This is a genomic window from Roseomonas aerilata DSM 19363 (genome assembly GCF_000711725.1).
GTDB classification, from domain to species: Bacteria; Pseudomonadota; Alphaproteobacteria; order Acetobacterales; family Acetobacteraceae; genus Roseomonas; species Roseomonas aerilata.
On the sequence record NZ_JONP01000020.1, the window covers coordinates 1 to 90,981 of the forward strand.

General features: G+C 71.5%; 75 protein-coding genes. 32 read left to right on the forward strand and 43 right to left on the reverse strand.

The window, feature by feature from the left end; all coding sequences use genetic code 11:
- The 10 genes from BO39_RS19840 to BO39_RS19885 all read right to left on the reverse strand — a co-directional run.
- Nucleotides 1-302: hypothetical protein (locus BO39_RS19840; protein WP_043836711.1), on the reverse strand; the 302-nt coding region annotated here is incomplete at its 3' end.
- 169 nt (nucleotides 303-471) lie between these two features.
- Nucleotides 472-1,956: an exosortase A gene (gene xrtA, locus BO39_RS30220; RefSeq protein ID WP_052402338.1), complete on the reverse strand. Its 1,485-nt coding sequence runs from the start codon at nucleotides 1,954-1,956 to the stop codon at nucleotides 472-474.
- Entirely contained in the window at nucleotides 1,953-3,176 is a 1,224-nt protein-coding gene (locus BO39_RS19850) for a TIGR03087 family PEP-CTERM/XrtA system glycosyltransferase (RefSeq protein WP_043836713.1), read from the reverse strand. Before BO39_RS19850 ends, xrtA begins: the two co-directional genes overlap by 4 nt.
- A gap of 4 nt (nucleotides 3,177-3,180) precedes the next feature.
- Entirely contained in the window at nucleotides 3,181-4,230 is a 1,050-nt protein-coding gene (locus tag BO39_RS19855) for a FemAB family XrtA/PEP-CTERM system-associated protein (protein ID WP_211257492.1), read from the reverse strand.
- A gap of 4 nt (nucleotides 4,231-4,234) precedes the next feature.
- The gene (locus tag BO39_RS19860) at nucleotides 4,235-5,110 is read right to left on the reverse strand and encodes an XrtA system polysaccharide deacetylase (protein WP_342666332.1); all 876 of its coding nucleotides are present in this window, start codon (nucleotides 5,108-5,110) and stop codon (nucleotides 4,235-4,237) included.
- A complete protein-coding gene (locus tag BO39_RS19865; protein ID WP_043836715.1) occupies nucleotides 5,107-6,069 on the reverse strand; it encodes an AAA family ATPase in 963 nt (320 codons plus the stop codon). The genes BO39_RS19860 and BO39_RS19865 overlap by 4 nt, the downstream gene beginning before the upstream one ends.
- Before the next feature lie 10 nt (nucleotides 6,070-6,079).
- Nucleotides 6,080-7,948: a TIGR03016 family PEP-CTERM system-associated outer membrane protein gene (locus BO39_RS19870; RefSeq protein ID WP_156963784.1), complete on the reverse strand. Its 1,869-nt coding sequence runs from the start codon at nucleotides 7,946-7,948 to the stop codon at nucleotides 6,080-6,082.
- The gene (locus BO39_RS35005) at nucleotides 7,945-8,991 is read right to left on the reverse strand and encodes a P-loop NTPase (protein WP_043836719.1); all 1,047 of its coding nucleotides are present in this window, start codon (nucleotides 8,989-8,991) and stop codon (nucleotides 7,945-7,947) included. Before BO39_RS35005 ends, BO39_RS19870 begins: the two co-directional genes overlap by 4 nt.
- On the reverse strand, nucleotides 8,988-10,502 hold the full coding sequence (locus BO39_RS19880) for an XrtA system polysaccharide chain length determinant (protein WP_084698287.1): 1,515 nt from the start codon (nucleotides 10,500-10,502) through the stop codon (nucleotides 8,988-8,990). Before BO39_RS19880 ends, BO39_RS35005 begins: the two co-directional genes overlap by 4 nt.
- Before the next feature lie 13 nt (nucleotides 10,503-10,515).
- Nucleotides 10,516-11,214, reverse strand: a complete 699-nt coding sequence (locus BO39_RS19885) for an XrtA/PEP-CTERM system exopolysaccharide export protein (RefSeq protein ID WP_245615285.1) — start codon at nucleotides 11,212-11,214, stop codon at nucleotides 10,516-10,518.
- 497 nt (nucleotides 11,215-11,711) lie between these two features.
- Here BO39_RS19885 and BO39_RS19890 point away from each other — a divergent pair, with 497 nt between their 5' ends.
- The 8 genes from BO39_RS19890 (at nucleotide 11,712) to BO39_RS19925 (ending at nucleotide 25,606) form a co-directional block, all read left to right on the forward strand.
- Nucleotides 11,712-13,091, forward strand: a complete 1,380-nt coding sequence (locus tag BO39_RS19890) for an exopolysaccharide biosynthesis polyprenyl glycosylphosphotransferase (RefSeq protein ID WP_084698288.1) — start codon at nucleotides 11,712-11,714, stop codon at nucleotides 13,089-13,091.
- Between the two features lie 43 nt (nucleotides 13,092-13,134).
- Complete coding sequence (prsK, locus tag BO39_RS19895) at nucleotides 13,135-15,225, forward strand: XrtA/PEP-CTERM system histidine kinase PrsK (protein ID WP_052402340.1); 2,091 nt, start codon at nucleotides 13,135-13,137, stop codon at nucleotides 15,223-15,225.
- Nucleotides 15,222-16,652 (forward strand): PEP-CTERM-box response regulator transcription factor, encoded by a 1,431-nt coding sequence (gene prsR, locus BO39_RS19900; protein ID WP_084698289.1) that lies wholly within the window; start codon nucleotides 15,222-15,224, stop codon nucleotides 16,650-16,652. The genes prsK and prsR overlap by 4 nt, the downstream gene beginning before the upstream one ends.
- Nucleotides 16,649-19,465, forward strand: a complete 2,817-nt coding sequence (gene prsT, locus BO39_RS19905; protein ID WP_043836721.1) for an XrtA/PEP-CTERM system TPR-repeat protein PrsT — start codon at nucleotides 16,649-16,651, stop codon at nucleotides 19,463-19,465. The genes prsR and prsT overlap by 4 nt, the downstream gene beginning before the upstream one ends.
- A gap of 36 nt (nucleotides 19,466-19,501) precedes the next feature.
- Nucleotides 19,502-20,875, forward strand: coding sequence for a putative O-glycosylation ligase, exosortase A system-associated (locus BO39_RS19910; protein WP_052402341.1), 1,374 nt, complete (start codon nucleotides 19,502-19,504; stop codon nucleotides 20,873-20,875).
- Nucleotides 20,876-20,905: 30 nt separating this feature from the next.
- Entirely contained in the window at nucleotides 20,906-21,256 is a 351-nt protein-coding gene (locus BO39_RS19915) for a hypothetical protein (RefSeq protein ID WP_156963785.1), read from the forward strand.
- 219 nt (nucleotides 21,257-21,475) lie between these two features.
- Nucleotides 21,476-23,563, forward strand: coding sequence for a hypothetical protein (locus BO39_RS19920; RefSeq protein WP_043836726.1), 2,088 nt, complete (start codon nucleotides 21,476-21,478; stop codon nucleotides 23,561-23,563).
- Nucleotides 23,564-23,635: 72 nt separating this feature from the next.
- On the forward strand, nucleotides 23,636-25,606 hold the full coding sequence (locus tag BO39_RS19925; RefSeq protein ID WP_043836728.1) for an AsmA family protein: 1,971 nt from the start codon (nucleotides 23,636-23,638) through the stop codon (nucleotides 25,604-25,606).
- A 36-nt stretch (nucleotides 25,607-25,642) separates the two neighbouring features.
- On the opposite strand, the gene BO39_RS30225 is transcribed toward BO39_RS19925, so the two are convergent.
- The 9 genes from BO39_RS30225 to lepA all read right to left on the reverse strand — a co-directional run bounded on the left by BO39_RS30225 (nucleotide 25,643) and on the right by lepA (nucleotide 38,957).
- The gene (locus BO39_RS30225; RefSeq protein ID WP_052402342.1) at nucleotides 25,643-26,911 is read right to left on the reverse strand and encodes a TAXI family TRAP transporter solute-binding subunit; all 1,269 of its coding nucleotides are present in this window, start codon (nucleotides 26,909-26,911) and stop codon (nucleotides 25,643-25,645) included.
- A gap of 75 nt (nucleotides 26,912-26,986) precedes the next feature.
- Nucleotides 26,987-28,975, reverse strand: coding sequence for an acetyl/propionyl/methylcrotonyl-CoA carboxylase subunit alpha (locus BO39_RS19935; protein ID WP_043836730.1), 1,989 nt, complete (start codon nucleotides 28,973-28,975; stop codon nucleotides 26,987-26,989).
- A 5-nt stretch (nucleotides 28,976-28,980) separates the two neighbouring features.
- A complete protein-coding gene (locus BO39_RS19940) occupies nucleotides 28,981-30,603 on the reverse strand; it encodes a carboxyl transferase domain-containing protein (protein ID WP_043836733.1) in 1,623 nt (540 codons plus the stop codon).
- Complete coding sequence (locus BO39_RS19945; RefSeq protein WP_043836736.1) at nucleotides 30,603-31,781, reverse strand: isovaleryl-CoA dehydrogenase; 1,179 nt, start codon at nucleotides 31,779-31,781, stop codon at nucleotides 30,603-30,605. The genes BO39_RS19940 and BO39_RS19945 overlap by 1 nt, the downstream gene beginning before the upstream one ends.
- A 49-nt stretch (nucleotides 31,782-31,830) precedes the next feature.
- A complete protein-coding gene (gene xdhB, locus BO39_RS19950; RefSeq protein ID WP_043836738.1) occupies nucleotides 31,831-34,143 on the reverse strand; it encodes a xanthine dehydrogenase molybdopterin binding subunit in 2,313 nt (770 codons plus the stop codon).
- Nucleotides 34,143-35,513 carry a xanthine dehydrogenase small subunit gene (locus tag BO39_RS19955; RefSeq protein WP_052402343.1) on the reverse strand — a complete coding sequence of 457 codons (1,371 nt, stop codon included), beginning with the start codon at nucleotides 35,511-35,513 and terminating at the stop codon, nucleotides 34,143-34,145. The genes xdhB and BO39_RS19955 overlap by 1 nt, the downstream gene beginning before the upstream one ends.
- 57 nt (nucleotides 35,514-35,570) lie before the next feature.
- Nucleotides 35,571-35,933 (reverse strand): response regulator, encoded by a 363-nt coding sequence (locus BO39_RS19960; RefSeq protein ID WP_043836740.1) that lies wholly within the window; start codon nucleotides 35,931-35,933, stop codon nucleotides 35,571-35,573.
- Between the two features lie 120 nt (nucleotides 35,934-36,053).
- Entirely contained in the window at nucleotides 36,054-37,049 is a 996-nt protein-coding gene (locus BO39_RS19965) for a tripartite tricarboxylate transporter substrate binding protein BugD (RefSeq protein WP_043836743.1), read from the reverse strand.
- 102 nt (nucleotides 37,050-37,151) lie between these two features.
- The gene (lepA, locus tag BO39_RS19970) at nucleotides 37,152-38,957 is read right to left on the reverse strand and encodes a translation elongation factor 4 (protein ID WP_043836745.1); all 1,806 of its coding nucleotides are present in this window, start codon (nucleotides 38,955-38,957) and stop codon (nucleotides 37,152-37,154) included.
- A gap of 161 nt (nucleotides 38,958-39,118) precedes the next feature.
- On the opposite strand from lepA, the gene BO39_RS19975 reads away from it, so the two are divergent.
- Complete coding sequence (locus BO39_RS19975) at nucleotides 39,119-39,691, forward strand: PadR family transcriptional regulator (RefSeq protein WP_043836747.1); 573 nt, start codon at nucleotides 39,119-39,121, stop codon at nucleotides 39,689-39,691.
- Complete coding sequence (locus tag BO39_RS19980; protein WP_043836750.1) at nucleotides 39,688-40,512, forward strand: siderophore-interacting protein; 825 nt, start codon at nucleotides 39,688-39,690, stop codon at nucleotides 40,510-40,512. The genes BO39_RS19975 and BO39_RS19980 overlap by 4 nt, the downstream gene beginning before the upstream one ends.
- A 7-nt stretch (nucleotides 40,513-40,519) precedes the next feature.
- On the opposite strand, the gene BO39_RS19985 is transcribed toward BO39_RS19980, so the two are convergent.
- From BO39_RS19985 to rpmI, 5 genes are all read right to left on the reverse strand, one after another.
- A complete protein-coding gene (locus tag BO39_RS19985) occupies nucleotides 40,520-41,098 on the reverse strand; it encodes a peroxidase-related enzyme (RefSeq protein WP_043836849.1) in 579 nt (192 codons plus the stop codon).
- A gap of 55 nt (nucleotides 41,099-41,153) precedes the next feature.
- Nucleotides 41,154-43,649: a phenylalanine--tRNA ligase subunit beta gene (pheT, locus tag BO39_RS19990; RefSeq protein WP_043836752.1), complete on the reverse strand. Its 2,496-nt coding sequence runs from the start codon at nucleotides 43,647-43,649 to the stop codon at nucleotides 41,154-41,156.
- Between the two features lie 3 nt (nucleotides 43,650-43,652).
- Nucleotides 43,653-44,735 (reverse strand): phenylalanine--tRNA ligase subunit alpha, encoded by a 1,083-nt coding sequence (gene pheS / locus BO39_RS19995; protein ID WP_043836754.1) that lies wholly within the window; start codon nucleotides 44,733-44,735, stop codon nucleotides 43,653-43,655.
- Nucleotides 44,736-44,879: 144 nt separating this feature from the next.
- A complete protein-coding gene (gene rplT, locus BO39_RS20000) occupies nucleotides 44,880-45,263 on the reverse strand; it encodes a 50S ribosomal protein L20 (protein WP_043836756.1) in 384 nt (127 codons plus the stop codon).
- An 18-nt stretch (nucleotides 45,264-45,281) separates the two neighbouring features.
- Complete coding sequence (gene rpmI / locus BO39_RS20005) at nucleotides 45,282-45,488, reverse strand: 50S ribosomal protein L35 (protein WP_043836759.1); 207 nt, start codon at nucleotides 45,486-45,488, stop codon at nucleotides 45,282-45,284.
- 227 nt (nucleotides 45,489-45,715) lie between these two features.
- Between rpmI and BO39_RS20010 the strand changes: the two genes are divergently transcribed.
- The 6 genes from BO39_RS20010 (at nucleotide 45,716) to BO39_RS20035 (ending at nucleotide 51,437) form a co-directional block, all read left to right on the forward strand.
- Entirely contained in the window at nucleotides 45,716-46,453 is a 738-nt protein-coding gene (locus tag BO39_RS20010; protein ID WP_043836762.1) for a metallophosphoesterase family protein, read from the forward strand.
- Between the two features lie 5 nt (nucleotides 46,454-46,458).
- Nucleotides 46,459-47,859 carry a serine/threonine protein kinase gene (locus BO39_RS20015; protein WP_043836765.1) on the forward strand — a complete coding sequence of 467 codons (1,401 nt, stop codon included), beginning with the start codon at nucleotides 46,459-46,461 and terminating at the stop codon, nucleotides 47,857-47,859.
- Nucleotides 47,856-48,395, forward strand: coding sequence for a deaminase (locus BO39_RS20020; protein ID WP_052402344.1), 540 nt, complete (start codon nucleotides 47,856-47,858; stop codon nucleotides 48,393-48,395). The genes BO39_RS20015 and BO39_RS20020 overlap by 4 nt, the downstream gene beginning before the upstream one ends.
- A 45-nt stretch (nucleotides 48,396-48,440) precedes the next feature.
- A complete protein-coding gene (dapF, locus tag BO39_RS20025; RefSeq protein WP_043836767.1) occupies nucleotides 48,441-49,271 on the forward strand; it encodes a diaminopimelate epimerase in 831 nt (276 codons plus the stop codon).
- A gap of 340 nt (nucleotides 49,272-49,611) precedes the next feature.
- Complete coding sequence (gene ftsY / locus BO39_RS20030; RefSeq protein ID WP_245615290.1) at nucleotides 49,612-50,634, forward strand: signal recognition particle-docking protein FtsY; 1,023 nt, start codon at nucleotides 49,612-49,614, stop codon at nucleotides 50,632-50,634.
- The gene (locus tag BO39_RS20035) at nucleotides 50,634-51,437 is read left to right on the forward strand and encodes a creatininase family protein (RefSeq protein ID WP_043836769.1); all 804 of its coding nucleotides are present in this window, start codon (nucleotides 50,634-50,636) and stop codon (nucleotides 51,435-51,437) included. The genes ftsY and BO39_RS20035 overlap by 1 nt, the downstream gene beginning before the upstream one ends.
- Here BO39_RS20035 and BO39_RS20040 read toward each other — a convergent pair.
- The 7 genes from BO39_RS20040 to ugpA form a co-directional block, all read right to left on the reverse strand.
- The gene (locus BO39_RS20040; protein ID WP_043836771.1) at nucleotides 51,434-51,892 is read right to left on the reverse strand and encodes a hypothetical protein; all 459 of its coding nucleotides are present in this window, start codon (nucleotides 51,890-51,892) and stop codon (nucleotides 51,434-51,436) included. The two genes, BO39_RS20035 and BO39_RS20040, sit on opposite strands and share 4 nt — an antisense overlap.
- Entirely contained in the window at nucleotides 51,889-52,449 is a 561-nt protein-coding gene (locus BO39_RS20045; protein WP_043836773.1) for an NUDIX hydrolase, read from the reverse strand. The genes BO39_RS20040 and BO39_RS20045 overlap by 4 nt, the downstream gene beginning before the upstream one ends.
- A 52-nt stretch (nucleotides 52,450-52,501) precedes the next feature.
- A complete protein-coding gene (locus BO39_RS20050) occupies nucleotides 52,502-52,786 on the reverse strand; it encodes a hypothetical protein (protein WP_043836775.1) in 285 nt (94 codons plus the stop codon).
- A 63-nt stretch (nucleotides 52,787-52,849) separates the two neighbouring features.
- Nucleotides 52,850-55,243 (reverse strand): glycosyltransferase family 4 protein, encoded by a 2,394-nt coding sequence (locus BO39_RS20055; protein ID WP_043836777.1) that lies wholly within the window; start codon nucleotides 55,241-55,243, stop codon nucleotides 52,850-52,852.
- A gap of 63 nt (nucleotides 55,244-55,306) precedes the next feature.
- Nucleotides 55,307-56,377 carry a sn-glycerol-3-phosphate import ATP-binding protein UgpC gene (locus BO39_RS20060; protein ID WP_043836779.1) on the reverse strand — a complete coding sequence of 357 codons (1,071 nt, stop codon included), beginning with the start codon at nucleotides 56,375-56,377 and terminating at the stop codon, nucleotides 55,307-55,309.
- Nucleotides 56,378-56,380: 3 nt separating this feature from the next.
- Nucleotides 56,381-57,298: a sn-glycerol-3-phosphate ABC transporter permease UgpE gene (gene ugpE, locus BO39_RS20065; RefSeq protein WP_084698292.1), complete on the reverse strand. Its 918-nt coding sequence runs from the start codon at nucleotides 57,296-57,298 to the stop codon at nucleotides 56,381-56,383.
- Nucleotides 57,298-58,179, reverse strand: coding sequence for a sn-glycerol-3-phosphate ABC transporter permease UgpA (gene ugpA / locus BO39_RS20070; protein WP_043836781.1), 882 nt, complete (start codon nucleotides 58,177-58,179; stop codon nucleotides 57,298-57,300). The genes ugpE and ugpA overlap by 1 nt, the downstream gene beginning before the upstream one ends.
- Nucleotides 58,180-58,442: 263 nt before the next feature.
- Between ugpA and BO39_RS20075 the strand changes: the two genes are divergently transcribed.
- From BO39_RS20075 to pcaF, 3 genes are all read left to right on the forward strand, one after another.
- Nucleotides 58,443-59,030: a GvpL/GvpF family gas vesicle protein gene (locus BO39_RS20075; protein ID WP_043836783.1), complete on the forward strand. Its 588-nt coding sequence runs from the start codon at nucleotides 58,443-58,445 to the stop codon at nucleotides 59,028-59,030.
- Nucleotides 59,031-59,136: 106 nt separating this feature from the next.
- Nucleotides 59,137-60,264, forward strand: a complete 1,128-nt coding sequence (locus tag BO39_RS20080; RefSeq protein ID WP_211257493.1) for an MFS transporter — start codon at nucleotides 59,137-59,139, stop codon at nucleotides 60,262-60,264.
- Nucleotides 60,265-60,331: 67 nt separating this feature from the next.
- On the forward strand, nucleotides 60,332-61,540 hold the full coding sequence (pcaF, locus tag BO39_RS20085) for a 3-oxoadipyl-CoA thiolase (RefSeq protein ID WP_043836786.1): 1,209 nt from the start codon (nucleotides 60,332-60,334) through the stop codon (nucleotides 61,538-61,540).
- 65 nt (nucleotides 61,541-61,605) lie between these two features.
- On the opposite strand, the gene BO39_RS20090 is transcribed toward pcaF, so the two are convergent.
- Nucleotides 61,606-63,135, reverse strand: a complete 1,530-nt coding sequence (locus BO39_RS20090) for a DUF6212 domain-containing protein (RefSeq protein WP_043836788.1) — start codon at nucleotides 63,133-63,135, stop codon at nucleotides 61,606-61,608.
- A complete protein-coding gene (locus BO39_RS20095) occupies nucleotides 63,132-64,523 on the reverse strand; it encodes a glycosyltransferase (RefSeq protein WP_043836790.1) in 1,392 nt (463 codons plus the stop codon). The genes BO39_RS20090 and BO39_RS20095 overlap by 4 nt, the downstream gene beginning before the upstream one ends.
- A 117-nt stretch (nucleotides 64,524-64,640) precedes the next feature.
- On the opposite strand from BO39_RS20095, the gene galE reads away from it, so the two are divergent.
- The 4 genes from galE to BO39_RS20115 all read left to right on the forward strand — a co-directional run bounded on the left by galE (nucleotide 64,641) and on the right by BO39_RS20115 (nucleotide 68,659).
- Nucleotides 64,641-65,645 carry a UDP-glucose 4-epimerase GalE gene (gene galE / locus BO39_RS20100; RefSeq protein ID WP_043836792.1) on the forward strand — a complete coding sequence of 335 codons (1,005 nt, stop codon included), beginning with the start codon at nucleotides 64,641-64,643 and terminating at the stop codon, nucleotides 65,643-65,645.
- Nucleotides 65,646-65,778: 133 nt separating this feature from the next.
- Complete coding sequence (locus BO39_RS20105) at nucleotides 65,779-66,570, forward strand: GDSL-type esterase/lipase family protein (RefSeq protein WP_052402345.1); 792 nt, start codon at nucleotides 65,779-65,781, stop codon at nucleotides 66,568-66,570.
- Nucleotides 66,571-66,926: 356 nt separating this feature from the next.
- Nucleotides 66,927-67,943: an alginate O-acetyltransferase AlgX-related protein gene (locus BO39_RS20110; protein WP_043836794.1), complete on the forward strand. Its 1,017-nt coding sequence runs from the start codon at nucleotides 66,927-66,929 to the stop codon at nucleotides 67,941-67,943.
- A complete protein-coding gene (locus tag BO39_RS20115) occupies nucleotides 67,940-68,659 on the forward strand; it encodes a hypothetical protein (protein ID WP_052402346.1) in 720 nt (239 codons plus the stop codon). The genes BO39_RS20110 and BO39_RS20115 overlap by 4 nt, the downstream gene beginning before the upstream one ends.
- A 75-nt stretch (nucleotides 68,660-68,734) precedes the next feature.
- On the opposite strand, the gene BO39_RS20120 is transcribed toward BO39_RS20115, so the two are convergent.
- The 5 genes from BO39_RS20120 to BO39_RS20140 all read right to left on the reverse strand — a co-directional run bounded on the left by BO39_RS20120 (nucleotide 68,735) and on the right by BO39_RS20140 (nucleotide 77,659).
- Nucleotides 68,735-71,350 (reverse strand): tetratricopeptide repeat protein, encoded by a 2,616-nt coding sequence (locus tag BO39_RS20120; RefSeq protein WP_156963788.1) that lies wholly within the window; start codon nucleotides 71,348-71,350, stop codon nucleotides 68,735-68,737.
- Nucleotides 71,351-71,525: 175 nt separating this feature from the next.
- Nucleotides 71,526-72,650, reverse strand: a complete 1,125-nt coding sequence (locus tag BO39_RS20125) for an alginate O-acetyltransferase AlgX-related protein (RefSeq protein ID WP_043836798.1) — start codon at nucleotides 72,648-72,650, stop codon at nucleotides 71,526-71,528.
- A gap of 7 nt (nucleotides 72,651-72,657) precedes the next feature.
- Nucleotides 72,658-74,079 (reverse strand): MBOAT family O-acyltransferase, encoded by a 1,422-nt coding sequence (locus BO39_RS20130; protein ID WP_043836800.1) that lies wholly within the window; start codon nucleotides 74,077-74,079, stop codon nucleotides 72,658-72,660.
- Between the two features lie 203 nt (nucleotides 74,080-74,282).
- Nucleotides 74,283-76,058, reverse strand: a complete 1,776-nt coding sequence (locus BO39_RS20135; protein WP_043836802.1) for an adenine deaminase — start codon at nucleotides 76,056-76,058, stop codon at nucleotides 74,283-74,285.
- Nucleotides 76,055-77,659: an ABC transporter substrate-binding protein gene (locus BO39_RS20140; RefSeq protein ID WP_245615287.1), complete on the reverse strand. Its 1,605-nt coding sequence runs from the start codon at nucleotides 77,657-77,659 to the stop codon at nucleotides 76,055-76,057. Before BO39_RS20140 ends, BO39_RS20135 begins: the two co-directional genes overlap by 4 nt.
- Nucleotides 77,660-77,690: 31 nt before the next feature.
- Here BO39_RS20140 and BO39_RS20145 point away from each other — a divergent pair, with 31 nt between their 5' ends.
- The 3 genes from BO39_RS20145 to BO39_RS20155 all read left to right on the forward strand — a co-directional run bounded on the left by BO39_RS20145 (nucleotide 77,691) and on the right by BO39_RS20155 (nucleotide 80,607).
- Complete coding sequence (locus BO39_RS20145) at nucleotides 77,691-78,869, forward strand: amidohydrolase (RefSeq protein WP_043836804.1); 1,179 nt, start codon at nucleotides 77,691-77,693, stop codon at nucleotides 78,867-78,869.
- Nucleotides 78,866-79,813, forward strand: a complete 948-nt coding sequence (locus BO39_RS20150) for a nucleoside hydrolase (RefSeq protein WP_043836806.1) — start codon at nucleotides 78,866-78,868, stop codon at nucleotides 79,811-79,813. Before BO39_RS20145 ends, BO39_RS20150 begins: the two co-directional genes overlap by 4 nt.
- Before the next feature lie 62 nt (nucleotides 79,814-79,875).
- A complete protein-coding gene (locus BO39_RS20155) occupies nucleotides 79,876-80,607 on the forward strand; it encodes a glycerophosphodiester phosphodiesterase (RefSeq protein WP_043836808.1) in 732 nt (243 codons plus the stop codon).
- A gap of 39 nt (nucleotides 80,608-80,646) precedes the next feature.
- Here the strand turns inward: BO39_RS20155 and BO39_RS20160 are convergent, their stop codons facing one another.
- On the reverse strand, nucleotides 80,647-82,239 hold the full coding sequence (locus tag BO39_RS20160) for an MFS transporter (RefSeq protein ID WP_043836810.1): 1,593 nt from the start codon (nucleotides 82,237-82,239) through the stop codon (nucleotides 80,647-80,649).
- Between the two features lie 117 nt (nucleotides 82,240-82,356).
- Here BO39_RS20160 and BO39_RS20165 point away from each other — a divergent pair, with 117 nt between their 5' ends.
- Together BO39_RS20165 and BO39_RS20170 are read left to right on the forward strand one after the other, a co-directional pair.
- On the forward strand, nucleotides 82,357-84,072 hold the full coding sequence (locus BO39_RS20165; protein ID WP_043836811.1) for an ABC transporter ATP-binding protein: 1,716 nt from the start codon (nucleotides 82,357-82,359) through the stop codon (nucleotides 84,070-84,072).
- An 81-nt stretch (nucleotides 84,073-84,153) separates the two neighbouring features.
- Entirely contained in the window at nucleotides 84,154-84,483 is a 330-nt protein-coding gene (locus tag BO39_RS20170; RefSeq protein ID WP_043836813.1) for an Mpo1-like protein, read from the forward strand.
- A 4-nt stretch (nucleotides 84,484-84,487) separates the two neighbouring features.
- Here BO39_RS20170 and BO39_RS20175 read toward each other — a convergent pair whose 3' ends face one another.
- From BO39_RS20175 to rutC, 3 genes are read right to left on the reverse strand one after another with little or no spacing between them, the layout of a single operon-like run.
- The gene (locus BO39_RS20175; protein ID WP_043836815.1) at nucleotides 84,488-85,156 is read right to left on the reverse strand and encodes an SDR family NAD(P)-dependent oxidoreductase; all 669 of its coding nucleotides are present in this window, start codon (nucleotides 85,154-85,156) and stop codon (nucleotides 84,488-84,490) included.
- On the reverse strand, nucleotides 85,153-85,926 hold the full coding sequence (gene rutD / locus BO39_RS20180; protein ID WP_043836817.1) for a pyrimidine utilization protein D: 774 nt from the start codon (nucleotides 85,924-85,926) through the stop codon (nucleotides 85,153-85,155). Before rutD ends, BO39_RS20175 begins: the two co-directional genes overlap by 4 nt.
- Nucleotides 85,923-86,309: a pyrimidine utilization protein C gene (rutC, locus tag BO39_RS20185; RefSeq protein WP_043836820.1), complete on the reverse strand. Its 387-nt coding sequence runs from the start codon at nucleotides 86,307-86,309 to the stop codon at nucleotides 85,923-85,925. The genes rutD and rutC overlap by 4 nt, the downstream gene beginning before the upstream one ends.
- A 125-nt stretch (nucleotides 86,310-86,434) precedes the next feature.
- Between rutC and BO39_RS20190 the strand changes: the two genes are divergently transcribed.
- Complete coding sequence (locus BO39_RS20190; protein ID WP_043836822.1) at nucleotides 86,435-87,385, forward strand: 2-dehydro-3-deoxygalactonokinase; 951 nt, start codon at nucleotides 86,435-86,437, stop codon at nucleotides 87,383-87,385.
- Nucleotides 87,382-88,014 (forward strand): 2-dehydro-3-deoxy-6-phosphogalactonate aldolase, encoded by a 633-nt coding sequence (locus tag BO39_RS20195; RefSeq protein ID WP_420493646.1) that lies wholly within the window; start codon nucleotides 87,382-87,384, stop codon nucleotides 88,012-88,014. The genes BO39_RS20190 and BO39_RS20195 overlap by 4 nt, the downstream gene beginning before the upstream one ends.
- A gap of 10 nt (nucleotides 88,015-88,024) precedes the next feature.
- On the opposite strand, the gene BO39_RS20200 is transcribed toward BO39_RS20195, so the two are convergent.
- On the reverse strand, nucleotides 88,025-89,311 hold the full coding sequence (locus BO39_RS20200; protein WP_281175583.1) for an NCS2 family permease: 1,287 nt from the start codon (nucleotides 89,309-89,311) through the stop codon (nucleotides 88,025-88,027).
- Between the two features lie 254 nt (nucleotides 89,312-89,565).
- Between BO39_RS20200 and BO39_RS20205 the strand changes: the two genes are divergently transcribed.
- Together BO39_RS20205 and BO39_RS20210 are read left to right on the forward strand one after the other, a co-directional pair.
- Complete coding sequence (locus BO39_RS20205; RefSeq protein WP_043836824.1) at nucleotides 89,566-90,546, forward strand: S1C family serine protease; 981 nt, start codon at nucleotides 89,566-89,568, stop codon at nucleotides 90,544-90,546.
- Between the two features lie 105 nt (nucleotides 90,547-90,651).
- Nucleotides 90,652-90,981, forward strand: a 330-nt coding sequence (locus BO39_RS20210) for a dihydroxy-acid dehydratase domain-containing protein (RefSeq protein WP_043836827.1), incomplete at its 3' end; no start/stop codon positions are given.

The window sequence follows — 90,981 nt, forward strand, 5'->3', positions numbered from 1 at the left end:
TGGGTGACCTCGAAGGTGACGGTGTGGGCGGTGGCGAAGTTGCCCATGCTGCTGACCGAGGTGGTCTGCACGTCGAGCGCCGGCTGGGCGACCTGGGGGAAGCCGATGGAGAGCGCGGTGACGATGGAGAAGTTGGCGGAGCTGCCGGTGACGAGGAGGGCGCCGCTCGACGAGGTGGAGGCGGTGCCGGGGACGAAGACGCCGTCCTGGAAGATGCGCGCCGAGAGCTCGGGCGCGGCCTGGGCCTGGGAGGCCATGCCGAGGGAGAGAAGGGCGGCGGCAGCGAGGAGAAGCTTGCGCATGGAGGAGGGGTTCCTTGGCGGTGGTCGGGTGTCCGGAAGACCGTTGCGGCCTACCCGATACACACAATGGCAACGACCATGCCAAGGCGATTTCATCAGAAATAACAATAGGATATTGGTTTTGTAATCCGTATAGAACCGGGTTTGTAAAGGTATCCGACAAGAGGTGTCAGTTCCCCGCGCGGCGAGACAGCGCGTCTGCCCTGGCCGCCAGCTCGCTCTGCGCTTCCGCAAGGCTGGTGAGAAGTGTCCGGCGCTCCGCAGCGCCCGGGGCGCTCTCGCCCTCTGCGCGTAGGGTGATCGCGAGCACAACCGGCATCCCGCCATTGCCGCGCAGGCTGTTCAGCGCCTGCATAGCGCGCGACCGCAGCCCATCCCCGGCGAGGTGCCCGTCGAGCCAGGCTGCCGCGGCATTGGTGTCGAGAGACTCCGGCGCCTGGCGCGCATCCCAGGTCACGTCGCCCGCGGGAATGCGAAAGATATAGGCCTCGTCCTCCTCACCCAGCAGGCGGCGGCGCGTGGCGGCGACACCGGCCCAGGTGGTGCGCGCGGGAAAGACCAGCAGGCGGGCTGTCGCGGTCAGCCCGCCGCAGTCCAGCGCGCCATCCTCGCGCGCGGTGCAGCCCGGCACGGCCGCGAGGCGCGGGGTCGCGGTCATCGGTTCCCCACCCGCCTCGTCCAGCACAGCCGCTACGCCGGGTGCCGCAGAGGACAGGAGCGCGACGAGCACCCCCGCCAGGACGAAGCGCGCTCCGCCGGGCGCCGCGCGCGGCGTGGCCGGGGCGGAGATCCCAGCCGGGGCCGAATCCTCGCGGAAGGGCAGGCCGGCCAGGATGAGAAGGACGAGCACGAGCGAGAAGAAGCCCCAGCCGTAGACCACGTGGTCCGCCGCCGCGGCCTCGGCGGAGCCGAGATGCTGGGCCAGCACGACGATGCCGAGGGCGCGCGCGCCATTGGCAAGGATCGGCACGATCACGGCGGCCGCCAGCACCGCCGCCCGTCGGCCGGGGCTGCGGAACAGCGTGACGGCGTAGAGCGCGCCGAAGGCGAGCGCCGCCACGAGGAAACGCAGCCCGGCGCAGGCCTCCGCCACCAGGAAGGTCCCGGCCGGGGTCTCGATGATGAAGCTGTCCACGTAGTGCGGGATGCCGAGGACGCGCAGGCCGAACTCGACAAGATACGCCGTCACGGTCTGCAGCAGCGGCACGGCAAAGGCCCCGAAGGGCACGAGGAAGATAAGGTAGAGCAGCGGTGCCGCCATGGCCCGGCAGACCTGCCAGCCGAGGATCGCCAGCGCCATGGCCCAGAGGATGCCGATGGCCGCGAGCTGGCGCCCTTCCATGATCCCCATCCGCTCCGACAGCAGCCAGAGGACGGCCGGCGGCAGGATGAGGAGGGCGAGGGCGGGGGAGGGGACGGGGCCGAGCACCGCCAGCCGATCCCGCCGCACCCAGGCGAGCCAGGCCGCGACCGGCAGCACCAGCCAGCAGTGGTTGTAGGCCGTAGAGGTTTCCCAGGTATGGACGGCCGCGACGATCTCCTCGCGGAAGAGGAAGCCAAAAAGCGCAAGGGCAAGGCCGAGCACGACGAGCGCCCCGGTCCAGCCCGAACGCGGACGTACCACCGCGGTGACGCCCCCCGCCGTGGCGCTCATTCGGCCGCGGCCTGGAGGCCGCCCCCCATCATCGCGTCCAGCCGGCGCAACGTCACCGACCAGGGATAGGTGCCGAGCACCGCCGCCCGCGCCGCCGCGCCGAGGCCGGGATGGGCACCGTCCAGCACCTCCGCCACACGGCGCGCGGTTTCCTCGGCGCCGTCTGCCACCAACAGGTCCTTGCCTGCCCGCGCCCTCACGCCCTCATGCGCCTGGGGGGAGGCAACGACCGGACGCGCCATGGACATGGCCTCCAACACCTTGTTCTGGATGCCGCGCGCGATCCGCAGCGGTGCGACCGCGACGTCCGCGTGGGCGAGGTAGGGCCGCACGTCCGGCACGCGCCCGGTGACGTGCACGCCGGGCAGGGAGGCAAGAGCCGTCACGCTCGGTGCTGGATTGGCGCCGACGATGTGGAACTCCGGCGCCGGGTTACGGCGACGGAGGATCGGCATGACCTCCTGCGCGAACCAGGTCACGGCCTCCACGTTCGGGCGGTAGTCCATCGTGCCGGTGAAGACGAGCGCGGGCGCCGGTCCAAAGGGGCGCTCGCGTGGGACAGAAGGATCGAAGCGGTCGAGATCGACGCCGTTCTCCAGCCAGTCCGCACGACCCGCCGCCTCGGGCGCGAGTTCCACGAAGCGGTCGCGCTCGGCCGGGGAGACGAAGAGGGTGAGGTCGAAGGCCGCCGCGGCACGACGCTCGAAGGCGAGCAGAGTGCGCGCCTCGCGTGCCCAGACCGGGCCCATCGGGAGCCCGGCGCCGGCGGCATAGGCGCGCCACTTCTCAGAATCGACGTCCACCATGTCGAGCACCCGGCGCGGCGCCGGACCGCGCGGCGCCGGTCCCATGGCATAGGGCGCCATGGCCGAAGAATAGACGAAGACCGCGCCATAGCGCCCCTCCGCGATGCCGCCGCGCGCCCAGGCGCTCAGCCCCGGCTCGTGGAACCAGCCGAGCGTCAGCGGCAGCCCCGGGCGGACGGAGGTGACCGCCCGCAACCCCTGCTTGCGCCGGCTGACCGCCCGCCACTCCACCGCCGAGCAGCGCGCCTTGAGGGCGCCGAGGTGGTCGAGGTCTGCCGGGTCGTCCACCAGGCAGCCCAGCTCCACGTCCCAGCTCTCGGCCAGGCGGTCGAGGATGTGCCAGGCGCGGATCTTCTCGCCCTTCTCCGGCGGATAGGGGATCCGGTGGCAGAGGAAGAGCAGGCGGCGCGACATGCGTTCAGCCCAGCCCGCGCGTGAGCGGCGGGCCGAGGATATTGGCCACCGGCAGCGGCAGGCGCTTCCACACCTTGATCATCGCCGCGTATTTCGGGTTCTTCGGGTTGTTCTCCGGCAACGCCGCGCCCGGGCGCAGGCGATAGGCGTAGTGCAGGGGCGTCGGCTCGAAGCCCCAGTTCTTCTTGAAGGAGAAGGCGCCCGTGTCGGACTTGCTGCGGCCGAAGTCGAACATCCGCGCGCCGCGCTCGGCCCCGGCGCGCCGCATCACCTCCCAGTACATGAAGTCGTTGGCGGCGACGTTGCGCGCCTCCGCGGTGCCGCCGCCGTAATAGGGCAGCACCTCGTCGCGGAAGTGGAAGTTCAGCACGGAGGCGACCGGACGCCCCTCGTGCAGCACGGTGGTCACGTCGTGCTCGCCCGGGAAGGCCTCGGCCAGCGCCTGGAAATAGGCACGCGGGAAAACCGGGCTGCCGAGGTTCCGCACGCTCTCCGCATAGACGCGGTGCAGCGTCGGGATGTCGCTGTTCGACACGGAGGTGAGGCCATTCTGGATGCCTTTCCTCACCATCGCACGCTGCTTGCGCGGGATCGCCTTCATGTCGGCATCGGCATCGCCCGTGATCGGGCGGCGGAAGGTCCAGTAGAGGGGCGGGCGCATGCCCCAGCCATGCTCGGTCGGGTCCGGCATCGGCAGCCGGAGGTGACGGAACTCGAGGCAGGCCGCGCCGGTCGTGCGGTGCAACTCGATCGCGTGCGCCTCCAGCGCTGCCGCTGCCTCGGGCGTCGCCGCGACCGGGCCGCCATAGACGCAGAAGGGGGTGGAGGCGAGGAGGTCGCCGAAGAGGGGCGTCTTCATCCGCGCGAGCGGCAGCACGCCGACGATGGCGCCGTCCTGCTCGGCCATGGCGAAATGCGTGCGGTGGCGGAACGCGCGCTCGATCACGCGCGCCCAGGCGGAGAGATGGAAGAAGCCCGCATTGGGCTGCGCGCGGACAAAGCTGTCCCAGGCGCCCTCGCTGGCCGCATCGAGAGGCCGAACCTTCACTGCCACGGTCTCAGGTCCTCGCCGGCTCGGGCACGAGGCCGAAGACCTCGTCCATCCGACCCCAGGAGAAATCGCGCAGCAGCCGCTCCAGTCTCGCCTCCATGGCGCCAAGCCCCACGCGGTGCCTGAAGCGCGAGAGGCGGCGCGCGCCCGGCACCTCCGGCTGGCCCGGATCGACCTCCCAGGGGTGGAAGTAGAAGACGCCCGGCTGTCCGTCCGCCGCGTTCACCCGCCGCAGACCAGCTCGGAAAAGCGGATAGGGCATCAGCCGGAACCAGCCGCCGCCGGCGCAGGGCAGGTTGCGGCCGCCCGCGCGCACCGTGGTCATCGGCACCTCGGTTACCCCGGCCGCGTCGGGCCGGTGCGGCACGCGCGGCGAATCCGGGGAACCGTAGAGGTCGTGCCGGATCGGAAAGACGGAGGACGAGTAGGTATAACCCTCCTCTGCCAGAACGCGATGCGCCCAGGGCGTCAGGTTCGGCCCGATTGAGAATGTGGGCGCGCGGTAGCCGCGCACCGGCACGGCCGCCACGTCCTCCAGCACGCGCTTCGCCCGGCGGATGTCCTCGCGGAAGCGGCTCTCGCCGATCTCGCTGACCAGCTCATGGCCGAAGCCGTGGCTCGCCAGCTCGTGTCCGGCATCGGCGATGCGGCGCACCAGCGCGGGCTGGCGCTCCGCCACCCAGCCAAGGGTGAAGAAGGTGGCGCGCACGCCCGCGCGGTCGAACGCCGCGAGGATGCGATCGGTGTTTGCCTCCACCCGCAGCTCAAGCCCGTCCCAGGCGTCGCGCGGGATGGTGCCGGCGAAGGCCTGCACCTGGAACCAGTCCTCCACGTCCACGCTCATCGCGTTGCGCAGGCGCGTTCCGGGCGAGATGGCGTTCACGCCTTCCCCCGGGGCATGTTGAACAGGTCGGCCAAGCGCCCGAGCACGCGGTCGTGCCGGGCGATCATGCCTTCCACCGAGCCGAGCCGACGCGCCAATTCGTTCGTGTCGCCGTCCGTGAAGTTCCCACCGTTGGAGCTCCCGCGTGGCCCGGCGCCAAGGTCGTCCTCAAGCTCGAGCGCCGTGGCCTCCACCAGGCCGCGCGTGAAGGTCCAGGTTTCCTCCAGCGCGCCGGCGAGCAGCACGCGCGAGCAGAGCCGGTTGATGCGGCGTGGGATGCCGGCGCTGTGCCGGTGCACGCTGTCCAGCGCCTCCGGCTCCCAGTTCGGGCGGCCGTCCCAGCCCACCGCGCGCAGGCGGTGCTCCACGTAGGCGTGGGTCTCCTCCGCCGTCAGCCCCGTCAGGTGATAGGAGGCGAGGATGCGCTGGCGGAGCTGGTCGAGATCCGGACTGGAGAGCGTGCGCCGAAGCTGCGGCTGCCCGAGCAGGATGATCTGCAGCAGCGGCTGCCCTTCCTCCCCCGTGAGGTTGGAGAGCATCCGCAGCTCCTCCAGCGCCGCGAAGGGGAGAGCCTGTGCCTCGTCCACGATCAGCACGTGGCGCTGCGGCCCGTGCTGAAGCGCGCTGCCGACCGCGCGCAGCACGGTCGCCTTGCTGCCCTCCATCGGTGCGCCGAAGGCGTCGGCGGCGAGGGCCAGCAGGTCGTCCGCCTCCACCTGGGTGGTGGCGATGCGCGCGACCGCGAAGCCGCTCGGGTCCAGCCGCGCGCAGAGCCGCTCGACGAGCGTCGTCTTGCCCGCGCCGACCTCGCCGGTGACGACGACGAAGCCCTCGCCTTGCGAAAGGCCGAACAGCAGATGCCGCTCCGCGCGGCTATGCCCGGAACTCGGGAAGAAAAGCCGGGCGTTCGGCGTCATCTGGAATGGCGCTTCGCGGAACCCGTAATATTCGTTGTACATCGTGGCGTCCCTAGAAGTCCTGCCGCAGCGAGACGAGGACGAGATTCTGGATACTGGTGCCCTGGTTAATACCGGCGAAACGGTCCGTGCCGTTGTCGCGGCGGCTGATGGCGTAGAGCAGGTTGCCGGAGAGCCGAGGCGTGAAGCGCCGCACGAGGGAGGCGCTGGCGGTCGCCGTGTTCCCCGACCCAAAGGTGGGGGAGGTGTAGGTGCCGTACTGGAAGTACCCGATGGCCGTCATCTCCGGCGTGAGCTCATGGGCCCAGGAGATGCTTCCCGAGGTGCCACGCTGGGAGAAAGCCACCGTCTCGCTCGTCGTCGCGATCGGCGTCTGCTCCTCGCGGAAGAGGGCGAGGCTCACCGTGTCCCGCGTGAAGCTGCGGCTTATCGAAAGGGCGGCCCGCTTCACCCGCAGCAGCCCGCCTTGCGTCGCCAGGAAGGGATTGCTGCCGAAGCTTCCGGTATCGGTTGCCGGGCTGAAGTTGTTGCCGAGGCTGCCGGGATAGCCAGACTCGTCCAGCGTACCGGTGGAGAGCAGGTCCGTGCCGCGCTGCGTACTCGTGGTCAGCCGGTCGTTGTAGCTGGCCAGAAGCTGGGTGCGCGGCCCGAGCGCGACGTTCGCCTCGAGAGAGGCGGAGTTGTAGCCATCCCGGCGCCCGTAGCGGGCGGTGATGACGCTGTACTCGTTCGGGCGCAGCCGGGTGCCGACCGACCAGATCGGCCCTTGGATGCTCACCCGCGGCGTGCCCGCGTAGCTCTGGTCCTCGTAGCCGCCCTCGACGAAGGCCGCGATGTTGCGCGTGATGCCGTAGAGCGCCTGCACCGACGCCTGGTCGCGATGCGCGCCGTTGAGCACGCCACTACCGCTGAAGGTCGTGCCGCTGATCCGTCCCTCCAGCGCCACCCGGCCAAGATTCTCGCCGCTCCGCAGCACGCCGAAGATCTGGCTCGAGGTGTAGTCCTGCGAGGTGAAGTAACGCTGCCCGGACCCGGGCAGGAAGGCGTCGCTACCCGAGGTGGAGCCGTAGCTGTAGCTGTACCCTGCGATGGCCGTCGCCCAGCCGCCGAAGCGATGCACGTAGTAGGGCGTGGCCGAGAGGTTCACCGTCTGCACGCGGTTGTTCCGCCCGACGACGGTCGTGCCCTCCGGCGTATAGCCGCCGGTGGCCGTGCGCGTATCGCCGGAGCCGCTCAGCGCGAGGAACAGGGATTCCGGCACGATCGTCGCGAGCGCATCGCCCACGAATCGATGGTCGAGGCGGTCCTGGCCTGGAGTGTTCGCGTAGTACTCGTAGGTCGGCGCATAGGTGAGGCCGCCGCGAAGCCGTGCCGTATCCGCCGCGACGTAGAAGTTCGGCGTGATCGTCGTAATGAAATCGGAGCGCTTGTTGCGAGGGTCCTGGTACAGGTTGTCTGTCCAGAGCTCCTGCACCACGACGCTCGGCCGCACCGTGTAGGCACGCCCGTCCGGCAGACCGTAGCCTGCAGGGGGGCCGAGCGGTGCGCCGAGGCCGCCGGGCTGCGCTGGGGAGCCGGAGAAGAGCCCGGCCCGCCCGGGCGGAAGCCCGGCGCCGAGGCGACCGACCGGCGAGCCGCCGAACAAGGTGTCGGCCGCATCACGCGGGGCAAACGGCTCGAAGGTCGTGGCCGCGTCGTCACGCGTGGAGTCGGCCGGGCGCTGCCCGGTGGTGTCGTCGGTCCGGGTGCCGGTGTCGGACGCCGCCGGGGAGGAGGCGCCCGCGCTGCCCTGGCCGCCGCCCTGGTCGGACCCGAGCGCCTCCTGGGCGGCCGCGCCACCGGTCGAGGCCACGGCGCAGGCCAGCGCGAGAGCGACCGCCCGGAGGGGCGGCGCCGATGACGGACGTGCGCGCCGCTTCACTTCGAGTCACCACCGTAGGCGTTGGAATAGGTGCCGAAGGTGTCGCTCTCCGAGAAGCGGGCCTTGTTGAGGACGAGCTGAAGCACGGGGCATGCCTCCACGAGGTCGAGGGCGGCCTCAACTTCGCTGCGCTGCGTGCGCTCCGCCTCCACCACCACCAGCACCTGGCCGGAGACACTGGCCAGCGTTCCCGCATCGCTGGTCGACAGCGCGGGTGGGCTATCGATGACGATGATATGGCCGGGGAGAGCCGCCGAGGTCTGCCGGACGGCGGCCGCCAGAGCCGCGCCCGGCGGCACCGCAGGCCCCTTCGCCTGGGCCACGCCATAGGGCATGACGGAGAGCCGCGGCATGGCCGTCGGAACGACCATGGCACGGGCGTTCCGGCCACCCTCCGCCGCAAGCAGGCGCAGGCCGGGGCGCTCGGTCAGGCCGAGCAGCTGACTGAGGGAATCCACTTTTCCATCCGCATCCACGAGGACGACGGGATGAGACCCGCCGGCCGCGAGGCTAGCGGCGATGTTCAGCGCCAGGAAGGTCTTCCCCTCGCCCGGACGGGCGCTGGTGACGAGGACGACGCGCGAGCGCGCATCGGCAGACGGCGCGGCGAGCATGGTGCGGAGCACCTGGTGCTGCACGACGCTCACCTCCTCAGACGAACGGCTGCGCCCCTTGCCAGGCGTGGCGACGAGCCCGGCCGAGAGAAGAGCCGCGAGCGGCACGGACGGCGGCTGGATCGTGTCAGGGGTGCGGCCCACCGGTGGATCGAGGACCGGGGTGCCCTGGCCGGCGGGCGCGGGCAGGGGGCCCGCCGGCAGCGGCCGGCTGGCCGAGACGCCGGTGGCTGGCGCCGGCGTCTCGCCGGCGCCCGGCCCGGGCGTCGGCGGAACCGGCGCAGGAGCCGGCTGGGTGGCTGGAGGTTCGCCGATCGGCCCGCGCGCGGCCGGAAGCCGCGGCGAGGAGAGGGCATCGAGCCCACCCATGGCATCGATCGCGCGATCGATCAGGTGGGAGCGGGGCGGCTGGGGGCGGGGCTCGCTCACGCGAAAGCCCGCGTCAGGAACTGCGGCGCGTGCGCGATGATCGACGGTCCTGCCACGGCCGCGGCGAAGGCGACGAAGAGAACCGCGCAGGCCGCGCCGAAGGCCGCCGTGGACAGCGCCCGCGGCGCAAGCCGTGGATTCTGCGCCGAGATACGCCCGAGCACCGGCAGGTCGAGCCGCCGAAGGTCGTGCACGGTGTAGAAGCCACTGTCGAGCTGCGACAGGAGGAGGGCCAGCACCACGCCCGCGCCGATCCCCGCCACCAGCACGCCCGCGAGGAGGAGCGGACGGTTGGGCGAGACCGGGATGAGGGACGCGGTTGGCGGGTCCACCACCTCAAGCTTCACGCGGTCCGAGCCGGTGCGCGCGGCATCCGCGAGGGAGATCGACTCGCGGCGGGCGAGCAGTTCCTCGTAGTTGCGGCGAAGCACGTTGTAGTCACGGTCCAGATTGGTGAACTGCGCCTCGACCTCGGGTTGCTCGCGGGCCTTGGCATCCAGCCGCTCGAGGTCGGCCGTGGCGTCGCGCATCTGCCGCTCGAGCGAGGCGACCTGCGAATCGGCATCGACCATGCGGATCTGCAGCTGCTCGTAAACCGGGTTGGAGCGCATCGTGGCACGGCCACCGCCGCCACCAGTGTTGCCGCTGGCGCGCGCCGCGGCCAGCGCGGCCTGGGCGGCCTTCACGTCTGGATGGGCATCGGTCAGCCGCAGCCGCATCTCGCGCAGCTCGCGCTCGAGATCGGTGACGCGCGAATTGCCGCCGCCGAGCGTCTCGGCCGAAACCATCGGCGGCTGGTTCGCCAGCTGCTGTCGCGTCAGCTCGCGCCGCGTGCGCGCATCCTGCAGGTCACCCTGGATCTGCCGCACCCGGCCGCGCGCCGATTCGAGGCGCGAAAGGCCGCCGTTCGGATCGGGCAGAATGTCGATGTTGCGCGACTGGAACTCGGCACGGCGGCGCTCTGCCTCGCGCAGCCGCACCTCGTAGGCAGCGATCTGAGAAAGGAGGAAGCCCTGCGCGTTCTCGATTCCCTGTCGGTCCGTGCCTGCCGCGAGCTCGATGAAGAGGTTCAGCGTGGCCTGCACCACGTCCTTCGCCATCTTCGGATCCGGATCGGCATAGGAGAGGGTGAAGAGGTTCCGCGTCTGCGGGTTCAGCTTGATCTCCTGCGAGAGCTTGAGCAGCAGCGCCTCGCGGGCGGCGACGCTCGTCACCCGCTTGTCGAGATCGGTGCGCGCAATGATCTGCTCGAGGTTCGGGCGGCTGAGCAGCGTGCGCTGCAGCAGCTCCACCTCGCGGCCCGCAGTGCTGTCGATCGCGATGCCGCGCAGCAGGGTGCTCAGCACCGCGTCGGCGTCCGCATAGACGCGCGCCGTGGAGCTGTAGCGGTCGGGGATGGCGGAGACGCCGATCCAGCCGATTCCGAAGATGAGCCAGGAGAGCGCCAGCGCCTTCCAGCGGTGCCGCCAGGCCGCAGCAACGTGCCGCCTGATCTGTGAGGTAATATTCATTGCCTCGGCCTGCTCAGAACCAGCCGGTCGGTATGACCAGCGTGTCACCCGGGCGCAGCGGAACGTTCTGCGCCACGTCCCCGTCGTTGAGGAGGTCGCGCAGGCGCACCGGAATCGTCTGCCGCGGCGCGCCCGGCTGTCCGCCGGATTCGCGGATGATGCGCGCGCTGTTGCCCGCCGCGAATCGCGTCAGGCCGCGCGAGGCGATCATCGCGTCGAGCACCGTCATCCCCTCGCGGAAGGGAAGCGCCATCGGCTGCGCGGCCTCACCGATCACGCGGATCTGCTTGTCCGCCGGCCCGACGAATCCGCGCACCATGACGGAGACGACGGGCTCACGGATGTACTGCTTCATCCGCCCCTCGATGTCGCGGCTCAGCTGGGTGGGCGTGCGCCCCGCCGCCTGGATGTCCGGCACGAGGGGAAGCGAGAATCGGCCGTCAGGCCGAACCGGCAGGTCGGAGGTGCTCAGCTCCGGCGCGCGGTAGACAAAGACGCTCAGCACATCGCCCGGCCCGATCACGTAGTCGGGCGCAGCGCGCGCGACCTCCTGAACGGGCGCAGTAGCAGGGCCCGAGCAGGCCGGCAGGGCGCCGGCGAGCGAAAGGGCGGCAAGAGAGGCGAGCAGCCCGCGGCGGCCAAGGCCAGCCCGATTCCGGCGGAGACACCCAGGCATCATGTTCAGCGCTCCATCCTTCGGCGTTTCGTTCAAGCTCAACTCCCAGCGGCTCACTGGAACGATCCAGCATGGCATCGGACCGGGAACGTAACCCGGTGGCCTTCAATGGCGTCCCTAGACGAAAACAGTCCTTATCCGAACATCACATGTTAAGGATGATGTCACGGCGAGACCTTTGAAGCACACTGCTCGGTTCGAAATAGTATCTTTGCACACCAGAATCGATCACAAAAGCCGGAGCGGTGAATCGAGCTGCGTTGTGCTCCTCGTGGACGTTACGCATCCGTTGATCACGGCGGTGGCACATCCGATGAAACACAGATTGTTGAGGCGTTTAAGGCTTGCTCTTCGGCGCCAGATGCAATTCCTTCCGTTTCCATTGGACCCAATCCTCGCTGCCGCGATCCACGGCGCTGCGCTTGTGACGACCACCCGCACGTTGAGGGAAGGAAAATCCTTCCCGGAACGTCGCGGCGTCTTGGCGTGGAGCTAGGCCATGTCGCGTGGGTTTCATCAGGAAGCGGATCAGGATGACCAGTCTTTTCGGCCATAGTGTTCGATCGGAAGGCTTGGCCCTGTACATGGCCGAGGCCGTCGTCTGCTTTGCCGTTATTTACCTGCTATCTGCATCGACGAGCGGGCCAGGCTCGCCGGGCGGTTTCCAGGCGGCCGGCCTCGCGGCGATCCTCGCCGTCTCCACCGGCCTGGCCGCCGCGGCGACCGGCATGCATAGCCCGAACGGCTGGCGCCGGGCGCGCGGCCTGCTCACCGGCACGCTGCTCACCGCGATTCTGCTCGCGCCCCTCGCCTGGGCGGCGGTCGAGTTCCTTCGCGTCGACCTCGGTGGCCGAGCCACCAGCCCCGCTGTGGCAGTGGTGCTGCTCTCGGCGGCCGGGACGGGCGTCGTGCTTCTCACCCGCCTCCTCTTTCTTGGCGTCGCGCGCACGGGGCTGTTCACCCAGCGCGTCGCGGTGCTGGACGGCTCGCGCACGGCGCTGATGAAGCTGCCGCCGGCCGGGCCGACCGCCGCCGAGGAACCCTTTCGCGTCGCCCTGCGCATCAGCAGCGAGGCGTTGGCGGAGGCCGGAGGTGCCGCCGCGGTGCCGGGGCTCGGCGCGGCCGAGCTGCGTTCCCGCGGCATCCGGTGGGTGGTTGCGCCGGAGCCGGCGACCGTGCCGGCCACCCTGCGTGAGAACTGGTCGCAGGCTGGTATCCGGCTGGTCGGCGAGGTCGAGTTCCTCGAACGCCTCTCGGGGCGCGTGGACCTCGATGCGCTGGAGCCGCACTGGCTAGAGACGGCGCGCGGCGCGCATATGCGCCGGTCCGAGGCCTTCGTGGGCCGCGCCTTTGACGTCACCGTCTCGCTCGCGCTGCTGCTGCTCACCTTGCCGCTGACGGCTTTGGCGGCGCTGGCCATCCGTATCGACAGCCCTGGCCCGGTTTTCTACCGGCAGGCGCGCGTCGGGCAGGGCGGCAAGATCATCATGCTGACAAAGCTCCGCAGCATGCGCGTGGACGCCGAGGCGGGCGGCGCGCCGCAATGGGCCACGCGGCGCGACCCGCGCGTGACGCGAGTGGGGCGTTTCCTGCGGCTGACCCGTATCGACGAGATCCCGCAGGTGCTGAACGTGCTGAAGGGCGACATGGCCTTCATCGGCCCGCGCCCCGAGCGGCCTGCCTTTGTGGAGCAGCTCTCCCTCGCCATTCCCCACTATGCCGACCGCGCGGTGGTCAAGCCGGGCATCACCGGCTGGGCGCAGGTGAATTTCCCCTACGGCGCCTCGGTGGACGATGCGCGGCAGAAGCTGACCTATGATCTCTACTATGTCCGGCGCCGCAGCCTCTTCCTCGACCTGCTGATCCTCGTCGCCACCGTCCGCGTGATCCTCTTCCAGGAGGGCTCGCGCTGATGCGGCGGCTCTGGGCGCCGCCCGGACCATGAGCGGGATCGGCATGACCGCTCTCGTGTCATGGCCGCTCCAGGCAGCCTGTGCCGCCGTCTGCATCCTGGTCGCCCTTCTTGTCTGGACCACCGGCCGGAGGGGACTGACCACCTTGCTGCTCGGCGGCACCGCCGCCGCCCTGGGCGCCTGGGCGGGAGCCGCGGCCCTGTGGCCCATGGACGCGCCGCTCGGTGGTTTCACCGGTGTCCTGGAACTTGTCCGCGCTGGGGTCTGGTGCGCCCTGCTGCTGCACCTGCACGAGCGGGATGCGGCCGAGACAGCGCGTTCGCGTCACCTGCTATGGATCGGCGGCGTGGTGATCCTTGCCGTCCTCACCCTGCTGCCCTCGGTCTCCACCCTGAGCTGGGAGGCCTCGACCAGCTCCGTGCTGGCAACCCCCGCGATCGTGGCACGCCTTGGCCTCGCGGTCCTCGTGGTGCTGCTCGCCGAGAATGTCTATCGCGGCGCGGACGAGGCTGGGCGGTGGCACGTGAACCTGCCCTGCATCGCCATCGGCGGCCTTGGCGTGTTCGATCTCGTCCTCTACGCCGAGGCCGTGCTCGCCCACCGCTTCTCGCCGATCCTGCTCGACGCGCGGGCGGTGCTCACGATACTGGCGGCCGGGCTGCTGCTGGTTGCCGCGCTGCGCGACCGCCGCTGGCGGCGCGGGCCGCCCGTCTCGCGCCAGGCGGTGTTCCACGGCGCGACGCTCGTGGTCAGTGGCACCTTCCTTCTCGGCGTCGGCGCCGCGGGGCAGATGCTGGAAGGCCTTGGCGGCGCCTGGGGTCGCACGGCGCAGGCCAGCCTCCTGGCAGGGGCGGTCATGGCGCTCGCGGTCGCGCTCTCCTCCCGCTCTGCGCGGTCTCGCATCCGCCGCTTCCTCGTCGATCCCTTCTTCCGCGCGCGCTACGACTACCGGCGCGAATGGATGCGCTGCATCGCGGCTCTTTCCGGCCCCGACGGTCAGGCGCCTGCCCCCGTGCGCGCGGTGCGTGCGATCGCGGACGCGGTGGACAGCCCCGCCGGCGTCCTCCTCATGCGGGAGGAGGCCGATGGCGCGGTGCCCGGCGGCCTGCGCTGGTCCGGTTCCTGGAACACGCCCTCCGTGCCGGCCCCGGATGCGCGGCCGCTGCTGGAGGCGCTCGGCGCGGGCGAGCGCGTGCTCGTCCTCTCCGAGGCGACGCCAGGCGTGGACGCGCTGCGCGGCGCCTACGGTGCGCTCTGGCTCGCCGTGCCACTTCTGCACCACCGCCACGGCGTGCTCGGCACCGTGCTCCTCGCCCCGCCGCGCGCGGCCTTTCCGCTCGACACGGAGGTGTTCGAGCTGCTCCGCGCCCTCGGGCGGGAGGTTGCCATGTTCCTCGCGGAGCGGCAGGCGGCGGAGCGCGTCGCGGACGGGCGGCGCCTCGCGAGCTACGCCGCGCGATTCGCCTTCGTGGCACATGACGTGAAGACCGTCTCAGGCGGCCTCAAGCTGCTGCTGGGCAATGCGGAGGACAACATCAGCGATCCCGAGTTCCAGCGCGACATGTTGATTACCGTCCGGGCCGCCACCGCACGCATCGACACCCTGATCGCGCGGTTGCGCGAGCCCGGGGACGCGCTCACCAGCGCCGATGCCACCGACCCCCGTGGCAGCGTGCGCGACGTGCCGGATCGGCTGCGCTCCATCGCGCGCGGCCGCGGCCCGCGCGTGGTGGTGGAATGCGAAGGTAGTGCGGGCGGCGCGCTCATGCGCCCCGAGGCTTTTGAGGCAGCGGTCGGGCATCTTCTCGACAACGCCATCGAGGCCTCGCCGCCGGGCGCGCCGGTCCGCCTGCGCCTGCACGGTACGCCCGAGATACCGCTGCTCGACATCATCGACGAAGGGCCAGGCATGACCGCCGACTTCATCCGCGACGAGCTGTTTCGCCCGCTCCGCACCGCACGGCCTGACGGCAACGGCATCGGCGCCTGGCAGGCGCGCGAGTTGCTGCGCGAGGCCGGCGGCGAGCTGGAGGTGCACAGCCGCCCCGGCGCTGGAACCACCATGCGCCTGCGCCTGCCCACCCGTGCAGCGACGGCCCATCCCTCCACCCCCGCACAGGCGGCCTTCGCGTGAGCAAGCCCACCCTTCTCATCGTCGAGGACGATCCCGGCCTCCTCGCGCAATATCGCTGGTCCTTCCCCTCCTGCCGGGTGGTGCTCGCCTCCGACCGCCGGCAGGCGGAGGCGGTGGCGCGGCGCGAACACCCCGCCGCGGCCCTTCTCGACCTCGGCCTCCCGCCCGATCCCGAGGGTGTGTCGGAGGGTTTCGCCACGCTCGACGCGCTGCGCCGCATCATCCCCGGCCTGCCGGTGGTGGTCGCCAGCGGCCGGGACGAGCGCGCGAACATGCTGCGTGCCATCTCGGCGGGCGCCTACGACTTCTGCGAGAAGCCGGTCGATCTCGACGTGCTGCGCACCGTCGTCGATCGTGCCCTTCGACTCCGCGCGCTGGAGGAAGAGAACCGCCAGCTCGCCGCGGCGCCGCGCCCGAGCCCGATCAGCGCGATCATTACCGCCGACGAGGGTATGCTTCGTGTCTGCCGCACGGTGGAGCGGCTCGCGGGCGTCTCGGTGCCAGTGCTGCTGCTTGGCGAGAGCGGCACGGGCAAGGAGGCGCTGGCGCGTGCGCTGCACGAGCTCGGCCCGCGCGCCAAGCGCCCCTTCGCCGCGCTGAACTGCGCCGCCATCCCGGAGGCGCTGCTCGAGAGCGAGCTGTTCGGGCACGAGCGCGGCGCCTTCACCGGCGCGGTGCGGCAGGTGACCGGCAAGATCGAGGCGGCGAACGGCGGCACCCTCTTCCTCGATGAGGTCGGCGACCTGCCGATGTCGCTCCAGGCGAAGCTGCTCCGCTTCCTGCAGGACCAGGTGGTGGAGCGCGTCGGCGGGCGCACACAAACGCGGGTGGACGTGCGCGTGGTCTCCGCGACGAACCAGCCGCTGGAGACCTTGGCCGAGAATGGCGGCTTCCGCGGCGACCTGCTCTACCGCCTGAACGGCGTCACCGTCCGCATCCCGCCATTGCGCGAGCGCGGGGGCGACGCGCTGCTGCTCGCGCGCTGGTTCTTCGCCCGCCACTCCCAGGAGTTCGACCGCCGCCTGCGCGGCTTCGACGCCGGGGCGGCCGACGCCATCGCCGCCCATGCCTGGCCCGGCAATGTCCGTGAGCTGGAGAACCGCGTCCGCCGCGCGGTGCTGATGACCGATGGCCCACAGATCGGCGCCGCCGACCTCGAACTGGCCGCGGCGCCGCCCTCCGACCAGCCGCTCGACCTGCGGACCGCGCGGGCGGCGGCGGAGCGCGCGGCGATCCTGCGCGCACTCGCGCTCAGCGATGGTGGTGTTGCCGCCGCGGCCCGCCTGCTCGGCATCAGCCGCCCCACCCTCTACGGCCTGCTCGACGAGCACGGCCTGACGGCGCGGCCGGGCACTCGCGGGGCGGGCGACGCGCCCGCCAACGACGCCCAGGCCGCTGAAGACAACCTCTCCGGAGAACTCCCATGACCCGCCGCACGGCCCTTCCGCGTCCCCTGGCCATGGCCCTCGTCGCAGGCCTGTCGGTGGCCGCCGTGGCGCCGGCCGTCGCGCAGCCTCTGGAGCGCGCGCGGGCGGCCCAGGCGAAGGGCGACCTGCGGACGGCGCAGATCGAGCTGCGCAACGCCGTGCGCGACGATCCCCGCTCCCCGGTGGCCCGGATGGCGCTCGTGCAGGCGAGCCTCGATGTCGGCGACGGCGCGACCGCGGAGAAGGAGGCGCGCACTGCGCTCGAGCTTGGCGCCGACCAGGTGCAGGCAACGGCCGCGCTCCTCCGCGCCTATCTCGTGCAGAACAGGAACAACGAGCTCCTGCGCGACTTCCCGCCGCAGCCGGACAAGCCCGCCCTCGGCGCGCAGATCGCGGCGGCTCGTGCCCTCGCGCAGCTCTCGCTCAACCGCCAGGACGAGGCGGCTGCCTCGGTGGCGGAGGCGCTGAAGCTCAACCCCAACGCATCGGAGCCGCATACCGCGGCGGCGGCCCTCGCCCTGGTGAAAGGCGACCGCGCGGAGGCCGAAGCCGAGGCGGATCGCGCCCTCGCGGCCGACCCCAACTCGATCGAGGCGCTGCTCCGCAAGGGCACGCTGCAGATGGCCCGCGGCGCCGTGCGGGAGGGCGCGGAGACCGTGGGCCGCGTGCTCGCGCTGGCGCCCGGCAACATTCCGGCCCGCCTTGCCCGCGCGGAGGCGCTGATGGCTGCCGGCGACAACGCGGGTGCACGGCGTGACGTGGACGCGGCGCTGGCAAGTCAGCCCGGCAGCGCGGCCGCCGCCTATCTCCGCGCGAGCCTCTTCGCGCGCTCAGGCGACTGGCGGGCGGCGGATGACGACCTGCAGCGCATCCAGCCCGTGCTCGCGAACTTTCCCGAGGGCTTCCTCATCCAGGCCCTGGTGAAGCGCGCGCTGAACCAGACGGCGCAGGCGGAGGACTCCGCCCGCCGCTACGTTGCGCGCCGGCCTGAGGACGTGCGCGGCGTCAAGCTGCTTGCAGGGCTGGAAATGGAGGCGCAGCGCCCGGACGCCGCGGCCGGCACCGTGACGCGCTATCTCTCCCGCCTCGGCCCGCAGGGACAGGCCGATGCCGATACCTACGACCTGCTCGGGCGTGCCCATGCCGCCGCCCGCCGGCCCCGCGAGGCCGCGGAGGCGCTCACCCGCGCCGCCGCGCTCTCGCCGCAGGACACAGGCATCCTCAACCGCCTCGCCGCCGCCCGCCTCACCGCCGGCGATGCGCGCGGAGCGGCCGATGCGGCGCAGAAGTCGCTCGCGGTGCAGCCCGACCAGCCAACGGTGCGCGAGCTTCTCGCCACCGCCTCCATGCTGGGTGGCAACATGGGCGCGGCCAGCGCCCAGCTCGAGCAGCTCGGCCCGGAGGGGCGCCGCGGCGAGGCCGCCGGCGTGACCGAGGGAACGCTGAAGCTCACGAAGCTCGACGTCGCCGGCGCGCGCGCGTCCTACGAGGCCGTGCTGCGCGATCATCCGGACTCGATTGGTGCGCGCCTCGGCCTCGCCCGCGTGGCGAGTGCCACCGGCCGGCCGGAGGAGGCGGAGAAGCTGCTCGGCGAAGTGCTGCGGCGGGCGCCCACCAATGCGGACGCCCTCGCCCAGCTCGGCGCTGCCGCGCGTCCGGGCTCGCCGCGCGCCGTTCCGGCCCGTGCCGTGCTGGAATCCGTCCAGGCCGCGGCGCCGGGCGAGCTGGCACCGGCCCTCGCGCTGGCGGAGGTGCTTATCCGCTCCAACGAGCCGGCGAAGGCGCTCGAGCTGCTGGACTCCCAGGCGCTGCGGGCGAATGGCCGCAACCGGGGCCCGCTCCTGCCCATGGCTCGCTCCGAGGCGCTGGCCGCCGCCGGCCGGATGGACGAGGCCCGCGAGTCCGCACGCTCGGCCCTCGCGGAGGACCCGACCTCTGTCGATGCCCGGATCCGCCTCGCCTCCCTGACCTCGCGCGGCGGCGATGCCCGCGGCGCTGAGTCCGTGATCCAGGAGGGGCTCCGCAACACGCCGGCCGATCTGCGCCTGCAGCAGGCCTATGTGGCCCTTGTGAAGCAGGCCCGCGGCCTCGACGCCGCGCTGGCGCAAGCCGACCGCCTTGCCTCCCAGACGAGCGCGCTGCCCGCCGCTGCGGCGCTCCGCGGCGATCTGCTCGCCGGCGAGAACCGCATGGAGGAGGCTGCCCGCGCCTATGCCGCGGCGAATGAGAAGACGCCGAACCCGGGCCTCCTACTGCGCCAGTCCGCGGCCCTGCGCAGCGCGGGCAAGCTGCCGGAGGCCAGCGCGCCGCTACGCGCCCTGCTGGCGCGGCAGCCCGACGACCTTAGCGCTCTGATGGCGCTCGCCTCGCTCGACATCATGCAGCGGCGCTACACGGAGGCGGAGGCAGGTCTGGCCAAGGTGGTGGAGCGCTCCCCGAACGATGCCGTGGCGCTGAACAACCTCGCATGGCTGGTGGACCGCCGCGGCGCCACGGCCCAGGCGCGGGAGATGGCGGAGCGTGCCTATGCGCTCTCGCAGAACCCGGACACCGCGGACACGCTTGGCTGGATCCTCACTCGCGCCGGCGAGCCGCGGCTCGGCGTCGCCCTGCTGCGGCAGTCCGTCGCGGCGCGGGAGGCGGCCGGGGCGCCCGATCCATCCATCTCCTGGCGCCTGGCCTATGCGCTGCGCCAGGCAGGCGATCGCGACGAGGCGCTGCGCGTCCTGACGCCCGCGCTGGCGACCCCCGCCGCCTTCGACGGCCGGCCTGAGGCCGAGCGCCTCCTGGCCGACCTGAAGGCGGGGCGGTGAGCGCCGGCAGGCGCAATCCGCCGGGCGGGCGGCACGGTGCGTGACGCCGCCTTCGTCGCCACGATGGTGCTGCTGCTGCCGCTCGCGGTGGCGCGGCCCTTCGTCGGGGTCCTGCTCCTCACCTGGTTCCTGCTGATGGGGCCGGAGCGGCTGGTCTACGGGCCGGTCGCCTCGATGCCCTGGCTCCTCATGGTCTTCGCCGCGACGCTTTTCGGCTGTCTTCTCGCGGGCGAGCCCAGGCGCCTCCCGCTCAACGCGACGACGCTTCTCATCCTGGCGTTGATGGCGCTCTTCACGGTCACGGCTCTTGCCGCACCCGGCAACCCCGCGGCGGGGCTGGCCAAGTGGGAGGGTATAGAGACAACGCTCGTTGCCCTTCTCCTCACCGCGTCGCTGTTGACGGAGCGGCGGCGGCTGCATGCCCTCGTCTGGGTGATGGTCATTGCGATCGGCTACTACGGCGTGCGCAGCGGCGTTCTCTCGGCAGTGAGTGGCGGTGCCTACCGGCAATGGGCGCCGGAGGGATTGCCGATCGCCGAGAGCGGCCCGCTCGCCACGGCGGTCGTCGTCACGCTGCCGCTGATGAACTACCTTCGTTTGCAGTCGCGCAACGCGGTGGCGCGGATCGGGCTCGTCGGCGCCATGGGCCTTTGCCTTCTTGCGGTCCTCGCCAGCGGGTCGCGCGGGGCTTTGCTCGCCCTTGCGGCGGCCTGCGCCGCCTATGGCTGGACAGGCGGGCGGCGGGCACTCCCGACCGGCCTGGCGACGGCTGCCCTCGCGGTCACCCTCGTCATCTTCCCTGTGCTCCTGCCTCTTGCCGGAGGGGTGGGGGCCGCCGTCGACCTCACCGGCGCCGCGCCCTCTGCCGCGGAGCGGCTGGCGGCCTGGGAGACTGCGCTGCGCCTTGCCCTGGCCCATCCTCTTTCGGGCGCGGGCTTCGCGGGCCTCTCCGATGGGGCGGTGGTTGGGATAGTGTCGCCGGGCTCTCCCGGCCGCGCCGCGGGCAGCATCTGGTTCGAGGTGCTGGGCGAAGCCGGCTTCCTGGCGTTGGCGGGCTGGGTCGCGCTGTCGCTGACGGGCCTCCTCCAGGCACGGCGCCTCGCGGCCCTACCGCAGGAACGGACGGAACTGGCCTGGGCACGCGACCTCGGGCGGATGGCGATCGTCTCGATCGTCGCTTACCTCGTCGGTGGCAGTTTCTTCTCGTTGGCCTACTGGCACTTCCCGTGGGTACTGATCGTTGCGGTCGCGTCCACGGCCGTAATAATGCGGCGCAGCGAGGTGATGGCTGACGCCCGGCGCGACGGCTGGTTTCCGCGTGTCACGGGCGGGTTGCCAGAAGAGGCTGTCGCGCCGGAACTGCTGCCTGACGTATCCGGTATCGTCCGAAGCGCCGCGGTCGCCCGGTGAGTCGGCTCGGGAAAAGCGGATGCACCCGCCATGCGCGCGCGCCGCGCGAAGAGGGGAAATGCCATGAACGGCGCCTACTTCGTCTGCATGCTGATCGGGGTCTCCTGGCTGGCTGTCTGGTCCGTCCGGCGGGAACCGGGGCGGCGGAACTGGCTCGGCGCTCTTTTCGACATGGCGGGGGATTCAGATGAGGCGCGCGCCGGCACGCGGCCCCAATGGGCGCGGCGTGGGGCCAAGGGTCCGGGATCCTGGCGCGAACGTGGACGCGCCGGCTCGCAGCCCGAGCCATCCGACCACCAGTACGCCCTGCCGCAGCGGGGTGCGACCCAGCCGCGCCGTGTCCGTCGCGAACAGGCTTCGGTCTCCCGGCGGCGGCGCTGAGGCGGCGGCAGTTCTTCCGCCCACCCTTCGTCGGAGCTCCGGCCGCGGCGCCGGCCCGGTGCTGGAGAGGATGACCCCGCACCCGGCCGGCGAAGGATTCCATCGCGCGTCCGACCCACCCTTCCGCCACGCTACCCTTGCCCCGACTGGGCGTTTCGGTCGGGACGGGAAAAACCCCGGGCAGCCCGCCCTCTTCCGCCGCTCGCTGGGACACCACGGATGACGCATTCCACCCCCTCCTTCCTCCGTCGCACGGCCCTGGCGCTCGGGGCTGCGGCTCTGGCCAGGCCGGGCTTCGCTCAGGCCGCGCCGGCCCTTCCGTGCCCTTCCGGACCCGGTGAGATCGTCGGGCTGATGCTCGAGGGCACGGGGGCACCTGCCGGGACGGTCACGGTGTTCGGTCAGGCCTTCCAGCCCGGCCATATGCCGCGCGGCGCGGCGCTGCGCGCGCGCGACACCAACGGGCGCGAGTTCCCCGCGCAACTCGATGTCCTCGCGGTCCATCCGGACGGTTCGGCACGGCTCGGCGTCGTCTCGCTCGCCCCTCCCGCCATCGGCAAGGCGCAGGAGCGGGGCGTGATGCTGATGGCCGGCACCGGCGGCTCCACCGCGCCGCTCGATCTCGCTGCCGCGCTCTCCGGGCGCAGCGCGGTGCTGGAACTCGCCTCGGCCGGCGGCCAGGTCTGGCGGCTGGACCTTCTTGCGGCCTTCCGGTCGGCCACGGCGGACCAGGCCTGGCAATCCGGCCCGCTCGCCGTGCAGCGGCGGGTTTCCGTCGCGGTTCCCGGTGACTCCCTGGCCGGGGTCACCTCCCTCCGCGTCGTCGCGGACGTGTCGCTGCGGAGCGACGGCACGCTCTGGACGGAGGTCTGGCTACGCAACGACGCCGCCATGCGTCCCGGCGGCGGCTCCGCCTCCTACGGGGTGCGGGTGCTGCTGGACGGTCGGGAGGCAATGCGGACCGGCCTTCTCCACCAGTGGCAGTACACCGGCTGGGGGCGGCTGCTGGCGGCCGATCGCGGCAAGCCCGCGGCCGAGCCGCCGCGCCCGCGCCACGACGCGAACTACCTCGCCGATGCCGGGGCGGTGCCGCGCTACAGCATGTCGGGCGGCACGGTGGACCGGGCGCTCGGCCAGCTCGCGCGGCAGGTGGCCGAGGGCAACTGGTCGGCCCCGCTGGAGGCCCGCGGCATCACCCGCAACATGCCCGCGACCGGTGGGCGTGCCGATATCGGCCCCGTCACCCAGCCGCAGGCGCTGTGGCTCGGCACCGGGGACTACCGGGCGGCCACGGTCTCGATCGGACAGGCGGAGGCGGCAGGATCGGTGCCCTGGCACATGTGGGATCCATCGGTGAACGGCTGGCTGGACGTGAAGAAGTGGCCGCGCCTCTGGGTGGATGGGCGCGGTGGACCGCCGCCCGGCGGCCTCATGCAGAACGTCTCCGGCGACACTGGCTGGACGCCCGACACGGCCCACCAGCCGGACCTCTCCACCGTGCCGTTCATCCTGACCGGCCGGCGCGCCTTCCTGGACGAGCTGCTGGCGCAGAGCGCCTGGAACATCATCAGCCTCTGGCCTGCGCCGCGCGGGGAGGGAGAGGCGAACATCGTGCGTGGCGTGCAGGTCCGCGGCGCTGCCTGGAGCATGCGCCAGCTCGATAACGCCGCCTGGGCCGCTCCACGGGGGGACCGCACCGGCGACTACCTGCGCGGGGTGGCCGCCAGCAACTGGGCCTGGATCCGCGCGCAGATCCCGGAATGGACGCGGCGCCAGGGCGAAGCCCATGGCTGGATCCCCGGGGAGTACGGCACGCCCGGCGCCATCGCGCCCTGGCAACAGGACTACTTCGTCTCCACCGCCGTCCTCTCCGCCAGGCGGGGAAACGCGGATGCGCGCGCGGTCCTGGATTGGATGGAGAATTTTATTGCCGGGCGCTTCCTCTCGGGCGACCGCGGCTTCAACCCGCATGATGGCTGTGCCTACAACCTCGCCATGTGGCCCGAGAACCAGCCGCAATCGCCTTTCAACACCTGGGCGCGGATCGGCCAGGAAACGCGCGCGCGCAACATGTCGAACGGCAACGGCTGGTCCACCAGCGACGGCAACTACGGCGCGCTCGCCATCCATTCCCTTACGCTCATGTCGGAACTCACCGGCTCGCCCCGTGCGCGGGCGGCGCTTTCCTGGATCGTCAACGCGGGCGCGCCCTACACATCGCCGGCCGAGCGGGCGGGAACGCAGTTCGACATCGCCCCGCGCGACGCGGCCGGCGGCTGCCGGGTGCCGGCGAGGGGCACGCGCTGAGCGGCGCCCGATGAACCCTCGTCCATCTCCGGGGTTACAGAGGCAGGCCAGCACGACCTAGAGGAGGAAGCGATGGCGCAACGCCGTGTGCCGCGCTGGGCGATCTGGACCGGAATCCCGGTTCTTCTCGTCGCCCTCCTCGTCGCATTCTGGTCGTGGGACTGGTTCATCCCGCTGGCCGAGGCGCGCGCCTCGGCCGCGCTCGGCCGGCCCGTGAAGATCGAGCACCTCCACGTGCGGCTCGGCCGCGTCACCGAGGTGTCGGTGGACGGGCTGCGCGTGGCGAACCCCGAGGGCTTCCCCGACGATCCCCCCTTCGCCCGGGCGGAGCGGGCGGCGGTGCGGCTGGACGTCATGGCCTTCCTGCACGACCGTTCGATCGTGATCCCCTCGATCGAGGTCACGCGCCCCGTGGTCGAGGCCCGGGCGCTGGAGGACGGGCGCACGAACTACGCCTTCGACTTCGGCCAGCCCGCGGGCGAGACGGCCGAGCCCCGGCCGCCCTCCGCCGCGCCGCGGATCGGCCTGCTGCGGATAGTGGAGGGCCAGGCGCATGTGGTGGATCCCCGGCTGAAGGCCGACTTCAACCTCGCCATCGCCACCCGCAACGAGGACACGCCGGATGCCCGCATCGCCGTGGAGGCGAAGGGCACCTATGCCGGCCAGCCGATCACCGGCACCGCGACGGGCGGCGCTGTGCTGGCGCTCCAGGATCAGGACAAGCCCTGGCCGATCGAGATGCAACTCGCCAACGGGCCGACGCGGGTGAACCTGCAGGGCAGCCTGCGCAATCCGCTTGAGCTGCAGGGCGCGGATGTGCGGCTGGAGATGCAGGGGCCGGACATGGGCCTGCTGCAGGCCTTGACCGGTGTGCCGATCCCGAAGACCCCCGCCTACCGCATCGCCGGCCAGCTTGATTACGCGGATGGCCGGGTGCGCTTCCGCGACTTCCAGGGAAGGATGGGCAGCAGCGACCTCGCCGGCACGATCGCCGTCACCACCGGCGGCGCCAAGCCGACTGTGGAGGCGAATCTGCGGTCCAGCCGCGTGGACCTTGCCGATCTCGGCGGCTTCATCGGCGAGGAGCCGGGCCGCGCCTCCACCCCGGGCCAGACTGCCCAGCAGCGGCGCGAGCGGGCGCGGGACGAGGCGCGCAGCCGCGTGCTGCCCGACGACCCCATCAACTTCCCCAAGCTCGACGCAGCGAATGTCCACCTGACCTACCACGCCGATCGCATCACCGGGCGCAACATGCCCTTCGACACGCTGCGCACGGACATGGAGCTGAAGGACGGCGCCATCACCCTGCGCCCCATCGCGCTGGGCGTCGGCACCGGTCAGATCCAGGGCAACATGAACTTCGTGCCGGAGGAGGGCGGCCGGCTGCGCGCGCGGGCCGACGTCCAGTTCCAGCGCCTCGACGTGTCGCGCCTCATGCAGGCGACGAATACCTTCGAGGGAGCCGGTCGCATCAACGGCCGCGGCCATCTTGAGGGCAGCGGTCGCTCCTTCGCGGAACTGCTGGGGCGGGGCAGCGGCGAGATCACCCTGGGCATGTCCGGCGGCAACCTCTCGGCGCTGCTCGTCGACCTCTCCGGGCTCCGCATCGGCAATGCCCTCCTCTCCGCCCTCGGCGTGCCCGGGCGGACCACGGTGCAGTGCTTCGTCGCGAATGTCGGCCTCAACCGCGGGGTCGCCGGGCTGCGCACCGTGCTGCTCGACACGGAGGACGTGATCGTGAACGCGACCGGCAACGTGAATCTCTCGACCGAGCGGCTGGAGGTGCGGCTGCGGAGTGAATCAAAGAGCTTCACGATCGGTGCGGTACCGACCTCGATCCTCATCGATGGCAGCTTCCGCAACCCCGATGTCGGGCCCGACATGTCGGAGCTCGCGACGCGCGGCGGGCTGATCGGCGGGCTGGCCGCGCTCGTTGCGCCGGTTGCGGGCCTGCTGCCGACGATCCAGTTCGGCGTGGGCGAGGACAACCGCTGCGAGTCCCTCGTGCGCCGCGGGCGCCCCGTCGCGCGCCAGGCCCGCTGAGGAAGGACCGCGTCCGCGGGCTGAAGCCGGGCAGCCTCAGCGGCGGGGGCTGACCCGCGCCCAGATGGCTGGCCCGGCCTCCTCCACCGCCGCGACGATCTCCGAGCCGCGGCCCGGCAGCCGCGCGAGGAAATCGCGCCGCACGACGAGCACGGCATCCACTACCGGCACGACCACCGATCCTGGCTGCACCGGCCGCTTCCCGTCCCGCAACGGGCCAGAGCGCGGGTCGAGAAGGTTCTCGTAAGCGCCGCTTCGGGCATCGATCCCCTCGAAGCGATAGATCGGCTGCCCATCGGCCAGCCGAAGGCCCCGCAGCTCGGGGTTGGACACGGCGACGAGGCGCATCGTGCGCCGCCCGTCCGGCGTGTTCGTGGACATGCGGTTTGCGCCCTGCATGTCGCCGCTGTTCAGCCCGCTGATCCAGAGCATGCAGGTATCCCGGCTGTCCTTCACGCGGTTCACGGCCACGAGGTTCACCGGGTCGTTCACCCGCTGCACCGCGCGCAGCGCCGGCACCGCCTTGGTGAAGGCGCGCCAGGTCTCGGCCGTGCCGCTGCCCTCGCCGCCGAGGATGAGCCGCGCCCGGCCGTCAAGCGCGCCCGCGGTCGTCCACCCGGAAGCGGTGGGGCAGAGAAGATGCACGTACTCCCCGTAGACGCGCTTGAGGGGATCGAGCCCCGCCATTTCCTCGGGGTGCTCCACCGTCCGCAGGGCCAGCACATCGGCCTGGGAGAAGCCGAGCTCGCAATCGCCGGCCGCCAGCCGCCGAAGGTTTTCGCCGGAGCCGGCGGTAGCCAGCACCTCGATTTCGCCCGGAACGGCAAGCCGGGTGGCGATCTCGCGCGCCGCGAAGGTGTAGTTGCCGGTCGGGCTGCCGGCGCAGATCCGAAGGAGGGCGCGGGCGGAGGCCGCAGGTTCCTGCACCAGCGGCGAGGTTGGCGCCGGCTGCGAGGCCGGTGGCATCTGGGCGGGCACGGCCGGCGGCAGCTCCGGACCCGCCAGAGGGATAACGGCCTCTGCTGCCACGGTCGGCACGAGGTCCATGGTGACGAGTTCGGGAACAGCCTCTGCCAGAACTGACCCAGCCGTCGTCGGGGCAGGTGGCGCCCGCTCCGCCGGCACCGCGGACAGGATCTCACGGCGTGCGGCCAGGGCCGTTTCTTCCGGCTGAGCAGCGGCGACGGTGTCGAGGCTGCTGAGCTGCCTCCACGCGATGGTCGCGGAGACCGCGAAGAGCGAGAGCGCCCCCGCGCAGGCCATGAGCAGGAAGCGGGGCCGGATGGGGAGGGCGTCTTCTTCCATGGGATTCCCTTTGTCGGGGAATTCCTAGCCAGCCTCACGGCGTCGTGAAAGCAATTTCGCGATCAGTTGATCAATTTAGGACGGCACCTCCATCTTCACCAGCTCCATCCCGTCCTCGACCAAGTCCCCTACCTGGCAGAGGACGGCGGAGACCCGGCCAGATGCAGGAGCGGTAATCCGCATCTGAACCTTCATCGCCTCGAGCACGAGGAGGACGGCCCCGCGGGGCAGGTCTTGCCCCGGCTGCACCAGCACCTCAAGCACCTTACCGGGCATGGGCGCCAGGATCCGCCCGGCCGCTGGACCCTCGCCGCCGGCCGGGAGGCGCGGATCGACATAACGCAGGGCATGGGCACCGCCATTCAGGAAGACGGTGATGCGGTCACCCCGCCGTAGCACACGCGGTCGCGTGGCATCACCGTCGATGCGCAGCGCGATGGTGCCATCCGCTTCCTCCCGCCCCTCCACCTCCACCGGGCCGTCCGACAGGTCGAGGCGGAAGCCACCCGCGTGGGGATGAGCCCGCAGCGTGCGGGTGGCGCCCTCGTCCTCGAGGAGGAAATCCTGGTGTCCATCGCCATTCAGCCGCCAGGCGGTGGCGGCGCCCCAGGGGGAGTGGGGATCCGCCACATCGGCCGGGGCCCGGGCGCCGAGATCGAGCAGAAGCCGCGCGACCGCGGCGGCGAGGGCCGCGCGCGGAGCGGGGCGGGCAGGGGGCAGGAGCTCCGCCGCGTGGCGCGCGATGAAGCCGGTGTCTAGCTCACCGTACCGGAAGGCCGGGTGCGCCGCGATCGCCCCCAGCAGGGCCAGATTAGTCGCGGGTCCCGTGATTTCGGTCGCGGCGAGGGCACGCGAAAGCCGCCGGACAGCCGCCTCCCGGTCCGGACCGTGCACGATGAGCTTCGCGATCATTGGGTCGTAGTGGATGGTGACCGCGTCGCCTTCACGGATGCCGGTGTCCACGCGCACGCCCGGCTGCTCCAGCGGGAAGCGCAGGTGGTCCACGCGGCCGATGGAGGGCGCGAAGTCCCGCGCCGGGTCCTCGGCATAGAGCCGCACCTCGATGGCGTGCCCGCCGATGCGGAGAGCATCCTGGGTGAGGGGGAGGGGTTGGCCCGCCGCCACCCGAAGCTGCCACTCCACCAGATCCTGGCCGGTGATCGCCTCCGTGACCGGGTGCTCCACCTGCAGCCGGGTGTTCATCTCCATGAAGTGGAAGGCGTCGCCTTCGGCGATGAACTCCACGGTGCCGGCACCGACGTAGCCGATCGCCCTTGCGGCATCGCAGGCGGCGCGCCCCATGGCCTCGCGCCGGGCGGGGTCCATGCCGGGAGCAGGGGCCTCCTCCACTACCTTCTGGTGGCGGCGCTGGATGGAGCAGTCGCGCTCGAAGAGGTGGACGGTGCTGCCCAGGCTGTCGGCGAAGACCTGCACCTCGATGTGCCGCGGGCGGGTGAGATAGCGCTCCAGCAGGACGTGATCGTCGCCGAAGGAGGAGCGCGCCTCGCCTTTGGCGAGCGCCAACCCCTCCTCAAGCCCGGCGGCCGCTTCCACGATCCGCATGCCCTTGCCGCCCCCGCCGGCGCTGGCCTTGATCAGCAGCGGATAGCCGATGCGCTCGGCCGCTTTGCGCAGCGTGTCCGGCGACTGGTCCTCGCCGTGGTAGCCTGGCACCAGCGGCACACCGGCACGCTCCATCAGCGCCTTGGCGGCCGATTTCGAGCCCATGGCACGGATGGCTGAGGGCGGCGGGCCGATGAAGACGATGCCGGCCGCTGCGCAAGCCTCCGCGAACTCCGCATTCTCCGAGAGGAAGCCATAGCCGGGGTGGATGGCCTCCGCGCCCGAGGCACGTGCGGCCGCGATGATGGAGTCGATGCGCAGGTAGCTCTCCCGCGCCGGCGCCGGGCCCAGGTGGCGGGATTCATCGGCCATGGCGACGTGCATCGCATCCGCATCCGCGTCGGAATGCACGGCCACGGTGCGGATGCCCATGCGGCGGGCGGTGCGAATGACGCGGCAGGCGATCTCGCCGCGATTGGCAATCAGGATCGTGCTGAACATGACCGTCACATCCGGAACAGGCCGAAGCCCGGCTTGCGATCGGCCCAGGACTCGATGGGCGCGTTCAGCGCGGCGCTGATGGAGAGGGCGAGCACGATCCGCGTATCGGCGGGATCGATGATGCCATCGTCCCACAACCGTGCGGTGGCGTAGTAGGGACTTCCCTGCGTCTCGTACTGCTCGCGCAGCGGCGCCTTGAAGCGCTCCTCCTCCTCGGCCGTCCAGGTGCCACCGCGGGCCTCGATGGCGTCGCGCCGGATGGTGGAGAGGACGGAGGCCGCCTGCTCCCCGCCCATCACGCCGATCCGCGCGTTCGGCCACATGAAGAGGAAACGGGGCGAGTAGGCGCGGCCGCACATGCCGTAATTACCCGCCCCGAAGCTGCCGCCGATCACCACGGTGAACTTCGGCACCGTCGCGGTCGCCACCGCTGTCACCAGCTTCGCGCCATCCTTGGCAATGCCGCCGCTCTCGTACTTCCGGCCCACCATGAAGCCCGTGATGTTCTGCAGGAAGACGAGCGGGATGCCGCGCTGGCAGCACAGCTCGATGAAATGCGCTCCCTTCTGCGCGCTTTCCGAGAAGAGCACGCCGTTGTTGGCAAGGATGCCCACGGGATAGCCGTGCAGCCGCGCGAAGCCGGTGACGAGGGTGGGGCCGTAGAGCGGCTTGAACTCGTCGAACTCCGAGGCGTCCACCAGCCGAGCGATCACCTCCCGCACGTCATAGGGCTGGCGCAGGTCTGCCGGGATCAGCCCGTGAATATCCTGCGGGTCGTAGGCCGGCGGCCGCGGCGGCGCGATATCGAGCGAGACGGACTTCCGCGTGTTCAGCCCCGCCACGATACGCCTCGCGATGCCGAGCGCGTGGGCATCATTCTCGGCCATGTGGTCCGTCACGCCGGAGATGCGGGAATGCACCTCCGCGCCGCCGAGGTCCTCGGCCGAGACGACCTCGCCGGTGGCGGCTTTCACCAGCGGCGGCCCGGCAAGGAAGATGGTGCCCTGGTTCCGCACGATGACGCTCTGGTCGGACATGGCCGGCACATAGGCGCCGCCCGCGGTGCAGCTTCCCATCACCACCGCGATCTGCGGGATGCCCTTCGCGGACATGTTCGCCTGGTTGAAGAAGATCCGCCCGAAATGGTCGCGATCGGGGAAGACCTCGTCCTGATTCGGCAGGTTCGCGCCGCCGGAATCCACGAGGTAGAGGCAGGGCAGGCGGTTCCCCTCGGCGATCTCCTGTGCGCGGAGATGCTTTTTCACCGTCAGCGGGAAATAGGTGCCGCCCTTCACCGTGGCGTCGTTCGCCACGATCATGCATTCGCGCCCTTCGACGCGGCCGATGCCCGTGATGAGCCCGGCGGAGGGCACCTCGTCGTTATAGAGCCCCCCGGCCGCAAGCTGCCCAATCTCGAGGAAGGGCGACGCGGGGTCGATGAGCGTGCGCACGCGATCGCGCGGCAGCAGCTTGCCGCGGGAGAGGTGCTTCTCCCGCGCCGGCTCGCCGCCGCCCTGGCGCACACGGTCCGCCCGCGCGCGCAGGTCCTCGACCAGCGCGCGCATCCGCCCCGCGTTCTCCGCGAACTCCGGGGAGCGTGTGTCGAGGGCCGTGGGAAGCGCCGGCATCACGCGGTCTCGGCGAATAGCTCGCGCCCGATCAGCATTCGCCGGATCTCGCTCGTGCCGGCGCCAATCTCGTAGAGCTTTGCGTCGCGCAGCAGGCGGCCGGTGGGATAGTCGTTGATGTAGCCGTTGCCGCCCAGTGCCTGGATCGCCTCCAGCGCCATCCAGGTGGCCTTCTCCGCGGCGTAGAGGATGGCGCCCGCCGCGTCCTTCCGCGTCGTCTGCCCGCGGTCGCAGGCCTTCGCCACGGTGTAGACATAGGCCTTGGCCGCGGACATCACCGTGTACATGTCGGCGATCTTGCCCTGCATGAGCTGGAACTCGCCGATCGCTTGGCCGAACTGCTTCCTGTCGTGGACATAGGGCAGGACGATATCCAGGCAGGCCTGCATGATGCCCAGCGGGCCGGCGGCCAGCACGGCGCGTTCGTAGTCGAGGCCGCTCATCAGCACGTTCACGCCGCGGCCCTCGCTCCCGAGCAGGTTCTCGGCAGGAACCTCGCAATCCTCGAAGACCAGCTCCCCGGTGTTGGAGCCGCGCATGCCCAGCTTGTCGAGCTTCTGCGCGGTGGAGAAGCCCTTGAAGCCGCGCTCGATGAGGAAGGCCGTGATGCCGCGCGGCCCCGCCTCGGGATCGGTCTTGGCATAGACCACCAGTACGTCCGCGTCGGGCCCGTTGGTGATCCAGAACTTCCCGCCGTTGAGGATGTAGCGATCGCCCCGCCGCTCGGCGCGCGTGCGCATCCCCACCACGTCCGAGCCCGCGCCCGGTTCGCTCATCGCGAGCGCGCCGACATGCTCCCCACTGATCAGCTTAGGAAGGTAACGCGCCTTCTGCTCCGCATTCCCGTTCCGCGCGATCTGGTTCACGCAGAGGTTCGAGTGCGCCCCATAGGAGAGGCCGACGCTGGCCGAGGCCCGGCTCACCTCTTCCATCGCCACGCAGTGCTCGAGATAGCCCATGCCGGCGCCGCCATATTCCTCGGGCGCGGTGATGCCGAGCAGGCCGAGGTCGCCGAACTTGCGCCAGAGATCGGCCGGAAAGTCGTTGCTGCGGTCGATCTCGGCGGCGCGCGGCGCGATCTCGCGGGCGGCGAAGGCGGCGACCTGGTCCCGCAGCGCATCGGCGGTCTCGCCGAGATAGTAGTCGAGGCCCCTGAAGCCGGTGAGGCTGTTGCTCATGCCGTTCCCTCTGTCCCGCTCAGACGGCGGGTAGAGGGAACGGTATAAGTCAGGACTGCTGACCGCAAGCGCCGCGGCGGGCGGCCATCAGCAGTCGCTCGGGCGTCGCCGGCAAGTCCAGCCGGTCCACGCCCGCGGCGTCCCGCAGCGCGTTCCAGACAGCCGTTGCCAGCATCACCGGCGGCTCGCCCACGGCCTTGGAGCGGAAGACCGTGTCGGCCCGAGCCGGCGCGCCCTCCAGCAGCCGCACGTTCATCACGGCCGGGACGTCGCGCGAGCCCGGGACCTTGTAGGTGGAGGGGCCGAGGGTCCGGAGTCGGCCCTGGTCGTCCCACCACAGCTCCTCGCAGGTGAGATAGCCCAGGCCCTGCACGAAGGCGCCCTCGATCTGCCCACGGTCCACGGCCGGGTTGAGGGAGCGGCCGCAGTCCTGCACCAGGTCCGTCCGGATCATCCGGTGCTCGCCGGTCAGCAGGTCCAGCTCCACCTCCGCGACGGCGGCGCCGTAGGAAAAGTAGAAATAGGGCTCGCCCTTCAGCGCCACGGGGTCCCAGTGCAGCCCGGGCGTCCGGTAGAAGCCGGTGGAGGAAAGCGAGACGCGCGCCTGGACGCAGCGATGCGCCAGCTCGCCGAAGCGCATCCGGTGGTTGCCGGCGAAGACCTCATCGTCCTCAAAGGCGATTTCCTCCGGCCGCACGCCCCATTCCGTTGCGGCGAGTTCCGCCATGCGGGTGCGGATGGTGGTCGCCGCGATCTGCGCGGCCCAGCCATTGAGGTCGGAGCCGGTGCTGGCGGCGGTCGGCGCCGTGTTCGGCACCTCCGCCGTGCTCGTCGCGGTGATCCGCACCCGCTCGACCGGCACGCCAAAGACACCGGCGACGACCTGGGCGATCTTGATGAACAGCCCCTGGCCCATCTCCGTGCCGCCATGGTTCAGCCGGATCGAGCCGTCCTCGTAAACGTGGACGAGGGCGCCCGCCTGGTTCATCGACAGGATGCCGAAGGAGATGCCGAAGGCGAGGACGAAGCTGCCGAGGCCGCGCTTCACCACCTCGTTCCGCGCGTTGAAGGCGTCCACCTCCGCGCGCCGCCGGGCCCAGTCGGCGCCGTCGCGGCACTCCGCCCAGACGCGGCGAAGGAGGTCGCCCTCCAGCTTCTGACCATAGGGCGTCGCGTCGTCGTTTTCCCCGCCCGCGAGGTTGCGCTCCCGCACCGCCTCCTGGGTGATGCCAAGGCTGCGGGCGATGCGGTGGGTCACATCTTCCATCAGCAGCACGCCCTGCGGCCCGCCGAAGCCGCGGAAGGCGGTGTTGCTCACCGTGTTCGTCTTGCAGGCCGCGCCGAAGATCCGCACGGCCGGCACGTCAAGGCAGTTCAGCGCGTGGGTGACGGAGCGGAACACCACGCCCGCCGAAAGATCCACGCTGTGCCCGCCATCGGCCGCGAGCGTGGCATCGAGCGCGAGAATGCGGCCCGTCTCGTCGCACCCTGCTTCCCAGCGGAAGAGCATCGGATGGCGCTTCCCGGTTGCGGCCATGTCCTGCTTGCGCCCGAGGCGCAGCTTCACCGGCCGCCCGGTCCGCCGCGCCGCCAGTGCCGCGCAGGCCGCCACCCAGGAGGCGTTGCTCTCCTTCCCCCCGAAGCCGCCGCCCAGCCGCCGCACTTGCACGGAGATCCGGTTGTGGTCGCAGCCGAGAATGCGTGCCGAGATGTGCTGCACCTCCGTCGGGTGCTGGGTGGAGGAGTGGATGACGAGGTCCCCGTCCTCCCCCGGAACGGCGAGGGCGATCTGCCCCTCCAGGTAGAAGTGCTCCTGCCCGCCCGCATGGAAGGTGCCGGAAAGGCGGCGCGGCGCGGCGGCAATGGCGGCCGGCGCGTCGCCGCGCGTCATCACGCTCGGCGGCATCAGGAAGGCGCCTGAGTCGAGCGCCTCCTCGACCGAGAGCACCGGGCGGAGCGATTCGATCTCGGGCCGCACGGCGGCGGCGCCGGCGAGCGCCGCGTCGCGCGTCTCGCCGACCACGATGGCGAGCGGCTGGCCCCAGTACTCTACCAGCCCCTCGGCCAGCATGTGTTCCTGCGGCCGACGCGCCTGGGCGATATCGTTCCGGCCGGGGATGTCGCCTGGCCCGATCGCCGCCACCACGCCGGGCACCGCCAGCGCCGGGGAGAGGTCGATCGGCGCCAGCCGTCCATGTGCCACCGGCGAGAGCACGAGCGCCGCGTGCAGCAGGCCCGCGGGGATCGGCAGGTCGTCGGTGAAGCGTGCCTCGCCGGTTGTGTGCTTCAGCGCGCTGTCCTGGCGGAGCGACGCGCCGGGGCCGGAAAGGTCGCGGCCGAGATGGTGAAGGGGGGTGTCCATCACGCGGCCTCCGCCTGGCGGTGCCAGAGCCTTCGGAGAAGGTTGCCCGCAGCCAGCCGCCGGTACTCCGCGCTCGCGCGGAGGTCGGAAAGGGGCGCGATGGCCGCTTCCAGCGCAGCGGCCGCCGCCTCCACGGTCTCTCGTTTCCAGGGCTGGCCGAGGAGTGCGACCTCGGCCGGGGCGCAGCGCTCCGCCCGCGGTCCCGTGCCGCCCAGTGCGATCCGCGCCAGCGCGACCCGCCCCCGCTCCAGCCGGATCACGGCCGAGAGCCCGACCGTCGTGATGTCCTGGTCCGGCCGCTTGGATAGCTTCTCCGCCACGAAGAGGGCGCCCGCGGGGGGGCGGGGAATCAGGACGTCCTGGATCACCTCGCCGGACTGCAGGGCATTGGTGCGGTAGCCCGTGAGGAATTCCTCTACCGCCATCTCGCGCGTCCCTTCCGGCCCAACGAGGCGGAGCGTGGCACCAAGCGCGAGCAGCGGCGGTAGTGCGTCGCCGATCGGGGAAGCGGTGCCGAGATTGCCCCCGATCGTTCCCATGCCCCGGATCTGGCGCGAGCCGAGGCGCCGCAGCAGCCCTGCGAACGGCGCCATGGCGGGGTCCGCCGCACAGGCCGCGAGCAGCCGCCGGTAGCTCGCCGCAGCCCCGACGCGCAGACCTTCCGGCCCCGCCTCCAGCCCGTTCAGCTCGGGTACGTCGGAGAGGCAGATCACCAGCGCCGGCGCCTCCCGCTTCTCGGAGACGCGCAGGCCCAGATCGGTGCCGCCCGAGAGCAGCCAGGCGTCGGGATGCGCGGCGCGCAGGGCGAGAAGCGCCTCCAGCGTTGCCGGGCGATGGAATACCTGCCCAGCCGCCTCCAGCCGCGTGGCCAAGCCGGAGGGCGCGGGCGCGGGCGCAGCGCCGTCGTCATGCAGCCCGCCGATGGCCTCGACAATCGGTCGATAACCCGTGCAGCGGCAGAGATTACCCGCCAGTGCGTCGTGCACGTCGCCGCCCTCGCGCGAATGGGCCCAGGCGGTCATGACGATGCCGGGGGTGCAGAAGCCGCATTGGGTGGCATCTGCCTCGGCCAGGGCGCGCTGAATGGGGTGCGGCGCCGCAGGGCTGCCCAGCCCCTCCACCGTCCGCAGCGCGCGCCCGTGCACCTGGCCGAGCATCGCGAGGCAGGCGTTGACGGGCACGCGGGCGCCGTCCGCCTCCTCGATCACGACGGTGCAGGCGCCGCAGTCGCCCTCCGCACAGCCCTCCTTCGTGCCGGTCAGCCCGGCAGGGCCGCGCAACCAGTCGAGCAGCGTCATGGTGGGGGAAGTGCCCGGCGGCAGCGCGCGGTGCGTGCCGTTCAGGGTGAAGACGATGGGGCCGGTGGTCATGCCCGGGAGTTTAGCAAGCCGCGGGCCGCGGGCCAGCGGCGGCCGTCCACCGGGGCGTCAGGCCCCCGGCAGGCGCGCCAGCGCGGCGGTCAGGTCCTCGGGCGCATAGGGCTTGGCCAGGACCGGGATGCCCGCCAGCCGCTGCGGCAGGCCCGCCGCGCCGTAGCCGGAGGCCACCACGAAGGGCACCTCCATGCGCAGCAGGGCGTCTGCCACCGGTTCCGAGGTCTCGCCCGCCAGGTTCAGGTCCAGCACCGCCAGATCGGGCTTGTCCTGCTCCAGCATGGCCAGGGCTTCGGCCACAGTGGCAACGGGGCCGAGAACCACGACGCCTGCATCGGCGAGCGTATCCTCGACCAGCATAGCAACCAGCGTCTCGTCCTCAACAACCAGGACCCGTCGTCCGGTCAGGCTCGCCATTCAGGCAGTCTCCGTCGGTTGCTTTTCCGCGCTGAACGCGGCGTTAAGCATCGGCGTGGCCTCAGGCCGCCCCCCTGTCAAGGGTGGCGGGGAGGAGACCCGAGGGGGATAACGGAAGGTTCAGTCCGCGTACTGCCCGGCCGCCTGGATGATCGGCCGCCACTTGGCGATGTCGGCCTGCCAGTAGGCGCGGTGGGCCTCCGGCGTCGCGCGCTCCTGGCTCACCGGGGCGGTGCCCAGCTCGGCGAAGCGGGCAACGAGCCGCTCGTCCCGCAGTGCCCCCTGCAGGGAACGGGAAAGGCGATTCAGAATGGCGGCGTCCGTGCCCTTAGGCGCGTAGAGGCCGTGCCAGACCGAAACCTCGAAGCCCGGCAGACCGGCCTCGGCGGCCGTGGGCAGCTCCGGTAGGGCGGCGTTGCGCTCGTTGGTCGTGACGGCGAAGGCGCGCACGGCGCCGGAGCGGATCTGCTGCGTCGTGTTGGTGGTCTGGTCGCACATCAGGTCCACCGTGCCGCCGATGAGGTCGGTCATGGCGGGGCCGGTGCCGCGGTAGGGAATGGTCGTCACCTGGGTCTGCACCGCCGACTGGAGCAGCAGGCCGCAGAGGTGCGAGGCCGCGCCGACGCCGGCATTGGCGAGGTTGATGCTCTGCTTCTGCTCTCGGATCACCCTCACCATCTCGGCGAGGTTGGCGGCCGGGAAGTCCTTCTTCGCGATGATCGTCATCGGCACCTCGGTGACGAGGCCGATCGGCTCGAAGCCGTTCACCGGGTCATAGGCGAGGCGGCGGTAGAGCGTGGGGGTGGTGCCCATGCCGATGTGGTGCAGCAGCAGGGTATAGCCGTCCGGCCGCGCCTGGGCGACGCGCTGGGCGCCGAGCGTGCCGCCCGCGCCGCCGACATTCTCCACCACCACGGGTTGGCCGAGGTCGCGGGACATGAGTTCCGCCACAAGGCGCGTCACCACGTCGGTCGGCCCGCCGGCGGCGAAGGGAACGATGACGCTGATCGGCCGGTTCGGATAGCCGGCCTGGGCCCTTGCCAACCCCGGCAGCAGGGTGGTCGTGCCAAGGGCGGTGGCAAGCGCCAGGGCGCGGCGGCGCGTCAGCTGATTCATGAACCCGGGGTTCCCTCTTTATTGCAGGCAGGAAAGATAACGGGGCGGTCGCAGAAATGCGACTGCCCTGTCAAGCCTGACGTAAAGGTCCCCTGGCCGCGCTCAGGAATCCATCTTCAGCGCGGCGATGAAGGCGCTCTGCGGGATCTCCACCTTGCCGAACTGCCGCATGCGCTTCTTGCCCTCCTTCTGCTTGTCGAGGAGCTTGCGCTTGCGGGAGATGTCGCCGCCGTAGCACTTCGCCGTCACGTCCTTGGACATCGCGCCGATCGTCTCGCGCGCGATCACGCGGCCGCCGATCGCCGCCTGGATGGGGATCTTGAAGAGCTGGCGGGGGATGAGGTCCTTCAGCTTCTCGCAGATCGAGCGCCCGCGCCGCTCCGCCTGGCTACGGTGCGCCATGAAGGAGAGGGCATCCACCGGCTCGTTGTTCACGAGGATGCTGATCTTCACGAGGTCGCCCTCCTCGTAGCCGTCCATCTGGTAGTCGAAGGAGGCGTAGCCGCGGGAGATCGACTTCAGCCGGTCGTAGAAGTCGAAGACCACCTCGTTCAGCGGCAGGCGGTACACGGCCATGGCGCGGGTGCCGACATAGGTCAGCTCCACCTGCTGGCCGCGCCGCTCGCTGCACAGGGTCAGGATGTTGCCCAGGTACTCGTCGGGCACGAAGATCGTCGCCTTGATCCAGGGCTCCTGGATGCTGTCGATCAGCGTCGGGTCCGGCATGTCCGCGGGGTTGTGCAGCTCCCGCTCCACGCCGCTGTTCATCCGCATCTTGTAGACGACCGAGGGCGCGGTCGCGATGAGGTCGAGGTCGAACTCGCGCGACAGACGCTCCTGGATGATCTCAAGGTGCAGCAGGCCGAGGAAGCCGCAGCGGTAGCCGAAGCCGAGCGCCGCCGAGCTCTCCGCCTCGAAGTGGAAGGAGCTGTCGTTCAGCCGCAGCTTGGCCAGGCTGTCCCGCAGTTTCTCGAAGTCGTCGGCATCGACGGGGTAGAGGCCGCACCACACCACCGGGATGGAGGGCTTGAAGCCCGCCAGCGGCTCGGCCGCCGGGCGGCGGTCGTCGGTGATGGTGTCGCCGACATTGGTGTCCGCCACGGTTTTGATCGCGGCGTTGATGTAGCCCATCTCGCCCGGCCCGAGCGATTCGACCCCCTGCATCTTCGGCCTGAAGACGCCGACGTGCTCGATGACATGGGTGGAGCCCGCCGCCATCATCCGGATCTTCTGCCCCTTGCGGAGCCGCCCCTCCTTCACCCGCACGAGGATGACGACGCCGAGATAGGGGTCGTACCAGCTGTCCACCAGCAGCGCCTGGGTCGGCGCCTCGGCGTCGCCCTTCGGCGGGGGCAGGCGGGTGACGATGGCCTCCAGCACGCCCTCGATGTTCAGCCCGGTCTTGGCGGAGATCATCACGGCATCATCCGCCGGCAGGCCGATCACGTCCTCGATCTGCTGCTTCACCCGATCGGGTTCCGCCGCCGGCAGGTCCACCTTGTTCAGGATCGGGACGATCTCGTGTCCCGCGTCCAACGCCTGGTAGACATTGGCCAGCGTCTGCGCCTCCACGCCCTGGGAGGCATCCACCACGAGCAGGCTGCCCTCGCAGGCGGCAAGGCTGCGCGAGACCTCGTAGGCGAAGTCCACGTGGCCGGGCGTGTCCATGAGGTTCAGGACGTAGTCGAGCCCGTCCTTCGCCCTGTAGTCGAGGCGCACGGTCTGCGCCTTGATGGTGATCCCGCGCTCCTTCTCGATCTCCATGTTGTCGAGCACCTGTTCCGTCATCTCGCGGGCGGAGAGGCCCCCGGTGAGCTGGATCAGGCGGTCGGCGAGCGTGGATTTCCCGTGGTCGATATGCGCGATGATCGAGAAGTTGCGGATACGGTCGAGCGGCGTGTCGGGCATGTGGTTCCGGTGGCGGCGGGGGAGGCGCGGCTGGCCCGCACGTTCTTCCGGGGTCAGATAAGGCAGCCGGGCCCCGGGACCAAGCGCTGCCTTTCCTCTTGCCATCGGCCAACAGCATTCGATATAGGTTTCGATATATCTAAACCCTATCGGAGAGCTTCATGTTTCCCCATTTCCTCCGCGGCTCCTGGGACCCCGGCCGCCGCTTCCACCGCGACGGCCCGTTTTCCGGCCGCCATGAGCACCAAGGCCACCACCGCCGTGGCCGCCACGGCGGGCGCTTCTTCGAGACGGGCGACCTTCGCCTCGTCATCCTGCGGCTGATCGCCGAGCGCCCGCGCCACGGCTACGAGCTGATCAAGGCGATCGAGGAGCGGCTTTCCGGCGCCTATTCGCCGAGCCCCGGCGTGGTCTACCCGACCCTCACGCTCCTCGAGGAACTCGGCCAGATCGCCGTCGCCAGCACCGAGGGCGGCCGCAAGCTCTACGCAGTGACGCCCGAGGGCGAGCGCGTGCTGGCCGAGAGCAAGGGAGAGGCCGACGCCCTCTTCGCGCGCATGGACGCGGCGGCCGGCGGCCGGGCGGACGGCTCCGCCCTTCAGGCGGTGCGCGCCATGCACAACCTGAAGATGGCGCTCCGCCTCCGCCTCTCGCGCGGTGCCCTCTCGGAGGAACAACTCCGGCGCATCGTTTCCCTCATCGACCAGGCGGCCGTGGAGGTAGAGCGGGTATGACCGACGCCATCCCCGAGGCGCGGCTGGGCCGCCGCGTCCGCCACGAGCTGCGCCGCCGCGTGCTGGAGGTGCGGCGGGTGGAGCACCTCACCCCCCGCATGCTCCGCGTCACCCTCGGCGGCGCCGACCTGGAGGGCTTTCACAGCGCCTCCTTCGACGACCATATGAAGCTCTTCCTTCCCGTCCCGGGGCAGGACGAGCCGAGCATGCCGGTGATGGGGCCGAACGGTCCCGTCTTCGCGGAGGGCGCGCCGCGCTCGCCCGCACGGGACTACACTCCGCGCCGCCACGATCCGGTGCAGGGCGAGCTGGCGGTCGACTTTGCCCTCCACGCCGAGGGGCCGGCAACCGAGTGGGCCGCTGCCGTCAGACCGGGCGCGAAGCTCGGCGTGGGCGGCCCGCGCGGCTCCTTCGTCCTCCCCGACGACCTCGACTGGTACATCCTGGCCGGGGACGAGACCGCGCTGCCCGCCATCGGGCGCCGCCTGGAGGAACTACCCGCGACCGCCCGAGTGACCGCCATTATCGAGGTGGCCGATGCCGCCGAGCGGCAGGACCTGCCCGCCCGCCCCGGCCTCGAGATCCACTGGCTGGAGCGCAACGGCGCCCCGGCGGGCGAGGCCGAACGCCTCGAAGCCGCGCTCTCCGCCATCGCTATCCCTCCCGGTGAGGGGCACGCCTGGGTCGCCTGCGAGTTGGAGGCTGCCCGGCGGCTGCGGCGCGTCCTGACGGAGCATCACGGCCTACCGAAGGAGCGGGTGAAGGCCGCGGGCTACTGGCGCCGGGGAGCGGCGGCCTCCCACGAGGTGGTAGGGGATTGAGGGGGCCTTACCGCCGCCCAAGCATGTGGAACTCCACGTTCGGCCGCAGGTCCGTCGCATTCGCCAACCGGTTAGACATGGAGAAGAAGGCGGCAATGGCGCCGATGTCCCAGGCCTCGTCCTCGGTGAAGCCGGCGGCGGCGAGGGCCGCGTGGTCCTCCTCACCGACCAGGTGGGACGCAGTCCCGACCTTCAGCGCGTAGTCCAGCATCGCGCGCTGGCGCGGCGGCAGCCCGGCCTTGCGGTAGTTCGTGGCGACGAGGTCCGCCACCAGCGGGTCCTTCGCCCGCACGCGCAGGATCGCGCCATGCGCCACCACGCAGTACTGGCAGGAATGCGCGGCGGAGACGGCCACGACGATCATCTCCCGCTCCGCCGCCGTCAGTCCCTCGCGCTTCTCCATGAGGGCGTCGTGATAGGCGACGAAGGCGCGGAACTCCGCCGGGCGGCGGGCGAGGAGGAGGAAGACGTTGGGCACGAAGCCCGCCTTCTCCTGCACGGCCAGGATCCGCTCCCGAATGTCCTCGGGCAGGGTGCCCAGCTCCGGCACCGGGTAGCGGAAGGGGCGGGGGGCGTCCTGCGCCATGGTCGAATCCTCCTGGGCGCCGGCGGGCGCGCGCAGGAGGGTTAGCACGGGCCGCTCAGCCCCGCAGCGTGGCCCCGGTCGCCTTGGTGACGGCCGCGACCACCTTGGCGACGGCGGCCTCGATCTCCGCATCCGTCAACGTGCGCTCGCGGGGCTGGAGAACCACCTCCAGCGCCAGCGAGACCTTGCCCTCCGGCAGGCGGTCGCCGTCGTAGCGGTCGAAGAGGGAGACCTCCGCGATCAGCGCCCGCTCCGCCCCGCGCGCGGCGCGGAGAAGGTTGTCGGCGGGGGTGGTCGCATCCACGAGGAAGGCGAGGTCGCGCCGCACCGGCTGGAAGGCCGGCAGCTCGGGCGCGGCCTTCTTCCGGCGCTTCGGCTCGGGGATCGAATCCAGCAGCACCTCGAAGGCGACTGCCGCCCCGTCGATGCCGAGCGCCGAGAGCACGCGCGGGTGCAGCTCCCCGAAGCGGGCAAGCGGCAGCTTCGGACCGCTCCGCAGCACGCCGGATCGGCCGGGATGATAGAAGCCCGGCGCATCCGTCGTCACGGTCAGGGCTGCAGGCGACAGGCCGAGGGCGAGAAGCACGGCCAGGGCATCGCCCTTCGCGTCCAGCGCGTCCACCGCGCGGGAGGGTTCCAGCGGGTGGCGCGGCGTGTGGCCCAGCCGAACGCCGGCGGCCGTGGCGAGCTGCCCCTCCGGCGCCGGTGAAACGTAGGAGGCGCCGATCTCGAAGAGCGCCACATCCGGAATGCCGCGCGCGAGGTTGCGCCCGGCCGCCAGCAACAGCGTCGCGACCGGCGTGGGCCGCATCTGGTCGAGATCGGCGGCGATCGGGTTCTCCACCCGCAGCGCCTCCGGCACCTCGCCGAAGAGGGCGGCGGTCGCGCGGGCGGTGAAGCCGTAGGTCACGGACTCGGCCAACCCGCGGGCGGCGAGCAGCCGCCGCGCAACGCCCGCGCGCGACTGCCGCGGGGTGAGGGAGGGCAGGGGCAGGGGGCTCGCCACTGGCAGCGAAACGGAGGGAATGGCGTCCAGCCCCTCCAGCCGCAGCACCTCCTCCAGCAGGTCGCACTCTGCCTCGATCGTCTCGACCCCTTCGGCCGCCGCCGCGGCGCGGGCCGGGTCCAGCCCTGGTTCCTGCGCCAGTTCCGTGCCGCCCGCCCGATAGGCAGACGCAGAGGAAGCGACGTCATTGCGCCAGGAGGGGACGGAGACGGTCACCGAAGCGTCATCGCGCGCGGTCAGCCCAAAGCCGAGCGCCTCCAGCGAGGACACAGCCTTGTCCGGCCCAATCGAGGAACCACCCAGCCCCGCGATGCGCTCGAAGCGCAGCGTCGCCTCGCGCTGCCAGGCGGGCTCGGCGCCGGCCTCCGAGATGCTGCTCGCCTCGCCGCCGCAGAGATCGATGATCATCCGCGTCGCGGCTTCCAGCATCGCGCGCTGGGCGGCGGGATCAAGGCCGCGCTCGTTCCGCGCGCGGGCGTCGCTGTGGACCTGATGCCGCCGTCCGGTGAGGGCGATGCGCACGGGGTCGAAGAGCGCGCACTCGATGAAGACCTCGCGCGTGCTCTCATCGCAGCCCGTCGTCTCACCGCCGACGATGGCGGCGAGGCTCTCCACGCCCGCCTCGTCGGCGATGACGATGTCCTCGGGCGTGGGGCGATAGGTCTTGCCGTTCAGCGCCAGGTACTCGTCGCCCTCGCGGCCAAGGCGCATCGTCAGCGTCTTCCCGCGCACCTTCGCCACATCGAAGACGTGCAGCGGGCGGCCGAGGTCGAAGGTGAAGAAGTTCGTCACGTCCACCAGCGCGTTGATCGGCCGCAGGCCGATGGCCGCCAGCCGGTCCTGCATCCACTGGGGGGAGGGCCCGTTCGTCACGCCCCGCACCGCGCGGCCGAGCACCTGGAGGCAGGCGCGGGGATCGTCGATCACCCACTCCAGCGGCGCCGGGTAGGCGGGCGCGACGGGCTCGGGGTTCCAGGGCTTGAGCGTGCCGATCCCGGCTGCCGCCAGGTCGCGCGCAACCCCGCGCACGGCCAGCGCGTCGCCGCGGTTCGGAGTCACGCTGATCTCGATCACGGGATCGCCGAGCTTCGCGTACTCCGCGTAGGAGGCGCCGACGGGCGCGTCCTCCGGCAGGTCCACGATGCCGCTGTGGTCGTCCCCCAGCCCCATCTCGCGGGAGGAGAGCAGCATCGCCTCGCTCTTCACGCCGCGGATCTCGCCGGCCTTCAGCGTGATGCCCGTGCCCGGCACGAAGGCGCCGGGAAGCGCGGCCACGGCCTTCATCCCCGTGCGCGCGTTCGGCGCACCGCAGACGACGGAGCGGATGGTGCCGTCGCCGATATCGACCTTCAGCGCGCGCAGGCGATCCGCATTCGGATGCTGCACCGCCTCCACCACATAGGCGATGCGGAAGGGAGCGAGGGCCGCCGCGCGGTCCTCCACGCCCTCTACCTCAAGCCCGATGGTGTTGAGCGTCGCCAGGATGCGCTCAAGCGGGGCGTCGGTGTCGAGATGGTCGCGCAGCCAGGAGAGGGTGAACTTCATGTCTCAGGCCGCGTCGTGCAGGGTGAAGGGGGAAAGCGGGCTGGTCGCGTAGTGGCGCAGCCAGCGAAGATCGGCCTCGTAGAAGGGCCGCAGGTCGGGGATGCCGTGCTTGAGCATGGTGATCCGCTCGATCCCCATGCCGAAGGCGAAGCCCTGCCACATGCGGGGATCGATCCCCGCATTGGCCAGCACCTTCGGGTGCACCATGCCGCTACCGAGGATTTCCAGCCAGTCGCCGCCCTGGCCCAGCTCGCCGGTCTTCCGGCTCCAGCCGATATCGACCTCCATTGAGGGCTCGGTGAAGGGGAAGTAGCTGGCACGGAAGCGCACCGGCAGGTCCGCGATGCCGAAGAAGGCGCGCAGGAAATCGACCAGCGTACCCTTGAGGTGGCCCATGTGGATGTCGCGGCCAATCACCAGCCCCTCCACCTGGTGGAACATCGGGGAGTGCGTGGCGTCATGGTCCGCGCGCCAGGTGCGGCCGGGCACGATCACGCGGATCGGCGGCTCCTGGGAGAGCATCGTGCGGATCTGCACGGGGCTGGTGTGGGTCCGCAGCACCGGGCGCCGGCCGCCCTCCTGCGCAGTCAGGTAGAAGGTGTCGTGGTCCTGCCGCGCCGGGTGGTGGTCGGGGATGTTGAGGGCGGAGAAGTTGTGCCAGTCGCCCTCGATGTCCGGCCCCTCGGCCACGGCAAAACCCATGGCGCCGAAGAGGGCGATCAGCTCCTCCATGGTGCGGGAGATCGGGTGGATGCTACCAGCCTCTGGGCCCGCGGGCGGTGTGGGGCGCGGGGGCAGGGAAACGTCCAGCCGCTCCGCCGCCAGCCGCGCGTCCAGCGCGAAGGCTTCCAGCATCACCCGGCGGTTCTCGAGGGCGCGCTCGATCTCGCCTTTGAGCACGTTCACCTCGGCGCCGCGCGCGCGGCGCTCATCGGGCGGCAGGGCGCCCAGGCCCTTCAGCAGCGCCGTCACCTGCCCGCTCTTGCCCAGGGCGGCCACGCGCACGGCGTCCAGCGCCCGCAGGTCCTCTGCGCCGGCCATCGCGGCCTCGATATCGGCGCGCAGCATGTCGAGGTCGTCAGCCATTCCCGAACCTGATCCTGATGGCGGCACGGATCGGCCGCGCCGGCGGGGGCCCCATATGCCAAGGGCCGCGCCGCCGGGGAATATCCCGGACAGCGCGGCCCCGGCGATCGTCTGCCTGAGGTCCCGGGGGACCTCCGCCTCGGCTTACTCCGCGGCCTGGGCCTGGGCCTGAGCGGGGAGGGCGCCCTTGGCCTTCTCCACCAGCGCGGCGAAGGAGGTGGGGTCGTCATAGGCGATGGTGGCCATCACCTTGCGGTCCAGCTCAATCCCGGCAGCCTTCAGCCCGGCGATGAAGCGGGAATAGACAATCCCGTTCTCGCGGCACGCTGCGTTGATGCGCTGGATCCACAGCCCGCGGAACTCGCGCTTCTTGTTGCGGCGGTCGCGGTAGGCGTACTGCAGCGCCTTCTCGACGCGCTCGAGCGCGGGGCGGAAGGCGGTGGAGGAACGGCCGACATAGCCCTTGGCGAGCTTGAGGACCTTCTTGTGACGGGCGTGGGCGGTTACGCCGCGCTTAACACGAGCCATTGCTGATCTCCCTCTCGCTTACCGGGGCAGGCCGTAGGGCAGCCAGGTCATCACCGTCTTCGCGTCCTGGTCGCGCAGGACCTGGTTGCCGCGGTTCTGGCGCTTCACCTTCTGCGAGCGGGCGGAGAGGTTGTGGCGCTTCTTGCCCGGGCCGGCGAGAACCTTGCCGGTGGCCGTGATCTTGAAGCGCTTCTTGGCCGAAGACGTCGTCTTCATCTTGGGCATTTCGGTCCTCCTCAGGTGGGGGATGGGACGGCCCCACCTTGCGCCGCCTCCTCGCGGGGGCGGGCCGCACCATGCGGCGGGGGCCGGGACCACGGCCGGGCAGCCCATCGAGGCCCGGGGCGCGTGGAGAGCGGGCGTATAGGGTAATGAAGGACCAGGGGCAAGGGCGAGGCGGCGATCCGGCGGATCCTGGCGTCCGCCCCCGCTCCGCGCGATGATGGGGCGCGATGATCGCCATCCTCTCCGACATCCACGCCAACCGGGAAGCCCTCTCGGCCTGCCTTGCCCACGCGGACAGCGCGGGCGCGACGCGCTTCGTCTTCCTCGGCGACATCGTCGGCTACGGCGCAGATCCCGCCTGGTGCCTCCGCACCGTGATGGACCGCATCGCCCACGGCGCCGTCGCCATCCTCGGCAACCACGACCAGGCGGTCTTCGCCCGCACCACCCGCATGAACGGCCGCGCCGCCGCCGCCATGGACTGGACGCGCGCCCAGCTCAGCCCCGATGCCGGGACGTTCCTGAGGACGCTGCCGCTGGAATACGCCGACGAGGACCGGCTCTTCGTCCATGCCGATGCTTCCGACCCGGCGAGCTGGCGCTACGTCACCGGCCCGCTGGAGGCCCGCCGCAGCTTCGAGGGCACGCCGGCGCGCGTGACGGTCTGCGGCCACGTCCATGTCCCCCGCCTCTTCGGCCTCACCGCGGCCGAGAAATGCACGGCCTTCACCCCCACGCCCGGCATGCCCGTGCCGCTTTCCCGCCCGCGCCGCTGGCTGGCCGTGGTCGGCTCGGTCGGCCAGCCGCGGGACGGCAACCCCGCCGCCGGCTACGCCCTGCTGGACCCCGACACGAGCGAGATGCGCTGGATGCGCGTGCCCTACGACGTGGAGGCCGCGGCCGAGAAGATCCGCCGCGCCGGCCTGCCGGAAAGCCTCGCCACCCGCCTCTTCACCGGGGACTGAGCCGCATGTCGCCGCGCCGCCCGCACCAGGGTGATGAGATCGACGGTTTCATCCTTGGCCGCCCGATCCACCAGGGCGGCATGGCCTCCATCTTCGAGGCGAGCCACCCCGGCCACGCCGTCCCCCTCCTGATGAAGCTGCCGCACCTGGAGGGCGGCGACCCCGCGCAGATCGTCTCTTTCGAGATGGAGCAGATGATCCTGCCCCGCCTCACCGGCCCGCACGTGCCCCGCTTCGTCGCCGCCGCCGGCTTCGAGCGGCAGCCCTATCTCGTCATGGAGCGTATTCCCGGCCCCTCGCTTCTCCTTCGCCTGCGAGAACTGCCACTCGCGATCGAGGAGGTGGCGCTGATCGGCGCCAAGGTGGCCGTCGCGCTGTCGGAGCTGCACCGCCAGCGCGTCTCGCACCTCGACGTGAAGCCGGCGAACATCCTCTTCCGCGACACGCCGGCGGCGGAGGCGGTGCTGGTCGATTTCGGCCTCTCCCACCACGGCCGCCTGCCGGACCTCATCGAGGAGGAGTTCCGTATCCCCTACGGCACCGCTCCTTACATGGCGCCCGAGCAAGCCATGGGCCAGCGGAACGACCCGCGGAGCGACCTCTTCGCCCTCGGCGTGCTGCTCTACCAGTTCACCACGGGCGCGCTGCCCTTCGGGGACCCGCAGCACATCGGCGGGGTGCGGCGCCGCCTCTGGCGCGACGCCGTGCCACCCCGGCGCCTGCGCCCGGAATGCCCGCCCTGGCTGCAGGAGGTGATCCTCCGCTGCCTTGAGGTCGATCCGGCCCGCCGCCACCCCACCGCCGCGCAGCTCGCCTTCGACCTGAACCACCCGGAGGCCGTGCGCCTCACCCCGCGCGCGGAGAAGAAACGGCGCGACGGCTGGCTGAAGGTGCTGGAGCGGCGGGTGAACCAGGACCGCTCCCCCCGCCAGGGCCGCCCGGCCGCCACCGCCCATGCGGCGCCCGTCGTGGTCGTGGCGGTGGACCTGCGCGAGCAGACCGCCCCTCTAGCTGAGGCCCTGCGCGCGAGCGTCGGCAATGTCCTCCGCACCCTGCCGGGCGCGCGGGTGGCCTGTGTGAACGTGCTGCTGGACGGCTACCTCGCCAGCGACCCGCTCCAGGACAACCGCGGCCGCTCCACCCGCGTGCAGCGACTTGTGGAACTGCGCCACTGGGCCGCGCCCCTGGGCCTGGAGGAGGGCCGCATCACCTTCCACGTGCTGGGGGGTTCCGGCGCCGCCGCGCCGCTGCTGGAATACGCCGAGGCGAATGGGGTGGACCATATCGTGATGGGTGCGCGGGCGAATTCGATGATGCGGACGATGCTCGGCTCCGTCTCCGGGGAGGTCGCGGCGAGGGCGCCGTGCAGCGTCACCGTCGTCCGCGCAAGGGAGGCGCAGCCATGACCCAGGAGGCCGAAACCGCCCTGAACCGTTGGGACCGGCGCTACCTGGGCCTCGCCGCCCATATCCGCGAGTGGTCGAAGGACCCGCGCGGCCGCGTCGGCGCCGTGCTGGTGGCGCCCGAGCTGAACCGCATCGTCGCCACCGGCTTCAATGGCTTTCCCAGTCGCGTGGAGGACGACGTGGACCGCCTCTCGGACAAGCCGCGCAAGCTCGAGATGATGGTTCATGCCGAGCAGTCCGCCCTTCTCTTCGCGGGGCGGGAGGCGCGGGGCTGCACGCTCTATGTCGTCGGCAAGCCCGTCTGCAACCACTGCGCGGTGCTCTCGATCCAGGCCGGGGTGCGTCGGGTGGTCGCGGCGCCGCCGCGCAACGGCACCACCTCGGAATGGGACCGGCGCGGCCACATCTCCGCGCGCCTCTTCGTCGAGGCCGGGCTTCGCTTCGACGCGGTGCCGGGCGACCTGCTCGCCACCCTCATGCCCGGGGAGGCCGGAGCCGCCGCCACCCTCGACCCCACGCCCACGCCCGCCGGCTAGCGGCGCCTTCCGGCGCGGCCCCCGGGCGCCTATATCGGCCCCGCGATGATCACCCCCTTCCGCAAGATGCACGGCCTCGGCAACGACTTCGTCGTGCTGGACGCCCGCGCGGCGTCCCTCCCCATCACGCCTGTGCGCGCCGCCGCCATCGCGGACCGGCACCGTGGCATCGGCTGCGACCAGCTCATCGTCATGGAGCCGGGCGGGGAGGGGGCGGATGTCTTCATGCGGATCCTCAACCCCGACGGCTCCGAATCGGGCGCCTGCGGCAACGCCACGCGCTGCGTCGCCGAACTGGCGATGGAGGGCGCCGACCTCGGCACGGCGACGGTTCGCACCCTGTTCGGAGACCTGCCCGCCGAGCGCCTTGCGGACGGCACCATCCGCGTGGACATGGGCTCCCCCCGCCTGGGCTGGCGCGACGTGCCGCTGGCCCGCGAGATGGACACGCTGCACCTGCCCCTCTCGGCCGGGGGCGCGGCCGATCCGGCGGCCCTTTCCATGGGCAACCCGCACGCCACCTTCTTCGTGCCCGACCTCGACGCGCTGGACATCTCGCGCCTAGGCCCGATGCTGGAGCACGACGCCCTCTTCCCCGAGCGCGCGAATATCGGCTTCGCGCAGGTTCTGGCCCCTGGCCACCTGCGCCTGATCGTCTGGGAGCGGGGCGCGGGGCTGACGCTTGCCTGCGGCTCCGGCGCCTGCGCGGCCCTGGTGAACGGCGTGCGGCGCGGCCTGCTGGCGCGCGAGGCGGTGGTCTCCCTGCCCGGCGGGGACCTGCGGATCGGCTGGCGCGATGACGGCCATGTGCTGATGGCCGGACCCACCGCCACGGCATTCACGGGCATGATCGACCTGGACGCCTTCCCGGCGTGAGGCACGCGGCGAGGAGGATGGGATGGCGCTGAAGGACCTGTGGGGCCGGTTCGTCAACCTGGTCACCGAACCCGAGAAGCCCCCGGCGACGGAACCCGAGCCCCCTCCTCCACCACCCCCTCCGGAGGAGGAGCCGCCGGTCCGGGAACCCGACGAGCCCGACCAGATCCCGGAGCCGGAACCGGGAATCGGCGACCCGCCAGCCTCCCCACCGCCGGTCACGGCGGCCCTGCCCGGGCATCTCCTGCCCTCCGTGCCCGGCGTTCCCGGCTTCACGCCGCCCACCCCCGCGCCCCTGCCGGCCGAGGAGGGCGAGTTTCCTCGCGCGCCCCGCCCGGCCATGCCCGGCATCCCCGAGGAGCCGCCCGTCGAGGGGCCCAAGCCGGAGATCGTCGAGGAGAGGCTGCCGGAAGAGCCCGAGTCCTTCGCGCCGGCGCCCGCCACGGGCGGCTTCTTCTCCCGCCTGAAGGCCGGCCTCTCCCGCTCCACCGCACGCCTCACCGAGAACCTCACCGGCCTTTTCCGCAAGCGCCGTCTGGATGACGAGGCGCTGGAGGAGCTTGAGGAAACCCTCATCGCCGCCGATCTCGGCCTGCCCGCCGCCCAGCGCATCGTCGCCGGCTTCCGCCGCACGCGCTTCGGCAAGGAGGTGGGGGAGGACGAGGTGAAGGCCGCACTGGCCGAGGAGATCGCGGAGATCCTCGGCCCCATCGCCCAGCCCTTCGAGCCTGACTGGGACCGCAAGCCCTATGTCGTGCTCGTCGTCGGTGTGAACGGCACGGGCAAGACCACCACCATCGCCAAGCTGGCGCAGAATTTCCGGGCGGAGGGCCGCAGCGTGATGATGGCCGCCGGCGACACCTTCCGCGCCGCCGCCGTCGAGCAGCTCCAGATCTGGGGCGATCGCACCGGCAGCACCGTCGTCGCCCCGGTGAAGGAGGGCGCGGACGCCGCCGGCCTCGCGCACGAGGCCCTGCAGCGCGCCCGCGCCGAGGGCGCCGACATCCTCCTCATCGACACGGCCGGGCGCCTTCACAACAAGGCCGGGCTGATGGAGGAGCTGCGCAAGGTCGTTCGCGTGCTCCGCAAGCTCGACGCGGAGGTGCCGCACGCCGTGCTGCTGGTGCTGGATGCCACCACCGGCCAGAATGCCGTGCAGCAGTGCAAGGTGTTCCGCGAGATGGTGGACGTGACCGGATTGGTCGTGACGAAGCTGGACGGCTCCGCCAAGGGCGGGGTGGTGGTGGCGCTGGCGGAGGAGTTCGGCCTGCCCGTCCACGCCGTCGGCGTCGGCGAGACCGCGGCTGACCTCCGCCCCTTCGCCGCGCGCGACTACGCCCGCTCGCTGGTGGGCCTCTCCTGATGCGCGAAGTCCGTTGGGAGCGGCTGACCGCCCCCGAGATCGCGGAATGGGCCGCGCGGGACGCGGCCGTCATCCTGCCGGTGGCGGCGCTGGAACAGCACGGCCCGCACCTGCCCGTCTGGACCGACAGCCTCATCGGCCACGCCGCCGCCATCCGCGCCGCCGAGCTGGTGGCCGAGGACGCACCCGCTATCGTGCTGCCGCCGATGTGGCAGGGCATCAGCGAGCATCACCTGCCCTTCGGCGGCACGATCAGCCTCGACTTCCGCGCTATGCAGGCGGTGATCGCCTGCGTCGCCCGCTCCATCCGAGCCTGCGGCTTCCGCAAGCTGATGCTGTCCAACTCCCACGGCGGCAACATCGAGCCCTTGCAGGTCATCGCGCGCGAGCTGGGCGCTGAGACGGGCATGCCGGTGGTCGCCGTGACCATTCACCAGGCGGCCGCCGCAGCCATCGCCGGCATCCTCGAGACCCAGCCCGGCACCCAGCACGCCTGCGAGGCCGAGACGAGCCTGTGGATGGCGATCGAGCCCGAGGGAGTGCGGACGGACAAGATCGCCGGCGCCCTCTCCAACGGTGGGCCCTCAGTCGGCGGCAGCGCCTTCCAACGCTTCTGGTCCTTCGCCGAGCGTGCCCCCGGCACCGGCGTCCGAGGCGACCCGCGCGCGGCGACGCCGGAGAAGGGCGAGCGCATCCTGGCCGCCATCGCCGAGGCCCTGGCGCGCGGCCTGCGCGACAAGGCCCTCTGGGCCACGCCCGACGATGTGTGGACGGAAGGCCGAGCCCAAAGGGCGGGGTCCTAGTACGAGAAGGGGATCTCCAGCCGCGCCCCGGCCGCCGGGTCGCGGAAGAGGCGGTCCTGCCTCTCGGTGTAGCTGCTGTTTCCCCCGTCCTGCCGCCGGCTGTCCGGCAGGCTGCGCGGCTCGATCAGGTCGGGCCGAAGCCTGGTCACCTGGCGCTCCATCGGCGCGCTCGGCCCCACGATGGAGCGGTTGGGCATCGGCGCGACCTCCGCCTGCGGCGTGGCCGGGCGTGGCGGCAGCGTCGGCGCCTCGGCCACCGGCGGCGCCGGGTCACGCCGCGCGGCGCGGCGGCGCACCGGGCGGCGCCGGGCGGGGGCGGCCGGCGTTGCCTGGGCGGGCTCGGCCTGCACCAGGATGGGGACCGGCGCCAGATCGAGCTGGACCAGCCGGGCCGCGGGGGCCTGCGCGGCGGGCGCTCCCATGAGGAGGGCGGACAGGGCGAGGCCGACGATCATTCGGCACCTCCGACCATGGCGGCTCCGGGAAGCGGGCGGGTGCCGCGCGCGTCCTCGGGCGGGTTGAACACCGGGGGGCCGGGATGCCCGGCACCCTCCTTCCAAGCATGCAACGCCCAGCGGACGGTCGGGAAGGCGATTTCATCCCAGGGGATCTCATCCCAGGCGAAAACCCGGACATCGAGGCTTTCCGGCCCGGCCGCGAAGCCCGGCTCGGCCAGCCGGGCGCGGTACATGAGCTGAACCTGCCCGAGTCGCGCGATGGAATAGACCGCGAGCAGCCCTTCGAGCGCGATCCGCGCCCGCGCTTCCTCCCAGGCCTCGCGCCGGGCGCCTTCCTCCACCGTTTCATGCATTTCGAGGTAGCCGGCGGGGAGGGTCCAGAAGCCGTGCCGGGGTTCGATGGCCCGGCGGCAGAGAAGCACGCCGCCATCGGCCGCGACGACGGAGCCGACGACAATCTTCGGGTTCTCGTAGGCGACGAAGCCGCAGTCGCGGCAGGTCAGGCGCTCGCGGTCGTCGCCGTCATGCTGCACGAGATCGAATTGCGCGGCCATTGGCCGAGCATGCCGCCCGCTCTGGGGCGCCACAACCCCCTGTTGCCAGGGTTCACACGCGGAGGTCGAGCAGCGAGCCGCGCGGCAGGGGGGAGGTCGGCTTCGGCGGCACCGCATCGAGCAGGCGCTGTGCCGGGGCGGCCTGGGCGGCGCCCTCCGTCGTACGGGCAGGGGTGGCGCGGACCGGCCGCACGTCCCCGATCCCCGCGGCGCGGGATACATCCTGCGTGAAAGCGGCGAGGGAGTTGCTGCTGATCATGCGCAGGATGGTGCCGGAAAGGCGTGAATCCTCCCTTAACAGGCGGCGAGGGAGGGGAGCCGTGGCGCGGATGAGCATGGCCCAGCCTCGTCCACGCGGCCGTTAATACTCCAGCAACCTATGGCTGTATCTTGGGACCGATCAGGTGGGCCGCACCGGCGGCAGGCGCTGGCTTTCCAGGAAGTCGAGGCGCGCCATCAGGTCTTCGGCCCGGCAGAGCATCAGCGCACGAAGGCCGCTCCCCGCCGGTGCGTCCAGCTCCAGTTCCAGCACCCGCGTCCCCTCACCGACTTCGACCGGCAGGGCGGTTGCGAAATCGCCCTCTGGCGGAGCGGGGATGGTCGCGGAGCCCGATGCCGCACCGTCCGCGAGCAGGGACAGGCCGATCGGCGCGCGGCCTGCCCCGCGCAGCTCCAGATGAAGGCGCAGCGATCCGTCGGTGCCGGGCGGCAGGGGCAGCCGCAGCCGCGCCGGGCCGCCGAGCATCGGGGTTCCCCACCCCTCCGGCAGCAGCCAGCCCGACCCGTCGCGGATCATGTCCGAGAGGGCCATCGAGAGATCGGGCACCCGCGCCTCCGTCGCCTGGAAGCCGATTCGGTGGCCGAGCGGAAGCGAGACGCGTTCCTCCGGTGGCGGCACCGCGCGGCTGGTGAAATCCGCCACGCCATCCGTCACGTCGGCCAGCACGGCGGTCCAGGGGCGCGGCACGCCGAGCGCGGCGACCGACCGCTCCGCCGCGGCCAGCGCGCCCGGCTCGAAGAGCAGCCGCTCCACCGCCGCGGCCATGTCGCCCTCGCTCTGCGGCTCGACGAAGACCGCGGCGCCTGCCCCCGATTCGATCAGCGCGGAGTGCCGCGGCACCACCGCTGCCTTCCCCCAGGCCATGCTCTCGGTCACCGGGAGGCCCCAGCCCTCGTAGTGGGAGTTGTAGATCGTGAAGAGGCAATCGCGGTACAGCGCCGCGAGCCCCGCGTCCGAGATGCCGTGCAGCAGCACGACGTGGCGCGCCAGTTCGGGGCTGGCCGCGAGAAGGTTCATGGCCGCCTCGACTCCCCAGCCAAGCGCGCCCAGGCAGACGAGGCGCGGCACGCGCGCCGGGCCGTGGCGGCGCAGCAGGGAGAGCCAGGCGCGGAAGACCGTCAGGTGGTCCTTCCGGCTCTCGATGGTCGCCACGAACAGGACGTAAGGCTCGGGCGGCCGCGGCGCGCGCGTGCCCTCCAGCGCCGCCGGGTCCGGCATCACGCCTGTGCGCGGGTCGCCGTCGAGCCGTACGACGGCCATGGGCAGGTCGAGCCCCGGCAGCAGGCGTTCCAGGAAGCGCCGCCCATCCTCGCGCGTGGACTCCGAGTTGCAGAGCACCCCGTGGGCGTGGACGCCCATGGCCGAGAACCAGCGCGCGTAGTCCTGAACGAGCACGCGCACGCAGTGCTCGGGCATGACGAGCGGCACGCAGTCGTGCAGGAAGGGCACGTAGAGCACGCCGTGCGCCCGCTGCGCCGCGCGCAGCCCGCGGAAATAGGCGGGGACCCCCCAGGAATTCCCGAGGTTCACCAGCACCTGGCCCTCGGTGAAGACATGCGCCGGTGCGCCGCGCGCCACCTCCGGCACGGCATCGCGCGCCTCGATCCAGGCGGGGTCGTTCACGTCCGATCCCGCCGCCGCGGTGCTCAGCAATCGGGCCAGGTCCTCCTCCCGCACCGCCCGCCATGTGGCGCGCGGATGCTCGAAGGCGAGGTAGGTCGCGCGCTGGCCGGAACGCAGCGCGGCCGAGAGAAGGCTCGCCTGCACGCGTTGGATGCCCGTCAGCGTGCGGCGCGTCGCGAAATGCATCAGCAGGTCGGTGACGTCGAAGGCGATCCCCCCAGCCGCCGGCGGCGGCAGGTTCGCGGGAGCTTCCGGCCGCTGCACCGCGATGGAGAGGCGCGGGGCAGGAAGCAGCGTCGTTGACAGCGGCCGCGCTGGAATACCCGGCTCCTGCGCCGGCGGTTCGGGTTTCGGCCGAGAAGCCGGCGGCGCTTCCGGCGACCGCGACCTCGGTTCGGGCGCGGGGGACTCTTCCGGCGGCCCGGCGGGTGGCGTGACCGTCTCGGGCGCAAGCATCTCGGGAATGGCCGGCTCTGGCAGGATCGGCTCGGGCGGGCGCGGCGGCACCGGCGGCGGCGGCGGGTTGCCGGAGGGCATTTGCGCGAGGGCCCCCGCTGCGGCGGAGGCCGCTGGATCGCCCTGGCCGAAGGTCACCGCGAGCCCGTAGGCCCGCCGTGCCTCCGCCTCGCGCCCGAGCAGAAGGAGAACATGGCCGCGGTGAAGATAGGGAAGGGGCTCGGCCGGTGCCTCGGCCAGGGCGGCATCAAGGGCTGTAAGCGCCCTCTCCACGAGGCCCGCGCTGCGGAGGGCATGCGCCTGCCACAGAAGATCTTCCCACCCGGCGGACCCGAGGAGCGCGGCCTCCCCGAAGAGGCGCGCCGCCTCCTCGTGCTGCCCGTCATGCCAGGCTCGCGCGGCCTCCTCCCGCAGGGAGGCGGCCTCTTCCATCATGTCGTGCGGGGCATCCATAGGGGATGGGTAGCGGGACCGCGCGCCCGCCGGAAGGGGAGTCGCTCAGGCAGGATCCAGCCGGCGGCCCGTGTCGGCGTCGAAGACGTGCAGGTGGGCGGGCGCGATCCGGACCGGCAACCGCTCGCCGCTGAAGGCGCCGTTCAGCCGCGCGGTGACGGCCATGCCGGCAGGCGTGCGGCCGTGCACGACCGTCTCTGAGCCAAGCGGTTCGATCAGCTCGACCGCCAGGGGGATGGAACCGGGGCCGTCGCCGGGCTCCAGGTGCTCCGGCCGCAGCCCGAGGGTGATCGGCGTGCCGGCGGTGCCCGGCCGCGGCCCGTCCGCGAAGGGGATGAGCGTGCCGTCCGGCAAGCGGGCGGAGCCATTCCCCTGGTCGAGCGAGGCCGGGATGAAGTTCATCGCGGGGCTGCCGATGAAGCCCGCGACATAGGTGTCGGCGGGACGGGAGAAGATCTCCATGGGCGGCGCCACCTGCGCGGGGCGGCCCGCATTCATCACCACCAGCCGGTCGCCGAGCGTCATCGCCTCCACCTGGTCATGCGTAACGAAGAGCGAGGTGACGCCGAGGCGCCGCTGCAGGCGCCGGATCTCGGCCCGCATCTGCACGCGCAGCTTCGCGTCGAGGTTCGACAGTGGTTCGTCGAAGAGGAAGAGCGCGGGCTCGCGCACGATGGCCCGCCCCATCGCCACGCGCTGTCGCTGCCCGCCCGAGAGCTGCTTCGGCTTGCGGTCCAGCAAGGGGCCGATGCCGAGGATTTCGGCGGCCGCCTGCACGCGGCGCGCGATCTCGTCGCGCGCCATGCCGCGGATCTTCAGGCCATAGGCCATGTTCCCGAAGACGGTCATGTGCGGGTAGAGCGCGTAGTTCTGGAACACCATCGCGATGTCGCGGTCCGCCGGCTCCAGCCCCGTCACGTCGCGCCCGTTGATGACCACCTGCCCGGAGGTCGGCGTCTCCAGCCCCGCCACGATCCGCAGCAGCGTGGACTTGCCGCAGCCGGAGGCGCCGACGATCACGACGAGCTCGCCGTCATTCACCTCGAGGTCGATGCCGTGCAGCACCTGCGTGGCGTTGAAGGACTTCTTGACGTCTCGGAGGGAGAGGGTGGCCATCGGCTATTTCTCGGTCTCGGTCAGGCCGCGCACGAACCAGCGCTGCATCAGCGCGACGACGAGCACGGGAGGCAGGAGGGCCAGCACGGCGGTCGCCATGATGGTGTTCCACTCGTTCTGGGCATCGCCTCGCCCGATCATCTTGGACAGGCCGACCACGATCGTCTCCATGGAGCGGTCGTTGATGATCAGCAGCGGCCAGAGATACTGGTTCCAGCCGTAGATGAAGAGGATGACGAAGAGCGCCGCGATGTTCGTCAGCGACAGCGGCAGCACCACGTCCCTCAGGAAGCGAACGGGGCCCGCGCCGTCAATCTTCGCCGCCTCCACGAACTCGTCGGGGATGGTGAGGAAGAACTGGCGGAAGAGCAGGGTGGCGGTCGCGGAAGCGATCAGGGGGATCACCAGCCCTGGCCATGTGTTGCCGAGGTTGAGGTCCACGATCACCTGGAAGGTCGGGATGATCCGCACCTCCACCGGCAGCATCAGCGTGATGAAGATCGCCCAGAAGGCGAGCATGCGCCCGGGGAAGGAGAAGAACACGACCGCGTAAGCCGAGAGGATGGAGATGGCGATTTTTCCGAGGGCGATGGCTACCGCCATGATCAGGCTGTTCACCAGCATGGTGGAGGCCGGCGTGGTTTGGCTGCGCCCGCCACCCTCGTTCCAGGCGGTGGCGTAGTTCTCCACCGTGTGCGCGCCCGGCACCAGCGGCACGTCGCCGCGCCCGATGGTCCCGGCATCATGGGTGGAGCCCACCAACGTCATGTAGATCGGGAAGGCGACGATCAGCACGCCGAGGATGAGCGCCCCGTGCGCGAGGAGGCGCGAGAGGAGGGCGCGGCGGCGAGTGGCGCGCAGCAGCGCGTCGTCCCGCACCGGCTCCGCTCGCAGGGCCACGGGGTTCGCGGGCGCATCCATCAGTAGTGTACCTTCTTCTCGACGGCGCGGAACTGGAAGGCGGTGAGGGCGATCACCAGCACCATCAGGATCACGCTCTGGGCGGAGGAGAGCCCGAGATTGAGGTTCTGCACGCCATCCACATAGACCTTGTAGATCAGCGTCTCCGTCGCCTGTCCCGGCCCGCCGCTGGTCAGCGCGTGGATGATGCCGAAGGTCTCGAAGAAGGCGTAGGTGAGATTGACGATCAGCAGGAAGAAGGTCGTCGGCGAGAGAAGGGGGAATATGATCGACCAGAAACGCCGCGCCGGGCGCGCGCCGTCGATCGCCGCGGCCTCCAGCACGCTTGCCGGGATGGATTGCAGCCCTGCCAGGAAGAAGATGAAATTGTAGGCGACCTGCTTCCAGGCCGCCGCGATGACGATGAGGATCATCGCGTGCGTGCCGTTCAGCCGGTAGTCCCAGGCGACGCCCGCGGCGTTCAGCCAGCGCCCGATCAGCCCGACCTGCGGCTGGAACAGGAACAGCCACAGCACGGCGGAAACGGCGGGCGCCACAGCATAGGGCCAGATCAGCAGGCTGCGATAGACGGTGACGCCCCGCAGCGACTTATCCGCCTGCACCGCGAGGAACAGGGCGATGCCCAGCGCCAGCCCCGCCACGCAGCCCGAGAAGACGACGCTGTTGAGCGCCGCGTTCACCCAGTTCGGATCAGAGAGCACATCCTGGAAGTTCTCCAGCCCGACGAATTCCTGGGAAAGCCCGAAGGCGTCCTCCCGCAGCAGGGACTGGTAGATCGCTCGCCCGGCCGGCCAGAAGAAGAACACGAAGGTGATCGCCAACTGCGGGAGCAGCAGCGCAATGGGGAGAATCCTGCCCCGGAAAATGACCTTTCTCTGCATCGTGCCCTCCCGTGCGCCGGACGGGGAAGTCCCGTGCGGCGCAAGCCTGTCCGTTGTTGAGGGGCCGGGGAAGGCCGCCTGGCCGTGTAGCCGCCGCCGTGCTGGGGCGCCGCGTGCCCGCGCGGCTGGCCTCGGCACGCCGATGAGCGCCGAGACTACAGCCCGGCCAGAATTTTGTGGAGGGTCCAACACCGGCCGTGAGGGGAGCGTCATGAACCCACCGTTCATCTCTCGCCCGCATCATCCTGGCCATGGATAACGCGATGCCTCTCCTTCTCCTCGGTGTCGGCCTGCAAAAAGCGCCGCAGCTGCCGGCCGTGCGGGTCGGCCGGGTCTCAGGCCTGCTGGCGGGTTGGCGCGGCGCCGCCAGCCTGCCGCCCTCTGCCCTTCGCCTGCCGGAGCCGCTGGGCTTCACCAGCCTGCAGGAAGTCCGCGCCTGGCTCGTCGCGCGCGAGCCACGCCTGGCCACTGCCCTCCGCGCCCTGTCCGGCTGCCGGGAGGTCGGGCTCGAATTGCACGAGGACGCGCCGCGCCACGCCGCCTGGTTGCGGCAGCGGGACAAGGGCCTCGCCTCCGAGGCCCCGGCAGATCCGGCCCGGGCGGCGCGGCGCCTGTTCATCGGGCAGCGGGTGGAGACCATCCTCTCGAGCGAGGCCCGTGCCGCCGTCCGCCCTGCGCCGGGCGCGGAACCGGCCACCTGGTCGGTGGCCGTGCCGAAGGCGGCGGTGGAGCGCCTGCGCGCCGCGCTTGAGCTGGAGGCGCACCGGCTCGCCGGCACCGGCCTCTCCCTTCGCGTCAGTCCGCCCGGCAAGACGAACGGCCTGGCCAGGGCCATCCTGCAGGACGCCTGAAGGCCGGCGCGGGCTTGATGAAGCGGCTGGCATCCCGCTTCATGGTCCCGTGCGAGGAACCGGGAACATTCCGCCAGCGGCTGGTGCGGCCGGCAGGCGCCGCGTGGTGGGCGCGCTCGGCGTGGCACAGACCCTTGCCTGGGCCTCCTCCTACTACCTGCCCGCCATTGTCGCCGCACCGATGGCCGAGGACTACGGCCTTCCGCCCAGCGCCATCTTCGGCGCCTTCTCCGCCTCCCTCCTGCTGACGGCGCTCCTCGGCCCCTGGGTCGGGCGCGTGATCGACCGCCGGGGCGGGCGCGGGGTGCTGGCGGGGTCGAACCTGGCGCTGGCGGCCGGCCTCGCGGCAATGGCGCTGGCGCCGGCGGGATGGCCGGTGGTGCTCTTCCTTGGCTGGGGACTGCTGGGCCTCGGCATGGCTCTCGGCCTCTATGATTCCGCCTTCGCCACCCTGGCCGGCCTCTACGGCAAGGAGGCGCGCGGGCCGATCTCGGGCGTGGCAATGATGGCGGGCTTCGCGAGCACGATCGGCTGGCCCCTTACCGCCTGGCTAAGCGCCTGGCTCGGCTGGCGCGGTGCCTGCGGCTCCTGGGCCGCGCTGCAAATTCTGCTCGGCCTGCCTCTGCACCTCCTGCTCGTCCCGCCCGCGCCACCGCCGCCGACCGCCGCCGCCAGCGTGGAGGAGCCGGAAGGGGCAGCGGGCTGGGGGCAACTCGCTCTGCTCGCGCTGGCGCTGACGGGCTCGGGGTTCAATATCGCGGCCATGGCGGCGCATCTGCCGGGCCTGCTGACCCGGAGTGGTGCCTCGGCCGAACTCGCCCTCCTCGCTGCCAGCCTCGTCGGGCCCATGCAGGTCCTCGTGCGCGTGCTGGACGCGCTCTTGCTGCGCCGCCTGCACCCGCTGACCACCGCCCGCCTGGCGACCGCCGGGCACCCCGCGGCGGCCTTGGCCCTCGCGGTCGGGTTCGGGCCCGCGGCCTTCGCCATCCTCCACGGGGCCGGGAACGGGCTGCTCACGATCGTTCGCGGCACCCTGCCGCTCGCCCTTTTCGGGGCCCGCGGCTACGGGGCTCGGCAGGGGATCATTCTCGCGCCCATGCGGCTCATCCAGGCGCTCGCGCCGCTCGCCTTCGGCCTCGCGCTGGAGCGGCTCGCCCTCCAGGCCCTCTGGATCTTCGCGGGGGTGGGGCTCATCTCGCTCCTCGCCCTCGCGGCGCTGCGCCGCCCGGGATAGCCGCCCCCTTGGCAGCGCGCCCCGGATGGGCTTCCTGCCAGCCACAGACCGGAAGAGAGGGAATGCCATGGCCGACGCCTTCATCTGCGACGCCGCCCGCACCGCGATCGGGCGCTATGCCGGCGGGCTCTCCGCCGTGCGGGCCGACGACCTCGGCGCCGTGCCGCTCAAGGCGCTGATGGCGCGGAACGAGGGCGCGGACTGGGCCGCGCTGGACGACATCGTCTTCGGCTGCGCCAACCAGGCCGGCGAGGACAACCGCAACGTCGCCCGCATGGCCCTGCTGCTGGCGGGGATGCCCGACAGTATCGGCGGCAGCACCGTGAACCGCCTCTGCGGCTCCGGGATGGACGCGGTCGGCATCGCGGCCCGCGCCATCAAGGCCGGCGAGGCCTCCTTCATGATCGCGGGCGGGGTCGAGAGCATGACCCGCGCTCCCTTCGTGCAGGGCAAGAGCGCCGAGGCCTTCGGCCGCCACGCCGAGATCTACGACACCACCATCGGCTGGCGCTTCGTGAACCCGGCCATGAAGAAGGCGCACGGCGTCGATTCGATGCCTGAGACCGCCGAGAACGTGGCGCAGGACTTCCAGGTGAACCGCGCCGACCAGGACGCCTTTGCGCTCCGCAGCCAGCAGCGGGCCGGCGCCGCGCAGAAGGCCGGCCGCTTCGCCGAGGAGATCGTCCCGGTGACCATCCCCCGGCGCAAGGGCGACCCGGTCGTTTTCCAGCAGGACGAACATCTCCGCCCCGACACCACCGCCGAGGCGCTGGCGAAGCTGCCCACCCCCTTTCGCAAGGAGGGCGGCTCCGTCACGGCCGGCAACGCCTCGGGCGTGAACGACGGCGCCTGCTCCATTATCCTCGCCGACGAGGCGATGGCGCGCCGCCAGGGCCTGACTCCGCGCGCCCGCGTGGTGGCCTCCGCCACCGCCGGCGTGCCGCCGCGCATCATGGGCTTCGGCCCTGCGCCGGCCACGCGCAAGGTGCTGGAGAAAGCGGGCCTGAAGCTCTCCGACATCGACGTGATCGAGCTGAACGAGGCCTTCGCGGCCCAGGCGCTCGCCGTCACCCGCGACCTCGGCCTGCCGGACGACGCCGAGCACGTGAACCCCAATGGCGGCGCCATCGCCCTCGGTCATCCGCTGGGCATGAGCGGCGCGCGACTGGTGCAGACCGCCGTGCACGAACTGCACCGCCGCGGCGGCCGCTACGCGCTCTGCACGATGTGCATCGGCGTCGGCCAGGGGATCGCGATGATCATCGAGCGGGTCTGATACCGCTCAAGCGCTGCTGGTGACTCCGGGGAGAGAGAAGGAACCCTTCCTCTCCCCGTGCTCCTTTACGCGGAACGGGTGCCCTCCGCCCGCAGTGCCTGCGCGGCCGCGAGCCAGCCCGGGATTTCGGCCGCGGTGACGCCGGCCTGGTGGCACCCTTCCTCCACAGCGCGGGGCAGGATGTCGAGCAACGCGGCCATGAGGGCGGCATCGCGCTCGTCCGAGACGAGTTCCAGGAATTCCTGGATGTCGCTCTGGAACACGCGCAGGAAGGGTCCGAACCGGTCGCTCTGGCGACCCAGCCATTCCTCGAACATCGCGGGCCAGCCAGCGGCGAGGCGGAACTCGAGCCGTGGCTCCCCTTCCTCGACAGCGAATTTCAGACGGACGGGCGCCCATTCGCGCCGGCCGGCGCGAAGCGAGGCCATGTCCAACTCCAGGTGACGGTACGCCCCGGCGTTCTCGTAATCGCTCAGGCGTAGCTCCGCGTATCGCGCACCGGCTGACGGGATGCGGAGTGGTCCGCCGCTTCCGGCCAGGGTTCCGGGTATGGCAATCCCGCCGGCCGGGGGCGAGGCGGTGGGGTGATCCTGCGGCGGCGATGGACGCCAGGGCCCGGCGGCCGTCGTTTCGAGGACCCGGAGGCCGGCCCAGGGCGCCGCCACGGGGAGCGGGGTCTTCGACAGTTCGGGCAGCGCCTCGGCCGAGAGCGTCCCGCCCTCCAACTCCACCACGGCGTCCGTCTCGCCCGCGCGCAGGCCGACCGCGAGGACAGCCTGCTCGCCGAGCCGTGGCTGAAGGGGCAGGTCCAGCGTCACCGCGTCCTCCCCCAGCGGCCGCCATCCGGTCCAGGCTGAACCGGGCGTGGTGCGCGATAGGTCGGTCAGATCAGCTGGCAGGATGCCATCCGGCCTGATCCAAGCCGCGACCGCCGCACCGCGTCCCGTCCCGTGGGCAAGTGTGATCCGCAGCCGCCGCATCCTCTGCGTGTCGAGGGCTGGCAGCAGCAGGATCGAGCGGCCGTGCGCGGGGGCGCGTAGCAGCGGGCGCGGTGCCTCCTCGCCGATGGCGACGGGATCGACACCGCCTTCCAGCGCCCGCGCCTCCGCCCAGCTGAGGGCGCGAGGCGTGGGGGGAGGGGCCGGCTCATCGGCGGAGGCTTCTTCGGGCTGCACCGCGCTCCCCTCGGCCCGCGCGGCAGCGGCCTGGCGCAGTAGGGCGGCGGAGAGCGCCTCCGCGGTCACGGCGAGCACCCCTGGCAGCGCCTCCGCGCCAGAACCGGCGGGAACGAAGGGCGGTGGCAGCCCCTCGACCGTGGACCACCAGGCGCCGAGGGCGGCGAGCGGCTGCCAGTCCGGCGCGACAAGGCCGATGGTGCCCACCGGCGGGGAGGGAAGAGGAAGGGTGGCCGCCAGTTCCGGCGCGCGGGTGCCGAGCGGATGGATCAGCAGGTTCTCCCCGCGCGGCGCGAGGATCCAGACGTGGAGCGCGGCGGAGGCGATCGGCGAGGGGTCCACCACGCCCTCGGCGACGAGGAGATGGGGCGCCACTTCGGCCAGGCGCGTCAGGTGGGAGGGGGCGGCGCGCGGGATCAAGGAAGGCGAGCCTCGTCGATGGGCCCCTTATCGGGCGGGGGGAGCGTTGAGGGATTGGTTGCTTGCGACGTCGGCCCCTCCGGTGATGCCTTATGGAGCGCCGTCTCCGTGACCGGCGCATCCGAACCCGGGCCGGTGTCCTCGGTCTTCAACTCCGCCTCTTCCCTGCCCGCCAGGGCATCGGGCCGGGCTTCCGGACGCTCCTGGACCGCCTCCCGCGCGAAGGCGGGAGCAGCGAAGGGCGGAGCTTCCGGCAGGGGGGCGGCAAGGCGCCGCAGCCGCCCGATGAGGCGCGCCATCGCCACCGCAGGGTCAAGGGCCTCCACCTGCTGCCAGGCGGCCTCGACGCGCTCGCCCGCAGGGCCGCCCGGCTCCAGGCAGGCGGCCAGCGCTTCGGCCACCGCTTCGGGATCCTCCGCATCCACGACCGCGGCAAGGCGAGGCGCGTCCTCGCCGAGGGCCTCCAGCGCCTCCGGGCTCGCCACCACCGGTACGCGCAGGCGGGCGGCGTGGAGGAAGCCGACGGGCGGTCCTTCCAGCCGGGAGGGAATGAGCAACATGTCCGCCCCCGCCAGCAGCGACGCCCCCTCCTGGCCGGGGCCGAGCAAGCATAGCGCGTTGCCCTCGCCGGACGCATCGCGCAGCGCGGCCTCCAGGATGCCCTCGCCGCCGCAGGCGACAACCCCGCCCGTGCGCGCCGCGAAGGCCTCCGCGATGGCGGGGAGGCGGTCCGCGCCCCTGGCCGCGTCCAGCCGGCCGAGGAAGAGCGCGACCGGCGCCGACGGGCCGAGCCCCAGCCTCTCGCGCAGCGCCTCGCGGCAGGCCTCCCGGTCGGGCGCTGACGGCCGCTCCGCATCGAGGGGGATGGTGGAGACGCGGCCTTCCCCCAGGCCCAGCAGCCGCCCCAGCCGCTCGGCGGTGGCGGCGCTCGGGGTGATCCATTCGGCCTGCAGGGCGGCCGCGGCCTGGAGAGCGGCGGCGTCAATCCCGGCCGGCCGCGCGCCGCGCGGGGCGAGATGGGCAAGGACGAGGCAGGGGGTGCGTGTTTCCGCGAGGACCGCCATGGCGCCCACCGCGCGGTCCGGCCAGGGCAGGGCGAGGATCACCGCGTCCGGGCGGGCTGCCGCCAGCGCCGCGCGGGTCGCGCGAGCCTGGCCTCGGCGCACCTCGTCCTGCGGACCGCGGCGCCAGGCGAGGGGCAGGTCGAGCAGCGCCGGGCCGCCTTCCGCAGGAAATGCCTGGCGAAGCCCGGCGATCAGGCCCGCCTCCGCCGCCACGGTCCCGGCGACGCCGAGCGCGGCCGCGGCACCGAGGATGCGCAGCGCCTGCGCCTCCGGCGTGCCGAATTCGTCCCCCGGGAGGATAACCAGCAGGCGCCCTATCCGCATGGCCGAGCTCGTACCGCCCTATCTTATGTGATTGGACCGTCTCACCCGGATGAGCGAAGCCGTCCAGCCCCCGGGCCGGCGATCCGCCGCCCGGGCGCGGATGGTTGAGGAAGATCGATGGGACGGTACCTGGTTACGGGCGGCGCCGGCTATGTTGGAAGCCACGTTGCACTCGCCTTGCAGGAGCGGGGCGACCACGTGGTCGTGCTGGACGACCTCCGCCAGGGGCACCGCGCCGCGGTCCAGCCCGGCATGGATCTTGTTGTCGCCGACCTCGCGGACCGCCGCCGGGTGGAGGAGGTCTTCGCGGGCTGGCGCTTCGACGGAGTCCTTCATTTCGCGGCTCTTTCGCTCGTCGGCGAGAGCATGCGCGAGCCGCTGCGCTACATCGCGGAGAATGTCGGCAACTCGCTCTGGCTGGCCGAGGCCGCCGTGCGCGCGGGTGTCCGGCGTTTCGTCCTCTCCTCCACTGCCGCGCTCTTCGGCGAGCCCACGCGCATCCCCATCGACGAGGAGGAGCACGTCGCCCCGGTCTCGGCCTATGGCGAATCGAAGCTCATGGTGGAGCGGGGGCTCGAATGGGCCGACCGAGTGCACGGGCTGCGCTCGGCGGCGCTGCGCTACTTCAATGCGGCCGGCGCGGACCCCGGCGGACGGCTGGGCGAGGATCACAATCCGGAGACCCACCTGATCCCGAATACGATCAACGCGGCCCTCGGGCTCGGCCCGGCGCTGACGGTCTTCGGCACCGACTACAACACGCCCGACGGCACCGCGATCCGCGACTACGTCCACGTGACGGACCTCGCGGACGCGCATCTGCGCGTGCTCGACCGGCTGAAGGATGGGCCTTCCTGCCGCTACAACGTGGGCAGCGGGACCGGGGCCTCGGTGATGGAGGTGATCGCGGCGGTGGAGCGCGCGACGGGCCGCCCGGTGCCGCATGTGCTCGGCCCGCGCCGGGCGGGCGACCCGCCAGTGCTCGTCGCATCCAACGCGGCGCTGCGCCGCGACACCGGCTGGGTGCCGCGGCTGGGCGCGCTGGACAGCATCGTCGGCACGGCCTGCGCCTGGCGAATGAAGAACCCGGGCGGCTACCGCGACGTGGCTGCCGCGGCCTGAAGCGTCGCGCGCTCCCCGCGCACGGGCGGGACTGGTCCTCGCCGCCCCTTCGTGCGAGGACCGGCCCGGCCGCGCCGTGCGGCGACGCTGCGCTCCCTTGCGGGCGGGCGCGGCGGGGGAGCAGGACGCGCCCATGGGCCATCTCGATGACGCGCGTCCCGGGGGCTGGGAGGAACGCCGCCGCCGGGTCACCTTTCTCGTCCTCGTGGCCCTCCTCGCGGCCGGGCCGGGCGCGGTGATGGCCCAGGCCTGCCCCAGCCTGCCGGCGCGCGACCCGATGCCGCGCGAAGTCCGTCCGGAGAGGCTGGAGCATCCCTACTGGCGCACCCGCAGTGCGGCGCTGAGCCGAATGGCCGCTGGCGACCTCTCCCGCACGAAGCTCGTCTTCCTTGGCGATTCGATCACCGAGAACTGGGAGCGCCGGGACTGGGAGGCAAATTACTTCCGATACGGCGCGCTCAACCTCGGCGTATCAGGTGACTTCGTCCAGGGCCTCCTCTGGCGGCTGACGGCCGGGGGGCAGTGGCCGGCGACCCTTCGTCCGCGGCTCGCGGTCGTGCTGATCGGCACCAACAACGCCTCCTACAACTCGCCGCCCGAGAGCACGGCGCTCGGCATCGCCGAGGTGTTGCGAGAGATCCGCCGCCGCTCTCCGGAGACACGGATCCTCCTTCTCGGCATCCTGCCGCGCGGTGCCGAGGCGAACGACCCGGGGCGCCGCCTGAACGCGCGGGTGAACGAACTGATCGCGCGCTGCGCGGACGGGCAGTCGGTGTTCTATCTCGACGCCGGGCCAGCGCTGGTGGACGCGCAGGGGCGACTTGCGCCCTCGATCGCCCCTGACCGCCTGCACCTCTCCGCCGAGGGCTATGCAAGGCTTTCTGCGGCCATCGAGCCAAGCTTGCGGGCGATCCTCACGCCCTGAGCGGAGCGGGCCAGCCTGGCAGCTGTTGCATTAAGGCCATGATCGCCGGCGTCTCGACAGGCTCAGTTTCCGCGTCGCGATAGTATGTTAACAATCTCGCGGACGTGAGGTGGCGGGGAACGGCGCTGGATGAGGGTTGTCGGGGGGCAACTGCGGCCGCGAGGCCGGGGCGGTGCGGCGGGTCGGACCCTCCCGGCTCTGACCCGGCCTGCGTCGCCGGCGTCCGGCAGCGGCACTCGCGCCATCCTCCCGGCAGGCCCGCGTGGCCGGTCACCGATTCCCGCATTCTCCTTCCTCGATCCTTCTCATCCGGATGGGCGGGACCACCACCGCCCAGCCTCTCGCGGAGTCCTCTGATGAGCGGCACCTTGCATGGGCCCAAAACCGGGTTCGGCACGCTGACGAACCGTCGCCACTTCCTGGCCGCCGCATCTTCCGGCCTCGGTGCCGCGCTCGCAGCGCCCCACATCGCCCGGGCCCAGGGCGCGCCCTCGCTCGCCGTCGTTGGCAAGGAGGGCTGGCTCTTCCCGCTATGGGACAAGGTGGCGGATGACGATGCCCCGCAGGTCCGTCCTGTCGTGCAGGTCATTTCGCGCGCAATCGCGACCCTGAAGGCTGCGGGCATCGACGTCGCTATGATCCTTGTTCCCTCGAAGGCGCGAACTTATCGCCAGTTCCTGCCTGACAGCATGAGGGTCGCCTCCGCTGTCGACCGTCGTTATGCCGGCGTGCAGGCTGAGTTCCGGAAGGCTGGCGCGATCACGGCGGACCTCGACAACGCCTTCCGGGCGCACGCGGCGGGCACACAGCTCTTCTTCAAGACCGATACTCACTGGACGCCCATGGGCGCCGAACTCGCGGCCGTCGAGGCAGCGAAGGCGATCGGCCCAACCCTGCCAGCGAGCACCCGGCCAGGCCTTCAGGTCTCGGCGCCAATCAGCCGGGTTGCCCCGCGCGGCGACCTCGTCCGTAACCTCCCAGAGGCGCAGCGCGCCACTTATGGAGCAGAGCCCGTCGTGTCACGCGACGTGGTCGCGTCGGGCGGGCAGAACGCCCTTCTTGCTGACGACACCTCGGACGTTACCCTCGTGGGAAACAGCTACATGGAGCCGAAGTACGGCTTCCAGCCCATCCTCTCGAACCAGCTCAGCCGGCCGGTGTCGCTGTTCTGGAAGCCGAATAACATCGGGGCTTACGCGATTCTCCTCCAGTACGTAACGAGCCCCGGGTTCCGCGAGCAACGGCCGAAGCTGCTGATCTGGACCTATCTAGAGGTTGATCTCACCGCAGGTCCGAGCAGCTCCGGCTGGGGCAACAATGCGATGGGCTCCGACCAATTCCTCAACAATTTGCGCCAAGCGGTATCTGCATGACCAAGCCCAATTTCCTTCGGCGGGCCTTCGCGCCCCTCCTTGCCGCCCTGGTGGGAACGACCTCGGCCGGGGCTCAGACGCCATCTGGCCAGGCGCAGGTTTACGATCCCGAGCCGCCGCCGGACTCCGCCTATGTGCGCTTCGTGAACACGATGGGCGAGGAAGTCTCCCTCCGCCCAGCCTTCCTGCCGGCCCTGAAGCTTGGTACCCGCCCTGCGGAGCGCGTGACGGTCTACAACGTCGCCCAGCGCGTTACTGGCAATCGTGAGATGGTAGTGGAAGCCTCCGCCGGCCGTCGCACCGGAAGGATCGTGCTGCGCCTACAGCCAAAGAGCTTCAACACGGTGCTCCTGCAGCCCCAGGGCGACGGCGGGATTACCGCGACGCCAATTGTGGATCAGGCCGACTTCAATCGCGCCCGCGCGCGTCTCAGCTTTTACAACGCGGCGCCCGAATGTCCGGACGCCTCCGTTCTGCTCGCGCCGAGCGGCCCCGCCGTCTTCCCACCGCCCGTGGCACCCGGGACGACGGTAAGCCGCACGGTCCAGCCCGTGGCAGCCCAGCTTCGCGCGGGCTGCGCGGGCCAGGTCGCCCCCGATGTCCCGCTGGAGGGGTTGGAGGTCGGCGGCATGTACAGCATCTGGCTTATGCGCCCCGAGGGGCGCGCGCTCGTTGCCTTTGTCGGCCGCGACACGACAGCGCGCTGGAGGAACTGACGCGCGCAGCGTCCCCAAGGGGGCGCTGGCACCCTCTGGATGGGCAGGGAATGGCGCCGCGGCGCTCCCGGCCCGCTAGTTGCCCTCGCGGAGCTGCATCGCGCGCAGCCGGGCGGCCTCTTCGAGAGCCCGGCGGGCGCGCGAGTTGTCGTCGCGCGCGCGAGCGATGCGGGCCTCAAGCAGGGCCATCTGCAACTCGTCGGCACCGCGCGCGCGTCCTTCACGCAGGATCTGCTCGGCGCGTCCGATCGAGTTGCTCGCCACGGCTGCCTCGCCGGCCACGGCCCGTGCGCGCACGTAGTCCGGGTTGGCCTCAAGAATCGGCTCCGCAATGCGCACCGCCTCAATGCCGCGGCCGGAGCCGGAATAAACACGCGCCAGGGAAAGCTGGACGTCAATGTTAGAGCTAGCCTGGCCAGTGGAGGGTGCCAGCCGATTCAGCACGCCCTGCCGATCCCCGCTGTCGTTCAGCCGGTCTGTGGATGTTGCGGATGAAATAGCGCGCACTGTCGTGGCACGGCTGCGTGCCTCGCTTGCAAGCGCCGAGTCGCGGTCGAGGTTGGCGACCGCCGCTTCAGCCTCGGCCGCACGACCAGCATCTAACAGCGCACCCGCGATCGCGATGCGGGCTGTTGCCGGAGTGCTCGGAACAGGGCTTGCCGCCCGCGCCGCTGCCTCAATATTCGCTGGCTGGCGCAGGCGGGCGAAAGCGCGAATGACGCTGGCCTGGGTCTCGCCCGTCGCGTCGGGCTGAGAGGCAAGTGCCAGAAGCCGGCGGGCGGCGTCAGAGCGCGGGTTGCCCCGTGCAGCCGCTTCCAACTGGCGCAATTCGAGGGCACGGCGATTCTGCTCGAGCAGACGGCTGCCATCTTCGGTGCGGGCACTGGGCGGAATGGCGCCAAGGCGGGCCACCGTCTCCGCAATCCGACCGTCCGCGTTCGACAGCAGCGCCGAGGCGAAGAGCGCGTCCGGGGCGTTGCGCGCGGCCAGTTCCCGCTCCAGCCGCCGCGCCTCGTCCGCTTGGCCCTTCCCCTTCAGGCTGCGGGCGAGGTCGAAGGCTGCCCAGGTGCTACTCGGATCGGCCGCAAGCGCATTTCGCAGCAGGACAATCTTCGCATCCGGATTAGTCGTACGCTGCGCCTCCTGACGTAGGGCGGCGGAGCGGAAGGCGAGGGAGCCCGCTGGCGGGCGAAAACCGTTCTCTGCCAGGAGTTGGTCCGCTTCCCCGAAGCGTCCCTGGCGCTGAAGCGCCTCGTACAGGCCGCCCTGGGCGGCAGTGTTCGTCCGTTGGATGGTCAGCGCCGTGCGGAAGCGCGTCTCGGCGGTCGAGAAATCGTCGCGTCGGATGGCGAGGAAGCCGAGCACGAGCTCGCCTTGCAATCTCTCGTTGGCGTTGCCGCGGAGCGCGCGCTGCGCGGCTTCCTCTGCCTTGTTTGCTTCGTTCCGGTTGAGACTGCGCCAGGCCTGGACAGCGCTGCTGGGTGCCACCGCCCCGGCCCCGCGGTTGCCGTTGCGATCCCTCCCACGCCCGTTGCCTCTGCCGTTACCGGCTGCCGCCGCACTCGAATAGCCATCGAGGCTCCCGACCCGCTCCGTAAACTCCTCCCGCCGGAAGGGGGCGAGGGCGATGCCCTCTTCGAACAGCGTGCGGGCTTCGGGGAAGCGGAACTGCAGTTTACGGACGATCGCGAGGCCGATGACCGCCTCCGGATCAGTTGGATCGCCTTCCCGAGCGGTGTTGAAGTTCCGCTCGGCGTCGTTCACGCGGCCGGCCGCGATTGCGTCCCAGCCCGCGAGACGCTCCGTCACCCACTGCGGGACGAGCGTGCCCTTAGCCTCGTTGTACTTCGCCTCGATTTCGGGATCCGGCGGGTTGGACTGCAGGTAAATTCCAATGGCTTCGGCAGCATCGGGATCACCGGGCATCCAGAGGATGGCCTGACGCCACGCGGAACGGACTGCGGAGCTGATCGCCGGGATATCCACGAGCTGCCGTAGCCGCTCGATGCCCTGCAACCGGTAGGACTCGTTGTAGGTGAGCATCTGGGCATAGGCGAGTTGGAGCGGGCGGTTCTCGCCCGCGGCCATTACCGCCGCCTCCATGCCCCGCCTCGCCTCCTCGAAGTTCTCGGGCGATGTGCCGGCCAGTGTCTGGTAATACTCGGAGGCGAAGATCAGCGGCACCTCGCCTTGCGGAAACAGCTCCCGGTAGCGCTGCATCGCCGCCTCGCGCTGCCCGGCCAGGGAGAGGCGCCGGGCCTCGGCCAGCACCGTCTGGTCCACCAGCAGCGCACGGAGCGAGGTGGCGGCGCGCAACGCAGCGGGCGTGCCGGGCGCGATCTGGTTGAGGCGGGCGGTGTAGAGTTCGGCATTCGTGCGGTCGCCGTTCAGCGCGGCCACCTCGGTCGCGGCCGCCAGCACGCCTGGGTTGTTCGGCTCCAGCGTCAGCAGCCGGTCGAGGGCCTGCTGCGCCAGCTGCGGCCGCCCCTGTGCGCTCCAGTAGTTCGCCTGGTCGAGGAGGATCGCGGCGCCGCGGCTGCCGAGGCGCGGGGCCGCCTCTCCTGCCAGCTGGGGAATGCCGGCATCTGCGGTCTGGGCCGAGACATGGCCGGTGGCCAAGCTTGCCAGCAGCGCCACCATCCCGGCGCCAGCAAGAAGGGGGAGCCTCGCCGAGGGGGCGGCAACTGCCACCCGGGGACCCCGCCTGCACAACACGGGGCGAGGCGGGTGCGAGGCCATGACCGAACTCTCCAGCATGCCGGTCTCAAACTGACCGGTTCCATAATAATCGGTACGCCGTCTCATGCCCAGCGATATCCGCTTCGCAGAGCGAAAAGCGCGGGCCCCGGCGGCGCTCGGCACGGGGCTACCACCGCGCGATGAACTCGCGCTCGGCGGCGGTCAGCGGCTGAGCCACGACCCGCTCCGGGATTTCCCAGATCACAAGCCGGGGCGGTGACTCCCGGAAGGTCTCGCCCGCGAAATAGGCGGCCGCGCTGCCCGCGAAGCCGCCGCCGGCCGTGGCCGCGTTCAGCACGGAACCCCGCAGCGCCGCCTGCAGCGCGCCGTGGAAGTTGGCATTGACCGAGTAGGAGGAGCCGATCAGCGCAACCTCTGGTGCCGGAGCCTCGTCGAGCAGCCCGCCGCCCGCGCCTTCCTCGGCCTTTTCCGTGCGCTCGAGATGCTGGCGGTCCGGCCGCGGGCGCAGCGCATCCGGCACGCGGTCAAGGCTGGTGACTCGCAGCAGGTCGCCGGGGCCGTCTGTCTCCTCTGCCGCGGCCGTGGTGCGGTAATCCTCTCCGCGGGTCAGCGGCACCTCGGCGACGGCCGCGGCGATCGCGGCTGCGGCGGCCCTCGCGCCTTCCTGGTTCCAGTGCGTGTCGGTGCGGTAGTAGGCGCCGTTCCGTGCCTCGACGACGGAGAGAGCCGGCAGCAGCGCGATCGGCCGCAGCCCTTCGCCGCCCAGTGCGGCGAGGAATGTGTCGTACCGCGCCTCGGCCTGGGCGGAGCGCGGCACCCCGCAGAGCTTCGCCTGCTCCACCCGCGCCTTGTCCGGCACCACGGCGACAGCGAGGGCGATGTTGCGGGCGGCCAGCGCGTCCCGCACACGACGAACGGCCGTGGCGCGCTCGGCTATCGCGGCCTCGCCGCCGGGCCAGGGGCGCAACTCCTCGGTCAGGAACAGCGTCTCGCCGCAGCCGACGCGGACCGCGGGGCCGCCGGAGCCGAAGAGCCTGTAGCGGAAGACGCCGCCGGCCGCGCGCAGAAGCGGATCTGCCGGCAACTCGTGCGCCATCACATGGTTCACCGCGCCCGTCAGCGTGCCGGAGAGGAAGGAGGCGACGTCGAGCGTCGGACGGAGCCGCTGCTGCCCCTGTGGGCTCGCGATGGCCTCGATCCCCTGCCAGGCGCCGAGTCCGAGCAGGACGACGGCAGCCGCGCCCTGCAGGACGGCGGCGCGATGGGCGTTCTTCCAGCGGGTCTCGCTCATCTCGCCCTCAGAACTGGAAGTAGAGGAAGGGGACGGCGGCGCGGCTGTAGAGCAGCACGACGCCGAGAAGGAAGCCGAGAAGCGGGGCGGTCACCCAGAGCCCGCGCCAGACGGGGCCCATCGCCTCGGGCGGCCGCTGGAAGGGCAGACGGGCGCCCAGCAGCGGCAGGTAGATGATCACCACTGCGATGAGCATCGTCCACCACTGGTCCGGCGTGACCTGCCAGGCGAGCGCGTCGCTCAGCGCGGCGCCGTTCAGCCCGAGCATCCCGCCATACATGGTGCCGGCGTTGCCGATGTCGTGCGCGCGGAACACGACCCAGCCGATGATGGCGGCGAGCATCGTGAGGGCATTGCCGAGCGCGTAGTTCATCGGCCGGTTGCCCGCCGCTTGCCAGAGCCGGTGCAGCGCGAGCAGCCCACCGTGCCAGGCGCCCCAGACGATGAAGGTCCAGTTCGCGCCGTGCCAGAGGCCGCCGATCACCATAGTCAGGAAGAGGTTGAGATAGGTGCGAAAGGCCCCGCGCCGGTTCCCGCCGAGCGAAATGTAGAGGTAGTCGCGCAGGAAGCGCGACAGCGTCATGTGCCAGCGCTGCCAGAAGGCCTGGATGGAACCCGAGAGATAGGGGTGGTTGAAGTTCTCGGGGAAGTGGAAGCCGATCATCAGCGCGAGGCCGATGGCCATGGCCGAGTAGCCCGCGAAATCGAAGTAGAGCTGCAGCGTGTAGGCGATGGCGCCCGCCCAGGCATCGGCCAGCGTCGGCGCGGGCAGGGCGAAGGCGGCGTCGGCCACCAGCGCCACCGTGTCCGCGAGGCAGACCTTCATCGCGAAGCCGATCATGAAGCGCCGCGCGCCGGTGCCGAATTGCGCGAGCGTGTGCGGGCGGGAGACGAGCTCGTCCTTGATCTCGGCGTAGCGCACGATGGGGCCGGCGATGAGCTGGCTGAAGATCGCCTTGTAGGTGGCGTAGTCCACGAGCTTCTTCGTGACGGGCACCGTGCCGCGCCAGATATCCGTAAGGTAGGAGACGGACTGGAGCACGTAGAAGGACAAGCCGATCGGCAGGATGATCTCGGTCCAGGGAACAGGGTCGAGGCCGACGGCGGCGCGGATGTCGTTGAAGGCGCCGACGCCGAAATTCGCGTATTTGAAATAGGCGAGTACGCCGAGATTGCCCGCGAGGCCGACCACGAGCAGACAGGTGCCCAGCCGCGTCCTTGGCCCAACCGCGTCCATCCAGCGCACGGTGTAGAAGGTGAAGACCGTGCAGAGGATGAGCAGCAGCAGGAAGTCCACCCGCCACCAGGCGTAGAAGGCCCAGGAGAGGATGAGGATGGGCCAATTCCGATATCGGAACGGTGTCAGGAAGTAGACGGCAAAGAAGAGGGGAAGAAAGAGGCAGAGAAACTCGAAGGAGGCGAAGATCATCGGGCGCCGCAGCCCCCGTCGCGCCCGGCCGGGCCTTGAGTCCGCAGCATCAGGATCCCCCTCGGCCGGCCCATGACGCGCAGAGGGCCCTCAAACCCTCCTCCCCAGGAGGGCAGCCGCGGGTTTAGTTCACGATCTCGTGTTTGCGCAATGAGAAGAAGTCAGGCACGGGCGGCGCGCTCGGCCCACCCGTGCGAATGCCGTCAGCCTGTGGCAGCGAGGACAGGCTCGGCCGGATCGCGAAGTGCGCCGGTTCCTCCATCCGAAATTCCGAGATCGGTCGGGTGCGGGCCCGGATTGCAGGCAAGCGAGATGCCGGTGATGCCGCGGAAGACGCGGAAGGGCGGCTTCCAGTCCATCACCCGATCGGCCGCCACGCGCAACCGCGCGAAGGCCGCCGCGGTCTCAGCCGGAGGGGTCTCCGCGAGAAGGCCGGCGATGGGCAAGGGCATGACGGCGAGCACGTTGCCCCCCTGCGCCACGGCCATGCCGCCTCCGCTGGCGATGAGGGCGTTGGCCGCCACCGCCATGTCCTCAGGGTCGCGCCCAACGACGAGCAGGTTGTGGTTGTCGTGGCTGATCGTGGTGGCGACGGCGCCGCGCGGCTCGCCCCAGCCATCCGCCAGGCAGACCACGGGCGACGGGTCTCGCCTTCCGTGGCGATGCAGCACCGCGATCAGCGCGTGTCCCGGCGGGACTGAGGCGATGCCGTCCGCGACCTCGACCTCGGCCTCCGCCCAGTGGACCACGCGGGCGCCGCCGACCACCGGCAGCCGGACGCGGCCGTTCGCCACCCCATGGGGTCGCAGCGCGAAGGCCTCCGGCGGTTGGGGTGGGATGTGGACGGTATCGCGGGGGGAGGCGGCGGGCAGGTCGCGGGGCAGGGCGGTCAGCATGGTCCCGTCCCGCGCCACCAGGCGTCCGCCGACATACACGCGCTCCACCACCATCCCCGGCAGGTCCGACAACACGACGACCTCGGCCAGCCGGCCGGGTGCGAGGAGGCCGATATCGTCCCGCTTCAGCCGCATGGCGGCGTTCAGCGTCGCCATCTTCAGCACGTGGATTGGCGGCAGGCCGTAGCCCACGAGCCGCGCGAGCGTGTCGCGCAGGCCGCCCTTCTCCACCAGTTCGTCGGGAAAGATGTCGTCCGTGCAGGTGACGAGGGTAGGCGGCAGGGCGGGCAGGGCCTTGATCGCGGCCACCACCCCCGGCAGCACCGCGTCGTGGCTTCCCCGCAGCTCCACCGTCAGCCCGGCACGGAGTTTCTGGAGGAAGTCCTCCGGCCCCATGATCTCGTGGTCCGAGGTCACGCCGGAGGCGACGTAGGCCTGCAGCGCCGGGCCGACCAGGTCGCGGGCGTGGCCGTTCACGTTCTTGCCGGAGGCCATGCCGGCCGCGACGATGCCCTCCATCCGTGCGCTGCCGGAGAGGACGCCGGCCATGTCCATCACCTCGGCCACGCCCGAGACCTCAGCCCAGGCGAGCATCTCCGCCATCTCCTCCGGCCCGATCTCGGCGCCTGCGAGCTCAAGCCCTGGGGCGGAGGGCACGCAGGAGGGGGCGGCGACCAGCACCCGAAGCGGCAGGCCGCGTGCCCGCTCCACCGCCCATCGCACGCCGGGCACGCCGAGCACGTTGGCCAGCTCGTGCGGGTCCCAGACCGTGGTGGTCGTGCCGTGCGGCACCACCACCGAGGCGTAGTCCGCCGGGGCCATGAAGGAGGATTCGAAGTGCAGGTGGCTGTCCACGAAGCCCGGCGAGAGGAAGCGGCCGGAGAGGTCGTGCACCTCCGCGGCGTCCGAGCGCGTGCCCGGCGGGTGGACGGAGGCGATCAGCCCGCCAGTGATACCGATATCGGCTGGGCGCAGCTCCTCCAACGCCACATCCACCACTGTGCCCCCGGTGAGCAGGAGATCGAAGGGCGCCTTGCCCTGGGCGGCCCGGACGGCGGCGCGGCGGGTCTCGGCGGGGATCACGGGGCGTGCCCCGCGGACTGGGCAAGGGTCATCTCGTCGGTTCTTGCCTCGTAGGTCACGCCGCGGCGCATGGCCCAGGTGTTGACCTGAAAATACAGGGCGATGAGCGCGGTCTGCTCACGTATCGCCTGACGTGTCGCCTCCCGCGTCAGCCGGGCGCGTTCGTCGTTGTTCATCGTCGCGCGGGCGCGCTGGATCAGCGCATCGATGCCAGAATTGCTGAAGCGGCCGCGGTTGGCGGTTCCGAGGCCGAGTGAGGTATTCCAGCTATGTACTTGTGTTTCCAGCATTCCTAGAACCTCGGGGTTTGGCGAGAAGCCGGCCAGGTTCACGCTGTACTTCAATTGGGCGGCCTCGCTCAGCCAGGTGCCGCGCGGCTTGGTCTCCACCGTCGCGGCGATGCCCAGGCGCGTCCACATCTGGGCGATGGCTTGCACGACCCCCTCGTCGTTCACGAAGCGGTCGTTGGGACCGTTCACCTGCACGGCGAAGCCCTGCGGAAAACCGGCCTCCGCCAGCAGCTTGCGAGCTCCTTCCAGATCCAGCCTCTCAGCTGTCAGGTCGGGGGAGGTGCCGAAATAGCCGGGCGGGCCGAGGTCGCCGGCGGGCAGGGCTTGGCCGCGCAGGATGCGCTCCGTCAGGGCCTGGCGGTTGATCGCGAGGGAGAGCGCCCGGCGCACGCGTGCGTCGCGCAACGGGTTGGGGACGGGCGAGCCGTCCTTCGCGCGGACGAAGGGGCTTTCCGCCCGGTCGCTGTCGAGCGTGAGGAAGATGAGGCGGTTCGAGGGGCTCTCGCTCGTCGTGAAGCGCGCATCGCCCCGGAAGCGCTCGAACTGCTCGGGCGGCACGATCTCAATGAGGTCTACGTCCCCCGCGCTGAGGGCCGCGACGCGGGCAGCGGCGGCGGGGATGGGGCGGAACTCAACCCTGGCATAGGCGGGGGTGGCTCCGTGGAAGGCGGGGTTGCGCTCCGCCACGAAGGGGCTGCCGGGCTGCCAGGAGACGTGGCGGAAGGGTCCGGTCCCGATCATGGCACGGCCCGCGTTGTAGTCGGCGGTGGTCGCGCCCTCGCCGTGCTTCTTCGAGACGATCATCACCAGGGCGAGGTTGTTCGCCAGCAGCGGCGTCGGCACCCGCGTGCGGATGCGGACCACCCCGCCGCCCGCATCCTCCACGGCCGTCACCACCCGTGTCGCGTAGCCGAAGGAGGAGGGCGAGTTGGGCACGTTGCCCGCCCGCTGGATGGTGAAGGCCACGTCCTCCGCCGTGACAGGAGCGCCGTCGTGGAAGCGGGCCTGGGGGTCGATGGTGAACTCCCAGGTAAGGTCGTCCACCACCCGCCAGGCGCTCGCGATAGCCGGGCGGAGCTCCTGCCGCGCGTCCTGCTGCACCAGCGGTTGAAAGACGTGGCGGGCAAAGGCGATGTTGGTGATAAGGCTCGCGTAGTGCGGGTCGAGGCTGGTGGGGCCGGACTCGACGCCGATGCGGAGGAGATCCTGGGCGCCCGCGGCTCCCGGCAGGACCATCGCGGCGGCAAGAAGGGCGGCGCGCAGGCGCATCGGGACCTCGGGCATCTGGTGGTGAAGGGGGCAAGCTGGCATGGTCCGCCGCACCCCCGCAACGGAGCCGCCCATGCCCAGGCCCATGGCCCTGGAGCCGTTCGCCGAAGCCATGACGGCCTGGCGCCGGGACCTGCACGCCCATCCGGAGCTCGGCTTCGAGGAGCACCGCACCGCCGCCCTCGTCGCGCGGGAGCTGCGCGCGGCGGGGATCGCGGTGGAGGAGGGGATCGCGGGCACGGGCGTCGTCGGGACGATCCGGGGAGCGGCAGGCAACCGCGCGATCGGGTTGCGCGCGGACATGGACGCGCTGGCCATGGCGGAGATGACCAGCGCGCCCTGGGCGAGCCTCACGCCCGGCCGGATGCATGCCTGTGGGCATGACGGGCACACGGCGATGCTGCTCGGCGCCGCGAAGTGGCTTGCCGGAAACCGGGACCGCTTCGCCGGCACCGTCCACCTCATCTTCCAGCCCGCCGAGGAATCGCGCGGCGGGGCGCAAGCGATGCTCGCGGCGGGGCTGTTCGAGCGCTTCCCCGTTGATGCCGTCTACGCCATGCACAACCTGCCGGGCCTGCCGCTCGGCACGGTCGCGGTGCCGAAGGGCGCCGTCCTCGCGAGTTCCGATACCTGGGAGGTGACCTTCCGCGGGCGTGGCACGCACGGGGCGAAGCCGCATCTCGGCACCGACGCGACGCTCGCCGCCGCCGCCTTCATCCTGGCTCTCCAGACGGTGGTGGCGCGGGAGCTGGACCCGCTCGGGGTGGGGGTGGTCAGCGTCGGCCATCTCGCGGCCGGCCATCCGGAAGCGCCGAACGTCATTCCGGCGGAGGTGCTGGTGCGCGGAACCGCGCGGGCGCTCTCGGCCCCCGTGCGCGACCTGCTTGAGGCGCGGATCGGCGGCATCGCGCGCGGCACCGCCGCCACGCACGGAGTAGCGGCGGAGCCGATCTATAACCGTCGCCTGCCGCCGACCGTGAACCACCCCGCCCAGGCCGCGCTGATGCATCGGGCCGCGTCCGCGGCGGTGGGTGCCGATCGGGCGCTGGACGACCACCCGCCGATCACCGCGGGCGAGGACTTCGCCTGCATGCTCGAGGCCCGACCGGGCGCTTACGCGTGGCTCGGCACGGGCGATCCCGCCCATCCTGAAGGCTGGCACCACAATCCGCGCTTCGACTTCAACGACGCGGCGCTGACCGCCGGCGCCGCCCTGTTCTGCGGCATCGTCGAGGCGGAGCTGGGGGCTTGAGCGGCGCCCCGCCGGCCGGGCGCCGGGCCGTCATCATCGACTGCGATCCCGGCACGGACGACGCCCTTGCCCTCTGGCTCGCCATGGCCTCGCCGGAGATCGACCTGCGGCTGGTGACGGTGGTGGGTGGCAATGCGGGGCTCGCGCGCACCGTGGCGAATGCGCGCGCCGTGGTTGGGCTGGGCGGCGTTCCCGTCCCGGTGGTGCCCGGGGCCGAGCGGCCCCTGCGCGGCTGCTTCGCGGGGGAGCGGGCGGTGCACGGCGATGACGGGCTGGCCGGCGTGGTCCTGCCGGAGGGGCCGCCGGCCGTCGCGGCGCTCGCGGCCGACGCGATCCGCGCCGTGCTCCGCGATGCCGCGCCGGGGAGCGTCACGCTCGTCGGCATCGGGCCCGTGACCAACCTCGCCCTCGCGCTCGCGACCGAGCCCGCTCTGGCCGGGCGGGTGCGGGAGATCGTGCTGATGGGCGGCGCCTGGGGGGAGGGGAACTGGACTCCCTCCGCCGAGTTCAACGCGGCGAGCGACCCGGAGGCGCTGGACATTCTCCTCTCCCTCGGTCCGCCCGTCACGCTGGTGACCCTGGAACTGACCATGCAGGCGCTGGTGACGCCCGCACGGATCGAGGCGGTCCGGCGCCTTGGCCACGGGGCCTGCCTGCGGGCGGCCTGCGACATCATGGCGGCCGTTCCGCCCTCCCGTCGGCTCGGGGGCGAGGGGCACGCGCTGCACGACGCCTGCGCCATCGCCTGGCTCGTTGCCCCTGCGCTCTTCCACGCGCAGCGCGCGGCGGTGGAGGTGGATTGCGGCCCCAGTCCTGCGCGCGGTCGCACGCATGTGGACCGCTGGGGCCGGAGCGGGGTGGAGCCGCGGGTGACGCTGCCCGAGACCCTCGACGCGGAGGGCTTCTTCGCGCTGCTCGGCGCGCGCCTCGCCCGCCTGCCCTGACGCCTGGAAGCCCGGCGGGCCCCGTGCTACCGCGCGGCGCCACCGCAGGGGAGGAAGCGAGCTTGACCGAGATCATCGCGCATCGGGGCGGCGCCATCCTCTGGCCCGAGAACAGCCTCCAGGCCTTCCGCGGCGCCATTGCCGCCGGGGCGGACGCGGTGGAGTGCGACGTCCACCTCTCTGCCGACGGCGAGGCGATGGTGATGCACGACGCCACGCTCGACCGCACGAGCAACTGCCGCGGCGCGCTCGCCGAGCGCAGTGCGGCGGAACTGGCCGCGCTGCACCTCATTGGTGCGGGCGGGGAGGGGGTGCCACGGCTTTCCGAGCTGCTCGAGCTCGTGGCCACCGGGCACGGCGGGCTCCAGGTGGAGGTGAAAGCCGACCGGAACGGCCGGCTCGACCTGCCGCTGCTGGAGAAGGTGCTGGCCGCGCTGGACCGGACGGGGCTTCGCCCGCGCACCGAGATCATCGTCTTCGAAGCGGAGGTGGCCGCCGCCGCCGTGGCCGCCAGTGGGCTGCGCAACGTTGCCTGGCTCTTCAGCCCCCCGATGATCCGCCATATCGGGCTGGAGGGAATCCTTGCCACCGCGCGCCGCACCGGTGTCCGCATGGTGGAGACGCACGAGGCCGCGATGGATGCCGAGCTGCTTGGCGCCTTTCGCGGCGCGGGGCTGCGCGTCGGGGCCTGGGGGGCGAACCACGCGCCCTCGATCCGCCGGATGCTGGATCTCGACCTGGATGCCATCGCGACGGATGATCCGGTGCTGGCGCTCTCGCTTCGGGCAGCCTGAGGCGGCGCCCGCAGGCCCCGGACGGCGGGCGAGGGCGGATCAAACCGATAGCTGCACGAAGCGCTCCGCCTCCGGCTTCGTGCCCTCGATCTGAAAGGCGACCGCCGCGGCGAGGATGGCGTGGTCGGCCTCGCTCAGCCGCGACTGTTCGCGCAGGTGGTCCGACCAAGACCGGACTGCCCAGAGTTCCACGTAACGTTCGGGGTGGGCCACGTCCTCGTAGAGGCGCCAGACAATGGCGCCGGCGCGGAGGCGCACGCCGCGGACCTCGGCCATGGATCGAAGGAAGGCGTCCCGAGAGGCGGTGGGCACCGCGTAGCGGACGGATTCGAGCACCCGCCCCTCGTCCCCGCGGAGAGCGGGGAGGAGTTCGGCCGCGGGGGCATCGGGCTGCGGTTCTGCCAGGTTGGTGGCGGAGGGGAGGGACGGCGGCGCCTCGAGCGGAAGGCGGCGGACGGCGAAGGCGAGGACGATGCTGGTCACCCCGAAGGCGATGAGCGTCGCCGGAATGCCGATCATCTCCGCCCCGACCCCGCCCAGCACCGTGCCCGCCGCCATGGCGCCGAAGGTGCAGACCTGGAACAGCCCGATCGCCCTCGCCCGCACCCAAGGTCGCGCGCCGAGCTGCGACGAGGCCGAAAGGGTCGAGGTCATCCCGAGCCAGAAGGCGCCGTAGAGGAGCATCGCGATCCCAGCCAGCACCCAGTGGCGGGCGAGGGCGAGGAGAATGATCGAGGCGCCCACGCCGCTTGAGCAGGCGACAACGGTGGCCGAGCGGCTGAGCCGGTTGCGGAGCGCCGGCAGCCAGAAGCTGGCGGCGACCGCGCCCACGCCCATGGCGCCGAGCATCAGCCCGAAGGCCGAGGGGCCGAGGCCGAGCCGGAACCGCACGATCAGCGGCAGGAGCGCCCAGACCGCCGAGCCCGCAAAGAAGGCGAGGGTGGAGCGGATGATGACGCCGCGCATCACCGGGCTGGCCAGGACGTAGCGCACGCCGCTCCCGATAGCCGGGAGAAGGCGCTCCTTCGGCGTCGTGTCCTGCTCCGGCACGCGCTTCCAGAAGAAGAGGGCGGTGATGAGGACAAGGAAGCAGGCGGCGTTGAGGCCGAAGGCGACTTCCGCCCCCGCCCAGCCGAGCACCACGCCGCCGAGGGCGGGGCCGATCGCCCGGGCGAGGTTGAAGCCCATGGCGTTCAGCACGATGGCCTGCACGAGGTCCGTGCGGGGGACGAGTTCCGGAGTGGTGGCCGCGAAGGCCGGGAAGTTCGCCGCCGCCCCCACGCCGATGCAGAAGGTGAGGGCCAGCAGGCCCCAGGGCCCGAGCAGCCCGGCGCCTGTGAGGACGCAGAGTAGGAGGGCGGTGCCGAAGATCCAGAACTGGGTCAGCAGCAGGAAGCGGCGGCGGTCCATGATGTCCGCAAGCGCGCCCGCCGGCAGGGCGAGGAGGAAGACGGGCAGGAGCGCGGCCACCTGCACGAGGCTGACCATGACCGGCGAGGGCGAGAGGGAGGTCATCAGCCAGCCCGCGCCCGTGCTCTGCACCCAGCCGCCGATATTGCTGACGAGGGTGGCGAACCAGAGGGTCCGGAACACAGGGTGCCGGAAGGGCACGAAGGCGGCGGGGGCGGGCATCGGAGACGGGGCGGACCGGAAGCTGCTCTCCCCCCGTGCCCGGCAATCGGGCGGCTCGCAAGGGGGGCCGGGAGGATCCTTCGTGCGGTGCGGCACGGGGGCTGCTAAGGGGCGCTCATGCTTCGACGCTTCTTCTCCTACTACCGGCCGCACCGGCGGCTGTTCCTGCTCGACTTCGGGTGCGCCGTGCTTTCCGGGCTGCTGGAGCTGGGCTTTCCGCTGGCGGTGAAGGCCTTCGTGGACCGGCTGCTACCAGGGCAGGACTGGGCGCTGATCGGGCTGGCCGCCGCGGGGCTGCTCGTCGTTTACCTCCTGAATGCCGGGCTGATGGCGGTGGTGACCTACTGGGGGCACATGCTCGGCATCAACATCGAGACGGAGATGCGTCGCCGAGCCTTCGCGCACCTGCAGAAGCTCTCCTTTTCCTTCTACGACAACCAGCGGACGGGGCACCTGGTCGGGCGGCTGACGAAGGACCTGGAGGAGATCGGGGAGGTGGCCCATCACGGGCCGGAGGACCTCTTCATCGCGGTAATGACCTTCGTCGGCGCCTTCGTGCTGATGTTCTCGGTGAATGCGGAGCTGGCGCTGATCACCGCGGCGGTGGTGCCGGTCACGGGCTGGCTGACGGCGCGCTACGGCGGGCGGATGACGCGGAACTGGCAGACGATCTTCGGGCGCGTGGGCGGCTTCAACGCGCGGATCGAGGAGAATGTCGGCGGTATCCGAGTGGTGCAGGCCTTCGCCAACGAGGAGCACGAGCGCGGCCTTTTCGCGCGCGACAACGAGGGCTACCGCGAGACGAAGCTCGAGGCCTACCGGCTGATGGCCGCGACGAACGCGCTCTCCTACCTCTCCATGCGGCTGACGCAGATGGTGGTGATGGTGGCCGGAAGCTGGTTCGTGCTGCACGGGCAGCTCAGCTCGGGCGGCTTTGTCGGGTTCCTGCTGCTGGTGGGCGTGTTCTTCCGGCCGGTGGAGAAGATCAACTCGGTGATCGAGACCTACCCGAAGGGGATCGCGGGGTTCCGCCGCTACACGGAACTGATGGACACGGCGCCCGACATCGAGGACCGACCGGATGCGCGCGTCGCGCCGCGTCTCTCCGGGCGTATTCGCTACGAGCGGGTGCGCTTTGCCTACGGGAAAGGCGCGCCGGTGCTGGACGGGGTGGACCTTGAGATCCTGCCCGGCGAAACGGTCGCCTTCGTCGGGCCCTCGGGCGCGGGCAAGACGACGCTCCTCTCCCTGCTGCCGCGCTTCTACGAGGTGACCGGCGGGCGCATCACGGTGGACGGAATCGACATCCGGGATCTCACCCTCGCCTCCCTGCGCGGGCAGATCGGGATCGTGCAGCAGGACGTGTTCCTTTTCGGCGGCACGGTGCGAGAGAACATCGCCTATGGCCGCCTCGGTGCCTCCGAGGAGGAGATCATGGAGGCGGCGCGCAGGGCCCGGCTGGACACCGTGATCGCCGCCCTGCCGAAGGGGCTGGACACGGTGGTCGGGGAACGGGGGGTGAAGCTCTCGGGCGGGCAGAAGCAGCGGCTGGCGATCGCGCGGATCTTTCTTCGCAACCCGCCGATCCTCATCCTCGACGAGGCCACCTCCGCGCTCGACACGGAGACGGAGCGGGCGATCCAGGCTTCGCTGACGGAGCTGTCCGAGGGGCGTACCACGCTGGTGATCGCGCACCGGCTGGCGACGATCCGGGATGCCGACCGCATCGTGGTGGTGGACGCGGCGGGCCTGGCAGAGCAGGGGCGGCACGGGGAGCTGGTGGCCTCGGGCGGAATCTACAGCCGGCTGCACAGCGCGCAGCAGGCGGGGTGAGCGGCTGCTGCTTTCGCCAGCCAGTCGGGCTATGGTCCCGATGGCTGCGTGGTCCGCGCGGCCATTCTCGGGAGGGAAGCCATGGCGGCGCGCTTCACGAGCTATGCCGAGTTCTGGCCGCATTATCTGCGCGAGCACGCGAGCCCGGTGACGCGGGGCGTGCATGTCACGGGCACGCTCATCGGCCTCGCGCTCTTCCTCGGCGGTATCCTCTTCGGCAACTGGTGGCTGGTTCTGGCGGGGGTGGTGAGCGGCTACCTCTTTGCCTGGGGCAGCCACATGCTGGTGGAGCGGAACCGGCCGGCGACCTTTAGCCATCCCCTCTGGTCGCTCGGCTCAGATCTTCGGATGGCCTGGCTGTTCCTGAGGGGACGGCTGGACCGGGAGCTGCGCCGGGCCGGTGTGTCCTGAACCGCTACCAGGGCAGGTCCTTGCCGTCGTAGTTCACGTAGGCGACGCCGCCGGCGCCCGCGCGCTTCTCCAACATATCGGTGACGCGCGGGATGCTCTGCTCGATGGAGAGCGCCGCTTCCTCGCCGCCCATCTCTGTGCGGACCCAGCCGGGGGCGGTGGCGATATAGGTGCGGCCCTCCGCGGCACGCCGCGCGGCGATGCTCTTCAGGCCGGTGTTCAGCGCGGCCTTGCTCATCCGATAAGCCTCCCAGCCGCCGGTACCGTTGCCGGCCACGCTGCCGAGGCCGGAGGACATGACCGCGACCGTTCCCTCGCGCGGGACGAGGTGGACCATGCGGTCGATCAGGTGGAGCGGCGCAAGCGCGTTGGTGAGCATCAGCCGGGCGAAGACGTCCGGCTGCACCTCGCCAATCGGGCGCTTGTCGTCGGCGATGCCGGCATTGACGAAGAGCACGTCCAGGCGGCGATCCTTCAGGGCGCGCGCGAAGGCGTCCACCCCGGCCCAGTCCGTCACGTCGAGGGTATGGACCTCCAGCTTGCCGGGCGGTGCGTCGCGCAGCGCGGCGGGGTCACGCACGGTCGCGATCACGTGCCAGCCGCGCGACAGATGCTCCTCCGCCAGCGCGCGGCCGAGGCCGCGGGAGGCGCCGACGATCAGGATGGTCTTCATGCGTCTCTCTCCAGGAAATCGATGACGGCACGGTTGAAGGGGCCGGGCTGCTCCACGGTGAAGGCGTGGCCACCGGTCTCGGTGATCCAGAGGCGGGCGTTCGGCAGGCCCTCGGCGAGGACCTGCGAGGCGGTCCAGGGCACGAGGAGGTCGTCGCGCGAGACGGTGACGAGGGTGGGGGCTGCGATGCGCGCGAGGTCGGCGCGAGCGTCGAAGGCGCGGAGTGCCGCAATCCGGCGGCGGAGGTTTTCGGCGCCCTGGAAATGCGCGGTGCCATGCGCGATCTCCGCGTCGATGCGGGTGAAGTTCGCGGCCATGTAGGGCGCGGTGTGCAGGAAGAGGGGCTGGGCCGCGACATAGGCCGCGGGCCCTTGCGCCGCGAGGATGCCGAGGCGGATGTCGAAACAGCGCTCCGAGTGCGGCTCCACCTTCGCCCAGGCGTTGACGAGCACCAGGCGGTCCAACCGCGCCGGGTGGCGGCGGGCGAGTTCGAGGCCGACGAGGCCGCCCAGGGCGTGGCCGATGAAGTGGGCGCGGGCGAGGCCGGCTTTGTCCATCACCGCCGCCACGTCGTCGGCCATGTGGCCGATGGTGTAGCCGTCCGGCAGATCCTCCGCGTTGCGGCCGGTGCCGCGCTGGTCGAAGGCGACGACCTGGAAGTGTTCCTCCAGCGCCGCGCGCTGCGGGGTCCAGAAGGCGGCAGCCCCGCCGAGGCCGGCGGAGAGAACCACCGCCGGCGCGCCGGGCTTGCCGGTGAGCTCGTATCTCATCGACCGATATGCGCGACGGTCGCGATTTCCACGAGCGCCTCGGGTTTCACCAGGCCGCACTGGATGCAGTAGCGGGCGGGCTTGTCCCCGGGGAAATACTCGGCATAGACGGCGTTCACGGCGGCGTAGTTCGCCCAGTCCGTGACGAAGATGTGGTTCATCGTCACGTCGGCCATGGTGCCGCCCGCGGCCTCGATGACGGACTTGATGAGCTCCAGCACGTGCCGCGTCTGGGCGGCGGCATCGCCGGGATGGACGACGTTGTTCTCCTTGTCGAAGGGCAGGGTGCCGGAGACGTAGAGGACGCCGTCCGCCATGGCGCCGGGCGAGAAGGGCGCGATGGGCTTGCCGGAGCCGGCGGGGATGATGGCCTTCATGGGCATGGCGGGGCTGTTCCTCTGGCTCGGTCGTTGCGCGGGTCGAACGGCGGGGCGCTGGCCTTCCCAGCCTAGGGTCGGGCGCCGTAGCCTGACCAGCCGCGGTGGCGCCGCTCCCCCACGGGAAAACCTTGCCGGAGGCTGTCCTGAACGACGCCGCGCCACGACTCATCGCGCTCGACTGGGGCACCTCCTCGCTCCGCGCCTATCTCATGGGGGAGGGCGGAGCGGTGCTGGAGACGCACCGGCTGCCGCTCGGCATCATGCAGGTGGAGGGGGGCGACTTCGCAGGCGCTTTCGAGCAGGCGGCAGGCGACTGGCGCCGGCGCTGGCGGGCGCTGCCGGCGCTGGCGGCGGGCATGATCGGCAGCGCGCAGGGCTGGGTCGAGGCGCCTTACGTGCCCTGCCCGGCGGGGCTGGAGGAACTGGCCGGCGGGCTGGTTCCGGTGCCGGGCGCGGCCCTCTCGATCATCCCGGGCGTCGTGCAGCACGGCGACGCGCCGAACGTGATGCGGGGGGAGGAGACGCAGATCCTCGGCGCCCTTTCCTCACACGGCGATGGGCGCTTCGTGATGCCGGGCACTCATTCGAAATGGGTGGAGGTCACGGGCGGCCGGATCCGTCGCTTCGAGACCCACATGACCGGCGAGCTTTTCGCGGTGCTGCGCCGGCACTCCATCCTCGGCCGCTTCGTCCGGGAGGATGACCCGCCGCCGCCGGAGGAAGTCGCGCGAGCGGCCTTCGCGCGCGGGGTCAAAGCGCTGCGCGACGCGCCGTCCGGCCTCTCGCCGCTGCTCTTCTCCGCGCGCTCGCTCGTGCTGACGGGCGGCCTCGCGCGGGAGGCGAGCCTCGACTATCTCTCCGGCCTTTTGATCGGGGAGGAGTTGCGTGCGGGGCTCCACGCGATGTCCGGCGGTCTGGCGCTGGTCGGCGATGCGGCGCTCTGTGAGCGCTATCGCCAGGCGCTCTCGATCTTCGGCGTCACTGCGGTCGAACTGCTCGGCGATACGGCCGCCGCCGGGCTTTGGCGCATCGCCGGGGCGGCCGGGCTCACCGGCGCCGGGTTGGAGAAGAATCCTTGATCCTGCAAACCTTCATGAACCAGCTGCCGCTGGTCGCGATCCTGCGCGGCGTGACGCCGGAGGAGGTGGTGCCGATCGGGCGCGCCCTGGTGGAGGCAGGGTTCTCGATCATCGAGGTTCCTCTGAACTCGCCGCGGCCGCTAGAGAGCATCCGGGCGCTGGCGGAGGCCCTCGGGCCTGATGTGCTGGTGGGCGCGGGCACCGTCCTGGCGCCGGAGGCGGTCGAGGAGGTGGCTGCGGCCGGCGGGCGGATCATCGTCATGCCGCATGGCGACCCTGCCGTGATCCGCGCCGCGAAAGCGGCCGGGCTGCTCTGCGTGCCCGGTGTCTCGACAGCCACCGAGGGCTTCGCGGCGCTTGCAGCCGGGGCGGACGCGTTGAAGCTCTTCCCGGCGGAGCTGCTGACGCCGCGCGTGCTGAAGGCGATGCTGAGCGTCTTTCCCCGCGGCACGCGCTTCCTGCCAGTGGGCGGCATCGTGCCGGAGGGAATGGGGGAGTTCGTAGCGGCGGGGGCGGCCGGCTTCGGTCTTGGTTCCGCCCTCTACAAGCCGGGCGCCACCGCGGATGAGGTGGGCGAGCGCGCCCGGCGCTTCGTGGAAGCCTGGAGGGCGCTGCGGCGGCAGGCCTGACGCCCCGCCCTCAGCTGAAGGCGAACTTCAGGGCGGAGAGCGCCGCGATCAGCCAGACGGCGCCGTGCACCTCGCCCGCCTTGCCGGCGATGACCTTGACGGCCGCGTAGACGATGAAGCCGAGGCCGATGCCCGTCGCGATGGAGAAGGTGAAGGGCATCGCCATGGCGGCGAGGATGGCCGGGATGTACTCGGTGGGATCCTCCCAGGCGAGGTCCTTCAGCGACTGGGCCATGAGGCAGGCGACGAAGATGAGCGCCGGTGCCGTCGCGAAGGCCGGGACGGAGGTCGCGAGCGGCGCGAGGAAGAGCGCGAGGAGGAAGAGCGCGCCGACGGTGAGGGCCGTCAGTCCCGTGCGCCCGCCGGCCTGGATGCCGGCGGCGCTCTCGATATAGCTGACGGTCGTCGAGGTACCGAGCGCGGCGCCGAGCATGGCGCCGCCGCTGTCCGCCATCAGCGCGCGGCCGAGGCGGGGCACCGAGCCGTCCGGCCGCATGAGGCCAGCGCGGTGCGTCGTCGCGATCAGCGTGCCCGCGTTGTCCAGCAGGTCCACCATGAAGAAGGTGCCGACCACCTGCAGCACGCCGAGGCTGAGCGCGCCCACGATGTCCATCTGAAGGAAGGTCGGGGCAAGGGAGGGTGGGGCGGAGACGACGCCGTTCAACGTGGTGAGGCCGAAGGGAAGGCCGGCGAGCGCGGTCGCCACGATGCCGATGAGGATGGCACCGGGAACCCGCCGCGCGACGAGGCCCGCGATGAGCACGAAACCCGCCGCGCCGAGCAGCACTGGGCCCGAGCGGACGGAGCCGAGCGAGACGAGGGTGGCGGGGTTCGCCACGACCAGCTTGAGGTTCTCGAGCCCGATGAGCGCAAGGAAGAAGCCGATGCCGGCGGCGATGCCGAGCTTCAGCGAGATCGGGATTCCGTTGATCAGCCATTCCCGGAAACCGGCGATGGAGACGAGGAAGAACAGCACGCCGGAGATGAAGACGGCGCCGAGCGCGACCTGCCAGGAGATGCCCATCCCTGCCACCACGGCAAAGGCAAAATAGGCGTTCAGCCCCATCCCGGGGGCGAGGGCGATGGGCAGGTTGGCGAGGAAGGCCATCAGCGCGCAGCCGATCGCCGCGGCAAGGCAGGTGGCCACGAAGGCGGCGCCCGCGTCGATCCCGGCCGTCGACATGATCTGCGGGTTCACCACGATGATGTAAGCCATGGTGAGAAAGGTGGTGAGGCCGGCGACGACCTCGCGGCGCGGGTTGGTGCCGCGCGCGGCCATGTCGAAGAAGCGGTCCACTCGTGAAAACTCCGATGTGCAGCGGCCGTCCGGTGCTACGGTGCCGCCTCTCTCGCGGCAAGGCCAGCAAGCGACGTGCCGGCTTCCTGCCCGAGGAACGGCCGTACACCCGCGGCCGGCGAGCGCCGAGCCGCCGCGGAAGCGGCGTGGGCGGAACGGCTCCTATTGCGGGGAGACAGGCCGCGTGGTCCTGACCTAGGCTCCGGCCCGACCCGGCGGGCACGATGCCGGAGCGTATCGGGGAACCAGGAAGCATGGCGCCACCAGCGGAAGGGAAGGGCGTGCCGACCTCATTGCGGCCCCACCCCGAGGATTACGGCTACGACCTCGACCTCGCGCTCTCGGCGGTGGTCGGGCTGCGCGCGCGCATCCCCGACGATGCCTTCACGGCGGCCACCCTGGGGACGGAGCGGGTGGGGAATGCGGTGCTCATCCGCGAGGACGGGCTGCTCGCCACGATCGGCTACCTCGTCACGGAGGCGGAGGAGGTCTGGCTGACCACGGCAGAGGGGCAGGCGGTGGCCGGCCACGTGATCGGCTATGACCAGGTGACGGGCTTCGGCCTTGTCCAGGCGCTCGGTAAGCTCGGGATGCCGCCGCTGCCGCTCGGCGTATCGGGCGAGGTGCCGGTCGGGGCGGACATCGTCTTCGCCGGCGCAGGCGGCCGCCCGGGCGCGCTGGCAGGGCGGGTGGTGGCAAAGCAGGAATTCGCCGGCTACTGGGAATACCTCCTCGACGAGGCGCTGTTCACGGCGCCCGCCCATCCGCACTGGAGCGGCGGGGCGGTAATCGGGCCGGACGGCGCGCTGATCGGCATCGGATCGCTCCAGCTCGGCCACGATGCCGGGGACGGGCGCGTGCGGATCCTCAACATGAGCGTTCCGATCGACCTGCTGAAGCCGATCATGGGGGAGATGCTGACGCTGGGGCGGCCCGACCGTCCACCACGGCCCTGGCTGGGCATCTCCGTCAGCGCGGACGAGGGGCAGGTGGTCATCCTCTCCACCGCGGCCCGTGGTCCGGCCGCCCGGGCCGGATTGCGGCGGGGCGACGTGGTGCTGGCCGTGGCCAAGGAGTCGGTGGCCGACCTGCCGCGCTTCTTCCGCAGCATCTGGGCGCTTGGCGAGGCCGGGGTGGATGTGCCGCTCGTCGTGGAGCGGGAGGGCGACCGCTTCGAGGTTACCGTGGCCTCCGGAGACCGGCAGCGATTTCTGAAGGCGGCGCCGCTGCACTAGCGCTGCATGGCCGGCCCGTTCCTCCGCCGGGATGCTGGCGGGGGTGCGCTGGCGGCGCGCGGTAAGTCTGCTATGTCAATCTCGCCGATGAGCGGAGGAAATGCCATGGCCGATCCCCACCTGCCTCCCGATGCGCTGGAGGCTGATCCTGGCACGGCGGGCGCTGCGCGCAGGACGGCGGCTGAGTTGCGCTCTGCGCGCTGGTTCGGGCCGGCGGACCTCCGGAGCTTCGGGCATCGCTCGCGCGCCATGCAGATGGGCTACAGCCCGGAGGAGTGGACGGGCAAGCCGGTGATTGCGATCGTCAACACCTGGTCCGACCTCAATCCCTGCCACGTGCACTTCAAGCAGCGCGTGGACGACGTCAAGCGCGGCATTCTCATGGCCGGCGGCTTCCCGGTGGAGTTGCCGGCGATCTCGGTGTCGGAAAGCTAC

What these genes read in the sequence shown, in the direction of transcription:
- BO39_RS19920 (WP_043836726.1), top strand. Translation starts at nt 21,476, where the DNA reads ATGACGCATTCCACCCCCTCCTTCCTCCGTCGCACGGCCCTGGCGCTC.
- xdhB (WP_043836738.1), bottom strand. Translation starts at nt 34,143, where the DNA reads ATGGACACCCCCCTTCACCATCTCGGCCGCGACCTTTCCGGCCCCGGC.
- BO39_RS20075 (WP_043836783.1), top strand. Translation starts at nt 58,443, where the DNA reads ATGCCTCTCCTTCTCCTCGGTGTCGGCCTGCAAAAAGCGCCGCAGCTG.
- BO39_RS20170 (WP_043836813.1), top strand. Translation starts at nt 84,154, where the DNA reads ATGGCGGCGCGCTTCACGAGCTATGCCGAGTTCTGGCCGCATTATCTG.
- BO39_RS19915 (WP_156963785.1), top strand. Translation starts at nt 20,906, where the DNA reads ATGCGCGCGCGCCGCGCGAAGAGGGGAAATGCCATGAACGGCGCCTAC.
- BO39_RS19935 (WP_043836730.1), bottom strand. Translation starts at nt 28,975, where the DNA reads ATGTTCAGCACGATCCTGATTGCCAATCGCGGCGAGATCGCCTGCCGC.
- BO39_RS20125 (WP_043836798.1), bottom strand. Translation starts at nt 72,650, where the DNA reads ATGAGCGAGACCCGCTGGAAGAACGCCCATCGCGCCGCCGTCCTGCAG.
- ugpE (WP_084698292.1), bottom strand. Translation starts at nt 57,298, where the DNA reads ATGGATGCGCCCGCGAACCCCGTGGCCCTGCGAGCGGAGCCGGTGCGG.
- pcaF (WP_043836786.1), top strand. Translation starts at nt 60,332, where the DNA reads ATGGCCGACGCCTTCATCTGCGACGCCGCCCGCACCGCGATCGGGCGC.
- pheT (WP_043836752.1), bottom strand. Translation starts at nt 43,649, where the DNA reads ATGAAGTTCACCCTCTCCTGGCTGCGCGACCATCTCGACACCGACGCC.
- BO39_RS20060 (WP_043836779.1), bottom strand. Translation starts at nt 56,377, where the DNA reads ATGGCCACCCTCTCCCTCCGAGACGTCAAGAAGTCCTTCAACGCCACG.
- BO39_RS20205 (WP_043836824.1), top strand. Translation starts at nt 89,566, where the DNA reads ATGGCGCCACCAGCGGAAGGGAAGGGCGTGCCGACCTCATTGCGGCCC.
- BO39_RS20140 (WP_245615287.1), bottom strand. Translation starts at nt 77,659, where the DNA reads ATGCCAGCTTGCCCCCTTCACCACCAGATGCCCGAGGTCCCGATGCGC.
- BO39_RS19890 (WP_084698288.1), top strand. Translation starts at nt 11,712, where the DNA reads ATGACCAGTCTTTTCGGCCATAGTGTTCGATCGGAAGGCTTGGCCCTG.
- prsK (WP_052402340.1), top strand. Translation starts at nt 13,135, where the DNA reads ATGACCGCTCTCGTGTCATGGCCGCTCCAGGCAGCCTGTGCCGCCGTC.
- galE (WP_043836792.1), top strand. Translation starts at nt 64,641, where the DNA reads ATGGGACGGTACCTGGTTACGGGCGGCGCCGGCTATGTTGGAAGCCAC.
- BO39_RS19945 (WP_043836736.1), bottom strand. Translation starts at nt 31,781, where the DNA reads ATGAGCAACAGCCTCACCGGCTTCAGGGGCCTCGACTACTATCTCGGC.
- BO39_RS19880 (WP_084698287.1), bottom strand. Translation starts at nt 10,502, where the DNA reads ATGAATATTACCTCACAGATCAGGCGGCACGTTGCTGCGGCCTGGCGG.
- BO39_RS19940 (WP_043836733.1), bottom strand. Translation starts at nt 30,603, where the DNA reads ATGCCGGCGCTTCCCACGGCCCTCGACACACGCTCCCCGGAGTTCGCG.
- BO39_RS20130 (WP_043836800.1), bottom strand. Translation starts at nt 74,079, where the DNA reads ATGATCTTCGCCTCCTTCGAGTTTCTCTGCCTCTTTCTTCCCCTCTTC.
- BO39_RS20105 (WP_052402345.1), top strand. Translation starts at nt 65,779, where the DNA reads ATGGGCCATCTCGATGACGCGCGTCCCGGGGGCTGGGAGGAACGCCGC.
- BO39_RS20045 (WP_043836773.1), bottom strand. Translation starts at nt 52,449, where the DNA reads ATGGCCGCGCAATTCGATCTCGTGCAGCATGACGGCGACGACCGCGAG.
- BO39_RS20165 (WP_043836811.1), top strand. Translation starts at nt 82,357, where the DNA reads ATGCTTCGACGCTTCTTCTCCTACTACCGGCCGCACCGGCGGCTGTTC.
- BO39_RS20175 (WP_043836815.1), bottom strand. Translation starts at nt 85,156, where the DNA reads ATGAAGACCATCCTGATCGTCGGCGCCTCCCGCGGCCTCGGCCGCGCG.
- ftsY (WP_245615290.1), top strand. Translation starts at nt 49,612, where the DNA reads ATGCCCGGCATCCCCGAGGAGCCGCCCGTCGAGGGGCCCAAGCCGGAG.
- rplT (WP_043836756.1), bottom strand. Translation starts at nt 45,263, where the DNA reads ATGGCTCGTGTTAAGCGCGGCGTAACCGCCCACGCCCGTCACAAGAAG.
- BO39_RS20020 (WP_052402344.1), top strand. Translation starts at nt 47,856, where the DNA reads ATGACCCAGGAGGCCGAAACCGCCCTGAACCGTTGGGACCGGCGCTAC.
- dapF (WP_043836767.1), top strand. Translation starts at nt 48,441, where the DNA reads ATGATCACCCCCTTCCGCAAGATGCACGGCCTCGGCAACGACTTCGTC.
- BO39_RS20110 (WP_043836794.1), top strand. Translation starts at nt 66,927, where the DNA reads ATGAGCGGCACCTTGCATGGGCCCAAAACCGGGTTCGGCACGCTGACG.
- rutC (WP_043836820.1), bottom strand. Translation starts at nt 86,309, where the DNA reads ATGCCCATGAAGGCCATCATCCCCGCCGGCTCCGGCAAGCCCATCGCG.
- ugpA (WP_043836781.1), bottom strand. Translation starts at nt 58,179, where the DNA reads ATGCAGAGAAAGGTCATTTTCCGGGGCAGGATTCTCCCCATTGCGCTG.
- BO39_RS20035 (WP_043836769.1), top strand. Translation starts at nt 50,634, where the DNA reads ATGCGCGAAGTCCGTTGGGAGCGGCTGACCGCCCCCGAGATCGCGGAA.
- rpmI (WP_043836759.1), bottom strand. Translation starts at nt 45,488, where the DNA reads ATGCCCAAGATGAAGACGACGTCTTCGGCCAAGAAGCGCTTCAAGATC.
- BO39_RS20160 (WP_043836810.1), bottom strand. Translation starts at nt 82,239, where the DNA reads ATGCCCGCCCCCGCCGCCTTCGTGCCCTTCCGGCACCCTGTGTTCCGG.
- BO39_RS19865 (WP_043836715.1), bottom strand. Translation starts at nt 6,069, where the DNA reads ATGTACAACGAATATTACGGGTTCCGCGAAGCGCCATTCCAGATGACG.
- BO39_RS20050 (WP_043836775.1), bottom strand. Translation starts at nt 52,786, where the DNA reads ATGCTCATCCGCGCCACGGCTCCCCTCCCTCGCCGCCTGTTAAGGGAG.
- BO39_RS20010 (WP_043836762.1), top strand. Translation starts at nt 45,716, where the DNA reads ATGATCGCCATCCTCTCCGACATCCACGCCAACCGGGAAGCCCTCTCG.
- BO39_RS19960 (WP_043836740.1), bottom strand. Translation starts at nt 35,933, where the DNA reads ATGGCGAGCCTGACCGGACGACGGGTCCTGGTTGTTGAGGACGAGACG.
- BO39_RS20055 (WP_043836777.1), bottom strand. Translation starts at nt 55,243, where the DNA reads ATGATGGAAGAGGCCGCCTCCCTGCGGGAGGAGGCCGCGCGAGCCTGG.
- BO39_RS20040 (WP_043836771.1), bottom strand. Translation starts at nt 51,892, where the DNA reads ATGATCGTCGGCCTCGCCCTGTCCGCCCTCCTCATGGGAGCGCCCGCC.
- BO39_RS19975 (WP_043836747.1), top strand. Translation starts at nt 39,119, where the DNA reads ATGTTTCCCCATTTCCTCCGCGGCTCCTGGGACCCCGGCCGCCGCTTC.
- xrtA (WP_052402338.1), bottom strand. Translation starts at nt 1,956, where the DNA reads ATGAGCGCCACGGCGGGGGGCGTCACCGCGGTGGTACGTCCGCGTTCG.
- BO39_RS19955 (WP_052402343.1), bottom strand. Translation starts at nt 35,513, where the DNA reads ATGACCACCGGCCCCATCGTCTTCACCCTGAACGGCACGCACCGCGCG.
- pheS (WP_043836754.1), bottom strand. Translation starts at nt 44,735, where the DNA reads ATGGCTGACGACCTCGACATGCTGCGCGCCGATATCGAGGCCGCGATG.
- rutD (WP_043836817.1), bottom strand. Translation starts at nt 85,926, where the DNA reads ATGAGATACGAGCTCACCGGCAAGCCCGGCGCGCCGGCGGTGGTTCTC.
- BO39_RS19850 (WP_043836713.1), bottom strand. Translation starts at nt 3,176, where the DNA reads ATGTCGCGCCGCCTGCTCTTCCTCTGCCACCGGATCCCCTATCCGCCG.
- BO39_RS19980 (WP_043836750.1), top strand. Translation starts at nt 39,688, where the DNA reads ATGACCGACGCCATCCCCGAGGCGCGGCTGGGCCGCCGCGTCCGCCAC.
- BO39_RS19985 (WP_043836849.1), bottom strand. Translation starts at nt 41,098, where the DNA reads ATGGCGCAGGACGCCCCCCGCCCCTTCCGCTACCCGGTGCCGGAGCTG.
- BO39_RS19925 (WP_043836728.1), top strand. Translation starts at nt 23,636, where the DNA reads ATGGCGCAACGCCGTGTGCCGCGCTGGGCGATCTGGACCGGAATCCCG.
- BO39_RS20095 (WP_043836790.1), bottom strand. Translation starts at nt 64,523, where the DNA reads ATGCGGATAGGGCGCCTGCTGGTTATCCTCCCGGGGGACGAATTCGGC.
- prsT (WP_043836721.1), top strand. Translation starts at nt 16,649, where the DNA reads ATGACCCGCCGCACGGCCCTTCCGCGTCCCCTGGCCATGGCCCTCGTC.
- BO39_RS19965 (WP_043836743.1), bottom strand. Translation starts at nt 37,049, where the DNA reads ATGAATCAGCTGACGCGCCGCCGCGCCCTGGCGCTTGCCACCGCCCTT.
- BO39_RS20115 (WP_052402346.1), top strand. Translation starts at nt 67,940, where the DNA reads ATGACCAAGCCCAATTTCCTTCGGCGGGCCTTCGCGCCCCTCCTTGCC.
- BO39_RS30225 (WP_052402342.1), bottom strand. Translation starts at nt 26,911, where the DNA reads ATGGAAGAAGACGCCCTCCCCATCCGGCCCCGCTTCCTGCTCATGGCC.
- lepA (WP_043836745.1), bottom strand. Translation starts at nt 38,957, where the DNA reads ATGCCCGACACGCCGCTCGACCGTATCCGCAACTTCTCGATCATCGCG.
- BO39_RS20015 (WP_043836765.1), top strand. Translation starts at nt 46,459, where the DNA reads ATGTCGCCGCGCCGCCCGCACCAGGGTGATGAGATCGACGGTTTCATC.
- BO39_RS20145 (WP_043836804.1), top strand. Translation starts at nt 77,691, where the DNA reads ATGCCCAGGCCCATGGCCCTGGAGCCGTTCGCCGAAGCCATGACGGCC.